Annotated in this window: 98 protein-coding genes, 2 tRNA genes and 1 pseudogene (1 of these 101 running past the window's edge); 40 read left to right on the plus strand and 61 right to left on the minus strand. The window is 60.6% G+C overall.

Going from position 1 to position 115,343, the window contains the following annotated elements:
• Positions 1-76: 76 nt before the first annotated feature.
• Both M5G17_RS07315 and M5G17_RS07320 read right to left on the minus strand, forming a co-directional pair.
• Positions 77-391, minus strand: coding sequence for a ComEA family DNA-binding protein (locus M5G17_RS07315; protein ID WP_273892313.1), 315 nt, complete (start codon positions 389-391; stop codon positions 77-79).
• Positions 392-610: 219 nt separating this feature from the next.
• Positions 611-1,909 (minus strand): Wzz/FepE/Etk N-terminal domain-containing protein, encoded by a 1,299-nt coding sequence (locus M5G17_RS07320; protein WP_273892314.1) that lies wholly within the window; start codon positions 1,907-1,909, stop codon positions 611-613.
• Positions 1,910-2,195: 286 nt separating this feature from the next.
• Between M5G17_RS07320 and M5G17_RS07325 the strand changes: the two are divergent.
• Positions 2,196-2,429 (plus strand): annotated as a pseudogene (locus tag M5G17_RS07325) (transposase); the annotation flags it as partial.
• A 124-nt stretch (positions 2,430-2,553) separates the two neighbouring features.
• Here the strand turns inward: M5G17_RS07325 and M5G17_RS07330 are convergent.
• From M5G17_RS07330 to mtnA, 22 genes are all read right to left on the minus strand, one after another.
• The gene (locus tag M5G17_RS07330; protein WP_273892315.1) at positions 2,554-4,551 is read right to left on the minus strand and encodes a polysaccharide biosynthesis protein; all 1,998 of its coding nucleotides are present in this window, start codon (positions 4,549-4,551) and stop codon (positions 2,554-2,556) included.
• An 86-nt stretch (positions 4,552-4,637) separates the two neighbouring features.
• Positions 4,638-5,816 (minus strand): DegT/DnrJ/EryC1/StrS family aminotransferase, encoded by a 1,179-nt coding sequence (locus M5G17_RS07335; RefSeq protein WP_273892316.1) that lies wholly within the window; start codon positions 5,814-5,816, stop codon positions 4,638-4,640.
• Between the two features lie 97 nt (positions 5,817-5,913).
• A complete protein-coding gene (locus M5G17_RS07340; RefSeq protein WP_273892317.1) occupies positions 5,914-6,540 on the minus strand; it encodes an acetyltransferase in 627 nt (208 codons plus the stop codon).
• Positions 6,537-7,133, minus strand: a complete 597-nt coding sequence (locus tag M5G17_RS07345; protein WP_273892318.1) for a sugar transferase — start codon at positions 7,131-7,133, stop codon at positions 6,537-6,539. The genes M5G17_RS07340 and M5G17_RS07345 overlap by 4 nt, the downstream gene beginning before the upstream one ends.
• A gap of 51 nt (positions 7,134-7,184) precedes the next feature.
• Positions 7,185-8,405 (minus strand): glycosyltransferase family 4 protein, encoded by a 1,221-nt coding sequence (locus M5G17_RS07350; protein ID WP_273892319.1) that lies wholly within the window; start codon positions 8,403-8,405, stop codon positions 7,185-7,187.
• Positions 8,406-8,410: 5 nt separating this feature from the next.
• A complete protein-coding gene (gene wecB / locus M5G17_RS07355) occupies positions 8,411-9,541 on the minus strand; it encodes a non-hydrolyzing UDP-N-acetylglucosamine 2-epimerase (RefSeq protein WP_273892320.1) in 1,131 nt (376 codons plus the stop codon).
• A 26-nt stretch (positions 9,542-9,567) separates the two neighbouring features.
• Positions 9,568-10,680, minus strand: coding sequence for a UDP-2-acetamido-2,6-beta-L-arabino-hexul-4-ose reductase (wbjC, locus tag M5G17_RS07360; RefSeq protein ID WP_273892321.1), 1,113 nt, complete (start codon positions 10,678-10,680; stop codon positions 9,568-9,570).
• A 3-nt stretch (positions 10,681-10,683) separates the two neighbouring features.
• Positions 10,684-11,718, minus strand: a complete 1,035-nt coding sequence (locus M5G17_RS07365) for a polysaccharide biosynthesis protein (protein WP_273892322.1) — start codon at positions 11,716-11,718, stop codon at positions 10,684-10,686.
• Between the two features lie 243 nt (positions 11,719-11,961).
• Complete coding sequence (locus M5G17_RS07370) at positions 11,962-12,915, minus strand: hypothetical protein (RefSeq protein WP_273892323.1); 954 nt, start codon at positions 12,913-12,915, stop codon at positions 11,962-11,964.
• A 31-nt stretch (positions 12,916-12,946) separates the two neighbouring features.
• Positions 12,947-14,209, minus strand: a complete 1,263-nt coding sequence (locus tag M5G17_RS07375; RefSeq protein WP_273892324.1) for a glycosyltransferase — start codon at positions 14,207-14,209, stop codon at positions 12,947-12,949.
• Entirely contained in the window at positions 14,193-15,476 is a 1,284-nt protein-coding gene (locus tag M5G17_RS07380) for an O-antigen translocase (protein ID WP_273892325.1), read from the minus strand. Before M5G17_RS07380 ends, M5G17_RS07375 begins: the two co-directional genes overlap by 17 nt.
• A 5-nt stretch (positions 15,477-15,481) precedes the next feature.
• Positions 15,482-16,615 (minus strand): dTDP-4-amino-4,6-dideoxygalactose transaminase, encoded by a 1,134-nt coding sequence (rffA, locus tag M5G17_RS07385; RefSeq protein WP_273892326.1) that lies wholly within the window; start codon positions 16,613-16,615, stop codon positions 15,482-15,484.
• 224 nt (positions 16,616-16,839) lie between these two features.
• Positions 16,840-17,397 (minus strand): acyltransferase, encoded by a 558-nt coding sequence (locus M5G17_RS07390; protein WP_273892327.1) that lies wholly within the window; start codon positions 17,395-17,397, stop codon positions 16,840-16,842.
• A 333-nt stretch (positions 17,398-17,730) separates the two neighbouring features.
• A complete protein-coding gene (locus M5G17_RS07395; protein ID WP_273892328.1) occupies positions 17,731-18,789 on the minus strand; it encodes an LPS O-antigen chain length determinant protein WzzB in 1,059 nt (352 codons plus the stop codon).
• Positions 18,790-19,139: 350 nt separating this feature from the next.
• Positions 19,140-19,436, minus strand: coding sequence for an integration host factor subunit beta (gene ihfB / locus M5G17_RS07400; RefSeq protein ID WP_273892329.1), 297 nt, complete (start codon positions 19,434-19,436; stop codon positions 19,140-19,142).
• A gap of 245 nt (positions 19,437-19,681) precedes the next feature.
• Positions 19,682-21,358, minus strand: coding sequence for a 30S ribosomal protein S1 (gene rpsA, locus M5G17_RS07405; protein ID WP_130265765.1), 1,677 nt, complete (start codon positions 21,356-21,358; stop codon positions 19,682-19,684).
• Between the two features lie 125 nt (positions 21,359-21,483).
• Positions 21,484-22,170, minus strand: coding sequence for a (d)CMP kinase (cmk, locus tag M5G17_RS07410; RefSeq protein WP_273892330.1), 687 nt, complete (start codon positions 22,168-22,170; stop codon positions 21,484-21,486).
• Positions 22,167-24,374, minus strand: coding sequence for a bifunctional prephenate dehydrogenase/3-phosphoshikimate 1-carboxyvinyltransferase (locus M5G17_RS07415; protein ID WP_273892467.1), 2,208 nt, complete (start codon positions 24,372-24,374; stop codon positions 22,167-22,169). Before M5G17_RS07415 ends, cmk begins: the two co-directional genes overlap by 4 nt.
• A 77-nt stretch (positions 24,375-24,451) precedes the next feature.
• The gene (pheA, locus tag M5G17_RS07420) at positions 24,452-25,546 is read right to left on the minus strand and encodes a prephenate dehydratase (protein ID WP_420793390.1); all 1,095 of its coding nucleotides are present in this window, start codon (positions 25,544-25,546) and stop codon (positions 24,452-24,454) included.
• Positions 25,546-26,631, minus strand: coding sequence for a 3-phosphoserine/phosphohydroxythreonine transaminase (gene serC / locus M5G17_RS07425; RefSeq protein WP_273892332.1), 1,086 nt, complete (start codon positions 26,629-26,631; stop codon positions 25,546-25,548). Before serC ends, pheA begins: the two co-directional genes overlap by 1 nt.
• Before the next feature lie 99 nt (positions 26,632-26,730).
• Positions 26,731-29,373, minus strand: coding sequence for a DNA gyrase subunit A (gene gyrA, locus M5G17_RS07430; RefSeq protein ID WP_273892333.1), 2,643 nt, complete (start codon positions 29,371-29,373; stop codon positions 26,731-26,733).
• Between the two features lie 278 nt (positions 29,374-29,651).
• Positions 29,652-30,728, minus strand: a complete 1,077-nt coding sequence (gene mtnA / locus M5G17_RS07435; RefSeq protein ID WP_273892334.1) for an S-methyl-5-thioribose-1-phosphate isomerase — start codon at positions 30,726-30,728, stop codon at positions 29,652-29,654.
• Positions 30,729-30,836: 108 nt separating this feature from the next.
• On the opposite strand from mtnA, the gene M5G17_RS07440 reads away from it, so the two are divergent.
• The 4 genes from M5G17_RS07440 (at position 30,837) to M5G17_RS07455 (ending at position 34,465) form a co-directional block, all read left to right on the plus strand.
• On the plus strand, positions 30,837-32,168 hold the full coding sequence (locus M5G17_RS07440) for a TRZ/ATZ family hydrolase (protein WP_273892335.1): 1,332 nt from the start codon (positions 30,837-30,839) through the stop codon (positions 32,166-32,168).
• A 61-nt stretch (positions 32,169-32,229) separates the two neighbouring features.
• Positions 32,230-32,928 carry a bifunctional 2-polyprenyl-6-hydroxyphenol methylase/3-demethylubiquinol 3-O-methyltransferase UbiG gene (gene ubiG / locus M5G17_RS07445; protein WP_130265772.1) on the plus strand — a complete coding sequence of 233 codons (699 nt, stop codon included), beginning with the start codon at positions 32,230-32,232 and terminating at the stop codon, positions 32,926-32,928.
• A 2-nt stretch (positions 32,929-32,930) separates the two neighbouring features.
• Positions 32,931-33,602 (plus strand): N-acetylmuramic acid 6-phosphate phosphatase MupP, encoded by a 672-nt coding sequence (mupP, locus tag M5G17_RS07450; RefSeq protein ID WP_273892336.1) that lies wholly within the window; start codon positions 32,931-32,933, stop codon positions 33,600-33,602.
• Between the two features lie 122 nt (positions 33,603-33,724).
• A complete protein-coding gene (locus M5G17_RS07455; RefSeq protein ID WP_010224149.1) occupies positions 33,725-34,465 on the plus strand; it encodes a YciK family oxidoreductase in 741 nt (246 codons plus the stop codon).
• A 2-nt stretch (positions 34,466-34,467) separates the two neighbouring features.
• Here the strand turns inward: M5G17_RS07455 and M5G17_RS07460 are convergent, their stop codons facing one another.
• The 7 genes from M5G17_RS07460 to M5G17_RS07490 all read right to left on the minus strand — a co-directional run bounded on the left by M5G17_RS07460 (position 34,468) and on the right by M5G17_RS07490 (position 42,203).
• Positions 34,468-35,226 carry an iron-containing redox enzyme family protein gene (locus tag M5G17_RS07460; RefSeq protein ID WP_420793391.1) on the minus strand — a complete coding sequence of 253 codons (759 nt, stop codon included), beginning with the start codon at positions 35,224-35,226 and terminating at the stop codon, positions 34,468-34,470.
• A gap of 69 nt (positions 35,227-35,295) precedes the next feature.
• On the minus strand, positions 35,296-37,752 hold the full coding sequence (locus M5G17_RS07465) for an EAL domain-containing protein (RefSeq protein WP_273892338.1): 2,457 nt from the start codon (positions 37,750-37,752) through the stop codon (positions 35,296-35,298).
• 105 nt (positions 37,753-37,857) lie between these two features.
• On the minus strand, positions 37,858-39,690 hold the full coding sequence (locus tag M5G17_RS07470) for an ABC transporter ATP-binding protein (RefSeq protein ID WP_273892339.1): 1,833 nt from the start codon (positions 39,688-39,690) through the stop codon (positions 37,858-37,860).
• Positions 39,683-40,315, minus strand: coding sequence for a DsbA family protein (locus M5G17_RS07475; protein ID WP_273892340.1), 633 nt, complete (start codon positions 40,313-40,315; stop codon positions 39,683-39,685). Before M5G17_RS07475 ends, M5G17_RS07470 begins: the two co-directional genes overlap by 8 nt.
• 3 nt (positions 40,316-40,318) lie before the next feature.
• Positions 40,319-41,257 carry an oxygen-dependent tRNA uridine(34) hydroxylase TrhO gene (trhO, locus tag M5G17_RS07480; protein WP_273892341.1) on the minus strand — a complete coding sequence of 313 codons (939 nt, stop codon included), beginning with the start codon at positions 41,255-41,257 and terminating at the stop codon, positions 40,319-40,321.
• Positions 41,258-41,366: 109 nt separating this feature from the next.
• Positions 41,367-41,666 carry a BolA family protein gene (locus tag M5G17_RS07485; RefSeq protein WP_130265780.1) on the minus strand — a complete coding sequence of 100 codons (300 nt, stop codon included), beginning with the start codon at positions 41,664-41,666 and terminating at the stop codon, positions 41,367-41,369.
• Between the two features lie 15 nt (positions 41,667-41,681).
• Positions 41,682-42,203: a DUF2059 domain-containing protein gene (locus M5G17_RS07490; RefSeq protein ID WP_130265781.1), complete on the minus strand. Its 522-nt coding sequence runs from the start codon at positions 42,201-42,203 to the stop codon at positions 41,682-41,684.
• A gap of 156 nt (positions 42,204-42,359) precedes the next feature.
• Here M5G17_RS07490 and M5G17_RS07495 point away from each other — a divergent pair, with 156 nt between their 5' ends.
• Complete coding sequence (locus tag M5G17_RS07495) at positions 42,360-43,754, plus strand: class II fumarate hydratase (RefSeq protein WP_273892342.1); 1,395 nt, start codon at positions 42,360-42,362, stop codon at positions 43,752-43,754.
• A gap of 1 nt (position 43,755) precedes the next feature.
• Here the strand turns inward: M5G17_RS07495 and M5G17_RS07500 are convergent, their stop codons facing one another.
• A complete protein-coding gene (locus M5G17_RS07500) occupies positions 43,756-44,712 on the minus strand; it encodes a DMT family transporter (protein ID WP_273892343.1) in 957 nt (318 codons plus the stop codon).
• Positions 44,713-44,929: 217 nt separating this feature from the next.
• On the minus strand, positions 44,930-46,423 hold the full coding sequence (pap, locus tag M5G17_RS07505) for a polyphosphate:AMP phosphotransferase (RefSeq protein WP_273892344.1): 1,494 nt from the start codon (positions 46,421-46,423) through the stop codon (positions 44,930-44,932).
• Between the two features lie 135 nt (positions 46,424-46,558).
• On the opposite strand from pap, the gene mnmC reads away from it, so the two are divergent.
• Together mnmC and M5G17_RS07515 are read left to right on the plus strand one after the other, a co-directional pair.
• Positions 46,559-48,547 (plus strand): bifunctional tRNA (5-methylaminomethyl-2-thiouridine)(34)-methyltransferase MnmC2/FAD-dependent 5-carboxymethylaminomethyl-2-thiouridine(34) oxidoreductase MnmC1, encoded by a 1,989-nt coding sequence (mnmC, locus tag M5G17_RS07510; protein ID WP_273892345.1) that lies wholly within the window; start codon positions 46,559-46,561, stop codon positions 48,545-48,547.
• Between the two features lie 66 nt (positions 48,548-48,613).
• A complete protein-coding gene (locus tag M5G17_RS07515; protein WP_045195429.1) occupies positions 48,614-48,841 on the plus strand; it encodes a YheU family protein in 228 nt (75 codons plus the stop codon).
• A gap of 1 nt (position 48,842) precedes the next feature.
• Here the strand turns inward: M5G17_RS07515 and csrA are convergent, their stop codons facing one another.
• The 3 genes from csrA to M5G17_RS07530 form a co-directional block, all read right to left on the minus strand.
• Complete coding sequence (csrA, locus tag M5G17_RS07520; RefSeq protein ID WP_130265789.1) at positions 48,843-49,025, minus strand: carbon storage regulator CsrA; 183 nt, start codon at positions 49,023-49,025, stop codon at positions 48,843-48,845.
• A gap of 135 nt (positions 49,026-49,160) precedes the next feature.
• Positions 49,161-49,493 carry a YnfA family protein gene (locus tag M5G17_RS07525; protein WP_273892346.1) on the minus strand — a complete coding sequence of 111 codons (333 nt, stop codon included), beginning with the start codon at positions 49,491-49,493 and terminating at the stop codon, positions 49,161-49,163.
• Positions 49,494-49,546: 53 nt separating this feature from the next.
• Positions 49,547-50,362 (minus strand): SDR family oxidoreductase, encoded by an 816-nt coding sequence (locus M5G17_RS07530; RefSeq protein WP_273892347.1) that lies wholly within the window; start codon positions 50,360-50,362, stop codon positions 49,547-49,549.
• Positions 50,363-50,604: 242 nt separating this feature from the next.
• Here M5G17_RS07530 and M5G17_RS07535 point away from each other — a divergent pair, with 242 nt between their 5' ends.
• Positions 50,605-50,757, plus strand: a complete 153-nt coding sequence (locus M5G17_RS07535; RefSeq protein WP_010224169.1) for a DUF3309 family protein — start codon at positions 50,605-50,607, stop codon at positions 50,755-50,757.
• Between the two features lie 51 nt (positions 50,758-50,808).
• Here M5G17_RS07535 and M5G17_RS07540 read toward each other — a convergent pair whose 3' ends face one another.
• From M5G17_RS07540 to M5G17_RS07550, 3 genes are all read right to left on the minus strand, one after another.
• Complete coding sequence (locus M5G17_RS07540; RefSeq protein ID WP_273892348.1) at positions 50,809-52,467, minus strand: cation acetate symporter; 1,659 nt, start codon at positions 52,465-52,467, stop codon at positions 50,809-50,811.
• On the minus strand, positions 52,464-52,775 hold the full coding sequence (locus M5G17_RS07545) for a DUF485 domain-containing protein (RefSeq protein WP_273892349.1): 312 nt from the start codon (positions 52,773-52,775) through the stop codon (positions 52,464-52,466). The genes M5G17_RS07540 and M5G17_RS07545 overlap by 4 nt, the downstream gene beginning before the upstream one ends.
• A 192-nt stretch (positions 52,776-52,967) precedes the next feature.
• On the minus strand, positions 52,968-53,816 hold the full coding sequence (locus tag M5G17_RS07550; protein ID WP_273892350.1) for a glycine betaine ABC transporter substrate-binding protein: 849 nt from the start codon (positions 53,814-53,816) through the stop codon (positions 52,968-52,970).
• Positions 53,817-54,018: 202 nt separating this feature from the next.
• Between M5G17_RS07550 and M5G17_RS07555 the strand changes: the two genes are divergently transcribed.
• Positions 54,019-55,575: a glycoside hydrolase family 17 protein gene (locus tag M5G17_RS07555; RefSeq protein ID WP_273892351.1), complete on the plus strand. Its 1,557-nt coding sequence runs from the start codon at positions 54,019-54,021 to the stop codon at positions 55,573-55,575.
• 59 nt (positions 55,576-55,634) lie between these two features.
• Here M5G17_RS07555 and M5G17_RS07560 read toward each other — a convergent pair whose 3' ends face one another.
• Positions 55,635-55,991, minus strand: a complete 357-nt coding sequence (locus M5G17_RS07560; RefSeq protein ID WP_273892352.1) for a hypothetical protein — start codon at positions 55,989-55,991, stop codon at positions 55,635-55,637.
• A 242-nt stretch (positions 55,992-56,233) separates the two neighbouring features.
• Between M5G17_RS07560 and M5G17_RS07565 the strand changes: the two genes are divergently transcribed.
• Both M5G17_RS07565 and M5G17_RS07570 read left to right on the plus strand, forming a co-directional pair.
• Positions 56,234-57,532 (plus strand): serine/threonine protein kinase, encoded by a 1,299-nt coding sequence (locus tag M5G17_RS07565; RefSeq protein ID WP_273892353.1) that lies wholly within the window; start codon positions 56,234-56,236, stop codon positions 57,530-57,532.
• A complete protein-coding gene (locus tag M5G17_RS07570; protein WP_273892354.1) occupies positions 57,525-58,328 on the plus strand; it encodes an MlaA family lipoprotein in 804 nt (267 codons plus the stop codon). The genes M5G17_RS07565 and M5G17_RS07570 overlap by 8 nt, the downstream gene beginning before the upstream one ends.
• 6 nt (positions 58,329-58,334) lie before the next feature.
• On the opposite strand, the gene M5G17_RS07575 is transcribed toward M5G17_RS07570, so the two are convergent.
• Both M5G17_RS07575 and M5G17_RS07580 read right to left on the minus strand, forming a co-directional pair.
• Entirely contained in the window at positions 58,335-59,492 is a 1,158-nt protein-coding gene (locus M5G17_RS07575; RefSeq protein WP_273892355.1) for a patatin-like phospholipase family protein, read from the minus strand.
• A 79-nt stretch (positions 59,493-59,571) separates the two neighbouring features.
• Entirely contained in the window at positions 59,572-60,504 is a 933-nt protein-coding gene (locus tag M5G17_RS07580) for a lipid A biosynthesis lauroyl acyltransferase (RefSeq protein WP_273892356.1), read from the minus strand.
• Positions 60,505-60,616: 112 nt separating this feature from the next.
• On the opposite strand from M5G17_RS07580, the gene minC reads away from it, so the two are divergent.
• The 7 genes from minC (at position 60,617) to M5G17_RS07615 (ending at position 67,221) form a co-directional block, all read left to right on the plus strand.
• The gene (minC, locus tag M5G17_RS07585; RefSeq protein ID WP_420793389.1) at positions 60,617-61,375 is read left to right on the plus strand and encodes a septum site-determining protein MinC; all 759 of its coding nucleotides are present in this window, start codon (positions 60,617-60,619) and stop codon (positions 61,373-61,375) included.
• A 96-nt stretch (positions 61,376-61,471) separates the two neighbouring features.
• The gene (gene minD / locus M5G17_RS07590; protein ID WP_045195453.1) at positions 61,472-62,284 is read left to right on the plus strand and encodes a septum site-determining protein MinD; all 813 of its coding nucleotides are present in this window, start codon (positions 61,472-61,474) and stop codon (positions 62,282-62,284) included.
• A 3-nt stretch (positions 62,285-62,287) separates the two neighbouring features.
• On the plus strand, positions 62,288-62,542 hold the full coding sequence (gene minE / locus M5G17_RS07595) for a cell division topological specificity factor MinE (protein WP_010224188.1): 255 nt from the start codon (positions 62,288-62,290) through the stop codon (positions 62,540-62,542).
• A gap of 109 nt (positions 62,543-62,651) precedes the next feature.
• A complete protein-coding gene (locus M5G17_RS07600; RefSeq protein WP_130265802.1) occupies positions 62,652-63,287 on the plus strand; it encodes an RluA family pseudouridine synthase in 636 nt (211 codons plus the stop codon).
• A 148-nt stretch (positions 63,288-63,435) separates the two neighbouring features.
• Positions 63,436-64,725 (plus strand): M18 family aminopeptidase, encoded by a 1,290-nt coding sequence (locus tag M5G17_RS07605; RefSeq protein WP_273892358.1) that lies wholly within the window; start codon positions 63,436-63,438, stop codon positions 64,723-64,725.
• A 123-nt stretch (positions 64,726-64,848) separates the two neighbouring features.
• On the plus strand, positions 64,849-65,013 hold the full coding sequence (locus M5G17_RS07610) for a hypothetical protein (RefSeq protein ID WP_273892359.1): 165 nt from the start codon (positions 64,849-64,851) through the stop codon (positions 65,011-65,013).
• A gap of 48 nt (positions 65,014-65,061) precedes the next feature.
• Positions 65,062-67,221 carry a mechanosensitive ion channel family protein gene (locus tag M5G17_RS07615; RefSeq protein ID WP_273892360.1) on the plus strand — a complete coding sequence of 720 codons (2,160 nt, stop codon included), beginning with the start codon at positions 65,062-65,064 and terminating at the stop codon, positions 67,219-67,221.
• Here M5G17_RS07615 and phnR read toward each other — a convergent pair.
• Complete coding sequence (gene phnR / locus M5G17_RS07620; RefSeq protein WP_273892361.1) at positions 67,218-67,931, minus strand: phosphonate utilization transcriptional regulator PhnR; 714 nt, start codon at positions 67,929-67,931, stop codon at positions 67,218-67,220. The two genes, M5G17_RS07615 and phnR, sit on opposite strands and share 4 nt — an antisense overlap.
• Positions 67,932-68,223: 292 nt before the next feature.
• On the opposite strand from phnR, the gene M5G17_RS07625 reads away from it, so the two are divergent.
• The 6 genes from M5G17_RS07625 (at position 68,224) to M5G17_RS07650 (ending at position 73,521) form a co-directional block, all read left to right on the plus strand.
• On the plus strand, positions 68,224-69,288 hold the full coding sequence (locus tag M5G17_RS07625; protein WP_273892362.1) for an ABC transporter substrate-binding protein: 1,065 nt from the start codon (positions 68,224-68,226) through the stop codon (positions 69,286-69,288).
• Positions 69,289-69,421: 133 nt separating this feature from the next.
• A complete protein-coding gene (locus M5G17_RS07630) occupies positions 69,422-70,228 on the plus strand; it encodes an alkaline phosphatase family protein (RefSeq protein WP_273892363.1) in 807 nt (268 codons plus the stop codon).
• Positions 70,229-70,233: 5 nt separating this feature from the next.
• The gene (locus tag M5G17_RS07635; protein WP_273892468.1) at positions 70,234-71,067 is read left to right on the plus strand and encodes an ABC transporter permease; all 834 of its coding nucleotides are present in this window, start codon (positions 70,234-70,236) and stop codon (positions 71,065-71,067) included.
• Positions 71,054-71,851 carry an ABC transporter permease gene (locus tag M5G17_RS07640; RefSeq protein ID WP_273892364.1) on the plus strand — a complete coding sequence of 266 codons (798 nt, stop codon included), beginning with the start codon at positions 71,054-71,056 and terminating at the stop codon, positions 71,849-71,851. The genes M5G17_RS07635 and M5G17_RS07640 overlap by 14 nt, the downstream gene beginning before the upstream one ends.
• 1 nt (position 71,852) lies before the next feature.
• Positions 71,853-72,842 carry an ABC transporter ATP-binding protein gene (locus M5G17_RS07645; RefSeq protein ID WP_273892365.1) on the plus strand — a complete coding sequence of 330 codons (990 nt, stop codon included), beginning with the start codon at positions 71,853-71,855 and terminating at the stop codon, positions 72,840-72,842.
• Between the two features lie 25 nt (positions 72,843-72,867).
• Positions 72,868-73,521, plus strand: coding sequence for an HAD family hydrolase (locus M5G17_RS07650; protein ID WP_273892366.1), 654 nt, complete (start codon positions 72,868-72,870; stop codon positions 73,519-73,521).
• A 210-nt stretch (positions 73,522-73,731) separates the two neighbouring features.
• Here M5G17_RS07650 and M5G17_RS07655 read toward each other — a convergent pair whose 3' ends face one another.
• On the minus strand, positions 73,732-74,694 hold the full coding sequence (locus M5G17_RS07655) for a zinc-binding dehydrogenase (protein WP_273892367.1): 963 nt from the start codon (positions 74,692-74,694) through the stop codon (positions 73,732-73,734).
• Between the two features lie 141 nt (positions 74,695-74,835).
• Here M5G17_RS07655 and M5G17_RS07660 point away from each other — a divergent pair, with 141 nt between their 5' ends.
• Both M5G17_RS07660 and M5G17_RS07665 read left to right on the plus strand, forming a co-directional pair.
• The gene (locus M5G17_RS07660; protein WP_273892368.1) at positions 74,836-76,923 is read left to right on the plus strand and encodes a carboxy terminal-processing peptidase; all 2,088 of its coding nucleotides are present in this window, start codon (positions 74,836-74,838) and stop codon (positions 76,921-76,923) included.
• A 123-nt stretch (positions 76,924-77,046) separates the two neighbouring features.
• Positions 77,047-78,825, plus strand: a complete 1,779-nt coding sequence (locus M5G17_RS07665) for a bifunctional diguanylate cyclase/phosphodiesterase (protein ID WP_273892369.1) — start codon at positions 77,047-77,049, stop codon at positions 78,823-78,825.
• On the opposite strand, the gene M5G17_RS07670 is transcribed toward M5G17_RS07665, so the two are convergent.
• From M5G17_RS07670 to M5G17_RS07685, 4 genes are all read right to left on the minus strand, one after another.
• Positions 78,801-79,172, minus strand: coding sequence for a hypothetical protein (locus M5G17_RS07670; RefSeq protein ID WP_130265814.1), 372 nt, complete (start codon positions 79,170-79,172; stop codon positions 78,801-78,803). The genes M5G17_RS07665 and M5G17_RS07670 overlap by 25 nt on opposite strands.
• Positions 79,169-79,507: a helix-turn-helix domain-containing protein gene (locus tag M5G17_RS07675; RefSeq protein WP_273892370.1), complete on the minus strand. Its 339-nt coding sequence runs from the start codon at positions 79,505-79,507 to the stop codon at positions 79,169-79,171. The genes M5G17_RS07670 and M5G17_RS07675 overlap by 4 nt, the downstream gene beginning before the upstream one ends.
• Before the next feature lie 98 nt (positions 79,508-79,605).
• Entirely contained in the window at positions 79,606-80,046 is a 441-nt protein-coding gene (locus tag M5G17_RS07680; RefSeq protein WP_273892371.1) for a YkvA family protein, read from the minus strand.
• 278 nt (positions 80,047-80,324) lie between these two features.
• Positions 80,325-81,047 (minus strand): BamJ family beta-barrel-assembly machinery protein, encoded by a 723-nt coding sequence (locus M5G17_RS07685; protein ID WP_273892372.1) that lies wholly within the window; start codon positions 81,045-81,047, stop codon positions 80,325-80,327.
• 275 nt (positions 81,048-81,322) lie between these two features.
• Between M5G17_RS07685 and M5G17_RS07690 the strand changes: the two genes are divergently transcribed.
• From M5G17_RS07690 to M5G17_RS07705, 4 genes are read left to right on the plus strand one after another with little or no spacing between them, the layout of a single operon-like run.
• A complete protein-coding gene (locus M5G17_RS07690; RefSeq protein WP_273892373.1) occupies positions 81,323-82,048 on the plus strand; it encodes an AraC family transcriptional regulator in 726 nt (241 codons plus the stop codon).
• Positions 82,049-82,099: 51 nt separating this feature from the next.
• Positions 82,100-83,161, plus strand: coding sequence for an HlyD family secretion protein (locus tag M5G17_RS07695; RefSeq protein WP_273892374.1), 1,062 nt, complete (start codon positions 82,100-82,102; stop codon positions 83,159-83,161).
• Positions 83,158-84,714 carry a DHA2 family efflux MFS transporter permease subunit gene (locus M5G17_RS07700; protein ID WP_273892375.1) on the plus strand — a complete coding sequence of 519 codons (1,557 nt, stop codon included), beginning with the start codon at positions 83,158-83,160 and terminating at the stop codon, positions 84,712-84,714. Before M5G17_RS07695 ends, M5G17_RS07700 begins: the two co-directional genes overlap by 4 nt.
• Positions 84,678-86,027, plus strand: coding sequence for a TolC family outer membrane protein (locus M5G17_RS07705; RefSeq protein ID WP_273892376.1), 1,350 nt, complete (start codon positions 84,678-84,680; stop codon positions 86,025-86,027). The genes M5G17_RS07700 and M5G17_RS07705 overlap by 37 nt, the downstream gene beginning before the upstream one ends.
• Here the strand turns inward: M5G17_RS07705 and pcaQ are convergent.
• From pcaQ to M5G17_RS07725, 4 genes are all read right to left on the minus strand, one after another.
• Positions 86,018-86,950, minus strand: coding sequence for a pca operon transcription factor PcaQ (pcaQ, locus tag M5G17_RS07710; protein ID WP_273892377.1), 933 nt, complete (start codon positions 86,948-86,950; stop codon positions 86,018-86,020). The two genes, M5G17_RS07705 and pcaQ, sit on opposite strands and share 10 nt — an antisense overlap.
• A gap of 79 nt (positions 86,951-87,029) precedes the next feature.
• A complete protein-coding gene (nirD, locus tag M5G17_RS07715) occupies positions 87,030-87,428 on the minus strand; it encodes a nitrite reductase small subunit NirD (RefSeq protein WP_273892378.1) in 399 nt (132 codons plus the stop codon).
• Positions 87,428-89,986: a nitrite reductase large subunit NirB gene (nirB, locus tag M5G17_RS07720; protein ID WP_273892379.1), complete on the minus strand. Its 2,559-nt coding sequence runs from the start codon at positions 89,984-89,986 to the stop codon at positions 87,428-87,430. Before nirB ends, nirD begins: the two co-directional genes overlap by 1 nt.
• Positions 89,987-90,260: 274 nt before the next feature.
• On the minus strand, positions 90,261-94,046 hold the full coding sequence (locus M5G17_RS07725) for a bifunctional nitrate reductase/sulfite reductase flavoprotein subunit alpha (RefSeq protein WP_273892380.1): 3,786 nt from the start codon (positions 94,044-94,046) through the stop codon (positions 90,261-90,263).
• A gap of 320 nt (positions 94,047-94,366) precedes the next feature.
• Here M5G17_RS07725 and M5G17_RS07730 point away from each other — a divergent pair, with 320 nt between their 5' ends.
• Both M5G17_RS07730 and M5G17_RS07735 read left to right on the plus strand, forming a co-directional pair.
• Positions 94,367-95,062, plus strand: coding sequence for a DUF1266 domain-containing protein (locus M5G17_RS07730; protein WP_273892381.1), 696 nt, complete (start codon positions 94,367-94,369; stop codon positions 95,060-95,062).
• Positions 95,059-97,758: a DUF805 domain-containing protein gene (locus tag M5G17_RS07735; RefSeq protein WP_273892382.1), complete on the plus strand. Its 2,700-nt coding sequence runs from the start codon at positions 95,059-95,061 to the stop codon at positions 97,756-97,758. Before M5G17_RS07730 ends, M5G17_RS07735 begins: the two co-directional genes overlap by 4 nt.
• On the opposite strand, the gene M5G17_RS07740 is transcribed toward M5G17_RS07735, so the two are convergent.
• The 3 genes from M5G17_RS07740 to M5G17_RS07750 form a co-directional block, all read right to left on the minus strand.
• Positions 97,752-99,443: a molecular chaperone HscC gene (locus M5G17_RS07740; protein ID WP_273892383.1), complete on the minus strand. Its 1,692-nt coding sequence runs from the start codon at positions 99,441-99,443 to the stop codon at positions 97,752-97,754. The two genes, M5G17_RS07735 and M5G17_RS07740, sit on opposite strands and share 7 nt — an antisense overlap.
• A 157-nt stretch (positions 99,444-99,600) precedes the next feature.
• Positions 99,601-99,677: transfer RNA gene (locus M5G17_RS07745), tRNA-Asp, on the minus strand.
• Positions 99,678-99,693: 16 nt separating this feature from the next.
• Positions 99,694-99,769: transfer RNA gene (locus M5G17_RS07750), tRNA-Val, on the minus strand.
• 160 nt (positions 99,770-99,929) lie between these two features.
• Here M5G17_RS07750 and rdgC point away from each other — a divergent pair.
• Positions 99,930-100,850, plus strand: a complete 921-nt coding sequence (rdgC, locus tag M5G17_RS07755) for a recombination-associated protein RdgC (protein ID WP_038993958.1) — start codon at positions 99,930-99,932, stop codon at positions 100,848-100,850.
• Between the two features lie 164 nt (positions 100,851-101,014).
• Positions 101,015-101,332, plus strand: a complete 318-nt coding sequence (sugE, locus tag M5G17_RS07760) for a quaternary ammonium compound efflux SMR transporter SugE (protein WP_273892384.1) — start codon at positions 101,015-101,017, stop codon at positions 101,330-101,332.
• Between the two features lie 15 nt (positions 101,333-101,347).
• On the opposite strand, the gene M5G17_RS07765 is transcribed toward sugE, so the two are convergent.
• Together M5G17_RS07765 and M5G17_RS07770 are read right to left on the minus strand one after the other, a co-directional pair.
• Positions 101,348-103,228: an MFS transporter gene (locus tag M5G17_RS07765; RefSeq protein ID WP_273892385.1), complete on the minus strand. Its 1,881-nt coding sequence runs from the start codon at positions 103,226-103,228 to the stop codon at positions 101,348-101,350.
• Between the two features lie 79 nt (positions 103,229-103,307).
• Positions 103,308-104,453, minus strand: coding sequence for a TDT family transporter (locus M5G17_RS07770; RefSeq protein ID WP_273892386.1), 1,146 nt, complete (start codon positions 104,451-104,453; stop codon positions 103,308-103,310).
• 163 nt (positions 104,454-104,616) lie between these two features.
• Here M5G17_RS07770 and M5G17_RS07775 point away from each other — a divergent pair, with 163 nt between their 5' ends.
• Together M5G17_RS07775 and M5G17_RS07780 are read left to right on the plus strand one after the other, a co-directional pair.
• Entirely contained in the window at positions 104,617-105,801 is a 1,185-nt protein-coding gene (locus M5G17_RS07775) for an MFS transporter (protein ID WP_273892387.1), read from the plus strand.
• A gap of 272 nt (positions 105,802-106,073) precedes the next feature.
• Entirely contained in the window at positions 106,074-109,550 is a 3,477-nt protein-coding gene (locus M5G17_RS07780) for a PAS domain-containing hybrid sensor histidine kinase/response regulator (RefSeq protein WP_273892388.1), read from the plus strand.
• Here M5G17_RS07780 and M5G17_RS07785 read toward each other — a convergent pair.
• From M5G17_RS07785 to M5G17_RS07795, 3 genes are all read right to left on the minus strand, one after another.
• Positions 109,522-110,910: a DNA recombination protein RmuC gene (locus M5G17_RS07785; RefSeq protein WP_273892469.1), complete on the minus strand. Its 1,389-nt coding sequence runs from the start codon at positions 110,908-110,910 to the stop codon at positions 109,522-109,524. The genes M5G17_RS07780 and M5G17_RS07785 overlap by 29 nt on opposite strands.
• A 182-nt stretch (positions 110,911-111,092) precedes the next feature.
• Positions 111,093-111,521, minus strand: a complete 429-nt coding sequence (locus M5G17_RS07790) for a tetratricopeptide repeat protein (protein WP_273892389.1) — start codon at positions 111,519-111,521, stop codon at positions 111,093-111,095.
• A 37-nt stretch (positions 111,522-111,558) separates the two neighbouring features.
• A complete protein-coding gene (locus M5G17_RS07795; protein ID WP_273892390.1) occupies positions 111,559-111,705 on the minus strand; it encodes a hypothetical protein in 147 nt (48 codons plus the stop codon).
• Between the two features lie 786 nt (positions 111,706-112,491).
• Here M5G17_RS07795 and M5G17_RS07800 point away from each other — a divergent pair.
• The 3 genes from M5G17_RS07800 to M5G17_RS07810 all read left to right on the plus strand — a co-directional run bounded on the left by M5G17_RS07800 (position 112,492) and on the right by M5G17_RS07810 (position 114,882).
• Positions 112,492-112,716: a hypothetical protein gene (locus M5G17_RS07800; RefSeq protein ID WP_010224272.1), complete on the plus strand. Its 225-nt coding sequence runs from the start codon at positions 112,492-112,494 to the stop codon at positions 112,714-112,716.
• Between the two features lie 256 nt (positions 112,717-112,972).
• A complete protein-coding gene (locus tag M5G17_RS07805) occupies positions 112,973-113,455 on the plus strand; it encodes a hypothetical protein (protein ID WP_273892391.1) in 483 nt (160 codons plus the stop codon).
• Between the two features lie 146 nt (positions 113,456-113,601).
• Entirely contained in the window at positions 113,602-114,882 is a 1,281-nt protein-coding gene (locus M5G17_RS07810; protein WP_273892392.1) for an OmpP1/FadL family transporter, read from the plus strand.
• A 70-nt stretch (positions 114,883-114,952) separates the two neighbouring features.
• Here M5G17_RS07810 and M5G17_RS07815 read toward each other — a convergent pair whose 3' ends face one another.
• Positions 114,953-115,343, minus strand: partial view of a glutathione peroxidase gene (locus tag M5G17_RS07815; protein WP_273892393.1) — the 3' portion only. Its footprint extends 161 nt past the window's final position; the window shows 391 of its 552 coding nt (coding positions 162-552); the start codon falls outside the window, past its right edge; the stop codon is at positions 114,953-114,955.

Here is a 115,343-nt window from a genome sequence, read left to right on the forward strand (position 1 = left end):
GGTTCATGGATCGCATACAAAACATCACGCACAAATGAAAAAGCCGGTCGATGACCGGCCCCTTCCCAGTCGATAATCAATTGACTGTGAGCTTATCCCGATTACGGTCCAGCAAAGCCTTGCCGATGCCTTTGATCTCGAGCAGTTCATCCACCGAGGTGAAGGCACCGTGCTCATTGCGGTAGGCGACGATGGCCTCGGCCTTGGTTTTGCCGATGCCGACCAGGGTTGATTGCAGGGTTGTGGCGTCGGCATGGTTCAAGTCGAGCTTGGCTGCCGGCAGAGTCACCATGGCGGCCGTTGGCTCGACTTGCACTTGCGCAGCCATTGCCGAAAGCGAGACCGCAGTGAACAGGGGCAGAAAGAGATACGACAGGACCGTGTTACGCATGGCTGAAACTCCTTGGTTATGAATTTGCAAAGCAGCATTTCCTTGGCTGCTACCGAAACCTAGACCGGCAGGAGTATCGACGCAAATGTCTTCAAAGCGGATTGTTTTACTAAACGAGTCCGAACACTGTGTGCGTGAGGGTGAAGGCGATGACACCATGAAAAAGGTCGCCCGTGGGCGACCTTTTTCAGTGTACTGAAAGCAACAGAGGGTTGCCGATCAAACGTTCTTTGTAAATCTTTCAAGGTCTCTGCGACGCTGAGCGATAGCATGCAGAATGATGGCCAGCAAAACCCCTAGCATGGCACCCAGCATCAAGCCGGTCATAATCATCAGGGATTTTTTCGGCCAAATGGGCTTGAGGGGTTGCAGCGCGTACTTGTCGATAGTGACCAGATTCAAGCGCTTCACATCAAAGTCAAGCTTGTTCAAGCGCGCCATTTCAGAACGCAGAGGCTCGATGTTCTGCAAGAACACATCTTCGTTTTCGCGCTGCTTCAATGATTCGATAAGACGGTTGTTCTTCAGCAGCATGAGCGCTTTATTAATCTGCGTCACCTGCGGCTCGGTAAAATCATCGGAGGTCCGCTGACGAAGGACATTGCGTTCGGCTTCCAGGGCATCGGTACCCATGAAATACAGCGGGATTTGCTGATTGTTGACCTCAGTGCGGATTACGTTGCCACCCGATTCGCCTTCGCTGGCCATGGATGAGGGGGTAGAAGGCTTCTTCAACCCCAGAGAGCGAGCGATGGTGATGGCTTCGCTCAACAGGGCAATTCGCTCGGCACGCCGCGACTTGAGCTGAACACGCAGCGCCCGAAGCTCATCTTGCAATTGTGCGCGCTCGAGATTGTCCTTCTCCAGCAGCGTGGCGATTCTTGACTCCTTGTCCGCTTCATATGCAGCACGGGCAGCATCCAGCTTGTCCTCAAGTTCGTTCAAACGGTTCTTGATGATGACCGACAAGTCCGCAGCCACTTGCTGCCGCTCAGATTCGATGGCGTACTTGACGAAGCCATTGAGAATTTCCCCACCCTCGACATTCTTTGGATAGCGCAACTCCAAGCCGATATAGGCGCTCAGCAGATCAAGCTCCTTCTTGGCGTCAGGCAGCACCAGCTTGAGGGAGTTGCGATTGAACTCTTCGAAGGCTTGTTCTTCCGTCTGCCCTTCTTCCCGCAAAGGGGCAAATAGCTGTGGATTGGCGCGATAATAACCTAAGCGTACATCGTAGGAATCCAGCGCGGCGCCTACGCTGATCAACGCCTTTTCGCGCGGCAGCGAATAAACGCCGGAGCGGTTAAGGGCATCCAGATCATTGAGTGCGGCAGGCCGCAGTGTGGTGCTGACCTTGTACTCTGGAGTGGTGAGGAAAGCATAGACTCCCGCCACTGCCCCTACCGCCAGAGAAAAAGCAGCAATCAGAAATTTCTGTTTCCAAAGGCTTTGAAGCACGGCTATCAAATCGATGTCGCTGCTTTGGCCTACGGGAAGTACACGGGAAATGCTGGTCACGCACATGCCTGCTTGGTCGAGTTTCAATGGCTCCAACGAAAGGCAAAGTGTCACCAAAATTCTGATAGGGTGCGTTCCATACCCCATTGACTCGATCCTGGAGAAACTTCCCTATCATCAGACGATAAAAGCCGGCATTGTGCCATCTTCCGCTAAGTCAAGCCACTGTACGACCGGTCTTTGTAGGAATAATTCCCAACCCAAAGATCGCAAGGGAAACTCTGATGACGGCTTCCAGATTTGGCAAAATGCATCACCTCAAACGCCGAGACACCTAACGAAACAGATGACCTTTGCCGACGCCGAACACGCCGATAAGTGCAAGCAGAAACGCAAAGAGTTGTTACTGATTGAAATGGATCAGGTGGCGCCCAGGAAGGGGTTGATCGCCCTGATCGAGCCGCGCTACCCAAGAGGTGACGGTGGCCGTCCGGCGTATCCCCTGATGCCGATGCTTTATGTAAATCCAATGCAGAACTGGCTCGGCTACAACGACCCGGCACTGGAAGAAGCGTTGTCTTAGACGACCATTCTGCGCCAGTTTTTAGGTGCTGTATGCACGAGTGGTGTGCAGAGGGGATGGAAGTACAAGCGGGTACTAAAACGAGACAGATCTGATAACGATCTGCCTCTTCATATATTGATCAAGGATCGAGACGGCGCTGCTGGTAGATCCAGTCAACTATTTCGCCATCCGGTGCGTAGCCACTCACCGTTTCACGCAACAATTGCCGTACGCGGTTGTAGTCATCCGCAGAAACCGCTTCAAGAAATTGATTGAGCCGCTCCTTGAGGACGTCCCAGGACAGGAAGTCCTCCTGTGCACTCATGATCATCGGATGCCGCGTGGCAACCACATTGTCACCAATCAACAACTCTTCATAGAGTTTCTCACCCGGGCGCAGGCCAGAGAACTCAATGGCGATATCACCGTGGGGGTTGCGTTCCGAGCGGACACTCAGGCCCGAGAGATGGATCATTTTCTCTGCCAGTTCGACGATCCTTACCGGCTCACCCATATCCAAAACAAAGACATCGCCCCCTTGCCCCATCGAGCCGGCCTGGATGACCAACTGCGCGGCCTCGGGAATGGTCATGAAGTAACGGGTGATCTTCGGGTGGGTGACAGTCAGTGGGCCTCCAGCCTTGATCTGCTTATGGAACAATGGAATTACCGAGCCGGAGGACCCTAGAACATTGCCAAAGCGGACCATGGTGAACCGGGTCTTGTTAACTTGCGAGATATTACTCGCGTCGCCAAACAACACGGGGGCCACCTCACGGCTCAACGCCTGCAGCGTCATTTCGGCAAGACGCTTGGTACTGCCCATCACATTGGTCGGGCGTACCGCCTTGTCCGTCGAGATGAGGACAAAGTTTGAAACACCTGCCTGCAAAGCAGCCTGGGCGGTATTGAGCGTACCGATTACATTGTTCAACACGCCTTCGGCGATATTGTGCTCAACCATGGGCACATGCTTGTAGGCTGCGGCGTGATACACCGTTTCGACCCGCCAGGTCTTCATGATATCGAGCAGTTGGGGCTGGTTACGCACTGAGCCGAGGATCGGCAACAGACGCGTCGATAGCGACTCCCGGGTAACACGCTGCTCCAGCTCGGAGAGGATACTGTAGAGGTTGAACTCGCTGTGTTCGAACAGGATCAATGTTTTCGGGCCGAGACCGAGAATCTGTCGACATAATTCCGATCCGATTGAACCACCCGCACCGGTCACCAACACCGATTGGCCAGCAATGCACCGTTCAAGCAGATCAGCCTGGGCCGGGACCGAATCCCGTCCCAGCAGGTCGGCGATGTCGACTTCCTGAATGTCGTCGACCTTCACACGCCCACTGGCCAGGTCCATAAAACCCGGCACACTGCGAACATGCAACGGAAACGCTTCAAGGTAGCCGAGAATTTCCCGCCGCCGTCCACGCGGAGCAGATGGAATTGCCAGCAGCACTTCCTGAGCGCCGGTTACATCGATCATGCGTTGAATGTGCCGGGGCTTATAGACTTGAAGGCCAGAGATCACTCGATCAGTAATACTGCTGTCATCGTCAATGAACGCCACCGGGCGCATGACCTTGCCCATACGCAAGGCGGCCACAAGCTGGTTGCCAGCAGCGCCGGCCCCATAAACGGCGACCTTGGGCAGACCATCATCACGACTGGTAAACGGAACATGCTGAGCCGCCGTGAACCAATCGCCGAGAAAGTATTGACGCATGCCTAAGCGCAAGCCGCCTACCATGATCAGACTCAACCACCAGTAGTTGAAGATGATCGAACGGGGCACGACGTTCTGATGGTTGCTGTACCAGTAAACTACCACGCCCAGTATCAGGGCCGACAAGCTCACCGCTTTGATGATCGCAATCAAGGCGTCGGTGCCAAAGTAACGCATCACCGCCCGATACATGCCAAAGCGAATGAACAGGGGAATGGAAACAACCGGTGCAATGAAAAACAGCCAAGGATGTTCGAGGACTGGATTAGCCATTTCGTCAATGCCCAAACGCACCACGAAGGCCAGCCACAATGCGCCCCAGACCAACAGCGTATCTGTCGTTACCTGAATCAGCCGCTTCTGCCGGCGAGGCAGGCTCAATAGCCAATTACGAAAACTGTCAATCATCCTTAGTGAACCTCACCACTTTCCCCTGAATACACGTGATACTTGAAATGAACCTTCCATTGGCCGTGACTGGACGGATGAATGGTTTATTTTTTTGTTGCCAGTGCCATGACCGCCTGCAGCGTTGAGCAGGTCTGCGCCAGTTCGGCGTCCGTCAAGGTCGGGTGTACGAGGAACATCACGCTAGTCTCTCCCAATTCCTGCGCCACGGGCAGGCGCGCATCAGGACGCCAGCCAGTATTGTCAAAAGCCTTCTCCAGATACACCTCAGAGCACGAACCGGCGAAACACGGCACACCACGCGCGACAACCTCGGCAATGATGTGATCGCGGGTCCAGCCGTCAGCCAGGGCCAGAGGCTCAACGAACACATAGCATTTGTAAGCGGCGTGAGTAATTTGCGCGGGGATGGTAGGTACGCGCAACCCTTCAAGGGCTTCGGCACAATGCCAGATCTTCTGCGCGTTTTTCAGGCGAGCAGCCTGCCATTGCGGCATCCGTTCCAGTTGAATGCGGCCAATTGCGCCCTGCACCTCCAGCATCCGCCAGTTGGTACCGAAGCTCTCATGCAACCAGCGAAAGCCTGGGGCATGCTCACGTTCGTAAACCGCCTCCCAGCTCTTGCCATGGTCCTTGAATGCCCACATGGTCTTCCACAAATCACGATCATTGGTGGTGACCATGCCACCCTCGCCGCCCGTGGTCATGATCTTGTCCTGGCAGAACGACCAGGCGCCGACATGACCAATCGAACCTACTGGGCGGCCTTTGTAATGCGCACCATGCGCCTGGGCGCAGTCTTCGATGACCTTGAGATCGTGCTTGGCTGCCAGCGCCATGATCGGGTCCATATCACACGGCCAGCCGGCCAGATGGACACAGATGATGCCGCGGGTACGGGGGGTCAGCACTGCTGCAATGGTTTCAGCGGTGATGTTCTGAGTGTCGCGGTCGACATCGGCAAATACCGGCACTGCACCGGCGTTGACAATACTCGATACCGAAGCGAGAAAAGTTCGCGGGGTAACAATGACCTCATCACCCGCACCGATATTCAGCGCATGCAATGCCAGGTCAAGGGCTACGGTGCCGTTCGCCAAGGCGATGGCGTATTCCGTTCCAGCCCAGGCAGCAAAGGACTTTTCAAACTCGCGGCATTCCTGTCCAGTCCAATAGTTGACCTTGTTGGAAAGCACCACATTGCGAACAGCCTCGGCCTCTGCTTCGGTAAAGGAAGGCCAAGGAGAAAAAGGGGTATTCAACACAGCGTTTACCTGCTATCCGGAATTGAAAAGGGGCTGTCGGCAATTCAACGGGCCACTTGGTAACATGTGCCCAGACCGTCCATTGACTCAGCGTGTCTCAGCGGCGAACTAGAACTCGTGCAGGCACCCCTGCTACGGTCATGTTATCAGAGATATTACAAACTACAGCGGCGCCGGCACCCACGACCACACTGGAACCAATCTCCAGCACTTGACGAACGCAAGCACCAATGCCAATCCAGCTCAAATCCCCAACGTTGACCATCCCCGCCAATCTGGAACCTGGACAGATATGTACGCAATTGCCGAGAACACAATCGTGATCAATGCTGCTGCCAGTATTGACGATGCACCCCTCGCCAAGGGTCGCGTAGGCGTTAACCACGGCATTGGCGAACACTACGGTTGCCGCCCCCAGCTTTGCGTAACGGCTGACTACTGAGGCTGGATGCTGCAAAACCGGCAACGACGCCCCCGCAGCCTTCAACTCAGCCAATTTCCGCTGACGAATTGTATTATTTCCAATCGCTACCAGCACACCCTGAAAGTCATTTATCCGGGCAAGCAGGTCGGCACTGCTGCCGACTACCGGCCAGGCACCATTGCTGGTTATCCCCGGCCAGGCATCATCGAAGAACTCGATAATGTCCCAACCGGAACATTCGGCTGTGTCGGCAACTACCTTGCCATGGCCACTCGCACCAAGGATCGCTAATACTTTCATTTCTTGGAGCCGGTAAATTTGGACATGGTGACTTCCCCTTCACCACTGATACCGTCCCTGACCAGGACCTTCTTGACTGTCAGGAAAATGATCTTGATATCGAGCCATAACGACTGGTTATCAACGTACCAAACATCCAGCCTGAATTTTTCTTCCCAAGACAATGCGTTGCGACCGTTGATCTGCGCCCAACCGGTCACCCCCGGACGGGCGTCATGGCGGCGCAACTGCTCGGCGTCATACAGCGGCAGATATTCCATCAGCAATGGCCGAGGGCCGACCAGGCTCATGTCACCTTTGACCACGTTCCAAAGTTCAGGCAACTCATCCAGACTGCTGGAGCGAAGGAAACTGCCAAAAGGTGTCATCCGCTGCGCATCAGGCAACGGGTTTCCATGGGAATCGTGGGCATCGAGCATGGTACGGAACTTGACCATCTCGAAGGGCTTGCCGTCCAACCCCGGCCTGATCTGGCGAAAAAGCACCGGGGAGCCGAGTCGCTTGCGAATCAGGTAGGCGACCACCGCGATCACCGGCGACAGGACAATGAGCCCTGCACCTGCGGCAAGGATATCGAAACAACGTTTTAACATGAGAAATCCCTAACCATGGGTATACCGCTTACCAACTCCAACGTCAGCCGGTTACTTCGACAACCGCTTAAAGTGCACACCAAATCGCTCGACACCGACCCGCAAAGAAAGCTTTTGCTGGTAGTAGTCGTAACCGTTCTTACCCATTTCCAGACGCGCCTCTGGCGTGAGCTGCATCAGTGCTATCGCCGCCTCGGCAAGAGACGCCGGGCTTTCCCATTCGCCGACTACACCACAGCCAGCGGTTGCGACCAGGTCTGCTGCATCGCCATCCACCGCCATCAGCAGGGGCTTCCCGGCGGCCATATAGGCCTGGGTCTTGGATGGAATGGTAATGGTGAACAATGGGTCTTTCTTCAGATGCACCATTAATGCATCGGCATGAGCAAGGTAAGCCCCCACCTCGGACATCGGTACACCAGGTAGAAAAACCACGTTATCAAGCTGCTTGGCCGCAGCCATCTCCTGCAGACGCGTAACCTCTACCCCTCCACCGAGGAAGACGAACATCAGTCCTGGCGCTCGAGACTTGAGTAATTCGGCTGCACCGATGACTGCTTCCAGCGCTTGCGCCTTCCCCATGTTTCCAGCGAACAAAACTCTGAACCGCGAGGCATCAGGGAAGTTGTCAGGCCGCTCGGCATTCGGCGCACGCACTACGTCTTCTGCACACCAATTGTAAATCACGTCGATCTTCTGCGCGGGGACACCGCGCTCGATCAACAAGCGTTTGAAACCCGGAGACAAGACGACAATCTGGTCAACCCTTTTGTAAACCCAGTCACACACACGGGCAACCACCCTGAGTGCTTTCTCATTGGAAAACATCCCCGTCGCCCTGAGCGTATCCGGCCACATGTCCTGAATGTCATACACCACCGGCACACGCCGCAGCAGGCGAATGAAGGCCGCCGCAATACCGACGGTCAGCGGTGGATGGTAAGCATAAATGACATCGGGCTTCTTCGCGCCAAACAGCCCATACAACAGGCTGCTGGCAGCGAAGGTAATGTAATTGAGTACCCGCCCAATGCCGCTTTGCCCATGACTCGGGTACAGCGGCACCCGCGTCACGGTGACGCCATCGATGACCTCGCGCTGAATGAGCTTTATCCGATATCCCGGATAGAGCTTGCCACCGGGGTAGTTGGGGAACCCGGTGACAACCTCAACTTCAAATCCCTGCGCAACCAACTCTCGAGCAAAAACGAGCCCCTTGAATGTCGGCTCAGGATCAAACCACTGAGTCAGCAATAGAACACGAGTGGCCATCCCGATTAGTACCTTCTCCAGACAGTGCGCATAACGTAGTCACGGTAACTGTGAATGATCCGCACGACCTTCTCGGAGACATTCGGCATGCTGTAGTCTTCAACGAGCCGGAAGTTGCGCGCCGCGCCACGGCTCTGGCTTTCAATCAACCGCAAACCTTGCAACACGCGCTCGACTTCCAGCCCAGTCATCATTACTGCAGCCTCTTCCATTCCTTCCGGCCGCTCATGGGCTTCGCGCAGGTTCAGCGCCGGGAAGTTGAGGATCGACGACTCTTCGTTGATCGTGCCGCTGTCCGATAACGCTGCCTTGGACGACAACTGCAATTTGTTGTAATCGGTAAAGCCTAAAGGCTTGAGCAAGCGGACGTTGGCATGAAAGGTAACACCCAAGGCATCGACGCGCTTTTGCGTGCGCGGATGGGTGGACACAATTACTGGCAGATCGAACTGCTCGGCAACTGTGTTGAGAACATCAACCAGTTTGAGAAAGTTTTTGTCAGCTTCGATGTTTTCTTCACGGTGAGCGCTCACCACGAAGAATTGACCTTCCTGCAGCCCAAGGCGTTCCAGGACATCCGACGCTTCGATGCGTGGCCGATAGTACGAAAGTACCTCGAACATCGGGCTACCGGTCTTGATCACCATGTCAGGAGAAAGCCCCTCGCGAAGCAGGTAGTCCCGGGCGATGGTGCTATAGGTCAAGTTGATGTCAGCCGTATGGTCGACAATTCGCCGGTTGATCTCTTCAGGCACACGCATGTCAAAGCAGCGATTGCCGGCTTCCATGTGGAAGGTAGGAATTTTTCGCCGCTTGGCCGGAATGACGGCCATACAGCTATTGGTATCCCCCAGCACCAGCAATGCCTCGGGGTCGACTTCGGCCAGAACGCGATCGACGGCAATGATCACATTGCCGATGGTTTCCGCGCCTGAGGCGCCAGCTGCATTGAGGAAGTGGTCGGGTTTGCGAATGCCCAGATCCTGAAAGAATATCTCGTTGAGTTCATAATCGTAGTTCTGGCCGGTGTGCACCAGGACATGCTCACAATGCTCGTCCAGTGCAGCCATTACGCGTGACAGACGAATGATTTCCGGACGGGTACCGACGACGGTGACGACTTTCATTTTTTTCATCAAGCTCTCTCCCTGAATCATCTCGCTCACGGGCACAACGGCAGCGCGTAAGTATCCGGATGTTCACGGTCAAAAATTTCATTTGCCCAAAGCATCACAATCATTTCGTCATCACCAATGTTGGTGATGTCGTGAGTCCAGCCTGGCACGGTCTCGACAATGGTCGGCGTCTCGCCTGTCGTCTCGAGCTCATAGAACTCACCGGATACGATCTGACGGAAACGGAAGCTGGCCTTGCCTTTGATCACCAGAAACTTTTCGGTTTTCGAATGGTGATAATGGCCACCACGGGTAACTCCCGGGTGCGCGGTGAAATAGGAGAACTGCCCCGCATCCGGGGTTTTCAACATTTCCACAAACACGCCGCGAGGGTCGCCGTACTTGGGCACTTCGTAGGTGAACGATGCCGCTGGCAGGTAACTCAGGTAGGTGGAGTAAAGCGCTCGCACCAGACCCGTTCCGACCGGCTCGGTGATCAACGTCGCGCGGCTGGATCGAAATGCGCGGATCTGCTCGGCCACAGCCCCCACAGTGGAGGTATACACCGGTTCGACATCGACCTTGCCCGGTACGGCTACCTGGCCTTCCATGATCGCCAGGAAATGGCGAACGACATCGTCAACATACACCAAGGTAAGCGCTGCCGACTCATCATGAATCTGGATAGGTAGATCATGTGCAATGTTATGGCAGAACGTGGCAACGGCAGAGTTGTAGTTGGGACGCGCCCACTTGCCGAATACATTGGGCAAACGGAAGATATAGACCGGGCAGCCATGGCGCTCGGCCAGATCATCCAGCGACTTTTCTGCAGCCAGCTTGCTCTGACCGTAAGGGTTGTCCCGATCAGCTTGAATCGAGGAGGTATAGATCAGCGGGATCTTCCTTCCGCAAGCGCCCAGCGCATCACACAATTGCTGGGTCAGGTCGCTGTTGCCACTCTTGAACTCGGCCGGGTCCTGAGGACGGTTGACACCGGCCAGGTGAAAGATGCAGTCAACTTCGGCGACTCTGGCTTGCAGCAAGGCCGGGTCATCACCACGAGCAAAACCCAGCACCTCGATATCACTGCGTTCGCGCAGGTGAGCGACTAGGTTACTGCCGATGAAACCGTTAATACCGGTAATCAGAACCTTCATTGATCACTCCTCCGGCGTGGCATGCTCGCCACGCTGGATAGCGCGCATGAAGTCCAGTTTCAGCAGCAGTTGCTGCATGCCGGCAACATCAAGACGCTGAGTGTTATGCGAGTTGTAGTCTTCGGTGTGGGAAATTTTTTCTTCACCCTGCTCGACGAACTTGCTGTAGTTCAGATCGCGCAGATCTGGCGGTACACGGAAGTAATCGCCCATGTCTTCGGCACACGCCATCTCTTCGCGGCTGAGCAAAGCTTCGTACAGCTTCTCGCCATGACGGGTACCGATAACCTGAATAGGATGTTCAGGCTTACCCACCATCAGGGTCAGCGCCTGAGCCAACGTCTCTACCGTGGCAGCTGGCGCTTTCTGCACGAACAGATCGCCGTTGTTACCATGCTTGAAGGCATACAGCACCAGATCGACTGCGTCGGCGAGCGTCATCATGAAGCGGGTCATGTTTGGATCAGTAATCGACAGCGGAACACCTTGGCGAATCTGCTCGATGAACAGCGGGATCACCGAACCACGGGATGCCATTACGTTACCGTAGCGAGTGCCGCAGATTACAGTGCGCGAGTCGTCAACATTCCGAGACTTAGCCACCATGACCTTCTCCATCATTGCCTTGGAAATACCCATGGCATTGATTGGATAGACTGCTTTATCGGTGCTGAGGCAAACCACACGCTTGACGCCGTTTTGGATTGCTGCCTCCAGTACGTTCTCCGTACCCAGCACATTGGTTTTCACCGCTTCCATTGGGTGAAACTCACAGGAAGGGACTTGTTTAAGTGCGGCAGCATGATAGATAAAGTCAACACCACGAGAGGCATTGAGAATGCTCTGATAGTCACGCACATCACCGATATAGAACTTCAGCTTTGCACTGACATAGCGCTTTCGCATGTCGTCCTGTTTCTTCTCATCCCGACTGAAGATCCGGATTTCGGAGATATCACTATCCAGAAAGCGCTTTAGCACAGCATTTCCAAAAGAACCTGTACCACCGGTAATTAGCAAAACCTTATCTTTGAACATACCCACCCCAACCGTCAGCAAAGCGAAAGCTTAATCGCCTTGGCAAACCTATGTAGAAACAAATCACCGGTGCCAAGTAGGCCTGACCTCTATGGAATCGACGCTTTCTCAAAGAGCCATCCAGGCAACTCGACCTCCACGCAAAAAGAGCACTAACATCCCAGTCTATCACGGAAATCAAAAAAATTCTAGAGCGCCCCGCACCACCCTGTAGAACCTGAGCCGAACAGGTAGAAGCATCAGTTAATAAATACCGGCAAACCCATCACCAAACTCAATGAGCTTGCTAACAAAGAAAATTCCCTTATAAAAGAAAAATACCCCAACCGCCATCACGCCTAGATTGAATCCATTACGGTAGCGCAACCCATAGTACATGAAAGCAAAATAGGAAAAAATTACAACGCGTTCAGAGCCTATAAAAAAAGACGCCAAGAGCATCGGAAGAGACACTAAGAAGGCCTCTAGCCTACGGCCTGGCGCATAAAAAACAGCCATGCACGTAAAAACTAATGGCTTTAATATGGCCGACGCACCGCCCCAGGCACCATAATAATACGATAACTTGGAGGCAATATGGTCGCGAAGAAAAAAGAGCAACATCGACATGCCAACCAAAACAAAAAGAAAGGACAGAAAGGACAACCCAACCTTCCCCCTAGCCAAGCCCCGAACCTCAGTCAGGGCCCGACGCACTTGAGTGCCCACCAACAACAAAATGAACTGAACGTGCGTAATTAGCGAGAAACCATAAAAAAAGTATCGAGACAAACCTTTTAGCGAGTAACCAAAAAGAAAAATAAAAATGGCAAACTTTAAACGCTCAGCCGAAAAAAACAAAACAAAAATATAAAAATTACCATACAACAAAAAAACAACAAGACGCGAAACATTATGACTCCGCACCCAAACCAACAAATAGTAGAACATGAGAAAATTTACAAACGAGAACACCCAGTCTTTATTTAAAAAATCTGCAACGGAATAAACAAACAAAAAATAACCAGGCTCACTCGTCCCAAGCATATTTTGATAGTAATCAAAGGCCTGCAACAACGGCAAACCACCTACACCTTCATAAAAGCCTCTATAGAACTGCTGATCCCCCACAGTTGCATATGGCATCACCAAAACACTTAATACAAATACTGGCAGAGCCCAGCAAAAAGCCCACAACTTATCGACTGATATCTTCATCAATTAAAATACTGATAATCTGAAAGTGACTTCACGCAATAGAGCCCTGATTTCGACGACTTGAAAACCTAACATCTTTCTTCATTCGATCTCTTATAGCACAGAGCAAGAAGGATGAAAATGCCATTAGATTCGAGTAAGGCAGTGCGCTAAACGCCTGCAGATCATTAGATCTTGACTCCATTAACAGGAAACCGTTTACCGTCTCATCAATGGAAAACGTCTCCGCCTTGGTTCGGCAGGCGTAAGAGGCCTCAGCCCACTGCCTCTCATCCATGAGGGAAGAGAACACCTGTGCTATTGGTCTCAGCGCGAGGCGAGCATCGAACTCGTTGTAGGACCTTCCTTCAATATCACTCAACAACCCGTAAGTGACCGGGTCCTGTATTGACTCGATGCCAACTATGGAAGGAACACCCAAGGCTGCGGCCTCAATAATTGCGGTCCCACTACCCACAAATGCAAAGGCCCCTTCAAGCACTTTAGGGAAAGAGGAATAATCGATAGCCCCCTTGAAATGTACTATATCCTCCACCCCCTGCAGCGATACCTGCTGACGCAATTCAGCCTCGTAACTCCCGCCCCCATAGATCTCGTAGATCAACCCAGGTCGCAATTCTCGAAGAGCAGGCATCAAGTCAATAACATGACGATTATAGGTTTTGAAAACCTCTAGACTCCCGATCGAAACGATGCGATTGGAAGCAGAATTCCCCACGCCTCGCCCGCGCCACTCAGGGAGGTCAATACCAATCGGCACTTGATTAGCCGTGTAATAATCGACTGCAAAAAAATGAGAATGGGAAGCTAACGTCAACTCATTAAAAAACACGAGCGAAGAAGGAGGCAAGGTCGAGAAAAGCAATTGCACTTGCCGAGCAAAGTAGTAGTCCACACCGGAAAACATGATCTCATTCTGGTGATAGATCCCAATACTCACCAACTTGACTCGCCGCGCCGATGCCACGTAGCGCTTTATAAACAGAAGACCAAACACCCCCATCGCGTGCAGATGGCCGTTGTATTTCTCAACCAACGCCTCGATAGCGCCAAAGGACACCGGCATAAAGGTACCAAACTGCCGGCGAAACATAGGCCTCAACACACGCGGAGCGAAGTCTTTGAGATAATAGATATCAGCGTACTCTGCTATTTGCGCAGCCAGATCCTTGTTAACAATATCAAACAGCACCAGGACGCCAATCCGACGGCCCTGGCGGTGACTCGCCCGAGCAAGTCGAAGTATAAATGTCGTACCACCGTTGAGCTCTAAAACATTAGCGACAAACAGCATTTCGACCTCGCTTCATGTGGGCTCGACTTAAATATATTAAAAAACACAAAACCGCAACAGATAAATAAACCACATAAGTGGCAACATACCCTCTGACCACCCCATCAACACCTGGATAGTATTTGAGAAAGGCAAAAGAAAAACCTAAAAACAACCCATTCTGCAACAGCTCGGCTGCAACATATAATCGAAAAGAAGCCTTGGCTACTGCAACAAAACCTATTACATAGGACACCACTCTGAAAAAATCACCCACCAACTGAAAATGTAGATAATCAGAAGCCGGGTGAAATTTTTCGGAAAGTATCAAAGGAATAAAAAACTCACGCCCCCAAAAGAGCACCCCACCGCCAAATGCAAATAACGCGGCAACCGCCAAGAGATACCTTACGGTCAAGCGGCCGACCTCCCCAGCCGCGTCGACCCGGGAAATAAGCGGCATAAAATAGTAGGATAGGAAAATTGTGAAGAAGCCAAGATACGCAGCCGAAAGCTTAATCAACCCCTGCCACAAACCAGCCGTGTCAAACCCCGCGCTCTCAATCAACCACTGCCTTATGATTATTTCGACCACGGGAAAACTGACAGCACTCACAAACAGCATGCCACTGAAGGCAGCGAGCTGTTTGAATTCATCCATTTTCAACTTAACAATACGAACACGCGCTCGAAACACCGAGCGCCAATAAATAAACAACGCCGGAACTACCGGCGTAAGATAAATCACCACTACAGATAGCGCCCCCCCCGTCATGCCATAAGACGAGGTGAGCCAAAACACTATCAATACCGCCAGCAAGCTCCCGACAAGCTGAACACGCGAGTACACATGTGTCTGTATCAGGCCATTGCCAACCCCAACAACCATATTGACAAAAGCAAAGCCAAAAACAGCTAACGACAAGAAAACAATCAACCAGAACTGACCAGCATCATTGAACACCGCTACCGCCAGCGGCTTAGAAAGCAGCACACCCAAGCCACCAACCAATACGCAACCAAAGAACGAGTAACTCGTCGATACCGATATAAACCTGAGCAACTTTCTAGGTTGCCCGGCATATTCTGCAGTGTATTTGATTATTGCGTTAGTCACTCCCCCGCCTGCCAGCATGTACACAATTGTACACAAGCTCATGAAGTGCCCCAGTGCTCCTAACCCTTCGGGGCCCAAGTAAAAAGCGATGAGCTTGATTAGAAGGAAACCAACGGCGATACGTGAAAGATGAGCAACACTGGTGAGTAATGCACTGCCAACAGCTTTCATGCGAGTCAGGCCACTTTCAACGCGTGACGCACACTTTCGATTACTGCATCTTGTGTTGCTTCATCCATGCCATACCAGATCGGCAACCGCACCAACCGCTCACTTTCCGAGGTAGTGAAAACATCATCACCTTTAAACTCACCCCACTGCGCCCCGCAAGGAGAAGAGTGCAGAGGAACGTAGTGAAACACTGCCATGACGCCCCGTGCCTTTAAAGAGTCGATGAAGGCACTTCGCTGCTGAAGACTGCAGAGCTTGAGATAATACATATGAGCGTTGTGCTCACAACCGACGGGAATGACTGGACGCTCCAAGCCCTTCCCCTCGAACGCTGCAAATGCAGCCTGATAGCGACTCCATATGGCGCGACGTGCAGTGTTTATCTGGCCAGCAACTTCCAACTGCCCATAAAGATAAGCTGCTTGAAGCTCTGAGGGAAGATAGCTACTACCCACATCTACCCAAGTATACTTATCAACCATCCCACGCCAAAATTGGCTACGATTAGTACCCTTTTCGCGAATGATTTCAGCACGCGCTACAAATCGTTCATCGTTGATTAGCAGCACACCGCCTTCACCACCACTGGTATAGTTTTTGGTTTCATGAAAGCTATAAGAGGCCAAATGACCAATCGACCCCAACGCGCGCCCTTTATAAGTTGACATCATGCCTTGCGCGGCATCTTCTACAACATAAAGACTATGTTTTTCAGCTAACGCCATAATGCTATCCATTTCACAGGCTACACCCGCGTAATGAACCGGCACGATGACTTTAGTCTTAGCCGTGATCGCAGCCTCAATGAGACGCTCATCAATATTCATTGTATCCGGTCGAATGTCGACAAATACAATTTTCGCGCCCCGCAAGACAAAGGCATTCGCGGTGCTGACAAACGTATAACTGGGCATGATAACTTCATCGCCCGGCTGTATGTCTAACAATAGCGCTGCCATCTCCAACGCTTGAGTACAGGACGGCGTGAGCAAGGCTTTTTTACAACCTACCTGCTCCTCGAACCAATCGTGACAGCGCTTTGTGTAGTCACCATCACCCGACATTTTAGAGCTTCGCATGGCTGCCAGTACATGCTCATCTTCCCGCCCGGTATAGGGTGGCCGATTAAATGGAATCATACAAACACCTTGATAGAAATGTAATAACAGCTGAAAAAGCAGCGAATTGCGCTAAATCAGAGGGTAACCAAACAGATCACCCTACATGTTACTCTATTGCGTGCGCCTGAGACTTAGGAGGTGTAAAGATGCCTGATCCTCACCCACTCCAAAACCCACCTACACACCAAAATAAATCCTGGGTACAGTTTTCTACGCCCGCACCAACCACGCAGCCTTACTTCTCAGGTGGCTGACAGGTATTTTGCTTCCAGCGCCAAGAGCTCCTGTGAACGGGTCTTGATGCGCCTTGCAGGGATACCGAAGTAAACACCCCACGGCTCCGTGGTTTTATTTACGAGGGTCATCACACCAACCGAACAGCCTTCGGCAATTTCTACACCCGGCATCACAATTGACGAGGTCCCGACGATAACATGCTTACCTATCTTGACGGGCGCCTTCGCTTCCATCTTGAACTCAGCTGGTACCGTAGGGTTTGTGAGGGTCTTTCCGGAATAGTCGTCGGATTGAGAAAAAACGTGACACCCATAGGCAAGACCGGAGAAGTCTTCCAGGGTGACACCGAGGTCTCCTCCGGCTACGTTGTTAAAAACAGCCAAATGGACATTTCGCCCGATGGTTACTTTTCCAGAAACCACGCAGAAGTCATCAATCCTTGAATTGTCACCAATCTCAATTTGATCGCAATTATAAATAGAAGCCTTGTCACTAATTTTGACATTGCTTCCCAATTTCTTGAATCCCATTTCAAGTAACTGAGATTGCGTGAGAAATGCCATCAACCGCCTCGCTTGCTTGCAGGTAGAAAAACCACATCAACCACATATGGTTACTCGACGGACCGCAGAAGTCAACGTCTACCCCCGCACACCCCTCCCCCAGCAGCCTCACCTCTCGACGAGCCAATCGTCAAGTGACGATTTTGAAGCGAGCCAGACAGCAACAACACGCCTGTCATGCCAGGAGAAACAAGATGAAGGCCTAGCGGGCCACCAAAATGAAAGCAACGGATGGCACAGCCCCTTCCTCTTCAGCGATTGAATCTGGTAAAGGTTAATGCATGAGCGTGTTGACTGAGGCAACATCGCGCGAGTGAGAGGCCAGCAATACTGTTACCTCTGCAGAACAGTCCCTGAAGGCTGGCGCAGCAGATACTGAAGCATCACAATACCGACACCGACCAACAGGCCAAGCAACAACGAAACACCTATTACAAATAGCTTCCTTGGTGAAACCGGCGCGTCCGGCGACACGATGTCCCCGTCTAGCCTATAGACTGCCACGCTCTCGGGGTTAACTTCCACCGCACTAAAAAGCGAGTAACTTGCTTGTAAATTGCGCAATTGCGCAATAAAAGGGTCATCCGATTTACGTTTTTCCAGGTTGTGGATCTGGGCCTCGAGTGCTTTAGACCCTTGCATATAGGCTAGCGCCCCATCCATGCCGGCAGTCACTTCTGCTGACAAGCCACTGCCAATGATCGGCGGCTCTTTAAGCCCAACCGAATAGGCAATATTCAGCGCTTCCTGAAGCTGAACTATCTGGTCTTCGCGTACTTTTTGACCGCTTTCACGCAACCCTTCGATTTGCTGGCTAACATTTCGAGCACGTACATCAGCCTCCCTCTCGACGTTTTTAATCATTTCTTGCATCGCCGACGCCCCCGCTTCGGCCACATACGCTTTAGCCCAAGAAACTACCTGCTCAGGGGAGTTACCGCTCACTGTCAATGAGTAAAGATCGGGTGAGTTCTTACCTGCAGTAGAGACAACCATGATACGAGAAAACTCGTTATACAACTTGCTTTGCGATCCCTTGCGCTCTTCTTCAGTGAGCGAAGGAAGATAGTACCGTTCAAAAAATGAACGCCGCAACGACTCCCCCTGAAAATCACGAAGGAAGACATCGTACACTTGCCTTACACTATACGGCTTCAATCCTGTAACGTCGGTGCGCCCATAGTTGAAGTCCGCTATCTCATTTTGCGTGGGAGGCATCACAAAAATCTTTGTTTCGTAAATCGTGCGCGAAAACTTCAGGTACACCAAAGCAGCCAGGAAGAAAATCACAACGACGGAACAAATAAAATACTTCTTTGCCCATATCGCGCCACATAGCGCGACGATGTCAACCTCTACCTTCGAGAAATCATTCTCGGCGGAATTCCGCATTTCCCACCCTGCCTTCATCAATTTTATTTTTCGTGAACTCTACGGAACACACAACCTACTCAAAGTTTTGGCAGACCAGCCCATACACAGTTAAGCACGTCACTAGCCACCACCCCACACCTTGAATCGGCCTAAGACCACCAATACCGAGCCGATTGCAAACCCAATCATCAATGCTAAGAGCACTACGGCTGCCGAGGGGAGCGAAGGCACAGTGAACCCCAGAAACTGAAGCTCAACCATTTGCTGGTTTTCCAGCACAAAAAGGATGACTGCCGCACAAATCAGCGCCAAAAATACGACTAAGATAAACCGCCTGAAGTTCCGCAAGGGGCCTTCCTTTTGTCCGATTAGTGTTCTTGAGTTTCATCCTCATTCACCCGATCCCGCAACTCCTTACCTGGCTTGAAGTGTGGCACAAACTTGCCATCCAGGCTGACGGATTGGCCGGTTTTCGGGTTACGGCCTACGCGCGGGGCACGGTAATGCAGAGAGAAGCTGCCGAAGCCGCGGATTTCGATGCGGTCGCCAGTGGCCAGGCACTGGGACATTTGCTCAAGCATGGTCTTGATGGCCAGCTCGACATCCTTGGATGAGAGCAGCCCTTGATGGGTGACAATACGTTCGATCAGCTCCGACTTCGTCATATTTTTCCCTTCTTTATCAAGCAGCTAGATCATTGCTTCGTAGTTTTTAGCATGACCTGAGGGATTTGAACAGGGTGGTTCTTGACTTAAACGGAATTTGAAGAGACACGCTTTGCTGCAGTAGATGATAGCTCTTTGACACCAATTTCACCGAAGCTCACTGGCACAAGGGTTCCAGCCCCAGGCGCAAACTCCAGGCACAAAAAAGGGCGACCGAAGTCGCCCTTTTTAAACACCAGCAGAACTTAGTTCTGTTTGGCCATTGCCTGACGCAGCAGCGCAGCCATGGTGGTGTCAGCAGCTTCCGGAGCAGTTTCTTTCAGGCTCTGGATAGCTTCTTTCTCGTCAGCGTCGTCTTTCGACTTGATCGACAGCTGGATGACGCGCGATTTGCGGTCAACGCTGATGATCTTCGCTTCGATCTCTTCGCCTTCCTTCAGGACGTTACGTGCGTCTTCAACGCGGTCACGGCTGATTTCGGAAGCTTTCAGAGTGGCTTCGATGTCGTCGGCCAGGGTGATGATGGCGCCTTTGGCGTCAACTTCTTTTACAACACCCTTGACGATTGCACCCTTGTCGTTCGAAGCAACGTACTCGGAGAACGGATCGCTTTCCAGTTGCTTGATACCCAGGGAGATGCGCTCGCGCTCTGGGTCAACCGACAGGATGACGGTGTCCAGCTCGTCGCCCTTCTTGAAGCGACGCACGGCTTCTTCGCCGACTTCGTTCCAGGAGATGTCCGACAGGTGAACCAGGCCGTCGATGCCGCCGTCCAGACCAATGAAGATACCGAAATCGGTGATCGACTTGATGGTGCCGGAGATCTTGTCGCCCTTGTTGAACTGGCCAGAGAAGTCTTCCCATGGGTTGGACTTGCACTGCTTGATGCCCAGGGAGATACGACGACGCTCTTCGTCGATGTCCAGAACCATGACTTCCACTTCGTCGCCGACTTGTACGACTTTCGAAGGGTGGATGTTCTTGTTGGTCCAGTCCATTTCGGAAACGTGTACCAGGCCTTCCACGCCTTCTTCCAGCTCTGCGAAGCAGCCGTAGTCGGTCAGGTTGGTAACACGCGCCATGACGCGGGTGCTTTCTGGGTAACGAGCCTTGATAGCAACCCATGGGTCTTCACCCAGTTGCTTCAGACCCAGGGATACACGGTTACGCTCGCGATCGTACTTCAGAACCTTGACATCGATCTCGTCGCCAACGTTGACGATTTCCGATGGGTGCTTGATACGCTTCCAGGCCATGTCGGTGATGTGCAGCAGGCCATCAACGCCGCCCAGGTCAACGAATGCGCCGTAGTCGGTGAGGTTCTTGACGATACCTTTGACTTGCTGGCCTTCCTGCAGGGATTCGAGCAGAGCTTCGCGCTCGGCGCTGTTCTCGGCTTCCAGGACGCTGCGACGGGAAACGACAACGTTGTTGCGCTTCTGGTCCAGTTTGATGACCTTGAATTCCAGCTCTTTGCCTTCCAGGTGGGTGGTGTCGCGCACTGGGCGGACATCAACCAGGGAACCAGGCAGGAACGCACGGATGCCGTTAACGTCGACAGTGAAGCCGCCTTTAACCTTACCGTTGATAACGCCCTTGACCACTTCTTCGGCGGCGAAAGCTGCTTCCAGAACAATCCAGCACTCGGCGCGCTTGGCTTTTTCACGGGACAGTTTGGTTTCGCCAAAGCCGTCTTCGACCGCGTCCAGCGCAACGTGAACTTCGTCACCGACCTTGATGGTCAGTTCGCCAGCTTCGTTGTAGAACTGCTCGAGCGGGATGACACCCTCGGACTTCAGGCCAGCGTGTACGGTAACCCAGTCGCCGTCGATGTCGACAACGATACCGGTGATGATCGCACCCGGCTGAAGATTGAGGGTTTTCAGGCTTTCTTCAAAGAGTTCTGCAAAGCTTTCGCTCATTTTAATTCCTGTAGATTAGGGCGGTAGAAACGCCCATCAGCCACATTCCAGACAATGTGGGTTTCGTTCATATAAAGGAAAGCCGACAGGACGTTGACTGGTGCCCCTGCCTGCTTCCCTGGTCATCAGGCGATATCGCGCAGGGCAATCTCGCTCTTGATGCGTTGCAACACCTGCTCGATGGACAACTCCGTGGAATCCAGCTGGATCGCATCGGCCGCCGGTTTGAGCGGGGCCACTGCGCGCTGGGTGTCACGCTCATCGCGCGCACGGATCTCATCTAGCAGACTCGACAGACTAACATCTTCGCCCTTGCCCTTCAACTGCAAGTAACGGCGGCGGGCACGTTCCTCGGCACTGGCGGTCAGAAACACCTTCAGCGGTGCGTCCGGGAACACCACAGTGCCCATGTCGCGACCATCGGCAATCAGCCCCGGCGCTTCCTGGAACGCCCGCTGGCGCTGCAGCAAGGCATCGCGCACCGCGGGCAGCGAGGCCACCAGAGAGGCGCCAGCACCCACTGTTTCGGTACGGATGACATTGCTGACATCCTCGCCTTCGAGAATGATCTGCTGCAGCTTGCCCGGCTCGGCGGCGATGAACTGCACGTCCAGATGCGCCGCCAGCTTTACCAGCAGCTCTTCATTGGTCATGTCGACGCCGTGATTGCTCGCCGCAAACGCCAGCAGGCGATACAGCGCACCGGAGTCCAGCAGCTTCCAGCCCAACTCGCGGGCGAGCAGGCCCGCCACGGTACCCTTGCCCGAACCGCTTGGCCCGTCGATGGTGATGACCGGTGCATTCACGCTCACGACTTGCCCTCTTCAGCAACACGGATGCCAACTTCGGCGCACAGCGCCAGGAAGTTCGGGAAAGAAGTCGCGACGTTGGCACAGTCATGGATACGGATCGGCGCGGTAGCACGCAGCGAGGCAACGCTGAAGGCCATGGAAATGCGGTGATCGCCATGACCGTGCACTTCGCCACCGCCAATCACACCACCGTCGATGATGATGCCGTCCGGGGTCGGCTCGCACTTCACGCCCAGAGCCAGCAGGCCATCGGCCATGACCTGGATGCGGTCCGACTCCTTGACCCGCAGCTCTTCGGCACCACGCAGCACAGTGCGGCCTTCGGCACAGGCCGCAGCAACGAACAACACCGGGAACTCGTCGATGGCCAGCGGCACCAGGTGCTCGGGGATCTCGATACCCTTGAGTTTAGCCCCGCGCACGCGCAGATCAGCCACAGGCTCGCCGCCGACCTCACGCTGGTTTTCCAGGGTGATGTCGCCGCCCATCAGGCGCAGGATGTCAATGACGCCGGTACGGGTCGGGTTGATGCCGACGTGCTCAAGCAGCAGTTCGGAACCTTCGGCGATCGATGCCGCCACCAGGAAGAAAGCCGCCGAGGAAATGTCTGCCGGCACCTCAATATGGGTGGCCGAAAGCTTGCCGCCGGACTCCAGCGAAGCGGTAGGACCTTCGACATTCACGCTGTAGCCAAAACCGCGGAGCATGCGCTCGGTATGGTCACGGGTCGGCGCAGGCTCGGTAACGGTGGTCTTGCCTTGGGCATACAGGCCGGCCAGCAGCAGGCAGGATTTGACCTGGGCACTGGCCATCGGCAGCGTGTAGGTCAGGGCCTTGAGCGTGTGACCACCGCGGATGGTCATCGGTGGACGACCCTCGGCGGCGGTCTCGATCACCGCGCCCATTTCCCGCAGCGGGTTGGCGACACGGTTCATCGGTCGCTTGGACAGCGAGGCATCACCGCTCAGCACGGTGTCGAACGGCTGAGCGGCCAGCAGGCCGGACAGCAGGCGCATCGAGGTGCCAGAGTTGCCCAGGTAGATCGGGCCTGGTGGCGGCTTCAGGCCATTGAGACCAACGCCATGAATGGTCACTCGGCCATGATGCGGACCTTCGATGACCACACCCATGTCGCGGAAGGCTTGCAAGGTGGCCAGGGCGTCTTCGCCCTCGAGAAAACCTTCCACTTCGGTGGTGCCTTCGGCCAGGGAGCCGAGCATGATCGAGCGGTGGGAAATCGATTTGTCACCTGGTACGCGAATACGGCCGGACACGCGGCCACCAGGGTTTGCCAGGAAAATCAGGTCGTTGGAGTTCATAGCGTCCACATAGGCCCGGCGGGCCAGGATTTTACTGAAATGCTCGCGGGCAACCCGGGCGCGCGTGAAGACGCCCAGCAATTGATGCCCATCCCCTGCATCGACCGCGTCGCGCAAGGCGTCGAGATCGCTGCGAAATGTATCCAGTGTGCGCAAGACAGCTTCGCGGTTGGCGAGAAAGATGTCGTGCCACATGACCGGGTCGCTTCCGGCAATTCTCGTGAAATCGCGGAAACCTCCGGCAGCGTAACGGAAGATATCGAGGTTTTCATTACGCTTGGCCAGGGAATCGACCAGGCCGAAGGCCAGCAGGTGTGGCAGGTGACTGGTAGCGGCCAGTACTTCGTCGTGACGCTCGACCTGCATGTGCTCGACATCAGCCTCCAGCACACGCCAGAGCTGGTCGACCAGCGCCAGCGCGGCCGGATCGGTTTCTGCCAGCGGCGTGAGAATGACTTTGTGACGACGGAACAGGGAGGCATTGGACGCCTCCACCCCGCTCTGTTCGGAGCCGGCAATCGGATGCCCGGGGACGAAACGCGGCAAATGCGCGGCCAGGGCCTGGCGCGCAGCACGCACGACATTGCCCTTGGCGCTGCCGACGTCGGTCAACACCGCCTGCCCCAGATCAAGTCCGGCCAGACGTGCAAGCAGCTTCTCCATGGCCAGGATCGGCACTGCAAGCTGAATGACATCAGCGCCGACGCAAGCGGCAGCGAGGTCCTCTTCACAGCGGTCGACCACGCCCAGCTCCACCGCCAGCTTGCGCGACTGCGGATCCAGGTCGACACCGACCACCTCGCGACACAGGCCGCTTTCACGCAGGCCCTTGGCGAAAGAACCGCCAATCAGGCCCAAGCCGACCACCACCAGCCGACCGATGATCGGCTCAGACTTGCTTACCACGACTTCAACCACGGAGCTGGACCCTGTTCAAAACTGCATGTACGCCACTCATAACCTCAGAGTACCGCTTTGGGGTAGGAACCCAGTACCTTCAGGGCCACGGCTTCCTGACTGATCTGCTCCAGCACGGCCTTGATCAGCGGATCGCGGTGGTGGCCGACGAAATCGATGAAGAACACGTAGGTCCATTTGCCGCTGCGCGAAGGACGAGTCTCGATACGGGTCAGGTCGATACCGTTCTCATGGAACGGCACCAGCAGCTCGTGCAAGGCACCTGGTTTGTTGCTCATGGAGACAATGATCGAAGTCTTGTCGTCGCCGGTCGGCGGCACTTCCTGGTTGCCGATCATCAGAAAACGCGTGGAGTTGTCCGGACGGTCTTCGATCTTCTCGGCCAGGCGAGTCAGGCCGTACAGACCCGCCGCCATGTCGCCGGCGATGGCCGCCGAGTTCCACTCACCCTTGACCCGCTTGGCCGCTTCAGCGTTGCTCGACACCGCCACGCGCTCGACATTCGGGTAATGGGCATCCAGCCACTTGCGGCACTGGGCCAGCGACTGGGCGTGGGAGTAGATCCGGCTGATGCTGTCGGTCTTGGTGTTCTCGCCCACCAGCAGGTGGTGGTGAATACGCAGCTCGACTTCGCCGCAAATAACCATGTCGTGCTCTAGGAAGCTGTCGAGGGTATGGTTGACAGCACCTTCGGTGGAGTTCTCCACCGGCACCACGCCAAAATTGACGGCGCCGGCCGCCACCTCACGGAACACTTCGTCGATTGCCGCCATCGGCTTGCTGATCACCGCATGACCGAAGTGCTTCATTGCCGCAGCCTGGGTAAAGGTACCCTCTGGACCGAGGTAGGCAATCTTGAGCGGCTGCTCCAGGGCCAGGCACGATGACATTATTTCGCGGAACAACCGCGCCATCTCTTCGTTGCCCAATGGCCCCGGGTTGCGCTGCATGACGCGCTTGAGTACCTGCGCCTCGCGCTCGGGGCGATAGAACACCGGGGCCTCGCCTTCGGCCAGGGTCGCGGTCTTGACCCGCGCCACTTCTTGCGCGCAGCGGGCACGGTCACTGATCAGCTCGAGAATCTTCTCGTCGAGACTGTCGATGCGCACCCGCAGCGCCTTGAGTTCCTGCTCCGACATCATCCGTGCTCCTTCTCGAATTCAGCCATGTAGTCAACCAGCGCTTCAACGGCATCCAGGCCAAGCGCGTTGTAGATCGAGGCACGCATACCGCCAACCGAACGGTGCCCCTTGAGATTCAGCAAACCACGGGCGTCGGCACCGGCGAGGAAGGCCTTGTCCAGGCGTTCATCGGCCAGACGGAACGGCACGTTCATCCACGAACGGGCGTTGACGTCGATCGGGTTGGTGTAGAACGCGCTGCTGTCGATAAAACCGTACAGGCGGTCTTTCTTGGCCCGGTTGCGCTGCTCCATGGCCTCGACGCCACCCTGCTCCTTGAGCCACTCGAACACCAGCCCGGACAGGTACCAGGAGTAGGTCGCCGGGGTGTTGTACATCGAGCCGTTGTCGGCCGCGACCTTGTAGTCGAGCATGGTCGGGCAACTGCTGCGGGCCCGGCCAAGCAGGTCTTCACGGACAATCACCACCACCAGGCCGCTCGGGCCGATGTTCTTCTGGGCGCCCGCGTAGATCAGGCCGAAGTTGGAGACGTCAATCGGACGCGAGAGGATGTCCGAGGACATATCGACCACCAGCGGCACGTCACCGGTCTGCGGCACCCAATCGAACTCCAGACCACCGATGGTCTCGTTCGAGGCGTAGTGCACGTAGGCGGCGTTGTTGCTCAGGTTCCATTCGTTCTGGCCAGGGATGGCCAGGTAGTCGTAAGCCTTGGCGCTGGCCGCAACGTTGATGTTGCCGTAGCGACGGGCTTCCTCGATGGCTTTTTTCGACCAGATACCGGTTTCGATATAGTCGGCGGTGCCGTTCTCGGGCAGCAGGTTGAGCGGGATTTCGGCGAACTGCTGGCTCGCACCGCCTTGCAGGAACAGCACCTTGTAATTGCTGGGAATGGACATCAGGTCGCGCAGATCCTGCTCGGCCTTTTCGGCGATGGCCACGTAGTCATCGCTACGGTGACTCATCTCCATCACCGACAGGCCTTTATCACGCCAGTTCAGCATTTCAGCCTGGGCGCGCTGCAGTACAGCGTCAGGGAGCGCAGCAGGGCCTGCGCAGAAGTTAAAGGCTCGTTTGCTCACATCCACTCTCGCTCTGCTCTCGATGTCCGCAGGAGCCGACCGGGCAGCGAGCTGTACTCCACTGCCGCGGCCTTCCCCCATCAGGGTTGCGCTACTAATTTATTCCGGCTGCGCCTCTTCGTCGGCTGCGGCGTCGGCCTGTGGCGCAGCATCTGCATCCACGTCAGCGCCATCCACCTCGGCGTCGAAGTCCTCGTCGCCTTCCTCTTCGGACGGCTCCTGGACACGCTCCAGCCCTACCAGGGTCTCGTCGCTGGCCAGCTTGATGAGGGTCACGCCCTGAGTGTTACGACCCAGGCTGGAGACTTCACCAACGCGGGTACGGACCAGAGTGCCCTGGTCGGAAATCAGCATGATTTCCTCACCATCCTGCACCTGCACGGCACCGACCAGACGGCCATTGCGATCGTTGCTGACCATGGCGATAACGCCCTGACCACCACGCTTGTACTCGGGGAACTCGGCGATTTCGGTACGCTTGCCGTAACCACGTTCGGACGCGGTGAGGATCTGGCTGCCTTCTTCCGGAATGATCATGGAGATCAGCTTTTGCCCTTCGGCCAGGCGCATGCCGCGCACACCGCGAGCGGTACGGCCCATGGCGCGAACGTCGGACTCCTTGAAACGGGTGACCTTGCCTGCGTCGGAGAACAGCATGACTTCACGCTCGCCATCGGTGATGGCCGCGGAAATCAGCACGTCGCCTTCGTCCAGCTCCAGGGCGATCAGGCCGACACTGCGCTGACGGCTGAAGGATTCCAGCGGGGTCTTCTTCACGGTGCCGTTGGCGGTGGCCATGAAGATGAAGTGACCTTCGGTGTATTCCTCGACCGGCAACATGGTCGAAATGTACTCGCCCTCGTCCAGTGGCAGCAGGTTGACCAACGGTCGACCGCGCGCGGCACGAGAGGCCTCCGGGATTTCATAGGTCTTGAGCCAGTACACCTTGCCCTTGCTGGAGAACAGCAGCAGGGTGGTGTGACTGTTGGCAACCAGCAGGTGCGAGATGTAGTCCTCGTCCTTGACGCCAGTAGCCGACTTGCCTTTGCCACCGCGACGCTGGGCCTGGTAGGCGGCCAGCGGCTGAGTCTTGGCGTAGCCGCCATGGGAGATGGTCACAACCCGGTCTTCTTCCGGAATCATGTCACCCAGGGTCAGATCCAGGCGTGCATCGAGGATCTCGGTGCGGCGCACGTCGCCGTATTCGGCACGGATCAGCTCCAGCTCTTCGCGGATCACTTCCATCAGGCGCTCGGCGCTGTTGAGGATGCGGATCAGCTCGCCGATCTGCTTGAGGATCTCCTGGTACTCGGCCAGCAGCTTCTCGTGCTCAAGGCCGGTCAGGCGGTGCAGGCGCAGGTCCAGAATGGCCTGGGCCTGTTCTGGCGACAGGAAGTACTTGCCATCACGCAGGCCGAATTGCGGATCGAGATTTTCCGGACGGCAGGAGTCGGCACCGGCGCGCTCAACCATGACCTGCACGGCGCTGGATTCCCACGGCGTGCTGATCAGCGCTTCCTTGGCCTCGGATGGGGTCGGCGAAGCCTTGATCAGGGCGATCACCGGATCGATGTTGGACAGGGCAACTGCCTGACCTTCAAGGATGTGACCACGCTCGCGCGCCTTGCGCAGTTCGAACACGGTACGACGGGTGACCACTTCGCGGCGGTGACGCACGAACGCCTCAAGCAGATCCTTGAGATTCAGAACCCGCGGACGGCCGTCGATCAGGGCGACGATGTTGATGCCGAACACGGCCTGCAACTGGGTCTGGGCGTAGAGGTTGTTGAGGATGACCTCAGGCACTTCGCCACGACGCAGCTCAATGACGATACGCATACCGTCCTTGTCGGACTCGTCGCGCAGCTCGGTAATGCCTTCGAGTTTCTTCTCCTTGACCAGCTCGGCGATCTTTTCGATCAAGCGCGCTTTGTTCAGCTGATAAGGCAGCTCGGTGACAACGATCTGCTGGCGACCGCCAACCTTGTCGATGTCTTCGACCATCGAGCGGGCGCGCATGTAGATCTTGCCGCGACCGGTACGGTACGCCTCAATGATACCCTGACGGCCATTGATGATCGCCGCGGTCGGGAAGTCGGGACCGGGGATGAACTGCATCAGCTCATCGACGGTGATGTCGGCGTTGTCGATCAGTGCCAGGCAACCGTCGATGACTTCACCGAGGTTGTGTGGCGGAATGTTGGTCGCCATGCCCACGGCAATACCGCTGGAGCCGTTGACCAGCAGGTTGGGAATCTTGGTCGGCATGACCGCCGGGATCTGCTCGGTACCGTCGTAGTTGGGTACCCAGTCGACCGTCTCTTTGTGCAGGTCGGCCAGCAGCTCGTGGGCCAGTTTGGTCATGCGCACTTCGGTGTATCGCATGGCGGCGGCGTTGTCGCCGTCGACCGAACCGAAGTTACCCTGGCCGTCGACCAGCAGGTAACGCAGCGAGAACGGCTGGGCCATACGTACGATGGTGTCGTAAACAGCGGTATCACCATGCGGGTGATACTTACCGATCACGTCACCGACCACACGGGCGGATTTCTTGTACGGTTTGTTCCAGTCGTTACCCAGTTCGCTCATCGCAAACAGAACGCGGCGATGCACGGGCTTCAAGCCATCACGCGCATCGGGCAGTGCACGCCCGACAATGACGCTCATCGCGTAGTCGAGGTAGGACTGTCTCAGTTCGTCTTCGATATTGACCGGGAGGATTTCTTTGGCCAGTTCGCCCATGAGAAGCCTGATTCCTTTTTCTGGTGAAACCTCGTCACATCCATATGGGACGAACGAAGCTCGCCGCTGCAAAGTGACTCCTTGCAGCGACTTACGACAAATCAACGAGTTATGCCATGGATCTGCGCAGTAAAGGCAGCCCCTTAGGGCGACCTTGGAAACCGTCGGATGTTACCACAATCGCCCAGAGGGTGGGAGTAGCCTGCGGCACTACTACCCTACTGCTCGTCGATAACGCCCGTTAGCCGCCACAGCAGGCCGCAGACGAGGACAAACACTCAATGCAAACGCTTGCGACACATCAGTTGCGCCATCTTCACCGTGTCCGGGCGTTCGACGATGCCTTTCTCGGTGATGATCACGTCGATCAGGTCAGCCGGGGTTACGTCGAACACAGGATTGAAGGCCTCCAAAGGCGCATCCGGCGACTCGCCAGCAAGCGCCAGCAGCTCACTGGCGCCGCGCTCTTCGAGCAGGATATCCTCGCCGCTCTCAAGGTTCATGTCGATACTCGAGCTCGGCGCCACGACCATAAAGCGCACGCCGTGGTGCATGGCATTGACCGCCAACTGGTAGGTTCCGATTTTGCTCGCCACATCGCCATTGGCGGTGATCCGATCGGCGCCGACGATCACCCAGGTAATACCCTTGGTTTTCATCAGGTGGGCAGCGGCGGAGTCGGCGGTGACGGTGGCCGGGATGCCATCGCCCGCCAGCTCCCAGGCGCTCAGGCGCGAGCCCTGCAGCCACGGGCGGGTTTCATCGACATACACCCGCTCGATCATGCCTTCCAGATAAGCGGCGCGCACCACCCCCAAGGCGGTCCCGAAGCCGCCGGTAGCCAGGGCCCCGGCATTGCCATGGGTGAGAACCGCCTGTTCGTTGCCCTGGTGTTTGCGAATCAGGTCGCCGCCCAACTGCGCCATGGTCAGGTTGGCTTCACGGTCGCTGTCATGGATGGCCATGGCTTCGGCCTCCATGATGGCCGACACGTCATCGCCCTCCTTGAGCCGCAGCAGGCGCTCGCGCATCCGGTTCAGGGCCCAGAACAGGTTGGCAGCGGTCGGCCGGGCATGCACCAGCAGCTCGAAATCTTCTTCGAGGGCCATTTCCCAATCACCACCGGCAGCCAAGCGCTGGCGAATCGCCAGAGCCAGGCCGTAGGCGGCGCTGATGCCGATGGCGGGCGCCCCGCGTACCGCCATCGTGCGAATGGCCTCGGCCACTGCAACGGCATCGCTGCAGGCCAGCCAGACCTGCGCCGACGGTAGCGCGCGCTGGTCAAGCAGATAAAGGGTGCCATCTCGCCAATCAATGGCTTTCACCTTCTCTGCGGCCATTAGTCGATCGCGCATGCCTCACCCCATCATTCGGACATCAAAAGCGCACGATTATAGCGAGCCCCAGGCGCGGACGCTCGGGTATACTTCGCCCTCACCACCAGTCGCCCAGGGAAACCTGTCATGCCCAAACCCGCTACGCCGCTCGACCTGCTGCTCCTGCCTACGTGGCTGGTGCCGGTCGAACCTGCCGGGGTGGTATTGAAGGACCATGCCCTGGGCATCCGCGATGGGCAGATCGTATTCATCGGCCCGCGCAACCAGGCCCAGGCCTGCATCGCGAGCGAAACCCGTGAACTGCCGGGCTGCCTGCTCAGCCCGGGGTTGATCAACGCCCATGGACACGCGGCTATGACCCTGTTCCGCGGCCTGGCCGATGACCAGCCGCTGATGACCTGGCTCCAAGAGCACATCTGGCCGGCCGAAGCGCGCTGGGTCGATGAAGACTTCGTCCGCGATGGTACGGACCTCGCCATCGCCGAACAGCTCAAGGGCGGCATCACCTGCTTCAGCGACATGTACTTCTATCCCAAGGTGACCAGCGAGCGCGTGCACCACAGCGGCATCCGCGCGCAGATCGCCGTGCCCCTGCTGGACTTCCCGTTCCCTGGCGCGCGCAGCACCGAAGAAGCCCTGCAACAAGGTATCGAGCTGTTCGGCGACCTGCGCCATCACCCTCGCATCAGTGTAGCCCTGGGCCCGCATGCGCCGTACACGGTCAGCGACGCCAACCTGGAAAAGGTCCGCGTCATCGCTGAAGAGCTGGACGCATCAATCCACATGCACATCCATGAAACCGCCGTCGAAGTCGAGCAGTCGCTGCGCACCCGCGGCGAGCGCCCCCTGGCCCGACTTGCCCGCCTGGGCCTGCTCGGCCCGCGCCTGCAAGCGGTTCACATGACCCAGGTCAGCGACGAAGACCTGGCCCTGCTGGTAGAAAGCAACACCAGTGTGGTGCACTGCCCGGAGTCCAACCTCAAGCTGGCCAGCGGTTTCTGCCCGGTCGAGCGTTTGTGGCAGGCTGGAGTCAACGTTGCCGTCGGCACCGACGGTGCAGCCAGTAACAATGACCTCGACCTGCTCGGCGAAACCCGTACCGCTGCCCTGCTGGCCAAAGCCGTCGCCGGCTCCGCCAGCGCCCTGGACGCCCATCGGGCGCTGCGCATGGCGACCCTCAACGGTGCTCGAGCGCTGGGCCTGGAGGCGATTACCGGCTCACTGGAAATCGGCAAGGCCGCCGACCTGGTCGCCTTCGACCTGTCAGGCCTGGCCCAGCAACCGGTGTACGACCCGGTTTCGCAACTGATCTACGCCAGCGGCCGGGACTGCGTGAAGCACGTCTGGGTCGCCGGCAAGCCACTGCTTGACGACCGGCGCCTGACCCGCCTGGACGAACAGGCCCTGCATGCCACCGCCTGTGCCTGGGGCCGGCGGATCGGCGAACGCAACGAATAAACGCCCGACAGCCAGTGCTGACGGGCAAGAGCAAATTATCCAAGTTTCAGAGGACTGTTCCATGAGCAACGTCGACCACGCCGAAATCGCCAAGTTCGAAGCCCTGGCTCACCGCTGGTGGGACCGCGAGAGCGAGTTCAAGCCACTGCACGACATCAACCCGCTGCGGGTCAACTGGATCGACGAGCGGGTCAAGCTGGCCGGCAAGAAGGTCCTCGACGTCGGCTGCGGCGGCGGCATCCTCAGCGAGGCCATGGCCCAGCGCGGCGCCACCGTGACCGGTATCGACATGGGCGAGGCACCGCTGGCCGTGGCTCAGCTGCACCAACTCGAATCCGGGGTCAACGTCGAGTACCGGCAGATCACCGCCGAGGCCCTGGCCGAAGAGATGCCCGAGCAGTTCGACGTAGTCACCTGCCTTGAGATGCTTGAGCACGTACCAGACCCCTCTTCGGTGATCCGCGCGTGTTTTCGCATGGTCAAGCCCGGCGGCCAGGTGTTCTTCTCGACCATCAACCGCAACCCCAAGGCCTACCTGTTCGCCATCATCGGCGCCGAGTACATCATGAAGCTGCTGCCGCGCGGCACCCACGACTTCAAGAAGTTCATCCGCCCCTCCGAGCTCGGCGCCTGGAGCCGCGATGCCGGCCTGAGCGTCAAGGACATCATCGGCCTGACCTACAACCCGCTGACCAAGCACTACAAGCTGGCCAACGATGTTGACGTCAACTACATGATCCAGACCCTGCGCGAGGAATGAGCATGCGTTTGCGAGCGGTACTTTTCGACATGGACGGCACCCTGCTGGACACGGCGCCGGACTTCATCGCCATCTGCCAGGCCATGCTCGCCGAGCGCGGCCTGCCGGCCATCGACGCACAGAAAATCCGCGACGTGGTCTCGGGCGGGGCCAAGGCCATGGTGTCGGCGACCTTCAACCTCGAACCGGACGCCGAAGGCTTCGAGGCCCTGCGCCTGGAGTTTCTCGAGCGCTACCAGCAAGGTTGCGCGGTGCACAGCAAACTCTACGATGGCATGGCCGAACTGCTGGCCGACATCGAGAAAGGCAATTTGCTCTGGGGCGTGGTCACCAACAAACCGGTGCGCTTTGCCGAGCCTATCATGCAGCAGTTGGGCCTGAGCGAGCGCTCGGCACTGCTGATCTGCCCGGACCATGTGAAGAACAGCAAGCCGGACCCCGAACCGCTGATCCTCGCCTGCAAGACCCTCAACCTGGACCCCGCCAGCGTGCTGTTCGTCGGCGACGACCTGCGCGACATCGAGTCGGGTCGCGATGCCGGCACCCGCACTGCGGCGGTGCGCTACGGCTATATCCATCCTGACGACAACCCCAACAACTGGGGCGCGGATGTGGTGGTCGATCATCCGCTGGAGCTGCGCCAGGTGCTTGATAACGCGCTTTGCGGCTGCTGAACCTTTGTACTGGCAAGGCTTTGCCTTGCATCGCCGGCAAGGCCAGCTCCCACAGACCACCACCAACCTTGTGGGAGCTGGCTTGCCAGCGATGAAGCCATCACCTATCTAGAGGTAACCCCATGTTCGATTACTCTGCCCGCCCCGACCTGCTCAAAGGCCGGACCATCCTGGTCACTGGCGCCGGTCGTGGCATCGGTGCGGCCGCGGCCAAGAGCTATGCCGCCCATGGCGCCACCGTCTTGCTGCTGGGCAAGACCGAAGCCAACCTGAGCCAGGTCTACGACGAGATCGAAGCAGCCGGCCACCCCAAGCCTGCGGTCATCCCGTTCAACCTGGAAACCGCCCTGCCGCATCAGTACGACGAGCTGGCAGCAATGATCGAAGCCGAGTTCGGCCATATCGACGGCCTGCTGCACAACGCCTCGATCATCGGCCCGCGCACGCCACTAGAGCAGCTCTCGGGCGACAACTTCATGCGCGTGATGCAGGTCAACGTCAATGCCATGTTCATGCTCACCAGCACCCTGCTGCCGCTGCTCAAGCTCTCGGCAGATGGCTCGGTGATCTTCACCTCCAGCAGCGTCGGACGCAAAGGCCGAGCCTACTGGGGTGCCTATGGGGTGTCGAAGTTCGCCACCGAGGGCCTGATGCAGACCCTCGCCGACGAGCTTGAAGGTGTCGCGCCGGTACGCGCCAACAGTGTCAACCCGGGCGCCACCCGTACCAGCATGCGCGCCCAGGCCTACCCTGCGGAAACCCCGGAAAACAATCCGCTACCCGAGCAGATCATGCCGGTCTACCTGTACCTGATGGGTCCAGACAGCACCGGCATCAACGGCCAGGCGTTCAACGCCCAGTAAGCTCAGCCCTCGGCCAGTTCCGCCCGGGCCCGGGCGGGCTGGCGCTGTTCCTGCTCTTGCTGCATGCAGCGCTCAAGGAACAGGAACATATAGTCGTAGCTCTTGCAGATCGCCCGGCGCAGCTCTTTCTGCAGCGCAGCCGACGGGTTGTGGCCGGCCAGGGTACAGACGATCTCCAGCGCCTCCCAAGGGTGCGCGTCATCGTACTGCGCGTGCATCTTCAACCACTTCATCGCACGCTTGCGGCCTTCTTCCGGGAAGCCCTGGGCGTAGACGCCGGTAGAGCAAACCACCGCCGACCACTCACCGGTTGCACCTTCGATGGCGTAGTTGGTGGCCGCAACGGCCACCACCAGCGAATCGGTGGCGCAGGTATGCCAGCACCAGTCACTCAGCGCATTGAGTTCACTGGGTACGTCCTGGGTTTGCAGGTCTTCCAGGCTGACGCCATGGGCCTGGGCCCAGAACAGCCAGTAGTCGGCATGGTTGAGCTCGACGCGGATATTGCGCATCAGCCAGCGACGCGCCATGTCCTCGCCAGGGTGGCGGGCGTATTGGGTCTTGGTGAGGTTTTTGGCCATGTACAGGGAGAACTGCTCGACCACCGGCCAGCCGCCAATCAGGTACTGGCGCATGGTCCGGCCACTGAGGCGGCCGTCACGCATGCGTTGATAGAGTTCGTGCTCCACCACCCGACGCTTGCTCTCGCTGCAGTCCTTGATCAACTGCTGGGCCCAAAGCGGGTAACTGCTGGGGTCCATCAATGGACCCGTACGAATAAACGCGTCAATCACTGTCAGCTCCTTGTTCCTTGTGATTATCGGTGGATCTCAGCGAAAGGTCCCCGGCGCCTTGAACAACAGGGGCCTTGCAGCAATCCGTTTGCGCTGCAAGCTGTCACAGGTGAACACCTGCGGCCGCTCGATCAGGTATCCCTGGGCGTAGTCGACGCCAATTTCCTGCAGGGCCTGCTCGATCAACGGGGTTTCGACAAACTCGGCGATGGTGCGTTTGCCCATCACGTGGCCGATGTGATTGATCACCTCGACCATGGCCCGGTTGATCGGGTCATCAAGCATGTCCTTGACGAAACTTCCGTCGATTTTCAGGAAGTCTACAGGCAAATGCTTCAAATAAGCGAACGACGACATCCCGGCGCAGAAGTCGTCCAGCGAGAACCGGCAGCCTAGGCCTTTGAGCTCGTTGATAAAGCGAATGGCGCTGCCCAGGTTCGCGATTGCACTGGTTTCAGTGATTTCGAAACAAATCATGTGTGGCGGGATGGAAAACTCGTTGAATAGCCGCTGCAAGTACTCGAGAAACTTGTCATCGCCAATGCTACTGCCCGACAAATTGATGGCGCACATGGCCAACGGGCCGTCGCGCTCCTCGTCCAGGCACTGGCGAATGACCTTGAACACGCTGCGCACCACCCAGCGGTCCAGCGCGGTCATCAGGCCATAACGCTCGGCGGCGGGAATGAAGCTGTCCGGAAGGATGATCCGCCCGCTTTCATCATGCAGGCGCAAGAGGATCTCAATATGACCGGCGCCCTCATGGGGGCCGAGGGCGGCGATTTCCTGGGCATAGAGACAGAACCGGTTTTCTTCCAGAGCCACGTGCAAGCGCTGGATCCAGGCCATTTCGCCAAAACGCATGGACAGCTCGCTGTCATCGGCGTGATACACCTGCACGCGGTTGCGGCCCTTTTCCTTGGCCATGTAGCAGGCCATATCGGCCGCCCGCAACGAGGCCTCCAGGGTTGTCGGCCCCTGGGCGATATGCACCAGGCCCAGGCTCACGGTGGTCATGAACGGCCGCCCCTTCCACACAAAGTGCAGGCTCTGCACCGCCTGGCGCAGGCTTTCGGCGATACGCTCAGCCTGCTCCTGGGGGCAGTTCTCCAGCAGGATGCCAAACTCGTCACCTCCCAGCCGCGCCAGGGTGTCGCCTTCGCGCAGGCCAGCCTGCAATACCGCACAGATATGCCGCAGCAGCTCATCCCCTGCGGCATGACCGCAGGTGTCATTGACCAGCTTGAACTGGTCCAGGTCTAGAAACATCAAGGAATGGCGCGCCGGCTTGCGCGCCACCGCGTTGAGCGCCAGCTCCAGGCGATATTCGAACTCACGGCGGTTGGCCAGACCCGTCAGGGCATCATGGGTCGCCTGCCAGGACAGATTGGCGATGTACTGGCGTTCCTGGGTCATGTCGTGCAGCACCAGGACGATACCGCTGACCTTGCCTTCGGTGATGATCGGCGCCCCGACCAGGGTGACCGACACGGTGCTGCCGTCCAGGCGCTGGATCAGTTTGGTGTGCTCGCTGCCACCCTTGAGGCCGCCTTCGAGCACGCGCTCGACCAGGGTCAGGCTGTCTTTTTCGGCATTTTCGTCGAGCAGGCTGAACAGCGCGGCCAGGGGCAGGCCCTGGGCCTGGGCCGCATGCCAGTGGGTCAACTGTTCGGCAGCCGGGTTCATGTAGGCAATACAGCCTTCGACATCGGTGGTGATGACCCCATCGCCGATCGACTCAAGGGTAATCTGCGCCCGCTCCTTCTCCACTTCCAGCGCATTGGCAAAGGCCTGGCGCTGGGCCAGCAACTTGCTAGAGCGCATCCAGGCCAAGGCAATCAGGAACAAGGCGGTTGCAAGGTTGGTGACCAGCAAAACCCGCAGCAACTTCCGCGAGCCTTCCCCCAGGGCATCGCTGAAGGCCCGCGCGGCCGGCGTCACGGCATCGTTGATCGCCGCAATCTGCGCTTTCCAGGCCGCGACACTCCGGGCATCGGCCTGGCCTGCACGAAAACCGCTGTGCATTTGCTCGGCCACTTCATCGAGCTGACGCAGGAACCCATCACCCACCGACCACAGCTCGATGGCTTTCTGCATATAGCTGACCTGATGAAAGTTCAGGTACAGCCAGATCACACTGGACACGTCGTCGGGATGGTTGCCACCCTGGAGAATGCCACGGCGGGCGGCGTCGATATCCGGAGTGGCGAGGTCGAGGGCCACGCGCAGGTCATGGCCGCCCTGCGGCACGCCTATGGCCTTGCGGTACTTCTGAAAGACCGCCTCGTCACGGCTGTCCGCGTACTGGTTGAGGTAATAGATGGCATCCTTCTGGCCCTTGGACCACAGGCTCTCCCCCGCCACATAACCACGCACTGCCGACAGCGCGTACAGGCTGATGCTACCAAGCAAGGCCTGAAACAGCACCACGGCAACAAATGGCCAGATTATGCCCAACAACTTTGGCGCTTCGAGAGTCCGTTTTCGCTTCATGAGGTCCCTTGCAACAGAGCCGGATGAATCCCACCTACCAAAGCACAGCCTAGGCTATTTGCCATTAAACCAGGAGTGCTTTTCTCGCCTGCACGGCAATTTGCCCTAACTCTGTTGCAAATGGCCGTACAACTTGGCGTACAAGCCACCTTCGGCGATCAATTGTTGGTGGTCGCCGTCCTCGGCGACATGGCCGCCGTCGAACACCAGCACCCGGTCCGCCTGTTTTACCGCCGACAGACGGTGGGCAATGATCAGGGTGGTGCGGGCACTGAGAAAGCGGCTCAAGGCCTGATGCAGGTTGTATTCGGTGGCCGCATCCAGCGCCGAGGTTGCCTCGTCGAGGATCACCACCTTGGGTTCGGCCAGCACCATCCGCGCAATCGCCAGGCGCTGGCGCTGACCACCGGACAAGCGCACCCCGGAGCGGCCAACCACGCTGTCCAGGCCTTGCGGCAAGGCCGCAATGGTGGTGTCGAGCTGGGCGATGGCCAGCGCCTGCCAGCAGGCATCATCGCTGCAGTCGCGACCCATGGTCAGGTTGGCACGCACGGTGTCATTGAACAGCGACGGATGCTGCAGTACCACCGCGACATGCTCGCGCAGGGTTTCCAGGCCGATTTCCTGCAGGGTCGAGCCGCCAAAACGGATGGTCCCGGCCTGGGCGCTGTACAAGCCCAGCAGCAGTTGCACCAGGGTGCTCTTACCACCGCCGCTGGCTCCGACGATCGCCACCTTCTCACCCGGGGCGATCGACAGGTTGAGCTGATCGAGCACCGGCTCATCGTTGTAGGCAAAGCGCAGGCCTTGCACTTCCAGGCCCACGGCATCGCGGCCCATGAACGGATCGATGCCACCGGCGTATTGCGGCTCGTCGGTGCGCGCCAGCAGCTCGTTGAGCCGGCTAAGAGCCCCGCCGGCGGCGTAATAGGCGTACTGCAGGTTGAGCAACTGCTCGACCGGGCCGATCATGAACCACAGGTAGCTGAATACTGCGAGCATCTGCCCGATCGACAAATCCGAGAACAGCACCGTGAGCATCGCCGCAGCGCGAAAAATATCGATGCCGAACTGGAACAGCAAACCACTGGCACGCCCACTGGCATCGCTTTTCCATTGCGAGGCGACCGCATAGTTACGCACTTCCTGGGCGCGCAGGCCAAGGCGACCGAGGAAATAGCCCTGGCGGTTGCTGGCGCGGATTTCCTGGATCGCATCCAGGGTTTCGGTCAGCGCCTGGGTAAAGCGCGACGTGCTGTCGTTCTCCAGCTTTTTCAGGTGCTTGACCCGCTTGCCCAGTTGCACCGTGGCAAAAATCACCAGCGGGTTGAACAGCAGAATCAGCAGCGCCAGTTGCCAGTGCATCCACATCAGGATGGCAGCGGTGCCGGTCAGGGTCAGCATGGCCACCAGAAAGCGGCTGAGGGTTTCGCCAACGAACTTGTCGAGGGTGTCCAGGTCGGTGACCAGGTGAGTGGTCACGGTACCGCTACCCAGGCTTTCGTATTCGCTGAGGGAGATGCGCTTGAGCCGCTCGATCAGGCGGATGCGCAAGCGATAAACAATGTCCTTGGCCAGCCCCGCGAACAGCTTGGCCTGTACCACATTGAACGCCAAGGCAGCGCAGCGCAGGGTCAAGGTGAACGCCAGCATCAGGCCGATGTAGCCGGCGGCCACCTGCCAATTGCCGGGGAGGAACTGGTTCATCCACTTCAGCGCCGCATCGCCATGGCCCAGCAGCACTTCATCGACCAGCAACGGCAGCAGCAAGGGAATCGGCACGCTGCACAACGCCGCCAGCACGGCCACACCATTGGCAATCCATAAAGCTTTTTTATGCCGCAGGGCCAGGCGGCGGATTTCTGCCCAGCTCAAGCGATCAGCATGCACAGGGCCTGGCCCTGGTACCGGGTCGGGTGAACCCGGCAGGTCAAGCACAGGCAGCCTGCTTGAGCCAGCGGCCGAGCAGTGGTTCGAGGGAGTCAAGCGGCTGGTAGCCGTTGGTCAGCAAGGCCAGCTGGCCATTACGCTCGGCCAGCAGGGTCGGGAAGCCGGCGATGCCCAGGTCCTGGACCCAAGTGAAGTCGGCCGCCGTGGCCGAACGTTGTTCGGCGCTGGTAAAGGCATCGGCAAAGGCTGCGCGGTCGTAACCGGCCTGCTCCGCCAGCTCCACCAGCAACGGCGCGCGAGTAACATCTTCGCCACGCTGGTAGAAGGCTTGCTGGATCAGCTTGAGCAAGGCACCGACATGCTGCGGGTCAAGGCTGCGCGCGGTGACCAGGGCCCGGCAGGCGGGCTCGGTGTCGTAGACAAAACCGTCGGGCAACGCGCCCTCGAACTCGAACGCCTGCCCGGTGGCGTCGTGCACCGCCTGCCAGTGATCGAGGATGTAGCCACGGGTCGAGGCATCCAGCGCCCGGCTGCCCGAACGCAGGCCGCCCAGCACCACCTGGGTCGGCACACCCGCCGCCTGCGCCTGGGCGATCAAGGCTTCGGCGACCGGGGCAAAGCCCCAGCACCAGGAGCACATCGGGTCCATCACATACAGCAGGCGTGCGGACATCAATCAGGCCTCGGCAGCTTTGCGGTAGTTGTGACCGATCGGGTGAGGCTGATTGCGCGCCTTGGCCAGTTCGATCTGCTTCTGCCGGTCAACGGCACTGCGCCGGGTCTTTTCACTCAGGCTGTCCCAGCAATGCGGGCAGCTGATGCCTGGCGAATAGTGCTCGGACGCACGCTCTTGCACGCTGATCGGGGTGCGGCAGGCATGGCACTGGTCATAGTCGCCTTCGCTCAGGTCGTGACGCACGGTGACCCGGTTGTCGAACACGAAGCAGTCGCCCTCCCAGCGGCTTTCATCCTGAGGTACCTCTTCGAGGTATTTGAGGATCCCGCCCTTAAGATGATAGACCTCTTCGAACCCCTCGCCGAGCATGTAGCTGGAGGCTTTCTCGCAGCGAATGCCGCCGGTGCAGAACATCGCCACTTTTTTGTGTTTGGCCGGATCGAAGTTGGCCTTGATGTACTCGGGGAACTCACGAAAGGTGGTGGTCTTGGGGTCGATCGCACCTTCGAAGGTACCGATCGCCACTTCGTAGTCATTGCGGGTATCGATCAGCAGCACTTCGGGGTCGCTGATCAGCGCATTCCAGTCCTGGGGCTCGACGTAGGTGCCGACCTTGTAGTTCGGGTCCACGCCCGGCACGCCGAGGGTGACGATCTCTTTCTTGAGCTTGACCTTGGTGCGGTAGAACGGCTGTTCGTCGCAGTAGGATTCCTTGTGATCGACATCGACCAGGCGCGCATCGCTACGCAGCCAGGCCAGCAGGCCATCGATACCTTCACGGGTACCGGAAACCGTACCGTTGATACCTTCCTCAGCCAGCAGCAGGGTGCCCTTGACGCCGTTGGCCATCATGCTCTCGAGCAGCGGCTCGCGCAGCTCGACGTAATCTTTGAGGGTGACGAATTTGTACAGCGCCGCGACGACGATAGCGTGGGACATGCAGTAATTTCTCCAGGTGGTCACCCTCGCAAAGGGCGGACCGGATGCCAAATAAAAACGCGCCGACGAGCGGCGCGTTAGTCATTCTAGCAAAAACCTGACGAGGAAATCAGTGCTTGCTGCCACCGGCGCAGGTCGGCGATGCCGGCGCTACGCCAATTGCCTGCCATTCCTGCGGCGTGTAGGTGTGCAGCGCCAGGGCGTGAAACTGGCCCATCAACTCACCCAGGGTGGCGTAGACCTTCTGGTGACGCTTGACGCTATTGAGCCCCTCGAACTGCTCGCTCACCAGCACCGCCTTGTAGTGGGTCTGCTGGCCACGGCTGTGCATGTGGCTTTCATCGAGCACCTGCAGGTGCTTTGGTGCCAGCGCCTGCAGGCTCTGCTCGATCTTTTGCTGCATGGTCATGTCAGGCTCCGCGGATTACTTCTTGGCCGGTGCGGCCTTGCCAGCATTCGGGTCGAGTTCTTTGGTCATGTCAGCCAGCAGCTTGTTGACCACCGGCACCGCGCTTTCCAGTTTCTGCTGGGTGAGCTGGGCCGATTGCTGGGTTACCTGCGGCATCTTCTCCAGGACTTTCTTGCCCAGAGGCGACTGGTAGAACGCGACCAGGTCCTTCAGCTCGCTTTCAGTGAAGGTGGTGGTGTAGAGCTTGACCATGTCCGGCTTGAGCTTGTTCCAGCCGATGGCCTGGTCCAGGGCGGCATTGGCCTTGGCCTGGTAGCTGTCGAGCACGGATTTCTTCGAGGCCGGGGCCTTGGTCTGCTCGAAACGCTGGGCGAACATCTGTTGCACCTGCATGTAGACCGGAGTACCGAGCTTGTCGGCATGCGCCATCATGAGGAATTTTTCAGCACTGGCGTTGTGGCTGGCGGTATCTGCAAGCACCTGGCCGCTGGCGCAGACCAGCGCTACAGCGGTGCAGAGGGCGCGAAGACGGGTCATCGGAATTCCTTGAATAGACAGAGGAGGTAGTACCCCAGAATAGAGCATTCTGCGCCGACAGTGGCACAGTGCTCAAGTGGGTCGACGCGCAATGGAACCGCTACGCCAAATAAGGACCTAAACTGCGAATTCAGACCACAAGGGAGTGAGCGCAGCATGAGCCGTATCGAAACTGACAGCCTCGGGCCGGTCGAAGTTCCTGAAAACGCCTACTGGGGAGCCCAGACGCAGCGCTCGCTGATCAACTTTGCCATCGGCAAGGAGCGTATGCCACTGGCCGTTTTGCATGCCCTGGCGCTAATCAAGAAAGCCGCCGCCCGGGTCAACAACCGCAACGGAGACCTTGCGGCGGACATCGCCCGCTTGATCGAACAGGCCGCTGACGAAGTGCTCGACGGCCAGCTCGATGACCAATTTCCACTCGTCGTCTGGCAAACCGGCAGTGGTACCCAAAGCAACATGAACGTCAACGAGGTGATCGCCGGTCGCGCCAACGAACTGGCGGGAAAGGGCCGTGGCGGCAAGGCGCCAGTACATCCCAACGATCACGTAAACCGCTCGCAGAGCTCAAACGACTGCTTCCCCACCGCCATGCATATCGCCGCCGCCCAGGCGGTGCAACACTCGCTGCTGCCGGCGATCAGCGAGCTGTCGTCGGGACTGGCGGAGTTGGCGGTGCGGCATCAGCATCTGGTGAAAACCGGCCGTACCCATATGATGGACGCCACACCGATCACCTTCGGCCAGGAACTCTCGGCCTACGTCGCCCAACTCGACTACGCCCAGCGTGCCATTCGTTCGGCCCTGCCGGCAGTCTGCGAGCTGGCCCAGGGCGGCACTGCGGTAGGCACCGGGCTGAACGCCCCGCACGGCTTTGCCGAGGCCATTGCCGCCGAGCTCGCCGCCCTCTGCGGCCTGCCGTTCGTTACCGCGCCCAACAAGTTTGCCGCCTTGGCCGGTCATGAACCGCTGACCACCCTCGCCGGCGGGCTGAAAACCCTGGCCGTGGCTTTGATGAAACTGGCCAACGACCTGCGCCTGCTCGGCTCCGGCCCCCGTGGCGGCATTGCCGAGGTGCGCCTGCCGGCCAACGAGCCGGGCAGCTCGATCATGCCCGGCAAGGTCAATCCAACCCAGTGCGAGGCCCTGTCGATGCTGGCCTGCCAGGTGCTGGGCAATGACACTGCGATCGGCTTTGCCGCCAGCCAAGGGCATTTGCAGTTGAATGTGTTCAAACCGGTGATCATCCACAACCTGCTGCAGTCCATCGAACTGCTGGCAGACGGTTGCAGCAACTTCCAGCAGCACTGCATCGCGGGCCTGGAAGCGGATACCGAGCAGATGGCCGCGCACCTGGAACGCGGGCTGATGCTGGTGACTGCGCTCAACCCGCATATCGGCTACGACAAGGCCGCGGAAATCGCCAAGAAGGCCTACAGCGAAGGCACCACCCTGCGCGAAGCGGCGCTGAGCCTGGGCTACCTGAGCAACGAACAGTTTGACCAGTGGGTGCGCCCGGAAAAAATGCTCGAACCAGGCGCAAAGGGCTGAATCAACGGGCCAGGCGTACGCGCCTGGCTCGCCAGCCGGCCACGATCGACGGCCCCAGGGCGGTCAGCGCCGAACCCAGCACCACCACCAGGGCACCGATGTAGCCCAGGGAATTGATCTGCTCGGCGTGCACATAGTCAGGCCAGAACCAGGCTGCCAGGGCCACGGCAACGAAGGTGATCAGTGGCGTCACTGCCAGAGTCGCACTGACCCGGGACGCTTCCCAATGCGCCAGCGCCTCGGCAAAGGCGCCATAAGCCACCAGGGTGTTCAGGCAGCACGCCAGCAGCAGCCAGCCTTGCAACGGGCTCAGCTCCAGCGCCTGCAGCGGATGCACCCAAGGCGTCAGCAGCGCCGCGCAGCACAGATAGATGACCATCATTACCTGCATCGAATTCCACACCGTCAGCAGTTGCTTCTGGCTCAGGGCATAGAACACCCAGATGGTGGTTGCCAGCAGGATGGTCAGCACGCCCGTGGTGTAGACGCTCAGAGAGGTCAGCAACTCCTCAAGACGTTGATTGAAGAACAGACCGAAGCCGATCAGCAATATCACCAGGCCCATGCCCTGCCCCAGACTGAAGCGTTCCTTGAACAGGAACACACTGGCCACCAGCAGCAACACCGGCCCCATCTGCACCACCAACTGCGCCGTACCGGGGCTGAGTAGCTTGAGCCCGACCAGGTACAGCACATAGTTGCCGACCAGGCCGCACGTGGCCAGCACCACCAGGCCCCAGCCCTTGGGCCCGAGTGGTTTGAACGAAGGCAGACGCTTGCTCGCCGCAAGCCAGGCCAGCAGCAAGCCACCGGATACCAACAAGCGAAACCAGGTCACGGTGATCGGGTCCATCACCTGCAACACCTGCTTGAGCTTGATCGGCAGGATGCCCCAGAGCAAGGCGGTCAGCAGTGACAAGCACAGGCCGTAGAGCCCGCGTCCGGACGAAATATGCATAACCAGCCTCGACAACCCTTGGGTGGGGGGAAACTGGATTCTACGGGGTAGGACAGGCGCTGATGTGGAAAAGAATTCAATACTTCATTCCCTGAACTCCTGTCGGGGCCGCTGCGCGCCCCATCGCCGGCAAAGCCGGCTCCCACAGGAAGGGTACATGCCGGCCCATTGTGGGAGCCGGCCTTGCCGGCGATGGGCTGCGAAAGCAGCCCCGCTGTCACTTCTTGTGCTTCTTGAACGCCGTCTCCAGCGCCTCATTAATGGTGCGTAACACCTTGACCCGCGCCCAGCGCTTGTCATTGGCCTCGACCAGGGTCCAAGGCGCGATCTCGGTGCTGGTGCGATCGACCATGTCGCCCACCGCTTCGGCGTACTGACCCCATTTATCGCGGTTGCGCCAATCTTCCTCAGTGATTTTGAAGCGCTTGAACGGGATCTGCTCCCGCTCCTGAAAGCGTTCGAGCTGGGTCTGCTCGTCAATCGACAACCAGAACTTCACCACCACGACACCGGAATTGCTAAGTTGCTCTTCAAAGTCGTTGATCTCGCCGTAAGCGCGCATCCAGTCCGCCCGGCTGCAAAAACCTTCGACCCGCTCGACCAGCACCCGGCCATACCAGGAGCGGTCAAACACGGTGAACTTGCCACGTGCCGGAATGTGTCGCCAGAAGCGCCACAGGTAAGGCTGTGCACGCTCTTCCTCGGTGGGCGCGGCAATCGGCACGATACGGTACTGACGTGGGTCGAGCGCCGCCGCCACGCGGCGAATGGCACCGCCCTTGCCTGCCGCGTCGTTGCCCTCGAACACCGCAATCAAGGCATGCCGGCGCATGCGCTTGTCACGCAGCAAACCGGCCAGGCGTGCCTGTTCGGTAATCAGTTGCTCCTGATAGTCGTCCTTGTCCAGGCGCAAGCTCAGGTCAAGGCTGCCGAGCAGGCTGCGCTGGTCGATGCTTTCGCCTAGCGGGGCAATGTTGGCCTGATGGATCGGTGCATGATTGGCCTTGAGGGCGGCCTGCAAACCTTCGAGCAGAATCTTGCCCACGGCCAGGCTGCGGTAATGCGGATCGACGCCTTCGATTACATGCCAGGGCGCGTAGTCACGGCTGGTCTGGCGCAGCACCCGCTCACCAAAACGCACGAAGCGGTCGTAGGTCTCGGACTGCTGCCAGTCCAGCGGGCTGATCCGCCAACTGTGCAGTGGGTCGTCCTTAAGCGCCTTGAGCCGGGCCTTCATCTGTTTCTTGGACAGGTGAAACCAGAACTTGAAGATCAGCGCGCCTTCATCGCAGAGCATCTCCTCCAGGCGTTCAGCGCCGCGGATGGCCTGATCGAGCACAGCGTCCTTGAACTGGCCATGCACCCGTCCCTGGAGCATCTGGCTGTACCAGTTGCCGAAAAACACACCCATGCGCCCCTTGGCCGGCAGGGCCCGCCAGTAACGCCAGGCCGGCGGGCGGGCGAGCTCTTCGTCAGTCTGCTGGTCGAAGGTGCGCACCTCGATCAGGCGCGGGTCCATCCACTCATTGAGCAGCTTGACCGTCTCGCCCTTACCGGCGCCTTCAATGCCGTTGATCAGCACGATCACCGGGAAACGCGCCTGCTGCTTGAGCTCGAACTGGGCTTCGAGCAGGGCTTCACGCAGCGCCGGGACCTCGGCGTCATAGGTGTCTTTGTCGATGGCGTGACCAATTTCAGCGGATTCGAGCATACCAGGCTCCCTACATGGATAAGCAAGACTAGCGGATTGTCGAAACCTTTGTCGGTACAAAACAAAGCCTGCCACAGGTCAAACAGCCTTGCGCCGATCAGCTAAAATGGCCGTCTTGCCTGAGCTGAGCCGAACATGACCGAAGTAACCCAATACGCCCAGATCGACTGGGACGAGCAGGGCCGCCCCCACTCGCGCCAATACGACGACATCTATTTCTCCAAGGAGCAGAGCCTGGAGGAAACCCGTCACGTGTTCATCGACCAGAACGACCTGCGCCAGCGTTTCAGTGCACTGCAACCGGGCCAGTGCCTGGTGATCGGCGAAACCGGCTTCGGCACCGGATTGAACTTCTTCTGTGCCTGGCAGTTGTTTGCCGAGTGCGCCCCGGCTGATGCCCGCCTGCACTTCATCAGTGTGGAAAAGTTCCCCCTGACCCGCGCCGACCTCAGCCGTGCCCTGGCCCTGTGGCCAACGCTGAAGTCGTTCAGTAGTCAGTTGCTGACCCAGTACGTGGCGGTGCACGAGGGCTTTCAGCCGTTTGTGTTTGACCAAGGCCGGGTGCGCCTGACCCTGATGATCGGTGACGTGCTGGAGCAGTTGCCGCAGCTCGATGCCCAGATCGATGCCTGGTTCCTCGACGGCTTTGCCCCGGCCAAGAACCCGGAAATGTGGACCCCGGAACTGTTCGCCCAGATCGGCCGGCTGTCGGCGCCCGGCGCCACCCTCGGCACCTTCACCAGCACCGGCTGGGTACGCCGCGGCCTGATCGCCGTGGGCTTTACCATGAAGCGCATTCCCGGCATTGGCAAGAAATGGGAAGTCCTGCGCGGCAGCTTCAACGGCTGGCCGCCCGAACAACCGCAGCCACCCGCGAGCGCCCCGTGGTTTGCCCGCCCGCCCGCACTCACCGGGCCGCGCCAGGCGCTGGTAATCGGTGCCGGCCTGGCCGGTTGCGCGAGCGCCGCCAGCCTCGCCGCACGGGGTTGGCAGGTGAAGGTGCTGGAGCGTCACGCCACAGCGGCGGCCGAGGCTTCGGGTAATCCGCAAGGGGTGCTGTACCTCAAGCTGTCGGCTCATGGCACGGCATTGTCGCGCATGATCCTCAGTGGATTCGGCTACACCAGGCGGCTGCTCGAAAGCTTGCAACGCGGCCAGGACTGGGGCGGGTGCGGGGTGTTGCAACTGGCCTTCGACGCCAAGGAAGAGCAACGCCAGCAACAACTGACCGAAGCCTTCAATCCGCAATTGCTGCAACGCCTTGAACGTGACCAGGCCGAACAACTAGCAGGGGTGGCCCTGGGCAGTGGCGGGCTGTTCTATCCCGAAGCGGGCTGGGTGCATCCACCGGCGCTGTGCCAGGCGCAGTTGCAACACCCGAACATCACCCTGCTGCCCCATCATCAGGTGTTGCAATTGCGCAAGGTCGATGGCCTGTGGCAGGCCTGGGAAAGCGACAAACTGCTGGCCAGTGCGCCGCTGGTGGTGTTGGCCACCGCTGCCGAGATCCAGCGTTTCGAGCCTTGCGCGGCCCTGCCGCTCAAGCGCATCCGCGGGCAGATCACCCGCTTACCGGTCACCGAGCGCAGCCAGGCCCTGGCCACCGTGGTCTGCGCCGACGGCTACGTGGCGCCGCCGCGCAATGGCGAGCACACCCTGGGGGCCAGCTTCGACTTCCACAGTACCGACCTGACGCCCACAACCGGCGAGCATGTGGGCAACCTTGGCCTGCTCGAAGAGATTTCCAGCGACCTGGCCGAGCGCCTGGGCGCACACAGCCTCGACCCCCACCAGTTGCAGGGCCGCGCCGCGTTTCGCTGCACCAGCCCCGACTATCTGCCGATTGTCGGCCCGCTGGCCGACCAGGCCCAGTTCAAACAGGAATACGCCGTGCTGGCCCGGGATGCCCGGCAGATCCCCGATACGCCCTGCCCCTGGCTTGAAGGCCTGTTCGTCAACAGCGGCCATGGTTCGCGCGGGCTGATCACCGCGCCACTGTCGGGGGAAATGATCGCCGCCTGGGCCGACAACGCACCGCTGCCAGTACCCCGCACCGTTGCCGAAGCCTGCCATCCGAATCGCTTTATGTTGCGTGAGTTGATTCGTGGCAAGGGCAAGCACTAGCGCCTACACAGTCTGGACAGGTTTCGCGTAGCATAACGAGACCTTTTCGCCAGACCTGTCCTGTTCATGCTGATTCCCTACGACCAACTGGAAGCCGAAACCCTCACCCGCCTGATAGAGGATTTCGTCACCCGCGACGGCACCGACAACGGTGACGACACACCGCTGGAAACCCGTGTGCTGCGAGTACGCCAGGCATTGGCAAAAAAGCAGGCGTTCATCCTGTTCGATCTGGAAAGCCAGCAGTGCCAGTTGTTGGCCAAGCATGACGTGCCCAAGGAACTGCTCGACTGACTCAGCCGGCCTGCTTGGCCAGTTGCTCGACAATGCGCTTGTAGATCTCCGCCCGGTGCACTTCGATGTGCCGTGGCGCGCTGATGCCGAATCGCACGGTGTTGCCTTCCACCGACAGCACCGTGATCTTGATGTGATCGTCGATGGCGATGATTTCACCTATTTCTCGTCCTATTACCAACATGCTCCGATCCTCCACCAATCAGGGAATTCGGAGACTGCACGGGGTGTCGGACGCCTTCAATGCTCCCGCAATGAATTAGACAAGTCCCACTTCTCTAGGCGAATTTGCCTACAGATTTATTGCGTTTTCGTTCACTCAGGCGCTCTGCAAACGCGGCCCCAGGACGATGATACTGGCGCCCAGCACACACAGCAGCGCGCCGATCCAGTCGCTGCCCAATGGCCGGGCACGCTCGACCAGCGCCAGCCACAGCAGCGAGGTGACAATGTAGATTCCGCCATAGGCGGCATAGGCGCGCCCGGCGTAAGCGGCCTCGACTCGAGTGAGGATCAGGGCGAACAGGGTCAGACTGAGCAAAGCCGGAGCGATCCACCAAGCGCTCTTGCCCAGGCGCAGCCACATGTAAAACGCGTAGCAACCGCCGATCTCGAAGATCGCCGCAAGGAAAAACCACAGGTAATTGATCACACCAGGTACTCAAGGCTACTCAAAAGATGGCCAAGAATACCTGATGCCGACGCTCACGCCTGGGAAGGCCGGGCCTTGGCGCGCATTTTCTCGGCCATGCCGACCATTTCATCGTAAAGCATCTGTGGATTGCGCTGCTTGAGCTTCCAGGCTTCGCGCCCCTGCTCATGGGGCAGGATCAGGAACTCGCCGGCAGCCACTTGACGGTGGATGTAGTCGGCGATATCAGCGGCGCTGATTGGCGAGCTTTCCAGCAGCTTGCCGACCTGGGCTTTCATTGCCGGGGTCGGGCCGCGGAACGAGTCGAGCAGGTTGGTCTGGAAGAACGACGGGCATACCACGTGCACCGCGACCTCTTGCTGGCGCAGCTCGATCAGCAGGCTTTCCGATAGCGCCAGCACCCCGGCCTTGGCGACGTTGTAGTTGCTCATCGCCGGGCCCTGCATCAGGGCTGCCATGGAGGCGATGTTGATAATCGTGCCCTTGCTGCGTTCGAGCAACGGCAAGAAGGCCTTGCAGCCCTTGACTACGCCCATCAGGTTGACGGCGATCTGCCAGTCCCAGTCTTCCAGCGACAACTCGGCGAAAAAGCCACCGGAGGCCACCCCGGCGTTGTTGACGATCACATCGATACCACCGAGCTTTTCTTCGCAGGCCTGGGCCAGGGCCGTGAGCTGGCTGTAGTCGCGCACATCGCAGCGCTGCACGAAACCGTCGGCACCTGCCTCACGCACCAGCGCCAGGGTCTGCTTGAGGCCGGCCTCGTTGACATCGGCCAGGGCCAGCTGCCACCCCTCGCGCGCCCAGCGCAAGGCTATTTCACGGCCAAGCCCTGAGCCTGCACCGGTAATCATCATGCGCTTTTGCATAGCAGGCTGCCTTGTACGGTTCTGGAAAGTTCAGGCCAGTGTAGCGAAGGCAGGGCTGTGATCCACGCTGTATCAGGATGCTGAATAGCCGGGGCAAACAGCAGTGAAAGTGCGGTATTGGCAATCGATAAAACTTTTAGCCACCGGCGGCAGTCGGAAGTAACAGGCGGGCATGAAACACATGACCGAAGAGATGGATTGCAGCGTAACGCCTACTTCTCAAGCCAAACAAGGAAACTGCCATGGGCACCATACTTATCATCATCCTGATTCTGCTGTTGATCGGTGGCTTACCCGTCTTTCCGCATTCCAGAAGTTGGGGTTATGGGCCGTCCGGCATCATCGGTACCGTGCTGATCATCCTGTTGATCCTGTTGTTGCTCGGCAAGATCTAGACGCAATAAAAAGGCAGCCCGAAGGCTGCCTTTTCCATACATGCCGTTTACTTAGTGAGACACCGCACCGCTGGCACCCAGACCAGTCTGCGAGCGAACAAACTGTGGGAAGAACAGCGCACGTTCATCATCGGCAGCCTTGGACTTGTCGGTGATCGAGAAGAACCAGATACCGGCAAAGGCAATGATCATCGAGAACAGCGCCGGGTACTCATACGGGAAGATCGCCTTCTCGTGGCCGAGGATCTGCACCCAGATGGTCGGGCCCAGAACCATCAGCGCCACGGCACTGATCAGCCCCATCCAGCCGCCGATCATGGCGCCACGGGTGGTCAGCTTCTTCCAGTACATCGACAGCAGCAGTACCGGGAAGTTACAGCTGGCAGCGATGGAGAACGCCAAGCCAACCATGAAGGCGATGTTCTGGCTTTCAAACAGGATACCCAGACCAATCGCCAGCACGCCCAGGGCGACGGTGGTGATCTTCGAGACGCGGATTTCATCCTTCTCGTTGGCCTTGCCCTTTTTGATCACGCTGGCATACAGGTCATGGGACACCGCCGAGGCACCGGCCAGGGTCAGGCCGGCAACTACTGCCAGGATGGTGGCGAAGGCCACTGCCGAGATGAAGCCGAGGAATACGCTGCCACCCACGGCGTCGGCCAGGTGCACCGCAGCCATGTTGTTGCCACCGATCAGGGCGCCAGCGGCGTCCTTGAACTCCGGGTTGGTGCTGACCAGCAGGATCGCGCCGAAGCCGATGATGAAGGTCAGGATGTAGAAGTAGCCGATGAAGCCAGTGGCGTACAGCACGCTCTTGCGCGCTTCTTTGGCATCACTGACGGTGAAGAAGCGCATCAGGATATGCGGCAGGCCAGCGGTACCGAACATCAGTGCCAGGCCGAGGGAGAACGCCGAAATCGGATCCTTGACCAGGCCGCCCGGGCTCATGATCGCCTCACCTTTGGGGTGAACCTTGATCGCCTCGGAGAACAGTGCGTTGAAGTCGAAGTTGACATGTTTCATCACCATCAGCGCCATGAAGCTGGCACCTGAGAGCAGCAATACTGCCTTGATGATCTGCACCCAGGTGGTCGCAAGCATGCCGCCGAACAGCACGTACATGCACATCAGGATGCCGACCAGAATCACCGCGACGTGGTAGTCCAGGCCAAACAGCAGCTGGATCAGCTTGCCGGCGCCAACCATCTGCGCGATCAGGTAGAAGGCCACTACCACCAGCGAGCCCGAAGCCGACAGGGTGCGGATTTCTTTCTGCCCAAGGCGGTACGAGGCAACGTCGGCAAAGGTGTATTTGCCCAGGTTGCGCAGGCGCTCGGCGATCAGGAAGAGAATGATCGGCCAGCCGACCAGAAAACCGATCGAGTAGATCAGGCCATCGTAGCCAGAAGTGAACACCAGGGCGGAAATACCCAGGAAAGAGGCTGCCGACATGTAGTCACCGGCAATTGCCAGGCCGTTCTGGAAACCGGTGATGCGCCCGCCGGCGGCATAGTAGTCAGAGGCGGACTTGTTGCGCTTGGAGGCCCAGTAAGTGATGCACAGGGTGGCACCGACAAAGGCGACGAACATGACGATCGCCGACACGTTCAAGGGTTGTTTCTGCACCGCGCCGGTGAGGGCGTCAGCGGCCCAGACGGCGGGTGCAAAAACGCCGAAGGCCAGGGTTGCCAGTAGACGCCGGATCATTGCTGAACCTCCTTGAGGATCGCCTTGTTCATCTCGTCGAACTCGCCGTTGGCGCGACGCACGTAGATGGCCGTGAGAATGAAGGCCGAGATGATCAGACCGACGCCCAGGGGAATACCCCAGGTGATCGAAGACTCAGGGCTGAGCTTGGCACCCAATACATGCGGACCATAGGCAATCAACAGGATGAAGGCGGAATAGAGGCCGAGCATGATCGCCGAGAGTATCCAGGCGAAGCGTTCGCGTTTTGAAACCAGCTCCTTGAAGCGCGGGCTGTTTTGTATCGAGAGGTAAATGCTGTCGTTCATTGTTTTTGTCCTCGCAGCACAGATTAGGTAGAACCCACTCCACTTTATGCTGCCTTCGAACGCACTCCAGACGACCTTAGTCTTAGATGAAAAACTCTTTTACCGATTCGGTAACAGCCCGAAACGACAAGGGCCGCGACAGCGTTTTCGCGGTCGCGGCCCTGGAAGGTGCCAGATAGAAGCCTTAGGCTTTTACTTGCCGGTCCACTCCGCCACCCGTTCAGGGTGCTTGGCCACCCAGTCCTTGGCCGCAGCTTCGGGTTTTGCACCCTCTTGAATGGCCAACATGACCTCGCCGATCTCATCCTTGGACTGCCACTGGAACTTCTTCAGGAACGCCGCCACGTCCGGCGCCTTGGTGTCCAGCGCCTTGCTGCCGATGCTGTTGACGGTTTCAGCGGCGCCATACACGCCTTTGGGGTCTTCGAGGAACTTGAGCTTCCACTTGGCGAACATCCAGTGCGGTACCCAGCCGGTCACCGCGATCGATTGCTGCTTGGCATAGGCGCGACCCAGTTCCGCGGTCATCGCAGCGCCAGAGCTGGCCTGCAGCTTGTAGCCGGTGAGGTCGTAGTCCTTGATCGCTTGGTCGGTCTTGAGCATGACCCCGGAGCCTGCGTCGATGCCGACGATTTTCTTCTTGAAGCTGTCATCGCTCTTGAGGTCGGCAAGGGAAACCGCCTTGACGTACTCGGGGACGATCAGGCCGATCTTGGCGTCCTTGAAGTTGGGGCCGTAGTCGACCACGTTGTCCTTGTTCTTGGTCCAGTATTCACCGTGGGTTACCGGCAGCCAGGCCGAGAGCATGGCATCGAGCTTGCCGGTGGCCACCCCCTGCCACATGATGCCGGTGGCCACGGCCTGAAGTTTGACGTCATAGCCGAGTTTCTGCCGGATGACTTCGGCGGCGACGTTGGTGGTCGCCACACTGTCGGACCAGCCATCGACATAGCCGATGCTCACTTCCTTGGCCAGCGCATGCCCTGCGCCAATGGCCATTACCAGGGCGGTACCCACCCCCAGGAGTCGTCGCATTTTCATCCAAGCATCCCCTCGTCACGTCACGGAAGCTGCATCATCAACCGCGTATGGTCGCTGACCTGCTCTGGTAACGACCTCAAGGCAACGAGAAACGACATCACATCGCCAGCAACGTAGATCGTTACATCAAGCAACACCCAAGGCTTTGGCACGGGTCATTTGCAGGTACTATTGACAGCTTTGCTCCCTGACGGTCCGATCCATGCTCTCGACTGCGCGCTTTCCGCTCTTACCCTACCTGTTCGCCTGCCTATTAGGCCTGTTTGCCCTCGGAGGGCTGTGGTACGGCCTGGGCAAACCGGTGGTGCTGGCGGATGCAGCCAGCGCCTCGCACAAGCTGCAGTGCGCCTCCTATACGCCATTCGACAAGGACCAGTCGCCGTTCGACCAGCCGTTCCAACTGCGCCCGGCGCGCATGGACGCCGACCTGGCCTTGCTCGCCCAGCGCTTCGAATGCATCCGTACTTACTCGATGACCGGCCTTGAAGCCATTCCGGACCTGGCCCGCAAGCATGGCCTGAAGGTAATGCTCGGGGCCTGGATCAACGCCAACCCGGTGGATTCGCAAAAAGAGGTCAAGGCTCTGATTGCCTCGGCCAATGCCAACCCGGATGTGGTCACGGCGGTGATCGTCGGCAACGAAACCCTGCTGCGCAAGGAAGTCACCGGCCCGCAACTGGCGGCGCTGATCAACCAGGTCAAAAGCCAGGTCAGCGTGCCGGTGACCTACGCCGATGTCTGGGAGTTCTGGTTGCAGCACCCCGAAATCGCCCCGACAGTGGATTTTTTGACCATCCACCTGCTGCCCTACTGGGAAGATGATCCCAAGAGCATCGACGATGCCCTGGTGCATGTCGGCGAAATCCGCCAGGTGTTCGGCAACCGCTTCGCCCCCAAGGACATTGTCATTGGTGAGACGGGCTGGCCGAGCGAAGGTCGCCAGCGCGAAACCGCCCTGCCCAGCCGGGTCAACGAGGCGCGCTTTATTCGTGGATTTGTCGCCATGGCCGAACAGCAGGGCTGGAAGTACAACCTGATCGAAGCGTTCGACCAGCCGTGGAAGCGCGCCAGTGAAGGGACCGTCGGTGGCTATTGGGGCCTGTATGACGCCGACCGCCAGGACAAGGGCATTCTCGAGGGGCCGGTGAGTAACCTTACGTTCTGGCCACAGTGGTTGGGGGCCGGTGTCGTGCTGTTCGGCGCTACCTTGCTGCTGGCAGGCCGTGTACGCGGGACCCGCAGCGCCTTGCTGGTACCGCTGCTGGCAGCGCTAGGCGCGGCCAGCCTGGGCCTGTGGGGCGAGCAACTGCGTATCAACAGCCGCTTTGCCGGTGAATGGTTATGGGCGAGTGTGCTGGTGGGCCTGAACCTGCTGGTGCTGGCCCATGCTGCGCTGGCACTGTCCCAGCGTCAGGGCTTTCGCGAGCGTGCTTTTGCCTGGCTTGAAGCGCGTGCCGGCTGGTGGTTGCTGGCGGCTGGTTTCGCCGCGGCGGTGAGCATGCTGGCGCTGGTGTTCGACCCGCGTTATCGCAGCTTCCCGAGCCCGGCCTTGCTGTTGCCGGCGGTGGTGTACCTGGTGCGACCGGTGGTGGCACGTCGGGCCGAAGCGGCCTTGCTGGCGTTGATCATCGGTGGCGGCATTGGCCCACAGCTGTGGCAGGAAGGGCTGGGCAACCAGCAGGCGCTGATCTGGGCCGGGGTGAGCGTGCTGATGGTGGCGGCGTTGTGGCGTAGCTTGAGGGTCCGGGTTCAGCAGTAAGTAATCGCGGGTCAAGCCCGCTCCTACAGTGGGAGCGGGCTTGACCCGCGATAAAGCAACTAGCGCCGAACCAGCCGCAACCCTGCCAGCACCACCGCAAACACCGCGATACTCGCGGTATACAACACCAACGCCGGAATCGCGCACACCATTGAGCCCACTGCCAGGCGCCAGCCTGCGCGCCCCGGCACCAGCATAGCCAGCAGCGCCAGGCCCAGGGCCGACCAGGCCAGCACCCTGAAGTGGATCATCAAGCCCATGACCGAGCGTGCCTGGCAGCCCCACAATTGCGCCTGATCGGCACAGGTCGCCACCCAATGGGCATCTTCCATCAGCACGTAACGCAGCCCATAGCTCGCCGCCAGCCACACAGGCAGGAACACCAGCAAAGCGATCAGCGGTAAACGGCGAGACATGCGACACTCCAGAAAGGTGAAAATCGGCGCCAAGCATAATCGTCCGGGGCGTCTATGCAAGGCAAAAGCGCCGGACTCAGCTACTTTATCCTGAAGACAAATGGAACCAATTGTTGCGAGCCCTCAACGGACGGCGGCAACATCTGGGACGATAAATGCCGGAGCGCCAGGCAACTTTGCCGGGGCCCTCATGGTCCTAGCCTGCGTAACGCACTTTGCTGCTGCATTTTTGGGGATCCGTCATGCTTCGTTCTCTGCGCCTCGCCGCCCTGTTGGGTGGCCTAATCTCGAGTGCGTGCGCTTGGGCACAAACCATCGACGCCGCCAGCTATGGCTACCCGTTGACCAACCCGTTCGAGGCGACCATCGCCACGACGCCGCCAGAGCTGCGCCCGGAACTCCCCAGCGACGACGATATCAACCAATCCGATTACAGCCTCAACATGCGTCCGGAGCGGGCCTTCACCCTGCCCGACAACTTCTGGGCGGTAAAGAAGCTCAAGTACCGCCTGGCCCGCCAGGACCACGAAGCACCGCTGATCTTCCTGATTGCCGGCACCGGCGCGCCTTACTCCAGCAGCATCAACGAATACCTGAAAAAGCTTTACTACAAGGCCGGCTACCACGTGGTGCAACTGTCGTCGCCAACCAGCTTCGACTTCATCACCGCCGCCTCGCGCCATGCCACCCCCGGGGTGAGCAGCGAAGACGCCGAAGACCTTTACCGGGTTATGCAGGGCGTGCGCGCCCAGCACCCACGCCTGCCGGTCAGCGAGTACTACCTTAGCGGCTACAGCCTAGGCGCCCTGGATGCGGCCTTCGTCAGCCACCTCGACGAAACCCGGCGCAGCTTCAACTTCAAGCGCGTGCTGCTGCTCAACCCGCCGGTCAACCTCTATACCTCGATCAGCAACCTCGACAAGCTGGTGCAGACCGAGGTCAAGGGTGTCAACAACAGCACCACCTTTTATGAGCTGGTACTCAACAAGCTGACCCGCTACTTCCAGCAGAAGGGCTACATCGACCTCAACGACGCCCTGCTCTATGACTTCCAGCAATCGCGCCAGCACCTGTCCAATGAACAGATGGCGATGGTCATCGGCACGTCGTTCCGCTTCTCGGCATCCGATATCGCCTTCACCTCCGACCTGATCAACCGCCGCGGCCTGATCATTCCACCCAAGTACCCGATCAGCGAAAGCAGCAGCCTCACGCCGTTCTTCAAGCGTGCCTTGCAATGCGACTTCGACTGCTACCTGACTGAGCAGGTGATCCCCATGTGGCGCGCCCGCACCGACGGCGGCAGCCTGTTGCAACTGATCGACCAGGTCAGCCTCTACGCGCTCAAGGACTACCTGCAAAAGAGTCCGAAAATTGCTGTGATGCACAACGCCGACGACGTCATCCTCGGCCCCGGCGACCTGGGCTTTTTGCGCAGCGTGTTTGGTGAGCGCCTGACCCTGTACCCTCACGGCGGCCATTGCGGCAACCTCAATTACCGCGTCAACAGCGACGACATGCTGGAGTTCTTCCGTGGTTAAACGCCTACTGATCATTAGCGCACTGCTGACCTGCGGCCTGGCCCAGGCGGCCGACGAAACCGCGCCGCGCGCCAGCGTCATCGAAGCCGATCCGGTGGACACCGATGGTTTCACCGAACCACTCAAGGCCCTGAAATTCAACCCGGGCCTGGACCAGCGCGAGTTCGAACGCTCGACCCTGGCGGCGCTGAACATCTACGACCCGCTGGAGTCGATGAACCGGCGGATCTATCACTTCAACTACCGCTTCGACCAATGGGTGTTCCTGCCGGTCGTCAGTGGCTACCGCTACATCACCCCGCACTTCGTGCGTACTGGCGTCAGCAACTTTTTCAGCAACGTCGGCGATGTACCGAACCTGCTCAACAGCCTGTTGCAGCTAAAGGGCAAGCGCTCGATGGAGATCACCGCGCGCCTGCTGCTCAACACCACCGTCGGCATCGCCGGCCTGTGGGACCCGGCCACCAAGATGGGCCTGCCGCACCAGAGCGAAGACTTCGGCCAGACCTTGGGCTTCTACGGGGTACCCGACGGCCCGTACCTGATGCTGCCGATCCTCGGCCCGTCGAACCTGCGTGATACCGGTGGCCTGGTGGTGGATTACAGCGCCGAGAACTGGATCAACTTCCTCAACGTTGCCGAGGTCAGCAGCAACCACCCGGAGTTGTGGGTCCTGCGCGGTGTCGACAAGCGCTACACCACCAAATTCCGTTATGGCCAGATGAATTCGCCATTCGAGTACGAGAAGGTGCGCTACGTCTACACCTCGGCACGCCAGCTGCAAATCGCCGAGTAAAGCGCCTCAGCCGGGCGGCGGCAAACCCAGAAAGCCGCACAGCTCGCGGCGCTTGGCCAGCGCGTCGTGGCGCCCGAGCTCGATCAGTTCACTGCAGTAGCCGGCTTCGAACAACAGATAGCTAAGGACACCGGCACCACTGGTTTTGGTCGCCCCCGGCCCACGCAGGAACAGCCTCAAGGCCGCAGGCAGCTCTCGCCGGTGACGGGCGGCAATCTCGTCCAGTGGCTGGCTGGGCGCGACCACCAACACCTCGACCGGAGCCAGGCCCAGGCGTCGACGCTCCAGATGCTCGGGCATCAGGTGGCTGAGGTGGTTGAGGCGCTGCAGCAACTCGATATCGTCTTCCAGGCTGTCAATGAAGGTGCTGTTGAGCATGTGCCCGCCGATCTGCGCCAGGCTCGGTTGTTGGCCGCTGAAGATACGCTGGCGCATCTCGCCCTCGTTGGGCCGCTGCGGGTTGCCGCTGACCCCGACCACCAGAACGCGGCTGGCACCCAGGTGCAGCGCCGGGCTGATCGGCGCCGATTGGCGCACCGCACCGTCGCCGAAGAACTCTTCACCCAGCTTGACCGGGGCGAACAACAAGGGGATCGCCGAGCTTGCCAGCAGGTGTTCGATGCGAAGGTCGGTGGGCAAGCCGATGCGCCGGTGACGCAGCCAGGGGTCGATGGCGCCTTTGCCCTGATAGAAGGTCACCGCCTGGCCGGATTCGTAACCGAAGGCCGTCACCGCTACAGCGCGCAGGTGCTGCTGCTCGATGGCGTGGCCGATACCGTTCAAGTCCAGGTGCTGGGTGAGCAGTTTGCGCAACGGCGAGCTGTCGAGCAGCGCCACCGGCACTGGTGCACCGAGGCCGAGCAGGCTGTGACCGACAAACCGGCTGGCCTGGCGGATGACCCCAGGCCAGTCGCTGCGCAGCACCTGATGACTGCGAAAGCCCTGCCAGAAACTGGTCAGGCGGCGGATCGCGTCAGCAAAGTGCATGGCGCCACTGGCCAGGGTCACGGCATTGATCGCGCCAGCCGAGGTGCCGACGATCACCGGGAAGGGGTTGACCGCACCGGGCGGCAACAGGTCGGCGATGCCAGCCAGCACACCGACCTGGTAGGCGGCGCGGGCACCACCGCCGGAGAGGATCAAGCCGGTGACAGGTTCAGCCATTTTACCTTCCTGGATATTGGGTGAATTCTTCGCGGGGCAAGCCCGCTCCCACAGAGGTCACCTCACCCCCGCGATAGCCTCAACGCCGCTTTTCGTAGAGCTTCGGTGCACCGGGCGGGCGCGACTTGAAGCGCCGATGCGCCCACAGGTACTGCTCCGGGCATTCGCGCAGCGCCGCTTCGATCCACTGGTTGATGCGCAGGCAATCGGCCTCTTCGCTCTCGCCGGGGAAGTCCGCAAGCGGCGGATGAATCACCAGCCGGTAACCGCTGCCATCGGCCAGACGCTGCTGGGTGAAAGGGATCACCCGGGCCTTGCCCAGCCGGGCAAATTTAGTGGTGGCGGTGACGGTCGCCGCCTCGATGCCAAACAACGGCACGAACAGGCTCTGCTTGGCGCCATAGTCCTGATCCGGTGCATACCAGATGGCGCGCCCGGCGCGCAGCAACTTGAGCATGCCGCGCACATCTTCGCGCTCTACCGCCAGCGAGTCGAGGTTGTGCCGCTCGCGCCCCCGGCGCTGGATGAAATCGAACACCGGGTTGCCGTGTTCGCGGTACATCCCGTCAATGGTGTGTTCCTGGCCCAGCAAGGCGGCGCCGATTTCCAGGGTGGTGAAGTGCAGGGCCATGAGGATCGCCCCCTGACCATCACGCTGCGCGGCCTGCAGGTGTTCCAGCCCTTCGATGTGCGCCAGCTGCGCCAGACGGGCCTTTGGCCACCACCAGCTCATGGCCATTTCGAAGAAGGCGATGCCGGTGGAGGCGAAATTTTCCTTGAGCAGACGCTGCCGTTCGACGGACGGTAGCTCGGGGAAGCACAGCTCAAGGTTACGCGCCGCAATAGAGCGGCGCTCGCCGGCCACCCGGTACATCAGCGCCCCCAGGGCACGGCCGAGCGCCAGCAATGCCGGGTACGGCAGCTGTATGATCAGCCACAGCAGGCCCAGGCCCAGCCATAGCGGCCAGAAGCGCGGGTGCAGGAAGTAACGACGAAAACGCGGGCGATCCATTAAAGATTCCGGAAAGACAAGGGCCGGGCATTCTACAACGGTTCGGCACGGGTTGCGGCCAACCGGTGTTCTCGTTATAAGTCTGAGCACTTTTTCGTAACAAGCCGCCCTAATGCAGACCATGAGCCAAACCCAAACGCCAGACCAAGACCCCGTGTTCCAGCTCAAGGGCAGCATGCTCGCCATAACCGTGCTCGAGCTTGCCCGGAACAACCTCGAAGGCCTCGACCGGCAGTTGGCGGCCAAGGTCGCCCAGGCACCGAATTTCTTCAGCAACACCCCGCTGGTGCTGGCCCTGGACAAGCTGCCGGCCGGTGAAGGCGCGGTCGATCTGCCCGGACTGATGCGCGTCTGCCGCCACCACGGCCTGCGCACCCTGGCGATCCGCGCCAGCCGTATCGAAGACATTGCCGCGGCAATCGCCATCGACCTGCCGGTGCTGCCACCGTCCGGCGCCCGTGAGCGAGCACTGGAGCCGGAGCCGGAAGTGAAAAAGCCCGAGCCTGCACCCGCACCCGTAGTGGCGCCGGAGCCGGCCATCCGCCCGACCAAGATCATCACCACGCCGGTACGTGGTGGCCAGCAGATCTACGCTCAAGGGGGCGATCTGGTGGTGGTGTCGTCGGTAAGCCCGGGTGCGGAACTTCTCGCCGATGGCAACATCCATGTGTACGGTGCAATGCGTGGGCGGGCACTGGCCGGGATCAAAGGCAATACCCGGGCACGGATCTTCTGCCAGCAGCTGACCGCCGAGATGGTCTCGATCGCCGGGCAATACAAGGTCTCCGAAGACCTGCGCCGCGATCCGCTGTGGGGGGCCGGGGTGCAGGTCAGCCTGTCCGGTGACGTGTTGAACATCACCCGCCTTTAACGGATACTTGCCACCATTTTCTGCGCAACTTTTTTCAATGTTGCCGTTTTTTGTATTTTTGGGACTCGACGTCCTTTTCTTTAGGGGTGAAACACCTTGGCCAAGATTCTCGTGGTTACATCCGGCAAGGGTGGTGTGGGTAAGACCACCACCAGCGCCGCTATTGGTACCGGCCTCGCACTGCGCGGGCACAAGACTGTCATTGTCGACTTCGACGTCGGCCTGCGTAACCTCGACCTGATCATGGGCTGCGAACGCCGCGTGGTGTACGACTTCGTCAACGTGGTCAACGGCGAAGCCAACCTGCAGCAGGCACTGATCAAGGACAAGCGCCTTGAGAACCTGTACGTGCTGGCCGCAAGCCAGACCCGTGACAAGGACGCGCTGACCCAGGAAGGCGTGGAAAAGGTCCTGATGCAGCTCAAAGAAGACTTCGAATACGTGGTCTGCGACTCACCGGCCGGTATCGAGAAAGGCGCCCACCTGGCCATGTACTTCGCTGACGAAGCGATCGTCGTGACCAACCCGGAAGTCTCCTCGGTACGTGACTCGGACCGTATGCTGGGCCTGCTGGCGAGCAAATCGCGCCGCGCCGAACGCAACGAAGACCCGATCAAGGAACACCTGCTGATCACCCGCTACCACCCGGAGCGCGTCAGCCAGGGCGAAATGCTCGGCGTCGAAGACGTCAAGGAAATCCTCTCGGTGGCCCTGCTGGGCGTGATCCCCGAATCCCAGGCGGTGCTCAAGGCATCCAACCAGGGCGTGCCGGTGATCCTTGACGACCAGAGCGACGCTGGCCAGGCCTATAGCGATACCGTTGACCGTCTGCTGGGCAAAAACGTGGAACATCGGTTCCTTGATGTGAAGAAGAAGGGATTCTTCGAGCGCCTGTTTGGAGGCAACTAACCAATGAACCTTTTTGACTTCTTTCGTGCCAGCAAAAAAGTAAGCACCGCCTCGGTCGCGAAAGAGCGTCTACAGATCATCGTGGCGCACGAGCGCGGTCAGCGCAGTACTCCGGACTACCTGCCAGCCCTGCAGAAGGAACTGGTGGAAGTGATCCGCAAGTACGTCAACATCGGCTCCGATGATGTGCAGGTCGCTCTGGAAAACCAGGGCAGCTGCTCGATCCTGGAACTCAACATCACCCTGCCCGATCGCTGATCGGCACCTAGGGACCACCTGTGGGAGCGGGCTTGCCCCGCGATAGCGATGTGACTGACCCATCGCTATCGCGGGGCAAGCCCGCTCCTACCTGTTTTTGGAACACGCAATGCCGCTGTCCAACGTTCACATCCTGCATGAAGATGCCGCCATCCTGGTGATCAACAAGCCGACCCTGCTGCTGTCCGTGCCAGGCCGGGCCGAAGACAACAAGGATTGCCTGATCACCCGCCTGCAGGAAAACGGCTACCCCGACGCCCTGATCGTCCATCGACTTGACTGGGAAACCTCGGGGATCATCCTCCTGGCCCGCGACGCCGACAGCCACCGCGAGCTGTCGCGGCAGTTTCACGACCGCGAGACCGAGAAAGCCTATACCGCCTTGTGCTGGGGCCAACCGGCGCTGGACAGCGGCAGCATCGACCTGCCGCTGCGCTATGACCCGCCAACCAAGCCGCGGCACGTGGTCGACCATGAACAGGGCAAGCATGCCCTGACCTTCTGGCGCATCGTCGAGCGCTGTGGCGATCATTGCCGGGTCGAGCTGACGCCGATCACCGGGCGCTCGCATCAGTTGCGCGTGCACATGCTGTCGATCGGTCATCCGCTGCTGGGTGATCGCCTGTATGCCTATCCTGAGGCGCTGGCGGCCCATGAGCGGCTGTGCCTGCATGCGAGCATGCTGAGCTTTACCCATCCGGTTAGCGGTGAGCGCCTGCGCTTCGAGTGTCCGGCGCCGTTCTAAGAACGCGTCGCCCCCAATCGCTGGCAAGCCAGCTCCCACAGGTACTGCACACATCAGACCTTGTGGGAGCTGGCTTGCCAGCGATTGGGACCACACAAATCCCCAGCCAACTAGGCTAAACTCGCGCCACTGCTGTCTGGAGTGACCTATGCGCGATGCACTGAATCAAGGCCTGATCGACTTCCTCAAGGCCTCCCCTACGCCGTTCCATGCCACCGCCGCCCTGGCTCAGCGCCTCGATGCCGCCGGTTACCAGCGCCTGGACGAGCGCGACAGCTGGGCCACCGTGGCCGGCGGTCGCTACTACCTGACCCGCAACGATTCCTCGATCATCGCCTTCAAGCTCGGCCGTCACTCGCCGTTGCTCGACGGTATCCGCCTGGTCGGCGCCCACACCGACAGCCCGTGCCTGCGGGTCAAGCCGCAGCCCGAACTGCAGCGCCAGGGTTTCTGGCAACTGGGCGTGGAAGTCTACGGCGGCGCCCTGCTCGCACCGTGGTTCGACCGTGACCTGTCGCTGGCCGGGCGGGTAACCTTCCGCCGTGACGGCAAGGTTGAAAGCCAGCTGGTCGACTTCAAGCTGCCGATCGCGGTGATTCCAAACCTTGCGATCCACCTCAACCGCACCGCCAACGAAGGTTGGACGATCAATCCGCAGACCGAGCTGCCGCCGATCCTGGCCCAGGTCGCCGGTGACGAGCGCGTGGACTTTCGCGCCCTGCTCACCGAGCAACTGGCCCGCGAACACGGCCTGAACGCCGACGTGGTGCTGGACTACGAGCTGAGCTTCTACGACACCCAGAGCGCCGCCCTGATCGGCTTGCATGGCGAATTCATCGCTGGCGCGCGCCTGGACAACCTGCTGTCCTGCTATGCCGGCCTACAGGCGCTGCTGAGCGCTGACAGCGATGAAACCTGCGTACTGGTATGCAACGACCACGAAGAGGTCGGCTCCTGCTCAGCCTGTGGCGCCGACGGCCCGATGCTCGAGCAAACCCTGCGCCGCCTGCTGCCTGAGGGTGACGACTTCGTCCGGGCCATCCAGCGCTCGCTGCTGGTTTCGGCCGACAACGCCCACGGCGTGCACCCCAACTACGCCGACAAACACGACGGCAACCACGGGCCCAAGCTCAATGCCGGCCCGGTGATCAAGGTCAACAACAACCAGCGCTACGCCACCAACAGCGAAACCGCCGGGTTCTTCCGCCACCTGTGCATGGCCGAGGAAGTGCCGGTGCAGAGCTTCGTGGTGCGCAGCGACATGGGCTGCGGCTCGACCATCGGCCCGATCACCGCCAGCCACCTGGGCGTACGCACCGTCGATATCGGCCTGCCGACCTTCGCCATGCACTCGATTCGCGAACTGTGCGGCAGCCATGACCTGGCACACCTGGTCAAGGTGCTGACGGCGTTCTATCGCAGTCGCGATTTGCCTTGACGCACGCATCGCGGGGCAAGCCCGCTCCTACACTGTGGGAGCGGGCCTGACCCCGATCAACCCCCTGCCCGGCGAATCCCGCTATGCTTGAGCCATAACTCTCAAGCACAAGGACCTTGCCGCATGTCAGCCTTCTCATCCCTGTTCCTTCCGGTCATCGCCGGCCTGATCCTGCTGACCGTGGGCTTCAACCTGCGCGATCGCAATATCGGCGTGCTGATGATGTGGATCGGCACCCTGGGCATGATTGGCATCATGTGCTGGAAGATCCTCGAGAAACTCAACTGACAAATACACTACACTCGGGCGATTGATCGTTTTGAGGTTGATTGTCCGGTGCCTGCCTTTTTCCGCGTTGTTCTGTTGCTCCTGCCTTTGCTCTTCGTTGCCCCGGCGCACGCCGCAGGCTTGCCGGGCTTGCTCGGTGGCGGCGGCAAGGCGCAGCCTGAAGCCACAGAACCCCTGGGCCAGTCGCTGGACGAGGTGATCAAGACTCTGGAGAACGACCAGCAACGCAGCAAACTGCTGGCCGACCTGAAAAAACTGCGCGATAGCAGCAAGCAGGCGCAACCCAGCGTCGAGCAAGGTGTGCTGGGCCTGATCGGCAGCACCTTCAACGAGCTGGAGAAACAGTTCAGTGGCGAGGCCAGCCCCTTCAATCGCTGGAGCCGCGAACTGGAACTGGCGCAGATCGAGTTCGACGCCCGCCTGGTGCCCTGGCACGAATGGCCGCCAATCCTGTTTGGCTTTGCCGCGATCATCGCCCTCTGGAGCCTGCTGGCCTATGCCCTGAACTGGGCTGGCCACCAGCTACGCCTGCGCTTTGGCCTCACCGAAGAACTGCCGCAGCATCCGCGCACCTGGGACCTGGTGCGCTTCGCCCTGCGCAAGCTCGGGCCCTGGTTGGTCGCGCTGGTGATCACCGTGTACCTGAGCTTCGCCCTGCCCTCGTCCCTGGGCAAGTCGATGGCGATGGTCCTGGCTTATGCGCTGGTGGTCGGCACCTGCTTCTCGGCGATCTGCGTCATCGCCTTCTCTCTGCTCGACGGCCCGCACCGCCACCGCGCCTTGCACATTCTTCGCCACCAGGCGTTTCGCCCGCTGTGGCTGATCGGCAGCTTCGCCGCCTTTGGCGAGGCCATGAACGATCCGCGCATGGCCAGCGCCCTGGGTGATCACCTTGCGCACACCCTGGCGACCCTGGCCAACATCCTTGCCGGGCTGTCCACCGGGCTGTTCATCCTGCGTTTTCGCCGCCCTATCGCCCACCTGATCCGCAACCAGCCGCTGTCCCGGCGCCTGACCCGACGGGCGCTGAGCGACACCATCGAAATCCTCGGCACCTTCTGGTACCTGCCCGCGCTGGTGCTGGTGGCGATCTCGCTGTTCGCCACGTTCATTTCCGCCGGCGACACCAGCACTGCCCTGCGCCAGTCGCTGATGTGCACGGTGCTGGTGATTCTGTGCATGGTCATCAATGGCCTGGTCCGTCGCCATGCACTCAAGCCGCAGCGGGCCAACCGCCGCCAGGCGGTGTACTCGGAACGCTTGAAGAGCTTCAGCTACACCCTGGTGCACCTGGTTATCTGGCTGGTGTTCATCGAACTGGGCCTGCGCGTCTGGGGCTTTTCGCTGATCGGTTTTGCCGAAGGCGAAGGCCATGAAGTGGCGGTGCGACTGCTTGGCCTGGCTGGCACCCTGATCGCCGCCTGGCTGGTGTGGATCCTCGCCGATACCGCCGTGCACCACGCCCTCACCCGCTCGCGCAAAGGCCTGGCCAATGCCCGCGCACAAACCATGATGCCGCTGATCCGCAACGTGCTGTTCGTGGCGATTTTCATCATCGCGGTGATCGTCGCCCTGGCCAACATGGGCATGAACGTCACCCCGTTGCTGGCGGGTGCCGGTGTCATCGGCCTGGCCATCGGTTTTGGCGCGCAGTCGCTGGTCGCCGACCTGATCACCGGGCTGTTCATCATCATTGAAGATTCCCTGGCCATCGACGACTACGTCGATGTCGGCGGCCACCTGGGCACGGTCGAGGGCCTGACCATCCGCACCGTGCGCCTGCGCGATATCGACGGTATCGTCCACACCATTCCGTTCAGCGAAATCAAAAGCATCAAGAACTACTCCCGCGAGTTCGGCTACGCGATCTTTCGGGTGGCCATTCCGCACAGCATGAACATCGACCAGGCGATCAGCCTGATCCGCGATGTCGGGCAGAAGATGCGCAACGATCCGTTGATGCGCCGCAATATCTGGTCGCCGCTGGAGCTGCAGGGCGTGGAGAGTTTCGAGTCGGGCTCGGCGATTCTGCGCGCACGTTTCAAAACCGCGCCGATCAAGCAGTGGGAAGTGTCGCGGGCGTTCAACCTGGCGCTCAAGCGTCAGCTCGATGAGGCTGGCCTGGACCTGGCCACTCCGCGCCTGAGTGTGCAGGTCATCACCGCCGACGCCAGCACGCCGTTCAGCGAAAGCCCGCCCAAGGCCTAACCAGCTTCGGCCTTGATGCGAATCGCATCATGGCGCCAATACTCCAGGTCACAGTCGATCAGCCGCCCGTGCTGGTCGCTGTTGATCCGGGTGATGTGCAGCCCGGGGCTGCCAGCCGAGACCTTGAGCGCCAACGCCGCAGCCACTGGCAAGGCAGTCGGCAAAATCTCGAAGCGCACGCGGCCGTACTCGATGCCGTAATGGCCGGCATACAGCTCGGTCAGCGACCGGCTCAAGTCGTGCTCAAGAATGCCGGGGAAGTACTCCGGGTTCAGGTAGTGCTCGGCATACAGCACCGCACGCCCGTCGATTCGCCGTAGCCGGCAGATCTGGATCACGCTCGACAGCGGCGCCAGTTGCAACCGTGCGCACACCGATGCCGCCGCTGGCAGCAGGCGCGCCGACAGCAGCTCGGTGCGCGCCTCGCGGCCCTGGGCGCGGACCATGGCGTGAAAGTGGCTGCGCTCGATCAGGTCGTAGGTCAGGCGCTGCGGCGCGACAAACCAGCCGCGCCGCTCCTCGCGGTAAATCAGCCCACGGGCCTCCAGTTGCACCAGCGCCTCACGCAGGGTGATGCGCGTGGTGTCGAACACCTCGCTAAGCTTGCGTTCGGCCGGCAGTTTGCAGCCGGGCGACAACAGGCCGTGTTCGATCTGCTCCTGCAGGGCATGACAGATGGCTGTTACTGCACGCTGTGGCAGTGGCTGCATCAAAGGTTACCTATCTGGACTAGTCCAGCTCCGCAAACGCACCCAATTGGCGCCTTCAGGGCTATGAGAATAGTGCAAGCCTAGGCAACTCAGATGAATGCCAGATGACAGCCAGGGTGGTCTACGCTTGATTTTCAGGGGCGAAAACCCTGGCCGGCAGCGAGCCTGGACATCAAATTGTCATGCAACAGGCCTACCTTGGCTCAGGTATTGCTGACCTAGACCAACCGAACCGCAACAACGTCCAACAACACCTTTTGCGTTTTGCACGGCACCCATCAAGGAGCTTCGGATGAAACAGCTTTTTCTGGCGTCACTGTTAGGCTCGAGTATCGCTTTCTGCACAGCGGCCATGGCCGCCGACACTGACCTTGCGGCCCTTGAGGACGCCGCCCGCAAGGAAGGCACGGTCAACAGCGTGGGCATGCCCGATGCCTGGGCCAACTGGAAAGGCACCTGGGAGGACCTTGCGAAAAAATACGGCCTCAAGCACATGGACACCGACATGAGCTCGGCCCAGGAAGTAGCCAAGTTCGATGCCGAAAAAGACAACGCCAGTGCCGACATCGGTGACGTCGGCGCCGCCTTCGGCCCGATCGCCGTGGCCAAGGGCGTGACCCAGCCGTACAAGCCAAGCACCTGGGAGCAGGTCCCGGACTGGGCCAAGGACAAGGACGGCCACTGGGCCCTGGCCTATACCGGCACCATCGCCTTCATCATCAACAAGCAGTTGGTGAAGGAAGCCGACATGCCGAAAACCTGGCATGACCTGGAAAAGGGCAAGTACAAGGTCGCCATCGGTGACGTCGGTACCGCCGCCCAGGCCGCCAACGGTGTGCTGGCCGCCGCCATTGCCTACAAGGGCGACGAGAAGAACATCGAACCGGGCCTGCAACTGTTCACCAAGCTGGCGCAGCAGAAGCGCCTGTCGCTGGCCAACCCGACTATCCAGACCCTGGAGAAGGGCGAAATCGAAGTCGGCGTGGTCTGGGACTTCAACGGCCTGAGCTACCGCCAGCAGATCGACCCGAGCCGCTTCGAAGTGTTGATCCCGTCTGACGGCTCGGTGATTTCCGGCTACACCACCATCATCAACAAGTACGCGAAAAACCCCAACGCCGCCAAGCTGACCCGCGAGTACATCTTCAGCGATGCCGGGCAGATCAACCTGGCCAAGGGGCACGCCCGGCCGATCCGTGCCGAGCACCTGAAACTGCCGGCCGATGTACAGGCCAAGCTGCTGCCTAACGAGCAATACAAGGCCGTACAGCCGATCAAGGATGCAGCAGCGTGGGAAGCGACCTCCAAGGCACTGCCGCAGAAGTGGCAGGAGCAAGTGATCATCGAGATGGAGTGATCTGTTTGGGGGTGTCAGGCAGCCCCTGCAGCCCCCAATCGCTGGCAAGCCAGCTCCCACAAGGTCCGGAGTATGCAGTACCTGTGGGAGCTGGCTTGCCAGCGATGAGGTCAGCCACAATTGCGGAGTCCCTATGAACCACAACGTCATCCTGGTCCTGCTCGATGGCCTCAACCATCAGGTCGCGCACCACGCCATGGGCCATCTGCACGCCTATGTCGAAGCCGACCGCGCCGCGCTGTACCGGCTCGAATGCGAGCTGCCGTCATTGTCGCGGCCGCTGTACGAATGCATCCTCACCGGCGTCGCCCCGATCGACAGCGGCATCGTCCATAACAACGTCAATCGCCTGTCCAACCAGCGCAGCGTGTTCCACTACGCCCGCGAAGCCGGTCTGGGCACGGCAGCGGCGGCTTATCACTGGATCAGCGAGCTGTACAACCGCTCGCCCTTCGACCCGCTGCGTGACCGTCACACCCATGCCCCCAAGCTGCCGATCCAGCACGGGCTGTTCTACTACGCCGACCATTACCCGGATTCGCACCTGTTCGCCGACGCTGAGTACCTGCGCCGCCGTCATGCACCGAACTTCCTCCTGGTGCACCCGATGAACATCGACGACGCCGGCCACCGCCATGGCCTGGACAGCAGCCAGTACCGCAACAGCGCGCGCAGCGCCGATATCCTCCTGGCCGACTACCTGCGCACCTGGCTCGAAGAGGGTTACCAGGTCCTGGTCACCGCCGACCACGGCATGAACAACGACCGCTCGCACAACGGTCTGCTGGCCGAAGAGCGTGAAGTACCGCTGTTTGTCTTCGGTGAGGCGTTCAGCCTCGACCCCGCCGCCAAGCCGCTGCAAACCGAACTGTGCGGCACCCTCTGCGAACTGCTCGGCGTGCCTCACGACAAACCGGTCTGCCGGGAGCTGCTCAAGTGAATTCGATCAAGCGCGGCAAATGGCTGGCCCTGCTCTGCCTGCTGCCTTTCGCAGTGTTTTTCATCATCTTCCAGATCGCCCCGCTGGCCTGGGTCATGCTCCACAGCGTGCAGGTGGAATCGAGCTGGGGCCTGGACAACTTCAGCAAGGTGTTCAATTCGAAGTTCTACCGCCAGGCGATCCAGCACAGCCTGGAAATCAGCTTCTGGTCGAGCCTGTTCGGCATCCTGATCGCGATCCTCGGCAGCTACTCGTTGCGCCGGGTCGACTCGCGCCTGCGCGACTTCGTCAACGCCTTCGCCAACATGACCAGCAACTTCTCCGGGGTACCGCTGGCCTTCGCCTTCATCATCCTGCTCGGCTTTAACGGCGCGTTGACCCTGCTGCTCAAGCAGGCCGGGATCATCGAAGACTTCAACCTCTACTCCAAGACCGGCCTGATCATCCTCTACACCTATTTCCAGATCCCGCTGGGCGTTCTGCTGCTGTACCCGGCCTTCGACGCCCTGCGCGAAGACTGGCGCGAGTCGGCCGAGCTGCTGGGCGCCAACGCCTGGCAATACTGGCGACTGATCGGCCTGCCCGTGCTGACACCAGCGCTGCTGGGCACCTTCGTGATCCTTCTGGCCAACGCCCTGGGCGCTTACGCCACGGTGTATGCGCTGACCACCGGTAACTTTAACGTACTGCCGATCCGCATCGCCGCGCTGGTGGCCGGCGACATCTCGCTGGACCCGAACCTGGCCAGCGCCCTGGCGGTCATCCTGGTCGGGCTGATGACCCTGGTGACCGTTGTCCATCAATGGCTTTTGAAGCGGAGCTACCATGTCGCGCGCTGAACCGGGCACTTCGCCGCTGTACCACCGCCTGGTGGTCTACCTGCTGTTCATCATCCTCCTGCTGCCGCTGGCCGGCACCCTGCTCTACTCGCTGGCCACCAGTTGGTCGGCCACCCTGCTGCCCAGTGGCCTGACCTTCAAATGGTACCTGGCACTGTGGAGCGACCCGCGTTTTCTTGCCGCGTTCGGCCAGTCACTGCTGGTCTGCGTCGGCGCCCTGCTACTGTCGGTGCTGCTGATCTTGCCGCTGCTGTTCGTGGTGCATTACCACTTTCCGCGGCTCGACGCGCTGATGAACATTCTGATCCTGCTGCCCTTTGCGGTGCCGCCGGTGGTGTCGTCAGTGGGCCTGCTGCAGCTGTATGGCTCCGGGCCCATGGCCATGGTCGGTACGCCGTGGATTCTGATCGGCTGCTACTTCACCGTGGCCCTGCCGTTCATGTACCGGGCGATCACCAACAACCTGCAGGCGATCAACCTGCGCGACTTGATGGACGCGGCCCAACTGCTCGGCGCCAGCACCTTCCAGGCCGCCTTTCTGGTGGTGCTGCCGAACCTGCGCAAGGGACTGATGGTCGCCCTGCTGCTGTCGTTCTCGTTCCTGTTCGGCGAGTTCGTGTTCGCCAACCTGCTGGTCGGCACCCGCTACGAAACCCTGCAGGTGTACCTCAACAACATGCGCAACAGCAGTGGCCACTTCAACAGTGCCCTGGTGGTTTCCTATTTCCTCTTCGTGCTGGTGCTGACCTGGGCCGCCAACCGCCTGAACAAGGACAAGTCCTGATATGAGCTTTGTCAGCGTACAGAACCTGCAAAAAAGCTATGCCGCAAGCCCGGTGTTCAACGACATCAACTGCCAGATCGAACGCGGCGAATTCGTCACCCTGCTCGGCCCGTCCGGTTGCGGTAAATCCACCCTGCTGCGCTGCATCGCCGGGCTGACCGCGGTGGACAGCGGGCGCATCCTGCTCGATGGCAACGACCTGGTGCCGCTGAGCCCGCAAAAACGCGGGATCGGCATGGTGTTCCAGAGCTACGCGCTGTTCCCTAATATGACCGTCGAACAGAACGTCGCCTTCGGCCTGCGCATGCAGAAGGTCAACCGCGACGACAGCCAGGCGCGAGTGCGCGAAGTGCTGCAACTGGTCGAGCTGCAAGACTTTGCCCGCCGCTACCCGCACCAGCTCTCCGGCGGCCAGTGCCAGCGCGTGGCCCTGGCCCGTTCGCTGGTGACCCGCCCTCGCCTGCTATTGCTCGACGAACCGCTATCGGCACTGGATGCGCGCATTCGCAAGCACCTGCGCGAACAGATCCGCGCCATCCAGCGCGAACTGGGCCTGACCACCATTTTCGTCACCCATGACCAGGAAGAAGCGCTGACCATGTCTGACCGCATCTTCCTCATGAACCAGGGCCGCATCGTCCAGAGTGGCGATGCCGAAACCCTCTATACCGCGCCGGTGGACGTGTTTGCCGCAGGTTTTATCGGCAACTACAACCTGCTCGATGCCGACAGCGCCAGCCGCTTGCTGCAGCGCCCGGTAAACAGCCGCCTGGCGATCCGCCCGGAAGCCATCGCCCTGAGCCTTTCCGGCGAGCTGGAGGGGCTGGTACGCAGCCACAGCCTGCTAGGCAACGTGATCCGCTACCGCATCGAAGCACGCGGGGTAGAATTGCTGGTCGATGTGCTCAACCGCTCGTCCGCCGACCTGCACCCGGACGGCCAGCGGGTATCCTTGTCGATCGATCCCACCGCCCTCTGCGAAGTCGCCTGAGGGTTGCACAGGAGTTTTTCTGAACATGGCACTCGCGATTTTCGATCTGGATGAAACCCTGATCCACGGTGACTGCGCCACGCTCTGGAGCGAACAGATGGGCCGCTTGGGCTGGGTCGATCCAGCGTCGTTCATGGGTAAGAACAACGAACTGATGGACGCCTACAGCCATGGCAAGTTGCGCATGGAGGACTACATGGCCTTCAGCCTGGAGCCGCTGATTGGCCGTACACCAGAGGAAGTCGAGCACTTGGTCGGCCCCTGGGTCGAAGACTTCATCGAACCGATCATCTTCTCTGACGCGACCCGCACCATTGCCGCCCACCGCAAGGCCGGCGACCGGATCCTGGTGATTTCCGCCTCCGGTACCCACCTGGTGGGGCCGATTGCCGAACGCCTGGGTATCGATGAGATTCTCGGCATTGAGCTTGAGGTTGAACGGGGTGTTTATACCGGTAGGACAAGCAGTGTGCTGACCTACCGCGAGGGCAAGATCATCCGTTTGCTGGAGTGGCTGGATCAGGAGGAAGAGAATCTGGAAGGCGCAAGCTTCTACTCGGATTCACGCAACGATTTGCCGTTGTTGCTGAAGGTGGATTTCCCGCATGTGGTCAATCCGGATCCGGTGTTGCGTGAGCATGCCGAGAAGGCTGGCTGGCCGATTCACACCTGGGCCTGAGGTCAAACCCGCTCCTGTAGGAGCGGGCTTGCCCCGCGATGAGCATCGGTATCTACACATCTCTAGCGAGTCAGCCAATTGGCTCTTGATAGGCGTGCTTATCCAGCCTCGCCACATCAACTGGATAAGCACACATGCGCAGACCAACCCTGAGTCCTCTTCATAGATCAGGATTAGAGATGTGTAGATACCGATGCCGCGATCAGCGGTTTACACCAGACTCTCGTCGATCACCAACACCAGCTTGCCCGCCACCTGATTGCTGGCAAGTTCGGCAAACGCCGCTTCAGCGTCCTTGATCAGGAAAGCCTTGGCCAGTTGCGGCTTAAGCCGGCCTTCACTGAACAGCGGCCACACCTGCTGGCCAAGATCGCTGAGCAGGTCAGCCTTGAACTGATCATCACGGGTACGCAAGGTCGAGCCCAGCACCTGCACGCGCTTGCTCAGCAGTTGCGCCAGGTCCAGCTCGGCCGTGCGCCCGCCCATCAGGCCGATGATCACCCAGCGGCCGTCGCGGGCCAGCAGCTTGAGGTTGAGCTCGGCATAGTTGGCACCCACCGGATCGAGGATCACGTTGAACGGGGCAAGCTCGTTCAGGCCGTTGAGATCATCGCCGCGTACCACCCCGCCGCTGGCCCCCAGCGCTTCACAATAGGCCAGCCTTTCAGCCGAACCGACGCTGACCCAGCACGGGCTGCCAAAGGCCTTGCACAGCTGGATCGCCGCCGAGCCGACGCCGCTGGCACCGGCATGCAGCAATACCTTTTCACCCGGCTTGAGCCCGGCCAGCTGAAACACATTGAGCCAGGCGGTGGCATACACCTCGGGAATTGCCGCCGCTTCCTGCAGGCTCAAACCTTCGGGCACCGGCAGCACGTGGCGGCCGTCGACCACCACCTCTTCGGCCATGCCGCCACCGGCGAGCAAGGCACAAACCCGGTCGCCGATTTGCCAGGACGAACCGGCACCGACTTCACTGATAACACCCGAGCACTCCAGGCCGAGAAACTCGCTGGCCCCCGCCGGTGGTGGGTAAAGCCCGGCACGTTGCAGCAGGTCGGCACGATTGAGGCCGGCGGCGGCCACGCGAATTCGTACTTGACCGATATCGCAAGTTGGACTTGTCGTCGCAACCCACTCCACATGTCCGTCAACGCCTTGCAATGCCTTCACAGTGCCTCCATAGTTGAGTCATGACTGAGCCCGGGTGCTTGTAGCCCCGGGCTTTTTGCATTATGCGTCCGGTTTTCATGGAACCGGCGAATCCAAAGACGGCCTAATATGCGTGATCAATTGTCCCTACGTCGAATCAGCATGAAGCATTTACTGCCAAGCACCACCCTCGCCCTGTTGATCGGTCTGGGCAGTCTGCCGCTGGCGGGCAATGTATTGGCCGCCAATAGCTGGGACAAACTCCAGCCTGACCGCGACGAAGTGGTCGCCAGCCTCAACGTGGTCGAGCTGCTCAAGCGCCACCACTACAGCAAGCCGCCGCTCAATGATGCGCGCTCGGTGATCATCTACGACAGCTACCTGAAACTCCTCGACCCTGCGCGCAGCTATTTCCTGGCCAGCGATATCGCCGAGTTCGATAAGTGGAAGACCCAGTTCGACGATTTCCTCAAGAGCGGTAATCTCGACCCTGGCTTCACCATCTACAAGCGCTACCTGGACCGGGTCAAATCGCGTCTGGACTTCGCCCTGGCTGAACTGGGCAAAGGCGTCGACAACTTCGACTTCACCACCAAGGAGACCTTGCTGATCGACCGCAAGGACGCGCCGTGGATGAAGAACCAGGCCGAGCTCGACGACCTCTGGCGCAAACGCGTCAAGGATGAAGTGCTGCGCCTGAAGATCGCCGGCAAAGAGCCCAAGGCGATCCAGGAACTGCTGACCAAGCGCTACAAGAATCAGCTCACACGCCTGGACCAGACCCGCGCCGAAGACATCTTCCAGGCCTACATCAACACCTTTGCCCAATCTTACGACCCGCACACCAATTACCTGTCGCCCGACAACGCGGAAAACTTCGATATCAACATGAGCCTGTCGCTCGAAGGTATCGGCGCCGTGCTGCAAAGCGACAACGACCAGGTCAAGATCGTGCGCCTGGTGCCGGCCGGCCCTGCCGCCAAGACCAAGCTGGTGGCGCCGGCCGACAAGATCATCGGCGTGGCCCAGGGCAACAAGGAAATGGTCGATGTGATCGGCTGGCGCCTGGATGAAGTGGTCAAGCTGATCCGCGGGCCGAAAGGCTCGGTGGTGCGCCTGGAAATCATCCCGGCCAGCAACGCGCCAAACGACCAGACCACCAAGATCGTGCCGATCACCCGTGAGGCAGTGAAACTCGAAGAGCAGGCGGCGAAAAAGTCGGTGCTCAAGCTCAAGCAGGACGGGCGCGACTACAAGCTCGGGATCATCGAGATCCCGGCCTTCTACCTGGACTTCAAGGCCTTCCGTGCCGGCGATCCGGAGTACAAGAGCACCACCCGCGATGTGAAGAAACTGCTCACCGAACTGCAGAAGGAAAAAGTCGACGGCGTGGTCATCGACCTGCGCAACAACGGCGGCGGCTCGCTGCAGGAAGCCACCGAGCTGACCAGCCTGTTCATCGACAAGGGCCCGACGGTGCTGGTGCGCAACAGCGACGGCCGCGTCGACGTGCTCGAAGACGAAAACAGCGGCGCTTTCTACAAAGGTCCGCTGGCCCTGGTGGTCAACCGCCTGTCCGCCTCGGCCTCGGAGATTTTCGCTGGCGCCATGCAGGACTATCATCGTGCGCTGATCCTCGGCGGGCAGACCTTCGGCAAAGGCACCGTGCAGACCATTCAGCCGCTCAATCATGGCGAACTGAAGCTGACCCTGGCCAAGTTCTACCGGGTATCCGGACAGAGCACCCAGCACCAGGGCGTGCTGCCGGACATCGATTACCCCTCAATCATCGACACCAAGGAAATCGGCGAAAGCGCCCTGCCTGAAGCCATGCCGTGGGACACCATCCGCCCGGCGATCAAGCCTGCGGTCGACCCGTTCAAGCCGTTCCTGGCCCAGCTCAAGGCCCGTCACGACACCCGTACGGCCAAGGATCCGGAGTTCGTGTACATCCGCGACCGCCTGGCGCTGACCCAGAAGCTGATGAACGAGAAGACTGTCAGCCTCAATGAAGCCGACCGTCGTGCCCAGCATGCCGACATCGAAAGCAAGCAACTGGCGCTGGAGAACACCCGACGCAAGGCCAAGGGCGAAGAGCCGCTCAAGGAACTGAAGAAGGAAGACGAAGACGCGCTGCCGGTGGAGCCGGATGACACCAAGCCCGAAGACGACGCCTACCTGAAGGAGTCCGGGCTGATCCTGCTGGATTACCTGGGCCTGAATTCGCAGGTGGCCAGGAACAACCCGTAAAACGGTGACGGCAAAATAATGTGACCGCGCATCATTGCGTCATCAAATAGTCATCAGACTGTCGTGAAATAAGGGGCTGAGCGCCGCAAGTGCTCAGCCCCTTTTTTTCAAGGTAGCCCTGCCATGACCGTCAACGAACAGCTCAGCGCGTTGAGCACCATCCTGGCTCAAAGCGGCTTGCACAGCCTGTTCCAACCCATCGTCTGCCTGTCCGAACGGCGCATCTTCGGCTACGAGGCGTTGAGCCGCGGCCCTTCCAACAGCCCCCTGCACTCGCCGCTCAACCTGTTTGCCGTGGCCCGCCAGGCCGGGCGCCTGACCGAGCTGGAAGCAGCCTGTCGCGAGAGCGCCTGCCGGCGCTTCAGCCAGCAGAACCTGGCAGGCAAGCTGTTCCTCAACGTCTCGCCCGAATCCCTGCTTGAGCCGCACTATCAGTCCGGGCGCACCCTGAAGATGCTCCACGAGCTTGGTGTGCCGCCCAGCCGAGTCGTGATCGAACTCACCGAACAGACGCCGACCGACGACTTCCAACTGCTGTTCAACGCCCTGCACCATTACCGCGACATGGGCTTTTCCATCGCCCTCGACGACCTGGGTGCTGGCTATTCGAGCCTGCGCCTGTGGTCGGAGCTGCGCCCTGACTACGTCAAGATCGACCGTCACTTCATCGATGGCATTCACCTGGATGGGCTCAAGCGCGAGTTCGTCGGCTCGATCCTGCAGATCGCCCGGGCGTCGCGCGCCCAGGTGATTGCCGAAGGTATCGAGCTGGCCGAAGAGCTCAAGGTGCTGACCGAGATGGGCGTCGACCTGGTCCAGGGCTACTTGCTCGGCCGCCCGCAGGAACTGGCGACGCGGGAGGTGCAGGGCCTGCTTGGGCAGCCGCCACAGGTGCTGCAGAGCCTCAATGAAGACAGCACCACCCTTGCCGCCCTGCTGATCGAGCAACCTGCCGTGAACCGCGACGCCCCTACGCCGCAGGTGCTCGAACTGTTCCGCAGCCAGGCCAATCTCAACTCCCTGGCGGTGCTCGATCAAGCCCGGCAACCGTGCGGCATCGTTCATCGCCATTCGCTCTCCGATGCCCTGCTCAAGCCGTTTGCCACCGAACTGTTCGCACGCAAGCCGATCAGCCGCTTGATGAGCGATGATTTTCTCGCGGTGGACCTGGGCCAGTCACTGCAACAGGTCAGCCGCCTGCTCACCAGCCGCGCCCGGCAGCGCATCGAAGAGGATTTCATCATCACCCACAACGGCTGCTACCTGGGCCTGGGGCGGGTGATCGACGTGCTCAAGCTGATCACCGAGCAGAAGATCCAGCAAGCCCGCTACGCCAACCCGCTGACCCTGCTGCCGGGCAACGTGCCGATCCAGCAGTGCCTGACCCGCCTGTTGCAACAGCAGCGGGCGGCAACGATCTGCTACGTGGACATCGACAGCTTCAAGCCATTCAACGATATCTACGGTTATGCCCGCGGCGATGAAGTGCTGCTATGCCTGGCCCAGTGCCTGAACGAACGGGTCGACTCCAGCCGGGATTTCGTCGGCCACATCGGCGGCGACGATTTCATGCTGGTGCTGGGGTCGGAGGATTGGCAACAGCGTCTGCAGCTGTTGCTGGAAGACTTTCAGAAGCAGTGCCGACGCTTCTACCGTGCCGAACACTTGCAGGCAGGGTGTTTCATTGCCAGCGACCGCCAGGGTCAGCGCCAGACGTTTGCCCTGTTGTCGCTGTCGATCGGCGTGGTGCGTTTGCACCCGCAGGCCTGCGCCGGGCTCGATGCCGGGCGGCTGGCCGAACTGGCGTCACAGGCCAAGCATCAGGCCAAGGATGTGCCTGGGCACAGCCTGTACCTGATCGATACTGCGCCCGCCGCTCAGGCTTCTTCGTGTTCGGGGTAGCTGTACTCGAACACCCGCACCACTTCTGAGGCATGCCAGGACGCCGCGGCCATGCCGTCGGACGGGCCGGAAAAACGCCCCAGGCGCTCGACGCATTCGAAGAAGCCGGTACGCGGCAAACGGCTGGCACCCTGGCTGATCACCAGTGAACTGCGCAGAGGCTGCTCGGCGCGGGCGTCCAGCGCCGCCAGGTGCTCCAGGGCTGCGGTCAGGGTCTGCATGGCTGGGCTGGGCAATTGCAGGCGCTCAAGCAGCGCGCGATAGGTCAGCAAGTGGCGCTGGCGGCGGGCAACGTCCAGCTCGCCGAGCAGGCCATCCCAGTGCTGGCGGCTGATGCGCACGCTCACGACGGCTCGCTCCAGCCAACCACTCCCAGCTCCCAGGCCAGGCTGCGGCGGATCGCGGCATCCGGCTGGCGTTCACCGTTTTCGATCAGTGCCAGGTACACCGGACTGATACCGACACTGCGCGCCAACTGCTCCGGCGCCAGGCCCTTGCCCTCGCGCAAACGCGTAAGCTCGCTAAAAGGCGGCAAGCTGGCGATGTCCGGGGCACTGGAGACTGTGTTTGCGACGGCAACCGGTTCGCCTTGCCCGGCAGCCTTAAGCAAGGCCTGGTACTGCTCCCAGGGAACAACCGCGTACTCGGGTTGACCGTCTCGGCTGATGACCTGAATACCCATTACAACCCCCTTGTAGGATTACGATATGTAATCGGTAGGCATAATCCTTATGCCAATTATATTACCAGCCAACCAGGGTGTGCAGGGGGACGATGTGATCAGCTTTTTTCCTGTTCCAGACGCAGGGCTTCAGGGGTGTCGGGCAGGCGCTCGACCACCCGCAGTTTTTCCGGTGCCTGACGGCTGCGCCAGGCGCTGAAAGCCACCAGTTCATCGGACACGGCTTTCATCACCCAGGCCAGCACGGCGATGTCATCGAGCAAGCCCACGCCCAACAACCAGTCGGGAATCGCGTCCAGCGGGCTGACAAAATACAGCAGCCCCGCCACCACGGTGATCAGCGCCTTAGTGCTGATGGTTCGGTACTCGCCGCGCCACCAGGCCAGGCACAGGGCCTGCATCAGGCGCACATCCTCGCGCAGTTTGCCCAGCCGTGGGCCTTTGCGCGCCACGGCAAAAATCAGCGCCGGCAGGCGCCCACGACTGAGCAGACGCTCGGCCAATGGCAGAAATCGAGCGAAATTCCACGGTGCTTTCATACGGCCTCCAGGGCCAGTGCCAAGGAAGGTTATCCACAATAATTGTGGATAACCTTGTGAACAGAGCTCAGTTTCAGGCTCAAGGCGCCCGCCCGGCAAGGGTCCGGGTTAAATCGGGCGTTTTTTACACACCTGTTTCAATTGCGCAAACGTTTTGTCTGTTGCGCCCTGATTCATCGCCACGCAGTTTTTCAGACCTTGCCTGGCGATCAGGGTTCGCTCACAGCCATAAACAACAACGCCCCGTCGAGACGGGGCGTTGCAGGGATCAGCCAGCCTTACTCGGCAGCAGGATCGGCATCAGCCTTGGCCTGGTCCTTGATACCCAGCAGTTCGAGCTCGAACACCAGCACCGAGTTAGCCGGGATCATCGGGCTCGGGCTTTGGGCGCCGTAGGCCAGGTCGGACGGGATGTACAGCTTGTACTTCTCACCCACGTGCATCAGTTGCAGGCCTTCGACCCAACCCGGGATCACGCCGCTGACCGGCAGGTCGATCGGGCTGCCACGCTCGACGGAGCTGTCGAAGACCTTGCCATCGACCAGCTTGCCTTCGTAGTGGACGGTGACCACGTCAGTCGGCTTTGGCTGGGCGCCGTCGGCCTTCTTGATCACTTCGTACTGCAGGCCCGAAGCGGTGGTGACCACGCCAGCCTTCTTGCCGTTTTCTTCAAGGAACTTCTTGCCCGAAGCGGCCGACTCTTCGCTCATCTTGACCAGGCGCTCTTCAGCGCGCTTCTGCAAGGCGGCGAAGGCTTCAACCAGCTCTTCGTCCTTGATCTTCTGTTCTTTCTTGCCGACAGCATCTTCGATACCTTGAGCGACAGCTTTCGAATCAAGGTCGTCCATGCCTTCCTGAGCCAGGCTCTTGCCCATGTTCAGGCCAATACCGTAGGAGGCTTTTTGTGCCGGGGTCTTCAGCTCGACGCTGGTCTGCGAATCGCAACCCGCCAGTACCAGGCTAACCAGGGCAACCGCAGCCGCCAACCGATGCTGTTTCATGCTATTTCCTTGTTCATGCGCCAATAGGGCAATCGAGTAAAGCCGCGAGCTTATCAGGCGGCCACGACCAATGGCTACCGGCATGAGAGCAAGAAAACCCGGATAAGTTCAGCCAGATTAAACCTTCTTCATCCTCCACTGCAGCCAGTGGCCAGTATTGACGGGAGCAGGCGCTTGGGCAAATCCGTCGATGAGGTTTTGTAGCAGTTTGTATCGATGCAACTCAGTAGGCGGTTATCATCCCCGACAGCGAAGCAGCGGCAAGGACAGCAGCAATGTGGGACGGCAGGGTCACCTTCAGCGACTACTGGTTCGGCTACGTGGGCCACAGCGAGGATTCCTCGGCCCACAGCCATGTGGCCATCCAGCTGTGCGTCGGCATTCACGGCCCGGTGCAGGTCGAATTCGAGCAGCACAGCCTGCAGGGCGCCGGCGTCATCATCGGGCCCTTCGTCAAACACCGCTCAGTTCGACAAGCACAGCCGCTGGCATTTTTGTTCATCTACCCCGAGTCCCCTCTGGGGCGTGCACTCAACGCCCAGTTGCCTCTCAATGGCAGCGCCATGGCCAGCCAGGCGATCGTCGACTGTTTTGCCCAGCAACGCAGCATCGAACAGACCGTAACAGCGCTCAACCGCACCCTTGGCAGCGCAGCCGATTTCGACCCGCGCCTGGCCTGCGCCTTGTCCTTGTTGCGCGAGGATTGCGACGGCAGCGGTGCGGTCGCGCGCGCTGCCGAAGCAGTCGGGCTGTCCAGCCCGCGCCTGCGCCACGTGGCCACTCGCGACATGGGCGTGCCGCTGTCGCAATGGATCATCTGGCGCAAGCTTGTGCGCGCCGGGCACGCCCTGGCCGCCGGCCACAGCTTGAGTGAAGCCGCCCTGGACGGCGGTTTTGCCGACCAGGCACACCTGAGCCGAATGATGCGGCGCATGCTCGGTCTGTCTCCCGCGCAAGCTGCGGCGGTGCTGACGCGCACAAGCGATTCGTTCAATACCTGATTGCCTGCAATCGCCATGCTCGGCCCCTCTTGATCATTTGGGGCACCGTTCATGGGCAAGCCTAACTACTTGAAACTGGCGGTCTGTAGCGCCGTCATAGGCGGCCTGGCGCTGCTCGGCTGGCAACGCTGGGAATACGCCCGGCAGTACGTCAGCACCGATAACGCCGAGGTCGAAGGCATCATCGTACCCATCCGCGCCAGGCTCTCGGGCACCGTTGTCAACGTGCCGGTGCAGCACAACAGCGCGGTGGCCAGCGGCGACTTGTTGCTGCAACTGCGCGATGACGAATACCTGCAGCAAAGCCACAAGGCCCAGGCGGCTTTGGACGGGCTGCGGGCGGCCACCGGCAGCCAGGGCGCACCCGGGCTGCTGGATAGCCAGGCACGCAGCGCCGCGGCCAACAGCCAGGCCGCCGCCGCGACCATCGGCCAGCTCGCGGCCGGCCTCGAACAAGCCCGCAGCGACTACCAGCGCGCCCAGCGCCTGGCCGTGCAGGGGGTGCTCAGCCACCAGGAACTGGAAGCGGCCAAGGCCCGTTTCGCCGCCCTTGGCCATCAGTTGCAAGGCGCCCGCAACAACGCCCGGGCCGCAGCCCAGGGCAGCCTGGCGCAGCAGGCTGCGCTGAACCTGGAAAACTTTCGCATCGAGGCTGCCCAGGCTGACCTTGAGCTGTCGCGGATTCGCTTGCAGGACACCCGTCTGCACGCACCGCTAAGCGGCATTGTGGCCGACAAGCACGTCGAGCCCGGGCAGTTCGTGGTCGCAGGGCAGAAGTTGTTGAGCCTGGTCGCCACCGAGCAGTTGTGGGTGGTGGCCAATTTCAAGGAGACCCAGATCGGCCGGGTACGGGTTGGCCAGCCTGCACGTATCACCCTCGACGCGTTCCCCGATACGGTGTTCCTGGGCCGTGTACAAAGCCTGGTGCCGGCCACCGGTTCACGCTTCTCATTGCTGCCGCAGGAAAACGCCAGCGGCAACTTCACTAAAGTGGTCCAGCGCCTGCAGGCGCGGATCGAGCTGGAGCAGGTTGCCCAGCCATACCAAGCCGCCCTGCGCCAGGGCATGAGCGCACTGGTCGAGGTCGACACCGCTGATGAGCACAGGTTATGAAGTCGCCCTGGCTGGTCGCCTTCAGCGTGACCTTGATCTCGATGATGGAGTTACTTGACGTCACCATCGTCAACGTCGCCATTCCCAGCCTGATGGGCAATTTTGGCGCCTCGGTGGATGAAATCTCCTGGGTCTCGACCGGCTACATCGTCGCCAACGTGGTGATCCTCCCGGCCAGCGGCTGGCTGTCGGCCTGGTTCGGCCGGCGCAACTACTACCTGGTGTCCTCGGCCCTGTTCGTGCTCGCCTCGCTGGGCTGCGCGATGTCCAGCGAGCTCTGGCAACTGGTAGCCATGCGGATCATCCAGGGCCTGGCCGGCGGTGGCTTGCTGGGTATCTCCCAGGCGATCATCTACGACGTGTTCCCCAAGGAAAAGGTCAGCACTGGCCTGGCCCTGTACGGGGTCGGGGTAATGATGGGACCGACCCTTGGGCCCTCGGTGGGCGGTTACCTGATTGATGAATTCTCCTGGCACTGGATATTTCTGATCAACCTGCCGATCGGCGCTGTGGCGATCCTTCTGTCGTGGCTCTGCGTGCATGACTCGATCAACGAGAAACGCCCACAAAGCATCGACTACATCGGCTTCGCCCTGCTCGCCCTGGGCGTAGGCAGCCTGCAGATCATGCTCGAGCGTGGCGAACACTGGGACTGGCTGGAGTCGGACCTGACCCTCGCCTGCCTGCTACTGGGCAGCTTCAGCCTGCTGGCGTTCTTCTACTGGGAACAGCGCGTGGCCACCCCCATCGTCAACATGGCGCTGTTTCGCAACCGCGAGTTCCTCCTGGGTTCGATCTGTGCCTTTTGCGTTGGCTTCGGCTTGTACAGCACGCTGTTCATGGTGCCCTTGCTGCTGCAGACGCTATTGGAGCAAAGCGCGTACCAGAGCGGCATGGTGATTTTCCCCGGGGCCCTGGCCAGCGCCGTAAGCACCCTGGTGATCGGCAAGCTGTCTCAGGAAAACAAGATTGATGAGCGGCTGTTCGTCAGCATCGGCATCCTGATTTACGGCTATGCGATGTACCTGCACACCCAGTTCACCCTGCAGAGCACCCCCGACAGCCTGTACTGGCCGCTGATCATCCGTGGGCTGGGCCTGGGCATGATCTTCGTGCCGCTGACCAACCTGGCCATGCGGCCACTGCCACCGGCACTGCTGGCTGTGGGCTCAGGCGTGCTCAACCTGATGCGTCAGTTGGGCGGCAGTGTCGGCATCGCCATCGCCGCCAGCTTGCTCGGGCGCTGGTCCTGGGCACGCTACCGGCAACTGTCGGAGCAGGTCAGCGAAGCGCGACTGGGCAGCCACAGTGGCTGGCAAGCACCGTCTCTCGATAGCGCCAATGCACAGTTCGATCCCCTGCTGCTGGCGCTGCGCGAAACCCACACCCAGGCGCAGATGCTCGGTTTCAGCATGCTCTTCGGCCTGCTCGGCGCGGTGATGCTGATCGGTGTGCCGATGGTCCTGCTGATGCGCAACCCCAAACGAATCGCTCAACCAGAACAGGAAGCCTTGCCGTGCTCGAACGACGCTCGCCAATCCTCGCAAGCCTGATGGCCCTGGTACTGCTCGGCAGCAGCCAACTGACCCGGGCTGATGACCTCTACCAGCTCTACCGCAACGCCCTGGCCCATGACATGAAATACGCCGCAGCCCTCGAACAGCAACGTGCCAGCAACGAGAAAGAACCCCAGGGCCGTGCCCTGCTGTTGCCCAACCTGTCACTTGAAGGGGGCGCCGCCTGGGTTGATCGCGAAGACAGTGGCGCGACCACACGCAACCGCGACAACTCCAATGCCTACGCACTGGTGCTGATCCAGCCGCTGCTGCGATGGCAGAACGTGATCGGCCATGAGCAGAGCAAAGCCCTGGTACTGGCCGGCGAGATCAGCCTGCAGGTCGCCCGCCAGGACCTGATGCTGCGGGTCGCCGCCGCCTACTTCGACCTGCTGCTGGGCGAAGACCTGCTCGCCACCAGCCGCCAGCAGGTGCGCACCCTGCAGGAGCAACGCAGCAAGGCTGAACGCTTCTACCAGGCTGGATCCGGTACCGAAAGCGAGGTGCAACGCATCCAGGCCCGCTACGACCTGGCCTATGCCCGGCAGATGGCTGCGCACAACGCCGTGCAGTTGCACCAGCAAACCCTGGCGCAGTTGACCGGCAGCACACCGGCGTCGCTGGCCCGGCTCGCCCCCCAGGTGCGCTTCGAAGGCCCGCAACCGTCGCTGATCGACACCTGGGCCGAGCAGGCGCAACAACACAACCTCAAGGTCCAGGCGGCGCAGATCAAGCGCCTGGTGGCAGAAAAGGAAATCGACAGGCAGCAGGCCGGGCATCTGCCCACGCTCGACCTGGTGGCCGCTCACGGGCGCTTTGCCTCGGTGGGCGGCAGCCTGTACGACGTCACCCTGCCCGAAGAAAAGTACACCCAGACGGTGGTCGGCGTGCAGCTCAGCCTGCCGTTGTACGCCGGTGGCGGCACCACCAGCCGTACCCGCGAAGCCCGCGCCTTGCACGCAGTAGCCCTGGATGAAGTCGAGGACGCGCGCCGCGAGGCCGACCTGTTGGCGCGCCAGGCCTACTTGACCCTGACCAACGGCATCAGCCAGTACACGGCGCTGCAACAGGCACTGCGTTCAAGCCAGAGCAACCTGAGCTCGACCACCCGCGCCTTCGAGGCCGGCGCCCGGATCAGTGCCGATGTGCTGGACGCCGAGCAGCAGGTGACCCAGACCGAGCAGCAACTGGCCGAACAGCGTTATTCAATCGTACTGGCCCAGCTCAAGCTGCTGGCCGCCAGCGGCAGCCTCGGCGATGCCGGCCTGCAAGAAATCAACGCGCTGTTGTCAGCGGGCACTCAAGGGTAGTGGCCGTCTCGGTACTGCGCCGCGACTTCGCGCAAAACCTCGCACAGCCATTGCGCCGGCAAAGCCAGGGGCAAGGCGGCGTTGCTGCATATGCCGACCGAGCCGCCCGGCTCGCTGACACCCAGGTCCAGCTCGCACAGTTCGCCGCGGCTGAGATCGACCCGCACTGCATCGCGCGGTGCGACCCAGAGCGCATCGCTGCCCTGCACATAACGGCGGCTGAGGGCCGGCGACAGGGTTTCCAGGCGTTGCGCAGGTTGCTCGATCGCGCACTGCACGAACAGGCTGTCGGCGTGCTTGCGGATGGTCGTGCCGGCCAATGGCAACACCAGCGGGTAGCGCCCGACCTGGCTGCGCTCGATCGGCTGACGGCCGAGCAAGGGGTGACCCGGGCGCACCACCAGCGACATCGACTCGCTGTACAGGTGCTCGAACAGCAACCCCTGGATCTGCGGGCTGTCGGTCATGCGCCCGATCACCAGGTCCAGCTCACCCACGTGCAACTGCCCCAGCAGGTGTGCACTGGGGCCGGTAGCGACGCTGACCACCAGGGCCGCATGGCGCTGGTGCAAGCGGCATAGCACTTCGGGCATCAGCAGGCTTTCGACGGTCGACAGCACGCCAACGCGCACCTGGGGCGGCGCGTGCTCTTCACCGCGCAGCGTACTCACTCCTTCACGCAACGCCTGCACACTGGGGCCGGCGTAGCGCATGAAACGCACCCCGGCCGGGGTCAGCTCGACGCCCTGCTTGCTACGCTCGAACAGCCGTGTCTGCAGCAGGTCTTCGAGTTCCTTGAGGGTTTTGGAGATGGCCGGCTGACTGATCGCCATGGCATCGGCAGCCTTAGCGAAACTGCCCTGGCGGGCAATTTCGAGAAAGCACAGCAGGTGACGGAATTTGATCCGGGTATCGAGGTTCATTGCGCGAGTTTATCGCAGTTCGGGTGGGTGGGAGCGGCGATGCGGCGCCCCGACTTGCCCCGCGATAGCATTCAGCCAGTCACCTCGCATCGCGGGGCAAGCCCGCTCCCACTCCACCCCACCCCAACTCCACCTGCTCACCACTGATCCGCACCGGCCACACCTGCAGCGCCTGCTGCGGGTCCTCCAGGCAACGCCCATCGTGCAAACAGAAATGCTGCTTGTACAACGGCGCCGCCACTACCAGCTCGCCCTTGAGCTCGCCGATCAGCCCGCGACCAATCACATTGGCCCCGGACCTGGGGTCATGGTTATCCACGGCAAACACAGGCGTGGGCTGCCCGGGCAGGTAGAACAGCGCCACCTGACGGTCATCGAACCACACCACCACCCCGGACTGGGCGACCAGATCGGCGCGGGTGCAGACCGTCTGCCATTGTTGCGCCTGAACAGCTACTGCAGCGTTGGACTGGCTCATCAGAGCACCTCCTCGGTGGTCGGGATCAGGTGAAGTTCACCAGCAGCAATGGGCCGGCGCTGGCCGCGCTCGCGGACAAAGTGCACACCCGGATCCGGGCGCTGGTCGTTGACGAAGGTGCGAAAGCGCTTGAGCTTGTCGGGGTCTTTCAGGGCGTTGGCCCACTCGCATTCATAGCGATCGACCACCAGTTGCATCTGTGCTTCCAGCTCTGCCCCCAGGCCCAGGCTGTCGTCGAGGACCACTTGCTTGAGGTAGTCCAGCCCGCCCTCCAGGCTTTCACGCCACACCGAGGTGCGCTGCAGTTTGTCGGCGGTGCGGATGTAGAACATCAGCACGCGATCGATGATGCGGATCAGGCTGGCATCGTCCAGGTCGGTTGCGAACAGTTCGGCATGCCGCGGGCGCATGCCGCCGTTGCCGCAGATGTACAGGTTCCAGCCCTTCTCGGTGGCGATCACGCCGATGTCCTTGCTTTGCGCCTCGGCGCATTCGCGGGTACAGCCGGACACCGCGAACTTGAGCTTGTGCGGCGAACGCAGGCCCTTGTAGCGGTCTTCCAGGGTCAGGGCCATGCCCACGCTGTCCTGCACGCCGTAGCGGCACCAGGTGCTGCCGACGCAGGATTTCACCGTGCGTGTCGATTTGCCGTAGGCGTGGCCGGTCTCGAAGCCTGCGGCAATCAGCTCGGCCCAGATCTCGGGCAGTTCATGCAACTGGGCGCCGAACAGGTCGATGCGCTGGCCACCGGTGATCTTGGTGTAGAGGTCGTACTTTTTCGCCACTTCGCCAATGACGATCAGTTTCTCGGGGGTGATCTCGCCGCCGGGAATCCGCGGCACCACCGAGTAGGTGCCGTTTTTCTGCATATTGGCCATGAAGGTGTCGTTGGTGTCCTGCAGCGGTACCAGCGACGGCTCCATGATCGGCTGGTTCCAGCACGAGGCTAGGATCGAGCCGACCGTGGGTTTGCAGATGTCGCAGCCGACATGGCCACGACCGTGCCTGGCCAGCATTTCGTCGAAGCTGACAATGCCTTCGACCTGCACCAGGGCGTACAACTCCTGACGGGTGTAGGCGAAGTGTTCGCACAGGCTCTTGTCGACGCTGACACCACGGGCGATCAGTTCGTGTTCGAAGACTTGCTTGAGCAACGCCGCACACCCGCCGCAACCTGTGCAGGCCTTGGTCTGCTGCTTGAGCTCGGCAAGCTCGCCGCAACCGCTGTCGATGGCCGCGCAGATCGCGCCCTTGCTGACGTTGTGGCACGAGCAAATGGTCGCGCTGGCGGGCAAGGCATCGGCGCCCAACGCCGGCGCCCCGGCCGATTGCGGCAGGATCAGCGCGGCCGGATCGGCGGGCAAGGCAATGGCGTTCTGCACGTACTGCAGCAGGGTGTCGTAATAGCTGTTGTCGCCGACCAGCACCGCGCCGATCACCCGTTTGCCGCTGGCATCGACCACCAGGCGGCGGTAGGCCGACGCTGCTTCGTCGATAAAGCGATAGCTGCGCGCACCCGGCGTGGCGCCATGGGCATCACCAATGGAGCCGACATCAACGCCCAGCAGCTTGAGCTTGGTCGACATGTCGGCACCGGTGAAACTGCCCGCGTCTTCACCGGCCAGCGCCGCCGCCACGTTGCGCGCCATGCTGTAGCCCGGTGCGACCAGGCCGAAGACACTGCCATTCCAGGACGCGCATTCGCCGATGGCAAAGATGCGTGGGTCGCTGCTGCGACAGCCACTGTCGATCACCACCCCGCCGCGCGGCGCGACTTCCAGGCCACTGCTGCGGCCCAGGGCATCCTGCGGGCGGATACCGGCGGAGAACACGATCAGGTCGGTCTCGAGAAACTCGCCACCGTCGAAGTTCATCCGGTAGCGATACGCCTCACCGGCAACGATCGATTGGGTCGCCCGCGCCAGGTGCACGCCAACCCCCAGGGCTTCGATCTGTGCGCGCAAGGCCGCGCCGCCCTCCGCATCCAGTTGCACCGGCATCAGGCGTGGGGCGAACTCCACCACGTGGGCTTGCAGGCCCAGCGACTTCAAGGCATTGGCCGCCTCCAGGCCCAGCAGGCCACCACCGACCACCACGCCACGACGGGCACCGCTGGCGGCGGCGCGAATGGCATCGAGATCATCGAGGGTGCGATAGACCAGGCGCGCCGCGCCGTGCGAGCCTTCGATCGGCGGCACGAACGGATAGGAGCCAGTCGCCAGAACCAGCTGATCGTAGGGGTAGCGCCCGGCGGCAGTGACCACCTCACAACGCTTGCGATCAATCTCCAGCACCGGCTCGCCCAGGTGCAGGTGAATACCGTGCCCGGCATACAAATTGGCCTCGCCCAGCGCCAACGCTTCGGCATCACTGCCGGTGAAATACTCCGACAGGTGCACGCGGTCATAGGCGCGCTGGCGCTCCTCACCGAATACACGCACCTCGAAGCGGCCCAGGGCTGCACGTTCGATCAGTTGCTCGATGCAGTGATGACCGACCATGCCGTTGCCGATGATGATCAGCTGTTGCCGCGTTGCGATGCTGGTAAACCCATTCATACCCGATCCTCACTCAAGGCCATTCACGGTGGCTTTGCTGCTGGGGGCCAACCCCGAAAAACAAAAAAGGCGCCTGGAGCCGAAGCTCCAGGCGCCTTTGCCTGGTCGTTTTTGTAGTCCCGGTTGCGAATCGCCATTGACCCGCGAGGACGTTGTCACTCTGTAAAGCAGGTAGTGTGCCAACTGCCAAAGCCTTTTAAACCGGGGCTTGCACAGTATTCACCCTGGCCAATATCGACCCAGGCTGGTGCAGGGCTCCCCCTTATGGGGCACGTCAGTAGACGTCGCGAAGGTAGCGCTTGGCCCGGCTCAGTTCGCCGACATAGGCCTCGGCCCGTTCCACACTCATGCCACCGTATTGATGCACAACCTGCTTGAGCGCCGCATCGACATCCCTGGCCATGCGTTCAGCATCACCACAGATGTAAAAATGCCCACCTTCTTCGAGCCAGCGCCACAGCTCGGCACCCTGTTCGAGCATGCGTTGCTGCACGTATATTTTCTGCGCCTGGTCGCGAGAGAACGCGGTATCCAGACGGGTCAGGTGACCGTCGCGCTGCCAGGCCAGCAGCTCGTCGCGGTAGTAAAAATCGGTGGCGGCTTGCTGCTCACCGAACAGTAGCCAGTTGCGCCCTGTGGCCCCTTGTGCCTGACGCTCCTGAAGGAACGCCCTGAACGGCGCCACCCCCGTACCCGGGCCGACCATGATCACTGGCGCAGTGCTGTCGCCAGGCAGGCGGAAGTGGGACGTCGGCTGGGTGAAAATGTCTACTCGGCCGGGCTCGCTGCGATCAGCCAGGTAGGTCGAGCACACGCCCTTGCGCTGGCTGTAACGCACGGTGGAAACCGTCAGGTGGACTTGATCCGGGTGCAGCATCTGGCTCGAACTGATCGAGTACAGCCGTGGCTGCAAGGGCTTGAGCAGGCTCAGCCAGGTATCCAGGCTCAGTTGGGGCTTGCACAGGTGCACCAGGTCAATCAGTTGCTTGCCCCACAGCCAGGCCTTGAGCGCCGCCTTGTTGTGCGGCGCAAGCAACTCGCGCAGCTGTGTATCGCCAAGCGCGAAGGCCTCGAGCAACGGCGCGGTGATACGAGCGATCTCCAGATGTTCCTGCAGTGCATCGGCCAGCGGCATGTCGGCCTGGCCCTTGAGGCTGACGCTGCGGCTGCCATCGAAGCGGGTCGCCGTGAGCAGTTCGTCGACCAGTGCCGGGCAGTTACGCGGCCATACACCCAGGGCGTCGCCGGCCTGGTAAGTGAAGCCGCTTTGGCCCAGGTCGAACACCAACTGGCGGGTTTCCTTGACCGCGCCGGGACCGTTGAGCAGGCGGTTGCCGACCAGGGTGGTTGCCAACGGCCTGGTTTTGCTGAAGCCGGTGTTAGTTGGCACTGGCACTGGTGCTTCAAGCAACAACTGACCATGGCCCAGCTTGCCCAGCAACGCCTGCAGCCATTGCCCGGCCGGCTCATTGAAGTCGCCTTCGCAATCGACCCGCTCAAGCAAGCGCTCGGCCCCCAGTTCTGCCAGACGCTGATCGAGCTTGCGACCAAAACCGCAAAACTGCTCGTAGCTGGAATCCCCCAGGGCCAGCACCGCATAGGGCAAGCCGGCGCAGCGTTGGGAATGCTCGCCATGCAGGCCGCGCCAGAACGCCGCGCCGCTGTCCGGTGCATCACCGTCGCCAAAGGTACTGGCAATCAGCAGCAGGCTGGCGGGGCTGTCCAGTTGTTCCAGGGCCAGGTCTTGCATACAGCTCAAATGCACCGGCAAACCGACCTGGCGCAGGCGCTCGGCACACTGCTCGGCCAGGGCCTGGCCATTGCCGGTTTGCGAGGCCCACAGCAGCAGGTGCTTGTCCTGCACCGACACGGGCTGATGGTCGAGCTGGGTGGCATCAATGCGCTCGCCTGCGACTCGGCTCAAGGCTACCGTGCAATACTTGAAGGCCGGTTGCAGCGACAGCGGATCGACCGCGTCGCTGGTGACCGCGTTGATCGCCAAATGGTCGCCATAGACGTCATTCCAGTGAAACGGTGCAAAGCAGTTGCCCGGCAGCACTCGCGTGGTAATCAGTGCCGGCAGCAGCGCCTGCCCGCGCCGTGAGCGCACCTGCACTTGGTCCTTCTCCACGATGCCCAGGCGTTGCGCATCTTCAGGGTGAATTTCCACGAAGGGCCCCGGGTCAAGCTTGTTCAGCGCCGCCACCTTGCCGGTCTTGGTCAGGGTGTGCCACTGGTGCTGGACCCGGCCAGTGTTGAGCACCAGCGGGAAGTCAGCATCTGGTCGTTCGGCGGCCGGCAGGCACGGCCGGGCAAAAAAACGCGCCTTGCCACTGTCGGTGGGGAAGGCAATCGCCGGGGCCTCACCGTACGCATCGCGCAGCAGGGCCTGGCTGCGGCCATCGTTACGATAGCGCAGCGGGCTGCGGTCGTCGGCGCGTCCTGGCTCACATGGCCACTGCTGCGGCGCCTTGCGCAAGCGGGTGTAGCTGACCCCGCGCACGTCGTAACCGGTGGCCGGGTTCCAGGCCTGGCGCAGCTCGTCGAACACCGCCTCGGCACTGGCGTAGCTGAAAGCCTCGGCGTAGCCCATGGCGCAGGCCACGCGGGCGATGATCTGCCAGTCGGGCAGGCTCTCGCCCGGCGCCTGGACGGCCTGGTTCATCAGGGTCAGGTTGCGCTCGGAGTTGACCATCACGCCCTCGCCTTCGGCCCACAGTGCCGCCGGCAGCAGAATATCGGCGTAGCGGTTGGTCTCGGTGTCGAGGAAAGCATCCTGGGCAATCACCAGTTGCGCCGCCTGTAAGCCGTCAATCACCTGCTGGCGGTTGGCGACGCTGGCCACCGGGTTGCTGCAGATGATCCAGCAGGCTTTGACCTGCCCACTGGCCAGGTTTCCGAACAGCGCCACGGTACCGTCACCGGCTTCGCTGCGCAGGCTGCCGGCTGGGATCTGCCAGAGCTGCTCGACAAACGCCCGGTCTGCCGCCACCAATGCCGAGCGCTGCCCAGGCAAACCCGGGCCCATATAACCCATTTCGCGCCCGCCCATGGCATTGGGCTGCCCGGTCAGCGAGAACGGTCCGCTGCCCGGCCGGCAGATAGCGCCGGTGGCCAGGTGCAGGTTGCACAGGGCGTTAGTTTGCCAGGTGCCATGGATGCTCTGGTTCAGGCCCATGGTCCAGCAGCTCATCCACTGCGGCGCGCGGCCAATCCACTGCGCAGCCTGGCGGATATCGGCTTCGTGCAGGCCGGTGATGGCGGCGACCCGCTGCGGCGTGTAGTCAGCTAGAAAAGCCGGCATGGCGTCCCAGCCTTCGGTGTAGCGCTGGATGAAATCGGCGTCGCACTGGCCGTTTTCCAGCAACAGATGGAGCAGGCCATTGAGCAGCGCCAGGTCGGTGCCCGGCTTGATCTGCAAGAACAGGTCGGCCTTGTCGGCAGTAGCGTTTTGCCTGGGGTCGACGACGATCAGCCGGGCCCCGGCCTTGAGCCGGTCGAGCAGGCGCAAAAACAGGATCGGGTGACAGTCGGCCATGTTCGCGCCGATCACCAGGAACACCTCGGCGTGGTCAAAGTCCTGGTAACTGCCCGGCGGCCCGTCGGCGCCCAGGGACAGTTTGTAACCGCTGCTGGCGCTGGCCATGCACAACCGCGAGTTGGACTCGATATGCCGGCTGCGGACAAAGCCCTTGGCCAGCTTGTTGATCAGGTACTGGGCCTCCAGGGACATTTGCCCGGAGACATAAAAACCCAGGGCGTCGGGCCCATGCTCATCGATAATCGCCCGCAAACGCAGGGCTGCCTGCTCGATGGCGGTATCGATGCCGCCCTGCACCGGGTCGCGCTGACGCAGGTCACGCACATAAGCATGCTCCATGCGCCCGGACTCGCGCAGCGGTTGATGAGCGGTCAGGCCCTTGGTGCACAAGCGGCCAAAATTGCTGGGGTGCTGCTTATCACCAGTGACCTTGGTCACCCGCCCGTCTTCGACGCTCATGACGATGCCACAACCGACGCCACAATACGGGCACACACTGCGCACGCTGGTGCTGCTCATCGGCCTACCTCCTGATTGCGCAAACAAAAAGGCGCCCTGCTGCCCCGGCTTGTGCAAACAAGCGGGGCAACACGGCGCCTTTGTCGTGAACGGGGCAATCTGCGTTGATTGCCGGATACTCAAGCTGTAGCAAGGGCCGCGCCAGAATCGACCAGGCCTTGCTGTGCGGAGCTCAGGTGTTCAAGCGCGGCTGGCAGGCTGCACCGCATTGGGACCGCTTGCACCATTGCATGGCATTTGCCGCGCGCCGCGCGGCTCTCTACAATCCGCGCCATTACGGCCGGCACCCGCACACTCCTCTACCGGCCCCGGAGTTTTTCATGGAAGAAATCGAGCAGCACTGGCTGTACGCCCTTTCCGCCCCCATGGCCGCCCTCAACGGCGCCAGCTACACCGCTGCGACCTACTTCGAGACCTACGACGAAGATGAAACCGACCTGAAAAAATGGTGGGGCATCAACAATCGCCAGGAGTTGCTGAACATGCTCAGCATGGCCGACACCGGCCACGCCCTGGAGCTCAAGGACGCCTACTGGCAAGCTGCGCGCCGCCTACCCAGCGAATGGCCGCAGGTGCTTGAAGCGCTGACCCCGCGCAAGTGCATCCAGTACGAGTTCGCCCGGCGCACCCTCGCCGACTGCGGCCAGGGCGGCGTGCGCGCCTGGGACCTGGGGCGCATGGGTTACCTGCTACGTGCCGGCTTGCGCAAGGGTTACCTGTCCATCGATGAAAGCCACTGGCTGCAAGGCCGCCTGGCCCTGCGTGCCCGGCACTACTACAACAGCTGGGACCGCTACCTGGCCGGCTACCTGTTTGGCAAGGCGCTATGGAACTGCTCCAGCGCCAGCGACGAAGAACTGGCCCAGAGCCTGGAGCGCCAAGGCAGCGAGCACTGGAACCGCTGCATCATGATGAACCTGAGCGATGACGCCCTGGGCTTTTTCGCCAGTATTCCCTGGGACCTGCCGCTGAACCTGCCGGAACGCCCCGACACCCTGCAAGGAGGCTGGGCATGAGCTGTTGGATTCGCCTGGGCATCGAGCCGACCAACGACCCCGATGTCATCCGCGGCGCGTACCGCGCGCTGTTGCCGCAACACCACCCGGAAACCGATCCGCAAGGTTTCCAGGCCCTGCGCGAAGCCTACGAGCACGCCCTGCGCCTGGCCCGCGACGAGCAGGATGAGATCCCTGAGTTCCCTGAGCACGACGAGCCCAGACCTGCGCGCAATGCCCTGATCGAACAGACCATGAGCGACTTCGCCAAGCTGCTCGCCGACCCACGCCTGCGCTTCGACCCGCCAGCCTGGCAGGCCTTCATCGATGGCTTCAGCACCCTGACCCTGGGCGACCAGGAGCAGATCAGCTGGCACCTGATGTACAAGCTGATGGAAACCGGCCCGTTGTCGCACGCCTGCGCGCAACTGATGGCCCGTCACCTGGGCTGGGAAAACGAAGTGCTGCGCCTGGAAGATCCGCGCCAGGCCGACGAATTCCTCGAACGCATCAGCGAGCCGGACCCGTTCGACACCCGTGTGATGAAGCACTGGTCGGCAGAGGCGCAGGTTGAAGCCCTGTGGTTCGCCAGGAACCTGGATTACCTCTACCACACCCGGCCGCTGTTCGAGTTCGAAAGCTTTGTCACCCTGCACACCTGCGTGCCTTTGCCGGATGACCAGGCCTATATCCACAGCCTGCTGGTCAAGCTGTGCCAGGCCGGCATCGGCAGCCCGACCTTCTTTACCATGGTCGCCGAGCAACAACGCCAGGCACCGGACGATATCGACCTGCTGTACATGCTCGCCTGCCAGGCCAGCGACACCGATCAGGAAGAACTCGCCCGCCAGTGCTGGACCCGCCTGTGGCGTGAACACCAGCACCCGGAAGCCGGACGCTGGTTGCTCAACCTGTGCGCCCAGCATCAACCGCAGCGCCTGCCACTGTTGATCCAAGCCCTGGACCGCCTGGAGCCAGTGCACGCATGGCCGCAAGACCTGAGCGATCCAGCGCAGATCTGGGGCAGCCCGTCGCAACGCCCGGAAACCCTGACTCGCTGGTTCGAAGCCGCACGTGACGAGTACCCGGGTATCGCTGGCGAGTTCATCAAATGGCGCCTGGACGGCAAAGACGAACTGCCGCTGCTGGCCTGGTTGCTCGACGACCAGCCGGACCGCCAACTGCACCGTCTGTACCGCCACGCCTGGGCCCTGCACCGTGGTGACAGCGGCCTGCTGCGGCAGATCCTGGACGAGCCGCTGGGTGATGACCCGCTGGACCTGCTGATCATTGAAGGCTTCAAGTACCAGGCCGAGCAACAGTTGCGCTGGCTCGAGCAGTCGCCGCTGGCCCTGGCCTTGACCGCCTTCATCAACAGCCCTTCGGCGCAGCCGCAACTGCCCGAGGTACTCTGCGATGGCAGCGGCCTGGCGGTCGCCCGTGACTGGCTACGGCGGGTGCGCAGCTACCCGGCCGCCACCCTGCCGAAACTGACCGCACGGATCAAACCGGCCAACCTGATGCCGACGCCCTTCGCCGTGCAGCTGCTTTCGGACCTCGCCGAAGCTGGTATCGAACTGCCGCGCCCGCCTGCCGACGACGGCCTGTGGACCTGGCACCGGCAGAACCTGTACATGCTTGCCCTGGTCGAGCAGCCAGAGCGCTGGCTGGCGATGGCGCCGGTGCAACTGCTGGCCAGCCTGCCGTACCCGGCCGAGCATCCGTTCAGCGGGCTGCAACAGTTGCTCCTGCAACTGCGCCAACAGCAAGGCAACGCCGACGGCCTGCTCGGCTGGCTGGACGACAACGATCCATTGCAAGCGTTTATCGGAGAGCGTCTGCTCACCGTGCAGCAAGCCCTGGACAGCAGCAAGCTGCCCAGCAACCTGAAGCTGTACGCCTGCCTGGAAAACGACCCGCGGGCCTTTGACGATGACGTGCTGGGCCTGATGGTGCTGTGCGGCGTCCTCTATCATGACCCGAGCCTGAGTGCCGAACAGCACGGCAGCCTGCTGCGGCGTATCTCCACCATGACCTGTCCGGAAGCCTGGTTCGAACCGTTTCGCAGCGGCCTGATCAAGGGCGAGCCGGTGCGCCCGCCGCGCAAGGTGCTTGAAGAAGACGAGCTGATCAACAGCACGCTGTTCTACAGCATGCTCGATACCCTCAAGGACCTGGCGCGTTACGGCAGCGCCGGGGTACCGCGGGCCAAGGTGCTCAAGGAATTGCAACGGGGCAAGGATTACCCGGGCATGGACACCGGGATTCGCGCAGCCCTGACCGCCCTGCTGTCGTGGTCCGAGCGTCTGTTACTGGCCAATGCCGGCAGCCAGCCGGTACCGGCCAGCCATGTGTGGAAGCTGGGCAGCCGCCTGGGCCGCAAGGGCTATGCCGTGCAAGTAGTCGGTAGTGTCATTCTCGGGCCGATCCTGACCCTGATGTCCGGCAGCATGGTTGAGCAGATCTTCTTCGGCCTGCTGTTCGTCGGCCTGCTCGGCAGCGCCACACTGCGTCGCCTGCACGATATTGGCCGGGGCATCCCGATGATGATCATCTTCGTGATGCTGATCCCGTTCCTGCACTTCTTGCCGCTGGTGCTGTTGCTCCTGCCAGGTGAACCGCTGCCCAACCGTTACGGCGTGCCACCCGTCAATCAGCCCCAGGACAACCTGCAGGGTGGCCTGCAAGCCGCCCTGCGGCGGCTCAACGGTCAGTAACGCATGTCGTCCAGCGCCTCGATGAGGCGCTGGCGAGCGCCGGCGATCTCGCTCGACTCCTGGCCGGAAAGGATCGCGCTGAATTCGTTGAGCCAGTCACCGATCGCATCACGTTCAGCCCCCAGGCTCTGTGCCCAGGCCCTTTCCAGACGCGCCAGCAAGGTACGGTTGGGCAAGGCGTCGCGCGGGTGGATTTTCAGCCCGGCCAGGCGCTCATGGCTGGCTTGGCGCGCCGCTTCATCAAGCCCGGTGGGGCTGCGATCAATCACATGGCTGAACTGCTCGCCGGTGCCCGGCAAGGTGACATCGACCTCCAGCAGGCCATTGATGTCATAGCTAAAGCGCACATCCAGGCGCTGGATCTTGCCGTTCGGGGTCAGCGGGATCTTGAAGGAGTCGACAAAGATATTGTCTTCGACCCAGGGCCGTTCACCTTGGTAGACGCGGATACCGATCACCTTCTGGTCAACGTGGGTGCTGTAGAACGGCTTGATCCGTGAGGTAGGGATCACGGTATTGCGGTCGATGATCGGCGCAAAGATCTCGGTCTGGTATTCACCATCCATCGCGGCGATACCCAGGGTGTAGGGGCAGACATCGGTGAGGATCAACTCTTCGATCGCCGAATCGCGCGCCTTGCACGCCGCCTGGGTGGCGGCACCGAGGGCAACAATGGTGTCCGGGTCGAGGTGGCGGTAAGGCAGGCGGCCAAACAGAGTGGAGACCATCTGCTGGATCACCGGCATGCGCGTGGCGCCACCGACCAGCACCAAGCTGTCAAGGTCGCTGGCACGCAGGCGGGCATCGCGCAGGGCCTGCTCGATCGGTGCACGAATGCGCGCCAGCAACGGCGCCCAGATCTGCTGCGCGCGGGCTTCATCGAGCGACCACTGGCGGCTGATGCCGTCACCGTTCCAGCTCAGGTGCTGCTCGCCCGCGCCCAGCTTGCATTTGAGCTGCTCGATGGCATCGGCAAGGCTGGCCAGGGCCTGGGGTGCAAGCATTGCAGGTTTGAGTTGCCAGTCTTGCAGGCAGGCCTGGAGCAAGGCGGCGGTAAAGTCTTCGCCACCGAGGAAGTTGTCGCCGGTCGAGGCATGCACCTCGATCAACGGCAGCGCGTATTCCAGCACCGTGACGTCAAACGTGCCGCCACCGAGGTCGAAGATCAGCGTGCGTTCGAACTTCTGCTCGTGCAGGCCGTAGGCCATCGCGGCGGCAGTCGGTTCATTGATCAGGCGCTGGACTTTTAGCCCGGCAAGTTCGGCGGCAAAGCTGGTGCGCTTACGCTGCTCGTCGCTGAAATAGGCCGGCACGGAAATCACCGCCTCGCTGATCGGGCAGCCGAGGAAGGCTTCGGCATCGGCCTTGAGGGCGCCAAGCACCAGCGCCGAAAGTTCTTCGGGGCTGAAGGCCTGCTCACCGAGGTTGATTTTTTTCTCGCTGCCCATGAAGCGCTTGAAGGCGGCGGCGGTGCGCTGCGGATGAGTGGTCAGGCGTGAGCGGGCGGCCTTGCCGACCAGGATGCTGCCGTCTTCATCGATGCTCACCACCGAAGGGGTGAGCATGTCGCCCAGGGCATTGGGAATCAGCTGGGCCCGGCCATCTTGCCAGACTGCCACCAGGCTGTTGGTGGTACCCAGGTCGATACCCAGCATTGGCGCCGGGGAAGTGCTTGCATCCTGCATGTTCGATCTCTTGCTCAGAAGTGGGGCTGGCACGGAGAAAAACAGTAGCGTCCCAGCGTACTGGTGGATTCTGGACGAATTCCAGAAACAAAAAAAGCGACCCTAAGGTCGCTTTCATTGTTGCTTCAGGGTGTTCAGTGGGCCCTGAAGCTGAATATGGCGCAGCGGACGGGACTCGAACCCGCGACCCCCGGCGTGACAGGCCGGTATTCTAACCGACTGAACTACCGCTGCGCTATACACTGAGAAGTGGTGGGTGATGACGGGATCGAACCGCCGACCCTCTGCTTGTAAGGCAGATGCTCTCCCAGCTGAGCTAATCACCCTTCGTCTCGGTGTGGCGCGCATTCTACGGAGCACCGAACACTCTGGCAAGCACTTTTTTAAAAAAATTTTTCAGGCGTTCCAAAGACTTAGCGGTGCTTGGCCTGAAGCGTCCGCTCGGAGTTTAATGCCCTCCTTATGTGTTGAGGAGAGATTCACCCCATGTGGTTCAAAAACCTGCTGACCTACCGCCTGACCCAGGACATCCCGTTCGACCCCGAGGCACTGGAAACCGCCCTGGCCAGCAAGCCGGCTCGCCCTTGCGCCAGCCAGGAGTTGACCACCTATGGCTTCGTCGCCCCGTTCGGCAAAGGTGAAGATGCACCGCTGGTGCATGTCAGCGGTGACTTCCTGCTGATCGCCGCACGTAAAGAAGAACGCATCCTGCCGGGCAGCGTGGTGCGCGATGCCGTTAAAGAGAAGATCGACGAGATCGAAGCCGAGCAGATGCGCAAGGTCTATAAGAAGGAGCGCGACCAGATCAAGGACGAGATCATCCAGGCCTTCCTGCCGCGCGCCTTTATTCGTCGCTCGATGATCTTCGCCGCCATCGCCCCCAAGCAAGGCCTGATCCTGGTCAACTCGGCCAGCGCCAAGCGCGCCGAAGACCTGCTGTCGACCCTGCGTGAAGTGATGGGCTCACTGCCCGTGCGTCCGGTGACGGTGAAGATCGCCCCGAGCGCGACCATGACCGACTGGGTCAAGACCCAGCAAGCAGCGCCTGACTTCTATGTGCTGGATGAGTGCGAGCTGCGCGACACCCACGAAGACGGCGGCATCGTTCGCTGCAAGCGCCAGGACCTGACCAGCGACGAGATCCAGTTGCACCTGGGCACCGGCAAGGTAGTCACGCAACTGTCGCTGGCCTGGCAGGACAAACTGTCGTTCGTGCTCGACGACAAGATGGTCATCAAGCGCCTGCGCTTTGAAGAACTGCTGCAGGACCAGGCCGAAGAAGATGGCGGCGACGAGGCCCTGGGCCAGCTCGATGCCAGCTTCACCCTGATGATGCTGACCTTTGGCGAGTTCCTGCCGGCGCTGTTCGAGGCGTTGGGTGGGGAGGAGATTCCCCAGGGGATCTAACGCTGTAAGCGACAAGCTTCAAGCTGCAAGAAAGAGCAGACCTGTGCACAATCCGCTTTATCTTGCAGCTTGCAGCTTGTAGCTTATGCCCCCTGTGAGGACGGCCTCACGACGCACCGCGTGACCATTTCGGGGACGGCCCCATCACTTGATGGAGACTCTGCATGTCCTGGATCATCCTGTTTTTCGCCGGCCTGTTCGAAGTTGGCTGGGCCGTCGGCCTGAAATACACCGACGGCTTTTCCCGCCCGCTGCCCACCGTCCTGACCATCGGCGCCATGGTCATCAGCCTCGGCCTGCTGGGCTTGGCCATGAAGGAATTGCCACTGGGCACCGCCTATGCGATCTGGACCGGGGTCGGTGCCGTCGGCACGGTGATCGCCGGGATCATCCTGTTCGGCGAATCCATGGCCCTGGTGCGCCTGATCAGCGTCGCGCTGATCATCTGCGGTCTGGTCGGGCTCAAGGTCAGCGCCAGCTGACCCTGCCCCGCCCCTTCAGCGTGAGTCGCCGCGCAATGCGCTGACCCGCTCACGCAGCAACGCCGGCTCTGCCGCCTCTACCGGAACGGCAGAACCGGCCACCAGGGTCACCCGCGACCACAAGCGGCGGAAAAAGCCCTTGGCCGGATCGCGGCTGAAGAAACTCCCCCACAAGCCCTGCAACGCCATCGGGATCACCGGCACCGGGGTCTGCTCGAGGATCCGGCTCAGGCCACCCTTGAACTCGTCGATTTCACCGTTACTGGTCAACTTGCCTTCGGGGAAGATGCACACCAGCTCGCCATCAGCCAGGTACGCGGCAATCTGCTTGAACGCCCGCTCATAGGTGTCGGCGTCTTCACCGCGCCCGGCAATCGGGATCGCCCCGGCGGTGCGGAAGATGAAGTTGAGCACCGGCAAACGGTAAATCTTGTAGTACATGACGAAGCGAATCGGCCGACGCACCGCGCCACCAATCAACAGCGCATCGACGAACGACACATGGTTGCACACCAACAGCGCCGCGCCCTGGTCGGGAATCTGCTGCAGGTCGCGGTGTTCGACGCGGTACATGGAATGGCTGAGCAGCCAGATCATGAAGCGCATGGTGAACTCGGGGACGATGCGGAAGATATAGAAATTCACCGCAATGTTGAGCAGCGACACCACCAGGAACAGCTGCGGGATGGTCAGCTCAAGGAAACTCAACAGCACCACACTGAAGATCGCCGAAATCACCATGAACAGCGCGTTGAGGATATTGTTGGCGGCAATCACCCGCGAACGTTGATCCTCCGGGGTACGCGACTGGATCAGTGCATACAGCGGCACGATATAGAAGCCGCCAAACACGCCCAGGCCAAGAATCGCCCCCAGCACCCACCAGGCCTGGGCGATACCCAGCACGGCCAGCCAGTCATAGGGCGCCGCAGCGGGCAGGATCTCGCCGGAGTGCCACCACCAGAGCAAGCCGAACAGGCTCAGGCCGAAGGAGCCGAACGGCACCAGGCCGATTTCCACCTTGTGCCCGCTCATGCGCTCGCACAGCAGCGAACCGACGGCGATGCCCACCGAGAACAGGGTAAGAATCAGGGTGACCACGGTCTCGTCGCCATGCAGCCATTGCTGGGCGTAACCGGGAATCTGCGTCAGGTATACCGCACCGACGAACCAGAACCACGAATTGCCGACGATCGAGCGCGACACCGCTGGCGTTTGCTTCAGACCCAGGCGCAGGGTGGCGATGGTCTGGCTGGCGATGTTCCAGTTGATTTTCAGCTCTGGGGTGGCAGCTGCGGCACGCGGAATACTGCGGCTGGCCAAATAGCCCAGCACCGCCACCAGCACCACCGCCGACGAGGCCCAGACACCATAGTTGGCGCTGGACATCAGCACCCCGGCGCAGATAGTGCCAGCCAGGATGGCCAGGAAGGTGCCCATTTCCACCAGGCCGTTGCCGCCCACCAGCTCTTCTTCGCGCAGGGCCTGGGGCATGATCGAGTACTTCACCGGGCCGAACAGCGCCGAATGCGTGCCCATGCCGAACAGCGCCAACAGCATCAGCATCGGCATCTGGGTCATGATGCCAATAGCGCCGACTGCCATGATCGCGATCTCGGCCAGCTTGATCACGCGGATCAAAGCGTCCTTGGCGTACTTCTCACCAAACTGCCCGGCCAGGGCCGAGAACAGGAAGAACGGCAGGATGAACATCAAGGCGCAGGCATTGACCCACAAGGTGCCATCCTGGCCGTTGGCGCTGGCAAGCTTGTAGAGAAACAGCAGAATGACCGACTGCTTGAACAGGTTGTCGTTGAACGCACCCAGCGACTGGGTAACGAAGAACGGCAAAAAGCGCCGTTTGCCAAGCAGGCTGAATTGTGAAGAGTGACTCATCGTCCGTGTACCTGAGTGGGGCTTTGTTATTGGATACGCGCAGGCCGCACAAAGCCACAAACACTCAGGTAAATGCAATCTACTTGTTCAGGCCGGCAATGCAGGGCGACACGAACAGCTCGCCATGCCAGGCACCGCGCAGGGTCAGGGCGGTCACCAGCAGCCACAGCGCCGCCAACGCCACCACCAGCACCATGCCCATGTCATGGAAGAAACCCAAACCCAGCCAGGCCGCCAGTTTCAGGGTGGCCAGGGTGTACACCCCCAACGGGAAGGTGAAGCCCCACCAGCCGAGGTTGAACGGCATGCCGTGGCGGATGTAGCGCAGGGTGATCAGCACGGCAGTGAGCAACCACCACAAGCCGGCCCCCCACAGTACAATGCCGGCGATCAGGCCCAGGCCACGGGCAATCTCGCCCAGGTTGCCGAGGCCATTGGCCGCGAAGATCGCCGGGGCTTCGCCGCCGAGCAGGAGCATACCCAGGGCACCGGTACCGATCGGCCCCAGGGCCAGCCAGCTCGACGCGGCCATGTTGGCTTGGGGCAATTTGTGCAGGGCCATGCGCAGCATGAGAATGGTGAGGATGCTGAACGCCACCGGCAACGACACCGCCCACAATACATAGCTGGTGATCAGCACCTGAAACTGCGCGTGCGCATCCACCAGGTGCGGCGCCAACAGGCCGCCACTGGCGGCGGCAACTTCCGCAGCCACCACCGGCAGCAACCATACAGCTGTCATCTGATCGATGCTGTGTTCCTGGCGGGTGAACATCAGGTAGGGAATGGCTACGCCGCACAACAGCGCCAGACCAACGTCGAACCACCACAGCGCCTCGACCCAGGGCAAGATGCCCTCGCCCCAGCGATTGATGCCGAACACCAGGCAGCCATTGAGGATGGTCGCAAGGCCCATGGGAATGGTGCCGAAGAACATCGACACGGTGGAATGGGCAAAGATCCGCCGCGCTTCATCAAAGAACAGCACCCAACGCGCGGTGTACAGCAAGGTAAACAGCACGAACAAGCCGATGGTCAGCAACCACAGCGATTCGGCCAGGCTGTGCAGGCTCGGCACATTGACCTGCGCCAGGGCCAGGGCGAGTACCCCGGTGCCCATGGTGGCGGCGAACCAGTTGGGGGTGAACTGACGGATCACTTCACGCGGGTGCGCCAGCTGGCTCAGCGGGCGTAATGGCGAGGTGCGGGTTTGGCTGCAAGGCATGATGAATTCTCCTGTCCTCCGGTGAGGTTGGTTTCATCTTATGCCTTGAAAATATATCTATATAACGGGTAATTTCTCTATCTGTTATCGGTTTTGCAGATATACCGATTCCATCGCTCAAGGCGTATGCTCGGCACCGATAACAACAAGGACGTGGTCAACAATGCTCACCGCTTTCAAAGGCTACTCGGCTCAGGTTCGCCTGCTGCTGGTCACTACCTTCATCCTCACCTTGGCCCGTGCGATCACCCTGCCCTACCTGGTGGTCTACCTTGCGCAGAACTTCGCCCTGGACGTCAGCGGTATCGGCCTGATGATCGGCGGTGCGCTGATCGTCGCGTCATTGCTGAGCCTGTACGGCGGCTACCTGATCGATACCCTGCGCAGCTACACGGTGATCATCGCCGCGACCCTGACGTTCACCCTGGCCTTTTTCGGCGCCGTGGCCAGCCGCGAGCTGAGCCTGTTCTTCATCTGCCTGGTGCTGATCAACCTGGCGCTGGCGGTGGTGGATATCGCCGCCAAGGCCGGCTTCTGCGCACTGCTACCGCTGGATGAGCGCAGCGAAGTGTTCTCGATCAAATACACCCTGAGCAACGTCGCCTACGCGGTCGGCCCCTTCGTCGGCGTGGCGCTGGTGCTGATGGACGATCACCTGCCGTTCTTGCTCTCGGCGCTGCTGGGCCTGGCCATGTGCCTGAGCTACCGGCGCTGGGGCGAGCGCTCGGCAGCGGCACGGGTCGAAGGCAACGAGCAGGCCGGTTTTCTTAGCGTCGGCGTACAACTGGTAAAGGATCGCCGGCTGATCTGCTTCACCCTCGGCGGCGCCCTCAGCGCCGTGGTGTTCGGCCAGTTCACCGCCTACCTGTCGCAATACCTGGTGGTCACCAGCAGCGCCAGCGAGGCGGCGCGCTACATCAGCTACCTGGTGGCCACTAACGCGGTGACGGTGATTGCCCTGCAGTATGTGATTGGCCGGCGTATCAGCAGCCGTCAGTTGATGCCCTGGCTGATGGCCGGGATGGCGTTGTTCCTGGTCGGCCTGCTGGGTTTCTCGCTGGCGCAAACGCTGCTGGTCTGGTGCCTGGCGATGGTGGTGTTCACCCTGGGCGAGATCATCGTCATCCCGGCCGAGTATATGTTCATCGACAGCATTGCCCCGGAACATCTGCGCGGCGTGTATTACGGCGCACAGAACCTGTCCAACCTCGGCGCGGCGCTGGGCCCGGTGATCTGCGGCTTTGCCCTGGCGCACCTGATGCCAGTGGTAACTTTTTACCTGTTGATTCTGTCGGTGCTGCTGGCGGCACTGTTTTACTACCTGGGGGCTCGGCGAACGCCACAGTAAAGCATCGCGGGGCAAGTCGGGGCGCCGCATCGCCGCTCACACACGGATCTCGCCAGCTTTTAAAAAGCTCTCTCGCCTGGCACCAGGCGAGAGTGCGTGTCGAGGCCAAAAAAACTGGCGATGGCGGTGAGGCGCAGGCCTTGGGATGGAGTAAAGCCTGCGACGCTCTGCCACTGCGACCTTCGTCGGCGCTGACGAAGCCTCGGCGGCGTGCCAGACTGATTGATCGAGGTTCGCTGTCAGGCTGAATCACCTTTTGTTTCGGAGTTGTCATGTCGCTGTCCAGTGGGCTGATCGCCGTGGTCGCCCTGGCCTATATGGCCATCATGTTCGCCATCGCCTTCTACGGCGATCGCCGCAGCACGCCGTTGCCGCCGCGCCTGCGTGCCTGGGTGTACAGCCTGTCGCTGGCGGTGTACTGCACCAGCTGGACCTTCTTCGGCGCCGTCGGCCAGGCCGCCGAACAACTCTGGGCGTTTCTGCCGATCTACCTGGGCCCGGTGCTGTTGCTGCTGTTCGCGCCCTGGGTGCTGCAGAAGATGGTGCTGATCAGCAAACAGGAAAACATCACCTCGATCGCCGACTTCATCGCCGCCCGCTACGGCAAGTCCCAGAGCCTGGCGGTGGTGGTGGCGCTGATCTGCCTGATCGGCGTGCTGCCCTATATTGCCCTGCAGCTCAAAGGCATCGTGCTCGGCGTCAACCTGCTGATCGGCGCTGGCGCCGACGCCACCGGCAGCCGCGTACAAGACACCGCGCTAGTGGTCTCGCTGGTGCTGGCACTGTTCTCGATCGTCTTTGGTACCCGCAGCCTGGACGTCACCGAGCACCACCGCGGCATGGTCCTGGCCATTGCCTTCGAGTCGCTGGTCAAGCTGCTGGCGTTTCTCGCCGTCGGCGCCTTCGTCACCTTCGGCCTGTTCAACGGTTTTGAAGACCTGTTCAGCAAGGCGCAACTGGCGCCGCGCCTGGAAGGCTTCTGGAGCGAGACCATCAACTGGCCGTCGATGATCGTGCAGACCGGGGTGGCGATGATGGCGATCATCTGCCTGCCACGACAATTCCACGTCACCGTGGTGGAGAACATCGAACCCCAGGACCTGCGCCTGGCGCGCTGGGTGTTCCCGATATACCTGATCCTCGCCGCGCTGTTCGTGGTGCCGATCGCCCTGGCCGGGCAGATGCTGTTGCCTGACTCGGTGCTGCCCGACTCCTTCGTCATCAGCCTGCCACTGGCCGAAGCCCATCCGGCGTTGGCGCTGCTTGCGTTCATCGGCGGTGCCTCGGCGGCCACCGGCATGGTCATCGTCGAGGCCGTGGCGCTGTCGACCATGGTTTCCAACGACATGCTGCTGCCCTGGCTGCTACGGCGTAACAATGCCGAGCGGCCGTTCGAGGTCTTCCGCCACTGGATGCTCTCGGTGCGCCGGGTCACCATCGTCGTCATCCTTTTGCTGGCTTATGTGAGCTACCGCTTGCTCGGTTCCACCGCCAGCCTTGCGACCATCGGCCAGGTCGCCTTTGCCGCCGTGACCCAACTGACCCCGGCCATGCTCGGTGCGCTGTACTGGAAGCAGGCCAACCGACGTGGGGTGTTCGCAGGCCTGGCTGCCGGGGTGTTCCTGTGGTTCTACACCCTGGTGCTGCCGATTGCCGCCCACAGCCTGGGCTGGCCGCTGGAGCTGTTCCCAGGCCTGGCCTGGCTGCACGGCAACCCGCTGAACTTGCCGATCACCCCGTTGACCCAAGGTGTGGTGCTGTCGCTGGCGGGTAACTTCACCCTGTTTGCCTGGGTGTCGATTCTCTCGCGCACCCGGGTGTCCGAACACTGGCAGGCCGGGCGCTTCATCGGCCAGCAGACCAGCGCACGGCCGAACAGCCGTTCGCTGTTGGCGGTGCAGATCGACGACCTGCTGCACCTGGCCGCACGTTTTGTTGGCGAGGAACGCGCGCGGCAGAGCTTCATCCGTTTTGCCTACCGCCAGGGCAAAGGCTTCAACCCCAACCAGAACGCCGATGGCGACTGGATCGAGCACACCGAGCGCCTGCTCGCCGGCGTACTCGGCGCCTCATCGACCCGTGCGGTGGTCAAGGCGGCCATTGAAGGCCGCGACATGCAACTCGAGGACGTGGTGCGCATCGCCGACGAAGCCTCGGAGGTCCTGCAGTTCAACCGCGCCCTGCTGCAAGGGGCGATCGAGAACATCAGCCAGGGTATCAGCGTGGTCGACCAGTCGCTGCGCCTGGTGGCCTGGAACCGCCGCTACCTGGAACTGTTCAATTACCCCGACGGGTTGATCAGCGTCGGCCGGCCGATTGCCGACATCATCCGTTACAACGCCGAGCGCGGCCTGTGCGGCCCGGGCGAGGCCCAGGTGCATGTCGCCAGGCGCCTGCACTGGATGCGCCAGGGCCGGGCGCATACGTCCGAGCGCTTGTTCCCCAACGGCCGGGTGATTGAGCTGATTGGCAACCCGATGCCCGGCGGCGGCTTCGTCATGAGCTTTACCGACATCACCCCGTTCCGCGAAGCCGAACAGGCCCTCAAGGGCGCCAACGAGAGCCTGGAGCAACGTGTCGCCGAGCGCACCCATGAATTGTCGCAATTGAACCAGGCGCTCACCGAAGCCAAGAGCCACGCCGAAGCTGCCAACCAGTCCAAGACTCGTTTCCTCGCCGCCGTCAGCCACGACCTGATGCAGCCGCTAAACGCCGCGCGCTTGTTCTCGGCGGCGCTCTCGCATCAAGGCGAAGGCCTGACGGCCGATGCCCAGCAACTGGTCCAGCACATGGACAGTTCGCTGCGTTCGGCCGAAGAACTGATCAGTGACCTGCTGGATATCTCGCGCCTGGAAAACGGCAAGATCACCCCAGACACCAAGCCCTTCGTCCTCAATGAGCTGTTCGACGCCCTGGGGGCCGAATTCAAGGTCCTGGCCCAGCAGCAAGGCCTGGATTTCCGCCTGCGCGGCAGCCGCCTGCGGGTGCAGAGCGACATGAAACTGCTGCGGCGGATTTTGCAGAACTTCCTCACCAACGCCTTCCGCTATGGCAAGAGCCCGATCCTGCTTGGCGTACGCCGTCAGCAAGAGCGGCTGTGGCTGGAAGTGTGGGACCGCGGCAGCGGCATCGCCGATGACAAGCTGCAGGTGATTTTCGAGGAGTTCAAACGCCTGGACAGCCACCAGACCCGCGCGGAAAAAGGCCTGGGCCTGGGCCTGGCGATCGCTGACGGCCTGTGCAAGGTACTTGGGCATCCGCTTGAGGTGCAGTCGTGGCCAGGCAAGGGCAGCGTGTTCCGTGTCAGCGTGCCGCTGGCTACGGCACCAGCCGCTGCGGTAGTGAGCCCCGCCGAACAGGCCGGGCAGCCGCTGGCGGGCCTGCAGGTGCTGTGTGTCGATAACGAAGACAGCATCCTCATCGGCATGAACAGCCTGCTCAGCCGCTGGGGATGCCAGGTGTCCACCGCGCGCAACCGCGCAGAATGCGAATCCTTGCTGGCAAACGGCCTGCGCCCGCACCTGGCACTGGTCGACTACCACCTTGACGATGGCGAGGTCGGTACCGAACTGATGGCCTGGCTACGCACCCGCCTCGGCGAGCCGGTACCCGGGGTGGTGATCAGCGCCGACGGACGCACTGAGATGGTTGCCCAGGTGCATGCCGCCGGCCTCGACTACCTGGCCAAGCCGGTCAAGCCGGCGGCCTTGCGCGCCCTGCTCAATCGGCATCTGAGCCTGGTCCAGTAAGGGCGCTGGCGGCCAGCGGGTCGCCTTCGCTCATGGCCCGTTCGAGCAGGTCGGCAGGCAGGCTCTTGCTGGCCCGGGCGCCCAGCAGCTTGAGCTGCTCGCTACGACTGATCAGGTTGCCACGGCCTTCGCAGAGCTTGTTACGCGCGGCGCTGTAGGCTTTGTCGACCTGCTGCAGGCGGTTGCCCAACTCGTCCAGGTCCTGGATGAACAGCACGAACTTGTCATACAGCCAACCGGCGCGCTCGGCGATTTCCCGGGCATTCTGGCTCTGGCGCTCCTGCTTCCACAAACTGTCGATCACCCGCAGGGTGGCCAACAGCGTGGTCGGGCTGACGATGACGATCTGGCGGTCAAAGGCTTCCTGAAACAGGTTCGGTTCGGCCTGCAGGGCCGCTGAAAACGCCGCTTCAATGGGTACGAAGAGCAGGACGAAATCCAGGCTGTGCAGGCCTTCGAGGCGGTTGTAGTCCTTGCCGGACAGGCCTTTGACATGATTGCGCAGCGACAGCACATGTTGCTTGAGCGCGGCCTGGGCGATCTCGCTGTCGTCAGCGGCAATGTATTGCTGGTAGGCGGTGAGACTGACCTTGGAGTCGACCACTACCTGCTTGTCGCCCGGCAACATAATCAGCACGTCAGGCTGGAAACGCTCGCCATCGGCGCTCTTGAGGCTGACCTGAGTCTGGTACTCGCGCCCCTTCTCCAGCCCGGCGTGCTCCAGCACCCGCTCCAGAATCAGCTCGCCCCAGTTGCCCTGGGTCTTCTGGCCCTTGAGCGCCTGGGTCAGGTTGGTGGCTTCATCGCTCAGGCGCAAATTAAGCTGCTGCAGGCGCTCCAGCTCCTTGGCCAGCGAGAAGCGTTCGCGAGCTTCTTGCTGATAGCTGTCTTCTACGCGCTTTTCGAAGGCCTGGATGCGCTCCTTGAGCGGATCGAGCAATTGCCCCAGGTGCTGCTGGCTGGTCTGGGCAAATCGCTGTTCACGCTCATCGAAGATTTTCGTCGCCATCTCGGCGAATTGCGCGCGCAGTTCATCACGCGAGCCCTGCAGATCGTCGAGGCGCTGCTGGTGACTGTCCTGCTGTTCTCGCAGTTCGGCGCTCAGGCCCGCACACTGGGCATCCAGGCGGCGTAACTCGGCTTCACGGGCGGCGCGTTCGAGCTGCCAGGCGTGAGCGGCGTCGCGGGTTTCGTCGCGATCGATCTGCAACAACTCCAGCTCGCGGGCCTGGGCAGCCAGGGTGGCCTGCTTGGTGGTGTTGGCCTGGCTCAGATCGCTGATTTCATCCCGACTGGCATCCAGTTGGGCGAGCAGGCCTTCCTGAGCCAGTTGCACACTGCTCAAACGCTCTTCGAGCAAGGCGGCTTCAGCCTGGCGTGCACTCAGGCGCCGCTGCACCTGAAACACCAGCCCCAGGCACGGCACCACGGCCACCACGACACCCAGCACAATGCTGGTCAGATCCACTGCCATCGCCACTGCGATCCCCCTTGACCAACAATCAACGGCTCAGCTTATCAGCCTTGGGCCTGTATCCGTATTCAGGCGTGAGGCAGTAGCTTGAGCAGATGCACGGCTTCCTGCGAGCCCTGGGCCGCGGCCTGTTCCAGCCAGTAACGGCCCTGGGCGGGCTCGTTCAGTTGCCCCTGGGCGCACAGGCGACCGTATTCGAGCTGAGCCCGACGATCACCGGCACGCGCCGCCTGGCGCAGCAGTTCATGGCCGATACGGCGGTCACGGGCGTTGCCGCAGTCACGGCAGAGCATCTGCCCCAATCGGCTCTGGGCCACCACAACGCCCTGGCGTGCCGGCTGCTTGAGCAGGCGCCCGGCAAAGTGCTTGACGTTGGGGTTGTCACCCAGGCGCGGGCTGTCGAGCAACCACAAGGCAACCTTCAAGGAGAAGCGCTTGGGCTCGGGCAGAGGTGTCTGGGCAGCAGAGGCAAGGAGGGTTTTGGAGCGAAACTTCATAAAAAAACAGCGAAGGCAACTCGAGAGGCGCGCCACTCTACTCCATTTTTCCAACAATGGCCCGGTGCTTTTCGGCACTTTTTTCAAAATATTTCAGCGCTTTATTCTTGACGTCAATACAGGTTTTTTCTCCCCGCCAGAAGTCTGTCGATGGATTGTCGGACAGGGCATCAAAAGCTGGCACGCCCGTCCTAGAGCAAGCGCCTGGGACAATCCACAGAAGCTGTGGATAACTCGGTGGACAACCCCCTAAACCACCCCGCAAACCCCTATGGAATGGGGGCTCCAGTCAAACTGTCGATTTTTTCACCAGCTAAAATAAGTGTTTTTTTTCATTGACTTAAGGCAACAGCCAAGTCATTGGCAAGCCGCTCGTGGGTTGTTGCAGCGCTGTAACAGCGGCTGCTCCAAGTGTGCACAACTGCCCTCGAACGAGGCACTTCCCTGCACGAAATTGGCACGTTCCCCGCCTCGCGACGCAACCAGGCCAATGAAAAACCCCTTCACAGAGACCCTGGAACGCGACATACTGATCGGCTCGCCAGACAAAAATCCGTCAGGCTTGCCAAGACCAGAAAAACGCTGTAGTCTTGCCGCCGTTAGTACCAAGCTGAAAGTCAATTCTGGCCAAAGCAGTCCTTACAGTGTCCTGCTCCTCACTTTGGAGAGGCCTGTTGAAAACAGGACCGGCCCACTCGATGGTTCCCCAGGTAAATCACTTCTTACTCTGACCGAACCAACCTGCAGATTGATCAGGATCTTCACCCAGCGGCATTGAACCCGACCCTGGCGTGTTGCCTGTCCTCTGACGTACCTACCAGTCAGCCCCAGCGCCACAAGATAAATGCGCCCAAAACTGGCTGCCCTGTTCCAGTCAGGTTCTGCGCACCGGCTTAAATGCCCGCGTTACTGGAACGTTTTATATGTGCACGGATCCAAACCGTGTCTATTGCAGGAACATCTAATAACTATGAATCACTCTATCCATACTCAGGCTGCCATTCGCACCCTTTCCCAGGCATTTGCCCCTCTGAACTGCTTGATCCTGGCGTCGCGCAAAGGCGGCTTCAGCTTCACCCTGGTCAACGAGCACGGCATTGCCCGTCACAGCGAGCGCCTGTACCCGGAGCAATACTCCGAAGCCGAGCCGCTGCAGGCCGTCATCGAGCGCACCCGTCAGGCCCTGGTGGCCTGACCCGCACGACACTGCAAACGCTCAAGCCCCGCCCTCTGGCGGGGCTTTTTTATGTCCGCAGAAGCGGGCTTGCGTAATTGCTACACGGCATATGAGCTATAACTAAAAGCCGTAAATGTTTTAAAAACAGACCTTTACAGGGTGAATATGACACTACACTTCAACTCAAGCGACACAGGTCGCTTCCGGCGGGCCTGACCGACTCACCAGCTGCCAAGCTCCAGCGTCCGCCGGCCAATTACAGTTCGAGGGCATCATGGGTATCGCCGCGAGCGAGTTGAGCCAGTTTGTCATTCGTCCGACCCTGATCTACCTGGGTCGTCATTGCCCAAGCGCCGAAGCCCTGCTGCTCGGTGTCGCCGCCAGCCAGTCAGCACTGGGCTCAGCCCTGCACGACCGTCGCGGCCATGGCCTGTACCGTATCGGCGAACTACGCCACCAAAGCCTCTGGGACCAGTTCCTGGCCCGCGACCCGGACCTTGCCAGCCTGGTGCGCGGCCTGGCCAGCCAACATGCATTCCTCAGCGGCCCGCACCTGGAGCTGACGGTCAACCTGCGCTACGCCACCGCCATTGCCTGGATGCTCATCGAAGAACAAGCACCCAAACTCCCCGCCGCCGACGATTTGTTGGGCCTGGCACGCATCTGGCGACAAACCTTCCAACCCCAGGGACGCCTGCGCGATTTCACCTGCGCCTGGCAAACCTGCATCGCTCCTGTGACTCTTCAGGCCTGCTGACAGTCACTGCATTCCATAATTGGAAAATCTCGGTCATTTTGGTCGGATTGTCCTACAAAACCGCTCTATCTCCTGCGATACAGCCTATAGCGCTGCGGGCGAAATATTGGTAATTTTCGCCCCGGAGATCTCAAGGAGTTCTAATAATGAAAAAAGTAATGCTCAAAACCTCTCTCGGCCTCGCCGTCACTCTCGCCTCGACTCAACTGTTCGCCAGCGGCTTCGCCCTCAACGAACAAAGCGTCAGTGGCATGGGCACAGGTTTCGCAGGTCGTTCTTCTTCTGCCGATGATGCCAGCACCGTGTTCGGCAACCCTGCCGGCATGTCCCGCCTCAAACGCGAACAAGTCACTGCCGGCGGCGCTGCCATCATCGCCAAGTCCGATATCAGCGGCAGCGGCACTTTCGGCGGCAGCAACGACGGCGACATGGTTCCAGTCGTCGGCGTACCGATGGGTTTCTACGTCAAACCTATCGACGACCACTGGGCGTTCGGCTTCGGCATGTATGTGCCGTTCGGCCTGGTAACCGACTATGAGAACGGCTTTGCCGGCCGCTACTTCGGCAACAAGAGCGAAGTCCAGGTCGTCACCCTGCAACCGACCATCAGCTATGCCTTCAACGACAAGGTCTCGATCGGTTTCGGCCCGACCATCAACCGTATCGATGGCACCCTGGAGTCGGCTGCGCTGAACCGCGCCTCCCCGGGCAGAAATGACGGCAAGGTCAAGATTTCCGGTGATGACACCGCCATCGGCTACAACATCGGTGTGCTGGTCCAGGCAACGGACAGCACCCGTGTAGGCCTGACCTATCACTCGATGGTCGACTACAAGCTTGAAGGTGACACCAAGATCAGCGGTTCCGGCTTCGGCCCATTTAACGGCAGCAAGTTTGACGCCACGCTGAAGATCAAAACACCGGAATCGGTCGACTTCTCCGTCACCCACGAACTGGATGCCAACTGGACACTGTATGTCGGTAGCACCTGGACGCGCTGGAGCCGCCTGGAAGCCATCACCGTCAACAACGAAGGTGTTCCTGCCGCTCTGGCACCTGCCCTGGGCCAGATCAGCGAAGAACAGAACTGGCACGATACCTGGGCCCACGCCATTGGTGCAGCCTACAAGCTGAACAAGGAATGGACCCTGCGCGCCGGCTTCAGCGTCGACCAGGCCCCTACCAACAACGCCAACCGCTCGCCACGCATCCCGACCGGCGACCGCAAGGTGTTCAGCCTCGGTGCCGGCTGGAGCCCGAACGACGACATGACTGTCGACCTTGCTTATTCCTACCTGATGGAAGAAGACGTCAAGGTTAGCCAGAACACCTCCCCAACCGATCCAGCGCACTTCAAAGGCTCCTACAACGCCAAGTACGAAAACAGCGCTCACGGCCTGGGTGCATCGCTCACCTACCGCTTCTGAGTGATTGCATGCTGCACAAAAAAACCGCCGATCCTGGCGGTTTTTTCATGCCCGCTGAGCGGCGCTGCGCTCAGGGCTGGGAAGCGATGGCCTTCTCGATCGCCGCCGTGAACGCCGGATCATCCGGCTTGGTCAGGCTGGTGAAACTAGCCACCACCTTGCCTTGGCGATCGACCACGTACTTGTAGAAATTCCACTTCGGCGCGCTGCTCTGGCTGGCCAGCTCCTTGAACAGCGGCGTAGCGTCAGCGCCGCGCACCGGCTGAGCTTTGGTCATGGTAAAAGTCACGCCGTAGTTGGCGTAACAGACCTTGGCTGTTTTCTCGACATCGGCGTCTTCCTGCTTGAAGTCATTGGAGGGCACCCCGAGCATTTCCAGGCCCTGCTCGTGGTACTCCTTGTAGACACTCTCGAGCCCTTCGAACTGCGGAGCAAAGCCGCAATAACTGGCAGTGTTGACC

It is taken from the genome of Pseudomonas rubra (assembly GCF_028656935.1).
Lineage (GTDB): Bacteria > Pseudomonadota > Gammaproteobacteria > Pseudomonadales > Pseudomonadaceae > Aquipseudomonas > Aquipseudomonas rubra.

Coding starts and splice junctions, on each gene's coding strand:
- M5G17_RS07340 (WP_273892317.1), bottom strand. CDS start 6,540: ATGAAAGTATTAGCGATCCTTGGTGCGAGTGGCCATGGCAAGGTAGTT.
- pap (WP_273892344.1), bottom strand. CDS start 46,423: ATGCTCGAATCCGCTGAAATTGGTCACGCCATCGACAAAGACACCTAT.
- M5G17_RS07465 (WP_273892338.1), bottom strand. CDS start 37,752: ATGAAGCGAAAACGGACTCTCGAAGCGCCAAAGTTGTTGGGCATAATC.
- M5G17_RS07440 (WP_273892335.1), top strand. CDS start 30,837: ATGCCCAAACCCGCTACGCCGCTCGACCTGCTGCTCCTGCCTACGTGG.
- pheA (WP_420793390.1), bottom strand. CDS start 25,546: ATGTCGGAGCAGGAACTCAAGGCGCTGCGGGTGCGCATCGACAGTCTC.
- M5G17_RS07790 (WP_273892389.1), bottom strand. CDS start 111,521: ATGAAGTTTCGCTCCAAAACCCTCCTTGCCTCTGCTGCCCAGACACCT.
- minC (WP_420793389.1), top strand. CDS start 60,617: ATGCAGACCATGAGCCAAACCCAAACGCCAGACCAAGACCCCGTGTTC.
- M5G17_RS07365 (WP_273892322.1), bottom strand. CDS start 11,718: ATGTTCAAAGATAAGGTTTTGCTAATTACCGGTGGTACAGGTTCTTTT.
- M5G17_RS07490 (WP_130265781.1), bottom strand. CDS start 42,203: ATGACCCGTCTTCGCGCCCTCTGCACCGCTGTAGCGCTGGTCTGCGCC.
- phnR (WP_273892361.1), bottom strand. CDS start 67,931: ATGCAGCCACTGCCACAGCGTGCAGTAACAGCCATCTGTCATGCCCTG.
- M5G17_RS07330 (WP_273892315.1), bottom strand. CDS start 4,551: ATGATTGACAGTTTTCGTAATTGGCTATTGAGCCTGCCTCGCCGGCAG.
- M5G17_RS07540 (WP_273892348.1), bottom strand. CDS start 52,467: ATGATCCGGCGTCTACTGGCAACCCTGGCCTTCGGCGTTTTTGCACCC.
- M5G17_RS07565 (WP_273892353.1), top strand. CDS start 56,234: ATGCTTCGTTCTCTGCGCCTCGCCGCCCTGTTGGGTGGCCTAATCTCG.
- M5G17_RS07380 (WP_273892325.1), bottom strand. CDS start 15,476: ATGAAAGCTGTTGGCAGTGCATTACTCACCAGTGTTGCTCATCTTTCA.
- M5G17_RS07645 (WP_273892365.1), top strand. CDS start 71,853: ATGAGCTTTGTCAGCGTACAGAACCTGCAAAAAAGCTATGCCGCAAGC.
- M5G17_RS07695 (WP_273892374.1), top strand. CDS start 82,100: ATGGGCAAGCCTAACTACTTGAAACTGGCGGTCTGTAGCGCCGTCATA.
- M5G17_RS07530 (WP_273892347.1), bottom strand. CDS start 50,362: ATGCAAAAGCGCATGATGATTACCGGTGCAGGCTCAGGGCTTGGCCGT.
- M5G17_RS07375 (WP_273892324.1), bottom strand. CDS start 14,209: ATGCTGTTTGTCGCTAATGTTTTAGAGCTCAACGGTGGTACGACATTT.
- mupP (WP_273892336.1), top strand. CDS start 32,931: ATGCGTTTGCGAGCGGTACTTTTCGACATGGACGGCACCCTGCTGGAC.
- M5G17_RS07740 (WP_273892383.1), bottom strand. CDS start 99,443: ATGCAGGATGCAAGCACTTCCCCGGCGCCAATGCTGGGTATCGACCTG.
- M5G17_RS07775 (WP_273892387.1), top strand. CDS start 104,617: ATGCTCACCGCTTTCAAAGGCTACTCGGCTCAGGTTCGCCTGCTGCTG.
- M5G17_RS07735 (WP_273892382.1), top strand. CDS start 95,059: ATGAGCTGTTGGATTCGCCTGGGCATCGAGCCGACCAACGACCCCGAT.
- minE (WP_010224188.1), top strand. CDS start 62,288: ATGAACCTTTTTGACTTCTTTCGTGCCAGCAAAAAAGTAAGCACCGCC.
- M5G17_RS07805 (WP_273892391.1), top strand. CDS start 112,973: ATGGGTATCGCCGCGAGCGAGTTGAGCCAGTTTGTCATTCGTCCGACC.
- M5G17_RS07455 (WP_010224149.1), top strand. CDS start 33,725: ATGTTCGATTACTCTGCCCGCCCCGACCTGCTCAAAGGCCGGACCATC.
- M5G17_RS07680 (WP_273892371.1), bottom strand. CDS start 80,046: ATGAAAGCACCGTGGAATTTCGCTCGATTTCTGCCATTGGCCGAGCGT.
- trhO (WP_273892341.1), bottom strand. CDS start 41,257: ATGTCCCACGCTATCGTCGTCGCGGCGCTGTACAAATTCGTCACCCTC.
- rffA (WP_273892326.1), bottom strand. CDS start 16,615: ATGATTCCATTTAATCGGCCACCCTATACCGGGCGGGAAGATGAGCAT.
- M5G17_RS07630 (WP_273892363.1), top strand. CDS start 69,422: ATGAACCACAACGTCATCCTGGTCCTGCTCGATGGCCTCAACCATCAG.
- M5G17_RS07765 (WP_273892385.1), bottom strand. CDS start 103,228: ATGAGTCACTCTTCACAATTCAGCCTGCTTGGCAAACGGCGCTTTTTG.
- M5G17_RS07345 (WP_273892318.1), bottom strand. CDS start 7,133: ATGTTAAAACGTTGTTTCGATATCCTTGCCGCAGGTGCAGGGCTCATT.
- sugE (WP_273892384.1), top strand. CDS start 101,015: ATGTCCTGGATCATCCTGTTTTTCGCCGGCCTGTTCGAAGTTGGCTGG.
- mtnA (WP_273892334.1), bottom strand. CDS start 30,728: ATGCGCGATCGACTAATGGCCGCAGAGAAGGTGAAAGCCATTGATTGG.
- M5G17_RS07700 (WP_273892375.1), top strand. CDS start 83,158: ATGAAGTCGCCCTGGCTGGTCGCCTTCAGCGTGACCTTGATCTCGATG.
- M5G17_RS07370 (WP_273892323.1), bottom strand. CDS start 12,915: ATGAAGATATCAGTCGATAAGTTGTGGGCTTTTTGCTGGGCTCTGCCA.
- M5G17_RS07315 (WP_273892313.1), bottom strand. CDS start 391: ATGCGTAACACGGTCCTGTCGTATCTCTTTCTGCCCCTGTTCACTGCG.
- ubiG (WP_130265772.1), top strand. CDS start 32,230: ATGAGCAACGTCGACCACGCCGAAATCGCCAAGTTCGAAGCCCTGGCT.
- M5G17_RS07545 (WP_273892349.1), bottom strand. CDS start 52,775: ATGAACGACAGCATTTACCTCTCGATACAAAACAGCCCGCGCTTCAAG.
- rdgC (WP_038993958.1), top strand. CDS start 99,930: ATGTGGTTCAAAAACCTGCTGACCTACCGCCTGACCCAGGACATCCCG.
- M5G17_RS07800 (WP_010224272.1), top strand. CDS start 112,492: ATGAATCACTCTATCCATACTCAGGCTGCCATTCGCACCCTTTCCCAG.
- M5G17_RS07600 (WP_130265802.1), top strand. CDS start 62,652: ATGCCGCTGTCCAACGTTCACATCCTGCATGAAGATGCCGCCATCCTG.
- M5G17_RS07770 (WP_273892386.1), bottom strand. CDS start 104,453: ATGCCTTGCAGCCAAACCCGCACCTCGCCATTACGCCCGCTGAGCCAG.
- wbjC (WP_273892321.1), bottom strand. CDS start 10,680: ATGAAGGTTCTGATTACCGGTATTAACGGTTTCATCGGCAGTAACCTA.
- rpsA (WP_130265765.1), bottom strand. CDS start 21,358: ATGAGCGAAAGCTTTGCAGAACTCTTTGAAGAAAGCCTGAAAACCCTC.
- M5G17_RS07390 (WP_273892327.1), bottom strand. CDS start 17,397: ATGGCATTTCTCACGCAATCTCAGTTACTTGAAATGGGATTCAAGAAA.
- M5G17_RS07560 (WP_273892352.1), bottom strand. CDS start 55,991: ATGTCTCGCCGTTTACCGCTGATCGCTTTGCTGGTGTTCCTGCCTGTG.
- M5G17_RS07550 (WP_273892350.1), bottom strand. CDS start 53,816: ATGAAAATGCGACGACTCCTGGGGGTGGGTACCGCCCTGGTAATGGCC.
- pcaQ (WP_273892377.1), bottom strand. CDS start 86,950: ATGAACCTCGATACCCGGATCAAATTCCGTCACCTGCTGTGCTTTCTC.
- M5G17_RS07475 (WP_273892340.1), bottom strand. CDS start 40,315: ATGTCCGCACGCCTGCTGTATGTGATGGACCCGATGTGCTCCTGGTGC.
- M5G17_RS07810 (WP_273892392.1), top strand. CDS start 113,602: ATGAAAAAAGTAATGCTCAAAACCTCTCTCGGCCTCGCCGTCACTCTC.
- M5G17_RS07685 (WP_273892372.1), bottom strand. CDS start 81,047: ATGAAACAGCATCGGTTGGCGGCTGCGGTTGCCCTGGTTAGCCTGGTA.
- mnmC (WP_273892345.1), top strand. CDS start 46,559: ATGACCGAAGTAACCCAATACGCCCAGATCGACTGGGACGAGCAGGGC.
- M5G17_RS07555 (WP_273892351.1), top strand. CDS start 54,019: ATGCTCTCGACTGCGCGCTTTCCGCTCTTACCCTACCTGTTCGCCTGC.
- nirB (WP_273892379.1), bottom strand. CDS start 89,986: ATGAATGGGTTTACCAGCATCGCAACGCGGCAACAGCTGATCATCATC.
- M5G17_RS07575 (WP_273892355.1), bottom strand. CDS start 59,492: ATGGCTGAACCTGTCACCGGCTTGATCCTCTCCGGCGGTGGTGCCCGC.
- M5G17_RS07625 (WP_273892362.1), top strand. CDS start 68,224: ATGAAACAGCTTTTTCTGGCGTCACTGTTAGGCTCGAGTATCGCTTTC.
- csrA (WP_130265789.1), bottom strand. CDS start 49,025: ATGTTGGTAATAGGACGAGAAATAGGTGAAATCATCGCCATCGACGAT.
- M5G17_RS07535 (WP_010224169.1), top strand. CDS start 50,605: ATGGGCACCATACTTATCATCATCCTGATTCTGCTGTTGATCGGTGGC.
- M5G17_RS07515 (WP_045195429.1), top strand. CDS start 48,614: ATGCTGATTCCCTACGACCAACTGGAAGCCGAAACCCTCACCCGCCTG.
- M5G17_RS07495 (WP_273892342.1), top strand. CDS start 42,360: ATGAGCCGTATCGAAACTGACAGCCTCGGGCCGGTCGAAGTTCCTGAA.
- M5G17_RS07650 (WP_273892366.1), top strand. CDS start 72,868: ATGGCACTCGCGATTTTCGATCTGGATGAAACCCTGATCCACGGTGAC.
- M5G17_RS07610 (WP_273892359.1), top strand. CDS start 64,849: ATGTCAGCCTTCTCATCCCTGTTCCTTCCGGTCATCGCCGGCCTGATC.
- M5G17_RS07730 (WP_273892381.1), top strand. CDS start 94,367: ATGGAAGAAATCGAGCAGCACTGGCTGTACGCCCTTTCCGCCCCCATG.
- M5G17_RS07690 (WP_273892373.1), top strand. CDS start 81,323: ATGTGGGACGGCAGGGTCACCTTCAGCGACTACTGGTTCGGCTACGTG.
- nirD (WP_273892378.1), bottom strand. CDS start 87,428: ATGAGCCAGTCCAACGCTGCAGTAGCTGTTCAGGCGCAACAATGGCAG.
- M5G17_RS07640 (WP_273892364.1), top strand. CDS start 71,054: ATGTCGCGCGCTGAACCGGGCACTTCGCCGCTGTACCACCGCCTGGTG.
- M5G17_RS07350 (WP_273892319.1), bottom strand. CDS start 8,405: ATGGCCACTCGTGTTCTATTGCTGACTCAGTGGTTTGATCCTGAGCCG.
- M5G17_RS07460 (WP_420793391.1), bottom strand. CDS start 35,226: ATGGACCCCAGCAGTTACCCGCTTTGGGCCCAGCAGTTGATCAAGGAC.
- M5G17_RS07580 (WP_273892356.1), bottom strand. CDS start 60,504: ATGGATCGCCCGCGTTTTCGTCGTTACTTCCTGCACCCGCGCTTCTGG.
- wecB (WP_273892320.1), bottom strand. CDS start 9,541: ATGAAAAAAATGAAAGTCGTCACCGTCGTCGGTACCCGTCCGGAAATC.
- M5G17_RS07725 (WP_273892380.1), bottom strand. CDS start 94,046: ATGAGCAGCACCAGCGTGCGCAGTGTGTGCCCGTATTGTGGCGTCGGT.
- ihfB (WP_273892329.1), bottom strand. CDS start 19,436: ATGACGAAGTCGGAGCTGATCGAACGTATTGTCACCCATCAAGGGCTG.
- M5G17_RS07660 (WP_273892368.1), top strand. CDS start 74,836: ATGAAGCATTTACTGCCAAGCACCACCCTCGCCCTGTTGATCGGTCTG.
- gyrA (WP_273892333.1), bottom strand. CDS start 29,373: ATGGGCGAACTGGCCAAAGAAATCCTCCCGGTCAATATCGAAGACGAA.
- M5G17_RS07780 (WP_273892388.1), top strand. CDS start 106,074: ATGTCGCTGTCCAGTGGGCTGATCGCCGTGGTCGCCCTGGCCTATATG.
- M5G17_RS07605 (WP_273892358.1), top strand. CDS start 63,436: ATGCGCGATGCACTGAATCAAGGCCTGATCGACTTCCTCAAGGCCTCC.
- M5G17_RS07485 (WP_130265780.1), bottom strand. CDS start 41,666: ATGACCATGCAGCAAAAGATCGAGCAGAGCCTGCAGGCGCTGGCACCA.
- M5G17_RS07665 (WP_273892369.1), top strand. CDS start 77,047: ATGACCGTCAACGAACAGCTCAGCGCGTTGAGCACCATCCTGGCTCAA.
- M5G17_RS07675 (WP_273892370.1), bottom strand. CDS start 79,507: ATGGGTATTCAGGTCATCAGCCGAGACGGTCAACCCGAGTACGCGGTT.
- M5G17_RS07395 (WP_273892328.1), bottom strand. CDS start 18,789: ATGCGGAATTCCGCCGAGAATGATTTCTCGAAGGTAGAGGTTGACATC.
- M5G17_RS07500 (WP_273892343.1), bottom strand. CDS start 44,712: ATGCATATTTCGTCCGGACGCGGGCTCTACGGCCTGTGCTTGTCACTG.